General features: G+C 38.4%; 121 protein-coding genes, 1 tRNA gene, 3 pseudogenes and 3 riboswitches. Of the genes and pseudogenes, 43 read left to right on the top strand and 82 right to left on the bottom strand.

The features are described from left to right. Positions 1-345: 345 nt before the first annotated feature. Positions 346-909 carry a DUF6241 domain-containing protein gene (locus FPQ13_RS04590; protein ID WP_144088153.1) on the bottom strand — a complete coding sequence of 188 codons (564 nt, stop codon included), beginning with the start codon at positions 907-909 and terminating at the stop codon, positions 346-348. 202 nt (positions 910-1,111) lie between these two features. Here FPQ13_RS04590 and FPQ13_RS04595 point away from each other — a divergent pair, with 202 nt between their 5' ends. Further along, a complete protein-coding gene (locus FPQ13_RS04595; protein WP_144088154.1) occupies positions 1,112-1,483 on the top strand; it encodes a YgzB family protein in 372 nt (123 codons plus the stop codon). 73 nt (positions 1,484-1,556) lie between these two features. On the opposite strand, the gene perR is transcribed toward FPQ13_RS04595, so the two are convergent. The 5 genes from perR to FPQ13_RS04620 form a co-directional block, all read right to left on the bottom strand. Then, a complete protein-coding gene (gene perR, locus FPQ13_RS04600; protein WP_144088155.1) occupies positions 1,557-2,000 on the bottom strand; it encodes a peroxide-responsive transcriptional repressor PerR in 444 nt (147 codons plus the stop codon). Between the two features lie 174 nt (positions 2,001-2,174). After that, positions 2,175-2,732, bottom strand: coding sequence for a cob(I)yrinic acid a,c-diamide adenosyltransferase (locus FPQ13_RS04605; protein WP_144088156.1), 558 nt, complete (start codon positions 2,730-2,732; stop codon positions 2,175-2,177). A 1-nt stretch (position 2,733) separates the two neighbouring features. Beyond that, a complete protein-coding gene (locus FPQ13_RS04610) occupies positions 2,734-3,684 on the bottom strand; it encodes a D-2-hydroxyacid dehydrogenase (protein WP_144088157.1) in 951 nt (316 codons plus the stop codon). A gap of 28 nt (positions 3,685-3,712) precedes the next feature. Continuing rightward, positions 3,713-4,183 carry a thioredoxin-dependent thiol peroxidase gene (bcp, locus tag FPQ13_RS04615; protein ID WP_144088158.1) on the bottom strand — a complete coding sequence of 157 codons (471 nt, stop codon included), beginning with the start codon at positions 4,181-4,183 and terminating at the stop codon, positions 3,713-3,715. Between the two features lie 155 nt (positions 4,184-4,338). Beyond that, a complete protein-coding gene (locus FPQ13_RS04620) occupies positions 4,339-4,725 on the bottom strand; it encodes a potassium channel family protein (protein WP_144088159.1) in 387 nt (128 codons plus the stop codon). A 113-nt stretch (positions 4,726-4,838) separates the two neighbouring features. Here FPQ13_RS04620 and FPQ13_RS04625 point away from each other — a divergent pair, with 113 nt between their 5' ends. Together FPQ13_RS04625 and FPQ13_RS04630 are read left to right on the top strand one after the other, a co-directional pair. Further along, the gene (locus tag FPQ13_RS04625; RefSeq protein ID WP_144088160.1) at positions 4,839-6,134 is read left to right on the top strand and encodes a glutamate-1-semialdehyde 2,1-aminomutase; all 1,296 of its coding nucleotides are present in this window, start codon (positions 4,839-4,841) and stop codon (positions 6,132-6,134) included. Positions 6,135-6,441: 307 nt separating this feature from the next. After that, positions 6,442-7,503, top strand: coding sequence for an FUSC family protein (locus tag FPQ13_RS04630; protein WP_144088161.1), 1,062 nt, complete (start codon positions 6,442-6,444; stop codon positions 7,501-7,503). On the opposite strand, the gene FPQ13_RS04635 is transcribed toward FPQ13_RS04630, so the two are convergent. The 10 genes from FPQ13_RS04635 to mutY all read right to left on the bottom strand — a co-directional run bounded on the left by FPQ13_RS04635 (position 7,500) and on the right by mutY (position 15,805). Next, positions 7,500-7,997 carry a hypothetical protein gene (locus FPQ13_RS04635; protein ID WP_144088162.1) on the bottom strand — a complete coding sequence of 166 codons (498 nt, stop codon included), beginning with the start codon at positions 7,995-7,997 and terminating at the stop codon, positions 7,500-7,502. The genes FPQ13_RS04630 and FPQ13_RS04635 overlap by 4 nt on opposite strands. Continuing rightward, the gene (locus FPQ13_RS04640) at positions 7,990-9,198 is read right to left on the bottom strand and encodes an MFS transporter (protein ID WP_144088163.1); all 1,209 of its coding nucleotides are present in this window, start codon (positions 9,196-9,198) and stop codon (positions 7,990-7,992) included. The genes FPQ13_RS04635 and FPQ13_RS04640 overlap by 8 nt, the downstream gene beginning before the upstream one ends. Next, entirely contained in the window at positions 9,182-10,378 is a 1,197-nt protein-coding gene (locus FPQ13_RS04645; RefSeq protein ID WP_186279544.1) for a DUF58 domain-containing protein, read from the bottom strand. Before FPQ13_RS04645 ends, FPQ13_RS04640 begins: the two co-directional genes overlap by 17 nt. Positions 10,379-10,693: 315 nt before the next feature. Further along, complete coding sequence (locus FPQ13_RS04650) at positions 10,694-10,930, bottom strand: hypothetical protein (protein WP_144088165.1); 237 nt, start codon at positions 10,928-10,930, stop codon at positions 10,694-10,696. Positions 10,931-10,978: 48 nt separating this feature from the next. Continuing rightward, positions 10,979-11,200, bottom strand: a complete 222-nt coding sequence (locus FPQ13_RS04655) for a hypothetical protein (protein ID WP_144088166.1) — start codon at positions 11,198-11,200, stop codon at positions 10,979-10,981. A 28-nt stretch (positions 11,201-11,228) separates the two neighbouring features. Continuing rightward, positions 11,229-11,411, bottom strand: a complete 183-nt coding sequence (locus tag FPQ13_RS04660) for a Fe3+ hydroxamate ABC transporter substrate-binding protein (RefSeq protein ID WP_144088167.1) — start codon at positions 11,409-11,411, stop codon at positions 11,229-11,231. Positions 11,412-11,684: 273 nt separating this feature from the next. Beyond that, positions 11,685-13,472 carry an ABC transporter ATP-binding protein gene (locus FPQ13_RS04665; RefSeq protein WP_144088168.1) on the bottom strand — a complete coding sequence of 596 codons (1,788 nt, stop codon included), beginning with the start codon at positions 13,470-13,472 and terminating at the stop codon, positions 11,685-11,687. A 118-nt stretch (positions 13,473-13,590) separates the two neighbouring features. Beyond that, positions 13,591-14,115, bottom strand: a complete 525-nt coding sequence (gene ntdP, locus FPQ13_RS04670; RefSeq protein ID WP_144088169.1) for a nucleoside tri-diphosphate phosphatase — start codon at positions 14,113-14,115, stop codon at positions 13,591-13,593. Positions 14,116-14,462: 347 nt separating this feature from the next. Next, entirely contained in the window at positions 14,463-14,633 is a 171-nt protein-coding gene (locus FPQ13_RS04675) for a gamma-type small acid-soluble spore protein (protein WP_144088170.1), read from the bottom strand. 89 nt (positions 14,634-14,722) lie between these two features. Beyond that, a complete protein-coding gene (mutY, locus tag FPQ13_RS04680) occupies positions 14,723-15,805 on the bottom strand; it encodes an A/G-specific adenine glycosylase (RefSeq protein ID WP_144088171.1) in 1,083 nt (360 codons plus the stop codon). 56 nt (positions 15,806-15,861) lie between these two features. On the opposite strand from mutY, the gene FPQ13_RS04685 reads away from it, so the two are divergent. After that, a complete protein-coding gene (locus FPQ13_RS04685) occupies positions 15,862-16,845 on the top strand; it encodes a metal-dependent hydrolase (RefSeq protein ID WP_144088172.1) in 984 nt (327 codons plus the stop codon). 46 nt (positions 16,846-16,891) lie between these two features. On the opposite strand, the gene FPQ13_RS04690 is transcribed toward FPQ13_RS04685, so the two are convergent. Both FPQ13_RS04690 and recX read right to left on the bottom strand, forming a co-directional pair. Beyond that, entirely contained in the window at positions 16,892-17,230 is a 339-nt protein-coding gene (locus FPQ13_RS04690; protein ID WP_144088173.1) for a YfhH family protein, read from the bottom strand. Between the two features lie 17 nt (positions 17,231-17,247). Further along, a complete protein-coding gene (recX, locus tag FPQ13_RS04695) occupies positions 17,248-18,069 on the bottom strand; it encodes a recombination regulator RecX (RefSeq protein WP_144088174.1) in 822 nt (273 codons plus the stop codon). A 66-nt stretch (positions 18,070-18,135) separates the two neighbouring features. Here recX and FPQ13_RS04700 point away from each other — a divergent pair, with 66 nt between their 5' ends. The 7 genes from FPQ13_RS04700 (at position 18,136) to FPQ13_RS04730 (ending at position 23,297) form a co-directional block, all read left to right on the top strand. Beyond that, the gene (locus FPQ13_RS04700; RefSeq protein WP_342778574.1) at positions 18,136-19,032 is read left to right on the top strand and encodes a TIGR01777 family oxidoreductase; all 897 of its coding nucleotides are present in this window, start codon (positions 18,136-18,138) and stop codon (positions 19,030-19,032) included. A gap of 252 nt (positions 19,033-19,284) precedes the next feature. Then, positions 19,285-19,836, top strand: a complete 552-nt coding sequence (locus FPQ13_RS04705) for a GNAT family N-acetyltransferase (RefSeq protein WP_144088176.1) — start codon at positions 19,285-19,287, stop codon at positions 19,834-19,836. A gap of 569 nt (positions 19,837-20,405) precedes the next feature. Further along, positions 20,406-20,825, top strand: a complete 420-nt coding sequence (locus tag FPQ13_RS04710; RefSeq protein WP_144088177.1) for a helix-turn-helix domain-containing protein — start codon at positions 20,406-20,408, stop codon at positions 20,823-20,825. Between the two features lie 287 nt (positions 20,826-21,112). Continuing rightward, a complete protein-coding gene (locus tag FPQ13_RS04715) occupies positions 21,113-21,319 on the top strand; it encodes a PLD nuclease N-terminal domain-containing protein (RefSeq protein WP_246065353.1) in 207 nt (68 codons plus the stop codon). Between the two features lie 3 nt (positions 21,320-21,322). After that, on the top strand, positions 21,323-22,231 hold the full coding sequence (locus FPQ13_RS04720; RefSeq protein WP_144088179.1) for an ABC transporter ATP-binding protein: 909 nt from the start codon (positions 21,323-21,325) through the stop codon (positions 22,229-22,231). Continuing rightward, positions 22,231-23,004: an ABC transporter permease gene (locus FPQ13_RS04725; protein WP_144088180.1), complete on the top strand. Its 774-nt coding sequence runs from the start codon at positions 22,231-22,233 to the stop codon at positions 23,002-23,004. The genes FPQ13_RS04720 and FPQ13_RS04725 overlap by 1 nt, the downstream gene beginning before the upstream one ends. A 14-nt stretch (positions 23,005-23,018) precedes the next feature. Continuing rightward, the gene (locus FPQ13_RS04730) at positions 23,019-23,297 is read left to right on the top strand and encodes a hypothetical protein (protein ID WP_144088181.1); all 279 of its coding nucleotides are present in this window, start codon (positions 23,019-23,021) and stop codon (positions 23,295-23,297) included. On the opposite strand, the gene FPQ13_RS04735 is transcribed toward FPQ13_RS04730, so the two are convergent. From FPQ13_RS04735 to FPQ13_RS04765, 7 genes are all read right to left on the bottom strand, one after another. Next, positions 23,274-23,831, bottom strand: coding sequence for a hypothetical protein (locus FPQ13_RS04735; RefSeq protein ID WP_144088182.1), 558 nt, complete (start codon positions 23,829-23,831; stop codon positions 23,274-23,276). The genes FPQ13_RS04730 and FPQ13_RS04735 overlap by 24 nt on opposite strands. Then, positions 23,828-24,361: a PilN domain-containing protein gene (locus FPQ13_RS04740; RefSeq protein ID WP_144088183.1), complete on the bottom strand. Its 534-nt coding sequence runs from the start codon at positions 24,359-24,361 to the stop codon at positions 23,828-23,830. Before FPQ13_RS04740 ends, FPQ13_RS04735 begins: the two co-directional genes overlap by 4 nt. Then, positions 24,362-25,333 carry a type IV pilus biogenesis protein PilM gene (gene pilM, locus FPQ13_RS04745; RefSeq protein ID WP_144088184.1) on the bottom strand — a complete coding sequence of 324 codons (972 nt, stop codon included), beginning with the start codon at positions 25,331-25,333 and terminating at the stop codon, positions 24,362-24,364. It abuts the gene before it with no gap. An 11-nt stretch (positions 25,334-25,344) separates the two neighbouring features. Continuing rightward, on the bottom strand, positions 25,345-26,103 hold the full coding sequence (locus FPQ13_RS04750) for a prepilin peptidase (protein ID WP_144088185.1): 759 nt from the start codon (positions 26,101-26,103) through the stop codon (positions 25,345-25,347). A 79-nt stretch (positions 26,104-26,182) separates the two neighbouring features. Continuing rightward, positions 26,183-26,617, bottom strand: coding sequence for a type II secretion system protein (locus tag FPQ13_RS04755; RefSeq protein WP_144088186.1), 435 nt, complete (start codon positions 26,615-26,617; stop codon positions 26,183-26,185). A gap of 89 nt (positions 26,618-26,706) precedes the next feature. Next, positions 26,707-27,915: a type II secretion system F family protein gene (locus FPQ13_RS04760; RefSeq protein ID WP_144088187.1), complete on the bottom strand. Its 1,209-nt coding sequence runs from the start codon at positions 27,913-27,915 to the stop codon at positions 26,707-26,709. Positions 27,916-27,930: 15 nt separating this feature from the next. Continuing rightward, positions 27,931-29,589 (bottom strand): GspE/PulE family protein, encoded by a 1,659-nt coding sequence (locus FPQ13_RS04765; RefSeq protein WP_342778570.1) that lies wholly within the window; start codon positions 29,587-29,589, stop codon positions 27,931-27,933. Between the two features lie 126 nt (positions 29,590-29,715). On the opposite strand from FPQ13_RS04765, the gene FPQ13_RS04770 reads away from it, so the two are divergent. The 3 genes from FPQ13_RS04770 to FPQ13_RS04780 are packed head-to-tail and all read left to right on the top strand — an operon-like array spanning position 29,716 to position 31,895. Beyond that, positions 29,716-30,141: a type IV pilus modification PilV family protein gene (locus tag FPQ13_RS04770; RefSeq protein WP_144088188.1), complete on the top strand. Its 426-nt coding sequence runs from the start codon at positions 29,716-29,718 to the stop codon at positions 30,139-30,141. Next, on the top strand, positions 30,138-30,608 hold the full coding sequence (locus tag FPQ13_RS04775; protein ID WP_144088189.1) for a PilW family protein: 471 nt from the start codon (positions 30,138-30,140) through the stop codon (positions 30,606-30,608). Before FPQ13_RS04770 ends, FPQ13_RS04775 begins: the two co-directional genes overlap by 4 nt. Positions 30,609-30,620: 12 nt before the next feature. Further along, on the top strand, positions 30,621-31,895 hold the full coding sequence (locus FPQ13_RS04780; protein WP_144088190.1) for a hypothetical protein: 1,275 nt from the start codon (positions 30,621-30,623) through the stop codon (positions 31,893-31,895). A 162-nt stretch (positions 31,896-32,057) separates the two neighbouring features. Here the strand turns inward: FPQ13_RS04780 and FPQ13_RS04785 are convergent, their stop codons facing one another. The 6 genes from FPQ13_RS04785 to FPQ13_RS04810 all read right to left on the bottom strand — a co-directional run bounded on the left by FPQ13_RS04785 (position 32,058) and on the right by FPQ13_RS04810 (position 37,752). Beyond that, positions 32,058-32,762 carry an OmpA family protein gene (locus tag FPQ13_RS04785; protein WP_144088191.1) on the bottom strand — a complete coding sequence of 235 codons (705 nt, stop codon included), beginning with the start codon at positions 32,760-32,762 and terminating at the stop codon, positions 32,058-32,060. 29 nt (positions 32,763-32,791) lie between these two features. Next, positions 32,792-33,478, bottom strand: coding sequence for a hypothetical protein (locus tag FPQ13_RS04790; RefSeq protein WP_144088192.1), 687 nt, complete (start codon positions 33,476-33,478; stop codon positions 32,792-32,794). Between the two features lie 308 nt (positions 33,479-33,786). Further along, the gene (locus FPQ13_RS04795) at positions 33,787-34,656 is read right to left on the bottom strand and encodes a DNA-3-methyladenine glycosylase family protein (protein ID WP_144088193.1); all 870 of its coding nucleotides are present in this window, start codon (positions 34,654-34,656) and stop codon (positions 33,787-33,789) included. A gap of 304 nt (positions 34,657-34,960) precedes the next feature. Further along, on the bottom strand, positions 34,961-35,740 hold the full coding sequence (gene pdaA / locus FPQ13_RS04800; RefSeq protein ID WP_144088194.1) for a delta-lactam-biosynthetic de-N-acetylase: 780 nt from the start codon (positions 35,738-35,740) through the stop codon (positions 34,961-34,963). 106 nt (positions 35,741-35,846) lie between these two features. Continuing rightward, the gene (locus FPQ13_RS04805; RefSeq protein ID WP_144088195.1) at positions 35,847-37,160 is read right to left on the bottom strand and encodes a Na+/H+ antiporter family protein; all 1,314 of its coding nucleotides are present in this window, start codon (positions 37,158-37,160) and stop codon (positions 35,847-35,849) included. A 205-nt stretch (positions 37,161-37,365) separates the two neighbouring features. Next, complete coding sequence (locus tag FPQ13_RS04810; protein WP_144088196.1) at positions 37,366-37,752, bottom strand: OsmC family protein; 387 nt, start codon at positions 37,750-37,752, stop codon at positions 37,366-37,368. Positions 37,753-37,859: 107 nt separating this feature from the next. Here FPQ13_RS04810 and FPQ13_RS04815 point away from each other — a divergent pair, with 107 nt between their 5' ends. After that, positions 37,860-39,029: an MFS transporter gene (locus FPQ13_RS04815; protein ID WP_144088197.1), complete on the top strand. Its 1,170-nt coding sequence runs from the start codon at positions 37,860-37,862 to the stop codon at positions 39,027-39,029. 302 nt (positions 39,030-39,331) lie between these two features. Here the strand turns inward: FPQ13_RS04815 and FPQ13_RS04820 are convergent, their stop codons facing one another. The 3 genes from FPQ13_RS04820 to FPQ13_RS04830 all read right to left on the bottom strand — a co-directional run bounded on the left by FPQ13_RS04820 (position 39,332) and on the right by FPQ13_RS04830 (position 41,023). Then, positions 39,332-40,180: a YihY/virulence factor BrkB family protein gene (locus FPQ13_RS04820; RefSeq protein WP_144088198.1), complete on the bottom strand. Its 849-nt coding sequence runs from the start codon at positions 40,178-40,180 to the stop codon at positions 39,332-39,334. A 97-nt stretch (positions 40,181-40,277) separates the two neighbouring features. Continuing rightward, positions 40,278-40,538 carry a hypothetical protein gene (locus FPQ13_RS04825; protein WP_144088199.1) on the bottom strand — a complete coding sequence of 87 codons (261 nt, stop codon included), beginning with the start codon at positions 40,536-40,538 and terminating at the stop codon, positions 40,278-40,280. Continuing rightward, a complete protein-coding gene (locus FPQ13_RS04830) occupies positions 40,538-41,023 on the bottom strand; it encodes a low molecular weight protein-tyrosine-phosphatase (protein ID WP_144088200.1) in 486 nt (161 codons plus the stop codon). Before FPQ13_RS04830 ends, FPQ13_RS04825 begins: the two co-directional genes overlap by 1 nt. A gap of 190 nt (positions 41,024-41,213) precedes the next feature. Between FPQ13_RS04830 and FPQ13_RS04835 the strand changes: the two genes are divergently transcribed. Beyond that, on the top strand, positions 41,214-42,569 hold the full coding sequence (locus FPQ13_RS04835) for an alanine/glycine:cation symporter family protein (protein WP_144088201.1): 1,356 nt from the start codon (positions 41,214-41,216) through the stop codon (positions 42,567-42,569). Between the two features lie 52 nt (positions 42,570-42,621). Here FPQ13_RS04835 and FPQ13_RS04840 read toward each other — a convergent pair whose 3' ends face one another. Both FPQ13_RS04840 and FPQ13_RS04845 read right to left on the bottom strand, forming a co-directional pair. Then, the gene (locus tag FPQ13_RS04840) at positions 42,622-43,287 is read right to left on the bottom strand and encodes an SOS response-associated peptidase (RefSeq protein WP_144088202.1); all 666 of its coding nucleotides are present in this window, start codon (positions 43,285-43,287) and stop codon (positions 42,622-42,624) included. A gap of 45 nt (positions 43,288-43,332) precedes the next feature. Continuing rightward, entirely contained in the window at positions 43,333-44,058 is a 726-nt protein-coding gene (locus FPQ13_RS04845) for a lysophospholipid acyltransferase family protein (RefSeq protein WP_246065357.1), read from the bottom strand. Positions 44,059-44,233: 175 nt separating this feature from the next. Here FPQ13_RS04845 and FPQ13_RS04850 point away from each other — a divergent pair, with 175 nt between their 5' ends. Beyond that, entirely contained in the window at positions 44,234-45,064 is an 831-nt protein-coding gene (locus FPQ13_RS04850; protein WP_144088203.1) for an HAD family hydrolase, read from the top strand. 300 nt (positions 45,065-45,364) lie between these two features. Continuing rightward, positions 45,365-46,372 carry a rod-share determining protein MreBH gene (mreBH, locus tag FPQ13_RS04855; protein ID WP_144088204.1) on the top strand — a complete coding sequence of 336 codons (1,008 nt, stop codon included), beginning with the start codon at positions 45,365-45,367 and terminating at the stop codon, positions 46,370-46,372. 177 nt (positions 46,373-46,549) lie between these two features. Here the strand turns inward: mreBH and FPQ13_RS04860 are convergent, their stop codons facing one another. The 5 genes from FPQ13_RS04860 to FPQ13_RS04880 all read right to left on the bottom strand — a co-directional run bounded on the left by FPQ13_RS04860 (position 46,550) and on the right by FPQ13_RS04880 (position 51,766). Further along, complete coding sequence (locus tag FPQ13_RS04860; RefSeq protein WP_144088205.1) at positions 46,550-47,479, bottom strand: DMT family transporter; 930 nt, start codon at positions 47,477-47,479, stop codon at positions 46,550-46,552. A 584-nt stretch (positions 47,480-48,063) separates the two neighbouring features. Next, positions 48,064-49,239 carry an IS256 family transposase gene (locus tag FPQ13_RS04865; RefSeq protein WP_144088206.1) on the bottom strand — a complete coding sequence of 392 codons (1,176 nt, stop codon included), beginning with the start codon at positions 49,237-49,239 and terminating at the stop codon, positions 48,064-48,066. 237 nt (positions 49,240-49,476) lie between these two features. Then, complete coding sequence (locus FPQ13_RS04870; RefSeq protein WP_144088207.1) at positions 49,477-49,959, bottom strand: nucleoside deaminase; 483 nt, start codon at positions 49,957-49,959, stop codon at positions 49,477-49,479. 81 nt (positions 49,960-50,040) lie between these two features. Then, positions 50,041-50,814, bottom strand: coding sequence for an ABC transporter permease (locus FPQ13_RS04875; RefSeq protein ID WP_144088208.1), 774 nt, complete (start codon positions 50,812-50,814; stop codon positions 50,041-50,043). Continuing rightward, positions 50,792-51,766, bottom strand: a complete 975-nt coding sequence (locus FPQ13_RS04880) for an ABC transporter ATP-binding protein (RefSeq protein ID WP_144088209.1) — start codon at positions 51,764-51,766, stop codon at positions 50,792-50,794. The genes FPQ13_RS04875 and FPQ13_RS04880 overlap by 23 nt, the downstream gene beginning before the upstream one ends. A 277-nt stretch (positions 51,767-52,043) precedes the next feature. Here FPQ13_RS04880 and FPQ13_RS04885 point away from each other — a divergent pair, with 277 nt between their 5' ends. Further along, entirely contained in the window at positions 52,044-53,561 is a 1,518-nt protein-coding gene (locus FPQ13_RS04885; RefSeq protein ID WP_144088210.1) for a potassium/proton antiporter, read from the top strand. Between the two features lie 159 nt (positions 53,562-53,720). Continuing rightward, positions 53,721-54,576 (top strand): annotated as a pseudogene (locus FPQ13_RS04890) (MBL fold metallo-hydrolase). Positions 54,577-54,841: 265 nt separating this feature from the next. On the opposite strand, the gene FPQ13_RS04895 reads toward FPQ13_RS04890, so the two are convergent. Next, the gene (locus tag FPQ13_RS04895) at positions 54,842-55,099 is read right to left on the bottom strand and encodes a DUF945 domain-containing protein (protein WP_144088211.1); all 258 of its coding nucleotides are present in this window, start codon (positions 55,097-55,099) and stop codon (positions 54,842-54,844) included. 45 nt (positions 55,100-55,144) lie between these two features. After that, positions 55,145-56,821 carry a sensor domain-containing diguanylate cyclase gene (locus tag FPQ13_RS04900; RefSeq protein WP_144088212.1) on the bottom strand — a complete coding sequence of 559 codons (1,677 nt, stop codon included), beginning with the start codon at positions 56,819-56,821 and terminating at the stop codon, positions 55,145-55,147. Positions 56,822-57,101: 280 nt separating this feature from the next. Here FPQ13_RS04900 and FPQ13_RS04905 point away from each other — a divergent pair, with 280 nt between their 5' ends. Next, positions 57,102-58,670: an FAD-dependent oxidoreductase gene (locus FPQ13_RS04905; RefSeq protein ID WP_246065359.1), complete on the top strand. Its 1,569-nt coding sequence runs from the start codon at positions 57,102-57,104 to the stop codon at positions 58,668-58,670. Between the two features lie 72 nt (positions 58,671-58,742). Then, entirely contained in the window at positions 58,743-59,084 is a 342-nt protein-coding gene (locus FPQ13_RS04910) for a YflT domain-containing protein (protein WP_144088213.1), read from the top strand. Positions 59,085-59,166: 82 nt separating this feature from the next. Here FPQ13_RS04910 and FPQ13_RS04915 read toward each other — a convergent pair whose 3' ends face one another. Next, the gene (locus FPQ13_RS04915; protein ID WP_186279545.1) at positions 59,167-59,661 is read right to left on the bottom strand and encodes an NUDIX hydrolase; all 495 of its coding nucleotides are present in this window, start codon (positions 59,659-59,661) and stop codon (positions 59,167-59,169) included. Between the two features lie 75 nt (positions 59,662-59,736). Here FPQ13_RS04915 and FPQ13_RS04920 point away from each other — a divergent pair, with 75 nt between their 5' ends. After that, entirely contained in the window at positions 59,737-60,258 is a 522-nt protein-coding gene (locus tag FPQ13_RS04920; RefSeq protein ID WP_144088215.1) for a D-glycero-alpha-D-manno-heptose-1,7-bisphosphate 7-phosphatase, read from the top strand. A gap of 13 nt (positions 60,259-60,271) precedes the next feature. On the opposite strand, the gene FPQ13_RS04925 is transcribed toward FPQ13_RS04920, so the two are convergent. From FPQ13_RS04925 to FPQ13_RS04935, 3 genes are all read right to left on the bottom strand, one after another. After that, entirely contained in the window at positions 60,272-60,634 is a 363-nt protein-coding gene (locus FPQ13_RS04925) for a hypothetical protein (RefSeq protein WP_144088216.1), read from the bottom strand. Between the two features lie 52 nt (positions 60,635-60,686). Continuing rightward, on the bottom strand, positions 60,687-61,388 hold the full coding sequence (locus FPQ13_RS04930; RefSeq protein WP_144088217.1) for a CAP domain-containing protein: 702 nt from the start codon (positions 61,386-61,388) through the stop codon (positions 60,687-60,689). A 182-nt stretch (positions 61,389-61,570) separates the two neighbouring features. After that, the gene (locus FPQ13_RS04935; RefSeq protein ID WP_144088218.1) at positions 61,571-63,661 is read right to left on the bottom strand and encodes an MMPL family transporter; all 2,091 of its coding nucleotides are present in this window, start codon (positions 63,659-63,661) and stop codon (positions 61,571-61,573) included. A gap of 255 nt (positions 63,662-63,916) precedes the next feature. Here FPQ13_RS04935 and FPQ13_RS04940 point away from each other — a divergent pair, with 255 nt between their 5' ends. The 3 genes from FPQ13_RS04940 to FPQ13_RS04945 are packed head-to-tail and all read left to right on the top strand — an operon-like array spanning position 63,917 to position 65,658. Then, positions 63,917-64,309, top strand: a complete 393-nt coding sequence (locus FPQ13_RS04940) for a hypothetical protein (RefSeq protein ID WP_144088219.1) — start codon at positions 63,917-63,919, stop codon at positions 64,307-64,309. 18 nt (positions 64,310-64,327) lie between these two features. Next, positions 64,328-64,492, top strand: a complete 165-nt coding sequence (locus tag FPQ13_RS13380; RefSeq protein WP_186279546.1) for a hypothetical protein — start codon at positions 64,328-64,330, stop codon at positions 64,490-64,492. Positions 64,493-64,515: 23 nt separating this feature from the next. Continuing rightward, positions 64,516-65,658: a PQQ-dependent sugar dehydrogenase gene (locus tag FPQ13_RS04945; protein WP_144088220.1), complete on the top strand. Its 1,143-nt coding sequence runs from the start codon at positions 64,516-64,518 to the stop codon at positions 65,656-65,658. A 48-nt stretch (positions 65,659-65,706) separates the two neighbouring features. On the opposite strand, the gene FPQ13_RS04950 is transcribed toward FPQ13_RS04945, so the two are convergent. The 10 genes and pseudogenes from FPQ13_RS04950 to FPQ13_RS04995 all read right to left on the bottom strand — a co-directional run. Then, positions 65,707-65,976: a hypothetical protein gene (locus tag FPQ13_RS04950; protein WP_144088221.1), complete on the bottom strand. Its 270-nt coding sequence runs from the start codon at positions 65,974-65,976 to the stop codon at positions 65,707-65,709. 453 nt (positions 65,977-66,429) lie between these two features. Further along, the gene (locus FPQ13_RS04955; protein ID WP_144088222.1) at positions 66,430-66,990 is read right to left on the bottom strand and encodes a hypothetical protein; all 561 of its coding nucleotides are present in this window, start codon (positions 66,988-66,990) and stop codon (positions 66,430-66,432) included. A 15-nt stretch (positions 66,991-67,005) separates the two neighbouring features. Then, a complete protein-coding gene (locus tag FPQ13_RS04960; protein ID WP_144088223.1) occupies positions 67,006-67,497 on the bottom strand; it encodes a hypothetical protein in 492 nt (163 codons plus the stop codon). Positions 67,498-67,619: 122 nt separating this feature from the next. Further along, complete coding sequence (locus FPQ13_RS04965) at positions 67,620-68,237, bottom strand: hypothetical protein (RefSeq protein ID WP_144088224.1); 618 nt, start codon at positions 68,235-68,237, stop codon at positions 67,620-67,622. Positions 68,238-68,922: 685 nt separating this feature from the next. Next, positions 68,923-70,182 (bottom strand): IS256 family transposase, encoded by a 1,260-nt coding sequence (locus FPQ13_RS04970; RefSeq protein ID WP_144088225.1) that lies wholly within the window; start codon positions 70,180-70,182, stop codon positions 68,923-68,925. Positions 70,183-70,506: 324 nt separating this feature from the next. Then, a complete protein-coding gene (locus FPQ13_RS04975) occupies positions 70,507-71,331 on the bottom strand; it encodes an aldo/keto reductase (protein WP_144088226.1) in 825 nt (274 codons plus the stop codon). Positions 71,332-71,428: 97 nt separating this feature from the next. After that, positions 71,429-72,025 (bottom strand): response regulator transcription factor, encoded by a 597-nt coding sequence (locus FPQ13_RS04980; protein WP_144088227.1) that lies wholly within the window; start codon positions 72,023-72,025, stop codon positions 71,429-71,431. A gap of 1 nt (position 72,026) precedes the next feature. After that, a complete protein-coding gene (locus FPQ13_RS04985; RefSeq protein ID WP_342778571.1) occupies positions 72,027-73,190 on the bottom strand; it encodes a sensor histidine kinase in 1,164 nt (387 codons plus the stop codon). A 67-nt stretch (positions 73,191-73,257) separates the two neighbouring features. Beyond that, complete coding sequence (gene desA / locus FPQ13_RS04990; RefSeq protein WP_144088228.1) at positions 73,258-74,283, bottom strand: Delta(5) desaturase DesA; 1,026 nt, start codon at positions 74,281-74,283, stop codon at positions 73,258-73,260. A 195-nt stretch (positions 74,284-74,478) separates the two neighbouring features. Continuing rightward, a pseudogene (locus FPQ13_RS04995) lies at positions 74,479-74,774 on the bottom strand (IS66 family transposase); the annotation flags it as partial. Between the two features lie 53 nt (positions 74,775-74,827). Between FPQ13_RS04995 and FPQ13_RS05005 the strand changes: the two are divergent. Both FPQ13_RS05005 and FPQ13_RS05010 read left to right on the top strand, forming a co-directional pair. Then, positions 74,828-75,697 (top strand): annotated as a pseudogene (locus FPQ13_RS05005) (IS256 family transposase). A gap of 303 nt (positions 75,698-76,000) precedes the next feature. Next, on the top strand, positions 76,001-76,426 hold the full coding sequence (locus tag FPQ13_RS05010) for a hypothetical protein (protein WP_144088230.1): 426 nt from the start codon (positions 76,001-76,003) through the stop codon (positions 76,424-76,426). Positions 76,427-77,741: 1,315 nt separating this feature from the next. Here FPQ13_RS05010 and FPQ13_RS05020 read toward each other — a convergent pair. Next, the gene (locus FPQ13_RS05020) at positions 77,742-78,560 is read right to left on the bottom strand and encodes a 5'-methylthioadenosine/S-adenosylhomocysteine nucleosidase (RefSeq protein ID WP_246065364.1); all 819 of its coding nucleotides are present in this window, start codon (positions 78,558-78,560) and stop codon (positions 77,742-77,744) included. Between the two features lie 240 nt (positions 78,561-78,800). After that, a riboswitch (purine riboswitch) is annotated at positions 78,801-78,904 on the bottom strand. Positions 78,905-79,228: 324 nt separating this feature from the next. Continuing rightward, a tRNA-Ala gene (locus tag FPQ13_RS05025) sits at positions 79,229-79,304 on the bottom strand. A gap of 171 nt (positions 79,305-79,475) precedes the next feature. Here FPQ13_RS05025 and FPQ13_RS05030 point away from each other — a divergent pair. Beyond that, the gene (locus FPQ13_RS05030) at positions 79,476-79,898 is read left to right on the top strand and encodes a hypothetical protein (RefSeq protein WP_144088232.1); all 423 of its coding nucleotides are present in this window, start codon (positions 79,476-79,478) and stop codon (positions 79,896-79,898) included. Between the two features lie 44 nt (positions 79,899-79,942). On the opposite strand, the gene FPQ13_RS05035 is transcribed toward FPQ13_RS05030, so the two are convergent. Further along, on the bottom strand, positions 79,943-80,245 hold the full coding sequence (locus FPQ13_RS05035; protein WP_144088233.1) for a hypothetical protein: 303 nt from the start codon (positions 80,243-80,245) through the stop codon (positions 79,943-79,945). Between the two features lie 218 nt (positions 80,246-80,463). On the opposite strand from FPQ13_RS05035, the gene FPQ13_RS05040 reads away from it, so the two are divergent. From FPQ13_RS05040 to FPQ13_RS05050, 3 genes are all read left to right on the top strand, one after another. Further along, positions 80,464-81,861 carry a sodium/glutamate symporter gene (locus FPQ13_RS05040; protein WP_144088234.1) on the top strand — a complete coding sequence of 466 codons (1,398 nt, stop codon included), beginning with the start codon at positions 80,464-80,466 and terminating at the stop codon, positions 81,859-81,861. A 43-nt stretch (positions 81,862-81,904) separates the two neighbouring features. Beyond that, a riboswitch (guanidine-I (ykkC/yxkD leader) is annotated at positions 81,905-82,004 on the top strand. Positions 82,005-82,106: 102 nt separating this feature from the next. Next, complete coding sequence (locus tag FPQ13_RS05045) at positions 82,107-82,442, top strand: DMT family transporter (protein WP_144088235.1); 336 nt, start codon at positions 82,107-82,109, stop codon at positions 82,440-82,442. 2 nt (positions 82,443-82,444) lie between these two features. Next, positions 82,445-82,759: a DMT family transporter gene (locus FPQ13_RS05050; RefSeq protein ID WP_144088236.1), complete on the top strand. Its 315-nt coding sequence runs from the start codon at positions 82,445-82,447 to the stop codon at positions 82,757-82,759. Between the two features lie 67 nt (positions 82,760-82,826). Here the strand turns inward: FPQ13_RS05050 and FPQ13_RS05055 are convergent, their stop codons facing one another. The 6 genes from FPQ13_RS05055 to FPQ13_RS05080 form a co-directional block, all read right to left on the bottom strand. Next, positions 82,827-83,378: a hypothetical protein gene (locus tag FPQ13_RS05055; protein WP_246065362.1), complete on the bottom strand. Its 552-nt coding sequence runs from the start codon at positions 83,376-83,378 to the stop codon at positions 82,827-82,829. A gap of 54 nt (positions 83,379-83,432) precedes the next feature. Next, a complete protein-coding gene (locus FPQ13_RS05060) occupies positions 83,433-83,849 on the bottom strand; it encodes a DUF1801 domain-containing protein (protein ID WP_144088238.1) in 417 nt (138 codons plus the stop codon). A 137-nt stretch (positions 83,850-83,986) separates the two neighbouring features. Further along, entirely contained in the window at positions 83,987-84,457 is a 471-nt protein-coding gene (locus tag FPQ13_RS05065) for a hypothetical protein (protein ID WP_144088239.1), read from the bottom strand. 167 nt (positions 84,458-84,624) lie between these two features. After that, positions 84,625-84,816: a hypothetical protein gene (locus FPQ13_RS05070; RefSeq protein ID WP_144088240.1), complete on the bottom strand. Its 192-nt coding sequence runs from the start codon at positions 84,814-84,816 to the stop codon at positions 84,625-84,627. Next, on the bottom strand, positions 84,813-85,319 hold the full coding sequence (locus FPQ13_RS05075; RefSeq protein ID WP_144088241.1) for a DUF1648 domain-containing protein: 507 nt from the start codon (positions 85,317-85,319) through the stop codon (positions 84,813-84,815). The genes FPQ13_RS05070 and FPQ13_RS05075 overlap by 4 nt, the downstream gene beginning before the upstream one ends. Before the next feature lie 33 nt (positions 85,320-85,352). Further along, positions 85,353-85,928 carry a hypothetical protein gene (locus FPQ13_RS05080; RefSeq protein WP_144088242.1) on the bottom strand — a complete coding sequence of 192 codons (576 nt, stop codon included), beginning with the start codon at positions 85,926-85,928 and terminating at the stop codon, positions 85,353-85,355. A 98-nt stretch (positions 85,929-86,026) separates the two neighbouring features. Between FPQ13_RS05080 and FPQ13_RS05085 the strand changes: the two genes are divergently transcribed. Next, positions 86,027-87,181 carry an MFS transporter gene (locus FPQ13_RS05085; protein ID WP_144088243.1) on the top strand — a complete coding sequence of 385 codons (1,155 nt, stop codon included), beginning with the start codon at positions 86,027-86,029 and terminating at the stop codon, positions 87,179-87,181. A gap of 341 nt (positions 87,182-87,522) precedes the next feature. Here the strand turns inward: FPQ13_RS05085 and FPQ13_RS05090 are convergent, their stop codons facing one another. Next, complete coding sequence (locus FPQ13_RS05090; RefSeq protein ID WP_144088244.1) at positions 87,523-87,969, bottom strand: cupin domain-containing protein; 447 nt, start codon at positions 87,967-87,969, stop codon at positions 87,523-87,525. 424 nt (positions 87,970-88,393) lie between these two features. After that, positions 88,394-88,504, top strand: a riboswitch (SAM riboswitch). A 95-nt stretch (positions 88,505-88,599) separates the two neighbouring features. Between FPQ13_RS05090 and metX the strand changes: the two genes are divergently transcribed. Both metX and FPQ13_RS05100 read left to right on the top strand, forming a co-directional pair. Continuing rightward, positions 88,600-89,649 carry a homoserine O-acetyltransferase MetX gene (gene metX, locus FPQ13_RS05095; RefSeq protein ID WP_144088245.1) on the top strand — a complete coding sequence of 350 codons (1,050 nt, stop codon included), beginning with the start codon at positions 88,600-88,602 and terminating at the stop codon, positions 89,647-89,649. Between the two features lie 14 nt (positions 89,650-89,663). Continuing rightward, complete coding sequence (locus FPQ13_RS05100; protein ID WP_144088246.1) at positions 89,664-90,980, top strand: O-acetylhomoserine aminocarboxypropyltransferase/cysteine synthase family protein; 1,317 nt, start codon at positions 89,664-89,666, stop codon at positions 90,978-90,980. Between the two features lie 97 nt (positions 90,981-91,077). On the opposite strand, the gene FPQ13_RS13385 is transcribed toward FPQ13_RS05100, so the two are convergent. From FPQ13_RS13385 to FPQ13_RS05120, 5 genes are all read right to left on the bottom strand, one after another. Further along, positions 91,078-91,254: a hypothetical protein gene (locus FPQ13_RS13385; RefSeq protein ID WP_186279548.1), complete on the bottom strand. Its 177-nt coding sequence runs from the start codon at positions 91,252-91,254 to the stop codon at positions 91,078-91,080. Positions 91,255-91,269: 15 nt separating this feature from the next. Then, a complete protein-coding gene (locus tag FPQ13_RS05105) occupies positions 91,270-92,199 on the bottom strand; it encodes an AEC family transporter (protein ID WP_144088268.1) in 930 nt (309 codons plus the stop codon). 254 nt (positions 92,200-92,453) lie between these two features. Continuing rightward, on the bottom strand, positions 92,454-93,437 hold the full coding sequence (locus FPQ13_RS05110) for a ring-cleaving dioxygenase (RefSeq protein ID WP_144088247.1): 984 nt from the start codon (positions 93,435-93,437) through the stop codon (positions 92,454-92,456). 21 nt (positions 93,438-93,458) lie between these two features. Then, positions 93,459-94,400, bottom strand: coding sequence for a ring-cleaving dioxygenase (locus FPQ13_RS05115; protein ID WP_144088248.1), 942 nt, complete (start codon positions 94,398-94,400; stop codon positions 93,459-93,461). 11 nt (positions 94,401-94,411) lie between these two features. Continuing rightward, a complete protein-coding gene (locus FPQ13_RS05120) occupies positions 94,412-94,834 on the bottom strand; it encodes a MarR family winged helix-turn-helix transcriptional regulator (RefSeq protein ID WP_377863197.1) in 423 nt (140 codons plus the stop codon). A 177-nt stretch (positions 94,835-95,011) separates the two neighbouring features. Between FPQ13_RS05120 and FPQ13_RS13390 the strand changes: the two genes are divergently transcribed. Further along, a complete protein-coding gene (locus FPQ13_RS13390) occupies positions 95,012-95,182 on the top strand; it encodes a hypothetical protein (RefSeq protein ID WP_186279549.1) in 171 nt (56 codons plus the stop codon). Between the two features lie 55 nt (positions 95,183-95,237). On the opposite strand, the gene FPQ13_RS13395 is transcribed toward FPQ13_RS13390, so the two are convergent. Together FPQ13_RS13395 and FPQ13_RS05125 are read right to left on the bottom strand one after the other, a co-directional pair. Further along, positions 95,238-95,393 carry a hypothetical protein gene (locus FPQ13_RS13395; RefSeq protein WP_186279550.1) on the bottom strand — a complete coding sequence of 52 codons (156 nt, stop codon included), beginning with the start codon at positions 95,391-95,393 and terminating at the stop codon, positions 95,238-95,240. A 17-nt stretch (positions 95,394-95,410) separates the two neighbouring features. After that, positions 95,411-95,662, bottom strand: a complete 252-nt coding sequence (locus FPQ13_RS05125) for a hypothetical protein (RefSeq protein WP_342778572.1) — start codon at positions 95,660-95,662, stop codon at positions 95,411-95,413. 215 nt (positions 95,663-95,877) lie between these two features. Here FPQ13_RS05125 and FPQ13_RS13400 point away from each other — a divergent pair, with 215 nt between their 5' ends. Both FPQ13_RS13400 and FPQ13_RS05130 read left to right on the top strand, forming a co-directional pair. Further along, positions 95,878-96,036: a hypothetical protein gene (locus FPQ13_RS13400; RefSeq protein ID WP_186279551.1), complete on the top strand. Its 159-nt coding sequence runs from the start codon at positions 95,878-95,880 to the stop codon at positions 96,034-96,036. Between the two features lie 133 nt (positions 96,037-96,169). Next, on the top strand, positions 96,170-96,541 hold the full coding sequence (locus FPQ13_RS05130) for a hypothetical protein (protein WP_144088250.1): 372 nt from the start codon (positions 96,170-96,172) through the stop codon (positions 96,539-96,541). Between the two features lie 88 nt (positions 96,542-96,629). Here the strand turns inward: FPQ13_RS05130 and FPQ13_RS05135 are convergent, their stop codons facing one another. Both FPQ13_RS05135 and FPQ13_RS05140 read right to left on the bottom strand, forming a co-directional pair. Next, positions 96,630-96,983: a hypothetical protein gene (locus FPQ13_RS05135; RefSeq protein ID WP_144088251.1), complete on the bottom strand. Its 354-nt coding sequence runs from the start codon at positions 96,981-96,983 to the stop codon at positions 96,630-96,632. A 69-nt stretch (positions 96,984-97,052) separates the two neighbouring features. Further along, a complete protein-coding gene (locus FPQ13_RS05140; RefSeq protein WP_144088252.1) occupies positions 97,053-97,634 on the bottom strand; it encodes a hypothetical protein in 582 nt (193 codons plus the stop codon). A gap of 695 nt (positions 97,635-98,329) precedes the next feature. Here FPQ13_RS05140 and FPQ13_RS05145 point away from each other — a divergent pair. Both FPQ13_RS05145 and FPQ13_RS05150 read left to right on the top strand, forming a co-directional pair. Then, positions 98,330-99,616 (top strand): IS110 family RNA-guided transposase, encoded by a 1,287-nt coding sequence (locus FPQ13_RS05145; protein WP_144088253.1) that lies wholly within the window; start codon positions 98,330-98,332, stop codon positions 99,614-99,616. 394 nt (positions 99,617-100,010) lie between these two features. Beyond that, positions 100,011-100,316 carry a hypothetical protein gene (locus FPQ13_RS05150; protein ID WP_144088254.1) on the top strand — a complete coding sequence of 102 codons (306 nt, stop codon included), beginning with the start codon at positions 100,011-100,013 and terminating at the stop codon, positions 100,314-100,316. 443 nt (positions 100,317-100,759) lie between these two features. On the opposite strand, the gene FPQ13_RS05155 is transcribed toward FPQ13_RS05150, so the two are convergent. Both FPQ13_RS05155 and FPQ13_RS05160 read right to left on the bottom strand, forming a co-directional pair. Beyond that, complete coding sequence (locus tag FPQ13_RS05155; protein ID WP_144088255.1) at positions 100,760-101,041, bottom strand: hypothetical protein; 282 nt, start codon at positions 101,039-101,041, stop codon at positions 100,760-100,762. Between the two features lie 71 nt (positions 101,042-101,112). Further along, positions 101,113-102,156: an IS1595 family transposase gene (locus tag FPQ13_RS05160; RefSeq protein WP_144088256.1), complete on the bottom strand. Its 1,044-nt coding sequence runs from the start codon at positions 102,154-102,156 to the stop codon at positions 101,113-101,115. Positions 102,157-102,286: 130 nt separating this feature from the next. Between FPQ13_RS05160 and FPQ13_RS05165 the strand changes: the two genes are divergently transcribed. Both FPQ13_RS05165 and FPQ13_RS05170 read left to right on the top strand, forming a co-directional pair. Beyond that, positions 102,287-102,628: a DUF4258 domain-containing protein gene (locus FPQ13_RS05165; protein ID WP_186279552.1), complete on the top strand. Its 342-nt coding sequence runs from the start codon at positions 102,287-102,289 to the stop codon at positions 102,626-102,628. Positions 102,629-102,719: 91 nt separating this feature from the next. Continuing rightward, positions 102,720-102,998, top strand: a complete 279-nt coding sequence (locus FPQ13_RS05170) for a hypothetical protein (protein ID WP_144088258.1) — start codon at positions 102,720-102,722, stop codon at positions 102,996-102,998. 50 nt (positions 102,999-103,048) lie between these two features. Here the strand turns inward: FPQ13_RS05170 and FPQ13_RS05175 are convergent, their stop codons facing one another. Then, a complete protein-coding gene (locus FPQ13_RS05175; protein WP_144088259.1) occupies positions 103,049-103,363 on the bottom strand; it encodes a hypothetical protein in 315 nt (104 codons plus the stop codon). A gap of 82 nt (positions 103,364-103,445) precedes the next feature. Further along, complete coding sequence (locus FPQ13_RS05180; protein WP_144088260.1) at positions 103,446-104,432, bottom strand: hypothetical protein; 987 nt, start codon at positions 104,430-104,432, stop codon at positions 103,446-103,448. Positions 104,433-104,802: 370 nt separating this feature from the next. Between FPQ13_RS05180 and FPQ13_RS05185 the strand changes: the two genes are divergently transcribed. Next, a complete protein-coding gene (locus FPQ13_RS05185) occupies positions 104,803-105,708 on the top strand; it encodes a helix-turn-helix domain-containing protein (protein ID WP_144088261.1) in 906 nt (301 codons plus the stop codon). A gap of 242 nt (positions 105,709-105,950) precedes the next feature. Here FPQ13_RS05185 and FPQ13_RS13940 read toward each other — a convergent pair whose 3' ends face one another. Together FPQ13_RS13940 and FPQ13_RS13945 are read right to left on the bottom strand one after the other, a co-directional pair. Further along, positions 105,951-106,415, bottom strand: coding sequence for an MFS transporter (locus FPQ13_RS13940; protein WP_342778575.1), 465 nt, complete (start codon positions 106,413-106,415; stop codon positions 105,951-105,953). Then, the gene (locus FPQ13_RS13945; RefSeq protein WP_342778573.1) at positions 106,412-106,951 is read right to left on the bottom strand and encodes an MFS transporter; all 540 of its coding nucleotides are present in this window, start codon (positions 106,949-106,951) and stop codon (positions 106,412-106,414) included. Before FPQ13_RS13945 ends, FPQ13_RS13940 begins: the two co-directional genes overlap by 4 nt. Positions 106,952-107,571 lie beyond the last annotated feature (620 nt).

Below are 107,571 nucleotides of genomic sequence, written 5' to 3' on the forward strand. Positions count from 1 at the left end.
TTCTTTCCCAATCAATAAGAAAGAAACCGAATTGACTTCAGGCTATTTTGTTTAGTTTTCAAGGTTCGAAATGTTCTTCGTCATTTATTGCCGCCTCAAAACAGCGACTTTATAAATGTAACACGCATTCAAGTTTGCGTCAATACTTTTTTGAATTTGTGTTAGCAACTTATTTAGCCGTTTTTTGCGACGGTTATAAATATAGCATGGAGTATTTATAGAAGTCAATAGTTATTCTCGTCTTTTTTTATTTATCTTGGAACATCCCTAATGAGCCACCGGTTCCTCAGTCGCTCATTAGCATCCCCAAAAATATAAAATGTGCTCATTGACCTGCATTTTCGATTATCGCTTTCCTGATCCTTCTCTCACTTGCTCAATATATGCCGCTTCTTCAGCCTCACTTAAAATGCCATAAGCTTCACCGACAGTTCCATTTTGCATCCGCCATATTGTATTATGATCTTCATCAGCCTGTGAAAAATCTCCATTAGACCATCGAGTTAATATATCTCTATAGATATCTTCATTATTGATGCCTGTTTCGTCCAGTCCGTTCAATAACCATTCAATTCTTTCCTCTGTTATTAAATAAAAACCCCATTTTTTATTGGCTTTTACTTTTTGGTGAGACATACCATGAATGTACTCTTGATAATACGCTTCAGACAATTCACTTTGTGTTCGTTTTTGTCCAAACGGGTTTTTTCCTTCTTCTTTATATTCTTCGATTTCTTCTTCTGTTACGTCTTGTTTTGCTTGTTCCCTTGCTTGCTCAATCTCTTTTTCTACTTCCGGCTCAGCCTCAGAGGTCTCATTTAAGATGTTTTCGTTCATCCAGTAGTATGTACCAGTAGCAATTATTACAACAATCAAGATTGGTAGAAGCCATTTCCACGTACCCTTCAATATAATCCCCCTCAATGCTTTTATGTTTTATTAGAATATTTTATCAATAATGGTAGATACTTTCATTTTATACAAGTCAGTTACAAAACGAAACCTTTTTTAGTTTTTCTATCTTTTCGACAATCTCTTGAATGTTCACTCTACTATTAACAAGTTGCGGGACAGATATGCTATAATTCTTATGGAAAGAAGGAGGTTCACCATGGGGTTAAAATACAGTAGTAAAATTAATAAAATCCGGACGGTAGCCTTAGGGCTAATCTTCGCCGGAATGATCATTATGTATATTGGACTATATTTCAGAAATATTGAGTGGTTATTAGTCACTTTCATGATTCTCGGCTTGATCGCCATTGGATTGAGTACCGTTATTTACTTATGGATTGGTATGTTATCAACGAAAGCCATTCCGATTGAATGTCCGGAATGTGGCAGACCGACGAAAATGCTTGGACGTGTTGACGCCTGCATGCATTGCAAGCAGCCTCTCACATTCGACCGAAATCTTGAAGGTAAAGAATTTGATGAAAAGTATAATTCCAAAAAATATTGGAAAGAACAACAAGATCAATAACAGCATAATCAATCTCATTTCTGTGCATATGTAAAAAGGGCTAATCGATTAGCCCTTTTTTTGTGTCAGTTTATTAATGCTTTGCCATCTGCTGGCAATTTTCGCAAGTGCCATAAACCTCTAAACGGTGATTGGATACATCAAATCCTGTTACCTGTTCAGCAAGTTGTTCCACTTCATTTAATGAAGGGTAATGGAAATCTACAATCTTACCGCACTCATCGCAGATAATGTGGTAATGATCTGAAGTGTTACAATCGAATCGACTGGAAGAATCTCCATATGTTAATTCTCGAACAAGTCCGATATCTAAAAAAACGCGAAGATTATTATAGACGGTCGCAACGCTCATGTTCGGAAATTTGTCTTCCAATGCTTTATAAATCTCATCTGCAGTTGGGTGCTTCATGGATTGCATCAAGTATTCCAGCACTGCATGACGCTGTGGTGTAATACGAACACCCGATTCCTTTAACGTTGTTAATGCTTCTTGTAATCTTTGTTCAGGCACCGTCATGCACCTCGCTTTCCTAAATAATAATATTCTTACATTAGAATGCTTATAATTTAGTTTACTAAGCGATTGCTATGATTGTCAATTAAATTGTATTCTTTCTAAATAAGCTAAGTCATTCATTCATTTAAAAAGAGTCGGATTACTATAATAAATCCCTATTTCGCTGGACGTTTTTTAAATGTCTGTATGCAAAGGTAGCTCTTCGCCGCCCAAATGATGATTGACATATCGAGCTGCAACAAACAAAAAGTCAGAAAGACGATTTAAATAGGATTGTACGAGTGGATTAGTCAAGTCTTCACCCATTGATATTGTGACACGTTCTGCACGACGGGCAATTGTTCGCGCAACATGTAAGCTCGCAGCTGCTGGATGACCAGATGGCAGAATGAAATTTTTTAATTCTTCAAGATCTTGATCCCAGCGATCGATCGTTGTTTCTAACTGATCGATATGTTCTTGTTTTAATTTCCACATAACCTCTTTATCACTCGGCGTTGCAAGCTCTGCACCGACGTGAAACAAAATCGTTTGCACCCTGTGAAGTGCATCAATTACTTCCTGCTTCCCTTCCCATGTTTCATTGGTCAATTGACTTAGTGCTAATCCAACCATCGAGTTTGTTTCGTCACAAGTTCCATAAGCTTCAACCCGGACGTCATTTTTCGGAACTCGTGTCCCATAAATTAAGGACGTTTCCCCTTTATCTCCCGAACGTGTATATATACGCATATTAATACCCCTTTCGAGCGTCGATTTGATTGAGCGGAAATTCTTCATTTTTTAAGTATGCATCTAAGTTCTTTTTAAAGATCTCAAAACCCCTCGGTTGATAATGTCTAGAAATCCCAGATAAATGTGGTGTAATCGTCGTGTTTTCTAAACTCCACAACGGACTTTGTTCGTTCAGAGGCTCTTCTTCCATTACATCCAATATCGCGTGCTGTATTTTTTCTTGTTTTAACGCATCGATTAACTCTTTTTCATCTACTGTTGTTCCACGACCCATATTCAGAAATATAGCTTCGTTATGCATTGCATCGAACTGTTCAGTGCCGAACACTTTCTCTGTCTCTGTAGTTGCTGGCAAAACATTAATGACATAATCAGCGTTCCCTAGCTGTATGTTTAGTTCCTCGATTGTATACGTTTCATCAAAGTTCTCTTTCGCCCGGCCACTCTTTGATATGCCAATTGTTCTCATACGAAAAGCTTTCGCCAAACGTGCGACTTCCTGGCCAATCGCACCTGTTCCTGCAATAAGCATTGTTTTCCCAGAGATCTCAACCATTTTTACTGCTCGTGACCATTCATGAGCTTTTTCTTTTTCATAAAGCTCCTTCGCTTTTCGTTCAACTTGCAACAACATTGCAATTGCATATTCACCCATAGGTCCCGCTGAGATTCCTCGTGCGTTTGTTACGGAAATACCTTTCTCAGCAACCTTTTCTAACGGCATGTCATCAACACCAGCTGAGACGACCATGATCCACTTCAACTTGTTTGCTTTCTCAATATGTTCTTCAGTCAAATCCACACCATAGGTGATGAGCACTTCAGCTTCATGCAATTCTGGTTCCGCTTCGTCAATCGACTCTTTCCATAAAAATTCGACTTTAGGAAAGCTCTTTTCCATATCCTCTTTAATTACTGCTTTCGTTTTAAATGTCGTTAGTACCTTCATATCGATTTGCTCCTTTAACTGGCTCGACTTATTGCAAATTGTTTTCGATATATTGTAATGCTTCTTCTACGTGATCTTTTACTCTAACTTTTCGGAACTCCTTCACTAGATTACCTTCACGATCAATGATGAAAGTGGAACGTTCAATTCCTTCATATTCTCTTCCGAAGTTCTTTTTCAATTTCCAAACATCATACGTTTCTGCAACTTGATGATCTTCGTCTGCAAGTAACAAAAACGGCAGCTCATGTTTTTCAATAAATTTGTTATGTCTATCAACCGAATCCGGGCTTACACCTAGAATAACGGCATCCAACTCACTGAATTTTTCATATTGATCTCTGAAATCACATGCTTGAGTCGTACATCCCGGTGTCATATCTTTCGGATAGAAATATAAAACAACGAATCTTCCGCGATAGTCCGATAAACTGACGGATTCACCGTTACTGGCTGGTAGTGTAAAATCAGGTGCTGTTTGTCCTACTTCGACTGTCATGAGAACATCCCCTTTATGATTGTTTGTACTATAAGATTACCGAAGTTTTCTGACAGTGACAAATATTTATACCTTTCATTTCAGCTTTACCATTGGTTCGACAAAGCTCCATAAAGTTTGGGAAATTTCCCGGGAAATAAGTTGTATCTTGGCGACTAACCGAGGAGCTTGTACAAAAATGCTGCAGGGAGCAAATACCCAATCATCGCTTCAAATAAAGCAATCGGTTTGCCGATGCCAATTGGTGTTACATCACCATAACCGACAGTCATCAGTGTGACACCACTAAAGTAGACCGAATGAAAAAACCGCTCGAAGGACGTTCCGGATTGGAGCGGCTGATTGACGAGCAGTGAAAACCCCGCTTCAGATAGCAAAAAATAGAGCAAAGCAAATCCGAGCATTAATATGAAATAGATGGCTATAAACGAGGTAAATAACTCTTTCGAAAAAGCTCCACGTACATCTTGATAGTTTTTTACGAATACGAATAAGCTGCTGATGATAATTAGAATGATAAGTATAGCGAAAAACCGATCCATGTAATCACCAATTCCTTCGTTAATGCTTCATTATATGAAGTTTCTCTTCAAAAGATGTTCGTAAATCGTTATGCTAGAATGGTTAACGAGAATCTTTTAGGAGGAATGTTGTTGTGAATCGAACTACATCTGAAAAACTTTATGAAGAAGCAAATGATTTAATCCTCGGCGGTGTCAACTCGCCATCACGTGCATATAAAGGGGTTGGCGGCGGAACTCCAGTATTTATGGAAAAAGCGAAAGGCAGTCATTTCTGGGATGTTGATGGGAATGAATACATCGACTATTTAGGTGCTTATGGCCCGATTATTACCGGACATGCACATCCACATATTGCTGAGGCGATTTCTGAAGCTGCCTATAATGGTGTGTTATACGGAACGCCGACAAAATTGGAGAACCAATTTGCGAGAATGTTAAAAGATGCAATTCCTACATTAGACAAAGTACGCTTTGTAAACTCTGGTACGGAAGCGGTTATGACAACAATCCGAGTTGCTCGTGCTTATACGAATCGAACGAAGATCATAAAATTTGCCGGTTGTTATCACGGTCACTCTGACTTAGTGTTGGTCGCTGCAGGTTCTGGACCTGCTACGTTAGGAACACCTGACTCTGCTGGTGTACCTCAAAGTATCGCCCAAGAAGTAATTACCGTTCCATTTAATGATGTGGAAGCTTTCCGTGATGCATTAGAACGATTCGGCGATGAAGTGGCCGGGGTACTAGTGGAACCGATTGTCGGTAATTTCGGTATTGTTGAACCTGCTGTCGGTTTCTTGGAAAAAGTGAAAGAGCTGACACATGAGAATGGGAGTTTATTAATTTTTGATGAAGTCATTACTGCCTTCCGCTTCCATTATGGAAGTGCACAGGACTTAGTAGGTGTAAACGCAGATATGATTGCCATGGGTAAAATTATCGGAGGCGGTCTACCAATCGGTGCTTATGGTGGACGAGCGGATATTATGGAACAAGTCGCCCCACTCGGGCCTGCATACCAAGCAGGAACAATGGCTGGGAACCCTGCTTCGATGGCTGCAGGAATTGCGTGTCTCGAGGTGTTGAATGATCCTGTGAATTATGAACGGTTAGACGCTATGGGTGAAGCCTTGGAAGAAGGTATTTTAGAAAGTGCCAATAAACATGGTCTACCGGTAAAAATTAATCGGTTAAAAGGCGCGTTTACGGTTTTCTTTACTGATGAAGAAATTACAAATTATGATCAAGCAGAAAATACCGATGGCGAAATGTTTTCTCGATTTTTCAAGTTGATGTTGGATCGAGGCATCAACCTTGCACCATCAAAATATGAAGCTTGGTTCTTAACGATTGCTCACACAGATGAAGATATCGAAAAAACGTTACAAGCGGTTGATGAAAGCTTTGCAGAAATGGCAAAATCCTAAATTAATCACAAAAACTTTTCCAAAAAAGCAAAAAGAGTCTTGTTTTTTAAAATGAATGTGTTAATATATAGATAATTCAGAATTATTGGATTACCCCTTATTATAGGAACGATGTTATGAAAACTCCCTTCCTTTCTGGTTTTGCCAGATTGAAGTGTTCGCAATTTGTGCGGACACTTCTTTTTTTGTTGCATATCAGATTGTGATAGGTAGTAGATTGTTATAAGATAGGAAGAGATTCGATATTCATTACATCTCAGAGTAATTTCTGGACAAGGGTGTTTGAAAAGAATTGGAGGTTGATTCAATGAAACTAGGCGCACGTGCATTCAAGACAGGCGTAGCTATTATGATCACGATGTATATCGCCACCTTGATTGGTTTTGAGGCTGGATTCTTTGCTGGGACAATTGCGGCAGCAACGTCACTACAGCCCTCCATCTATCGTTCTTTTCAAACGATGGCAGAACAAATTCAAGCGAATATTTTAGGTTCTGGAATTGCAATCATTATCGTACTGACAGCAGGGAATGCCCCTTTCCTAATTGGTATAGGTATTGTAGTTGTCATAGGCATATGTACTTTTTTCAAAATGAAAGAAGATACGACATTCATTGCCATCATTGCGCTTCTCGCATTGATGATGTATTCTGCGGATGTCGTATACCTAGAGTTTGCAGGAATACGATTTACGACAATTTTAATTGGTATTTTTTCCGCATTCCTAGTGAATTTAGCTTTCTTACCACCAAAATATGAAATCCAATTATTTAATCAGATCAGTGAGCTGACTTCGGACCTATTACAATGGATTCGTGTAACGACAAGGCATCTAGCCGATCAGCCTGCCCTTAAAAAAGAAATTGAAACGCTAAACACGGAACTGTGGCAATTAGAGAACACGTATTTATTATTTTCAGAAGAACGGACATATTCGCGTTCTAGAGGTATTGAACGAGCAAGAAAGTTAGTCATATTCCGCTCGCTCATCTCTCTATCCCGTAAATCGTATGATTTGTTGACGACTTTACATCGATTGGATTATGACATTGAGCATATTTCGAAAGACATCAGTAAGCGAATTTTAAAAGAAGTCGATAAGGTGATGCATACACATGAGAAATTGATGCTGATGTATCAAGGACGGATCCGCTCAAAGGATACCGATCCGCTCCATAGTGTTTCGACCCCAGATGTGAAGGGGTTAATCGTAGAGTTGATCAATTATTATGATGAAGGTGATGAGGAAGCGCGGTTGAAGTTAATCCCGCTTGCGTCGATGTTATATGATTATCATGAAGAAATGATGCATTGCAAAATGTTGATGAAAAGTTATTTAAAGAAAGCACCTGATCATGAACTCTATTAAAAGAGTAAGATAAGCAATAGCATTAACGCTAGGTTCATTAGATATGAATATTCAATTTGCTTTTCCGCTGAAGTCGTTGGACCCGAAAATTTATGAACAAAAGTAATTAACAGCAACTGCCATAAAAACGTGAAGTAATACAGCAATGCATAAAAACTAACACGAGAATCAAGAAATTCTGTCAATGAATCGTTTTGAAAAGCTAAAATGAAAGCGATAAACGATATCGTGAACCAAGCAAATATAATAGGAAGCATTTTTTTCCACGCCGGATGTTGTAAAAACGTCCGGCTTTTCTTTATTTGAAAAAGAAAGAACAAGCACATGAGACCACTAATGAACAGAAAACCTGTCATAACTAACAATGGAGACGTAACCATCCCCATCGAATCACCGATTTGGTAATGGAGATCAATTTCCATATAGTTAAAAATCAGAGCGCTTATGATTAAAACAATCCCGACGGCACCTTGATAGATTGACCATTTATTCATTGTTGCTCTCCTTCTTGCTTTTTAGCATCTGCTTCAGTAGTGAAATGTTATCTTGAAACGATTTTGCTCTGCTCTCGTCATCTTTTTCGGCATAACGTATTTTCTCATAAAGCTCGATGACTTCCTGGCGTTCATGTCCAAAAATTTGTTGCCTGTCGAGCCACTCATCAATCGTTTCATCACGATAACGACCGACGTTTTGATCTGTAGCCCATTTCTCCAGTCGATAGTACATTTTTCGAATTGGATTTTTTGGTGCTTGATGACGATTACCCTTCCAAAAACGTTGCTCCGTCGTACGATTTCTCTTCACCGTAATTGTTTGTTCTCTCTGCGTTGCATCCTCGCGCACCAAATTTCTTCGGTACCTTAAAAATAAAAATACAAGGAGTAAGATAATCAATCCACCGACACCATATAAAAACCATTCGATGTACGCACCAAGCATCGTTGTTTCTGTTCGCTGTTGTTCGGGTCCTGTCACGAATTCTGGATCACTTTTTATAGATTCAATCTCCGGTGGTTCGATATTAATATACTCAGTCAACTGCATAATTGGAGAAACAATCCAAGCAAGAGCCATCAGTACCCCATAAAAAACATATCCAAAAAGCAAGCGAATGTACGGAAAAAGAGTAGTCAGCGAATAGGTGCCAACAAACAGCAACAGTGCAATGCTAAGAAACCAAATGGCTTTCTTTTTGCCAACATTGTTCGCGCCGTCCGGGTCGCTGAAATAATAAAGCAGAAATCGTCCAAGTAAAAATGTAAACAAAAAGACAGCCGCTATTAGTAAGTAGTTGTTTGCATATGGATGCCCGTTAATGAATTCATATGCGACAACACTCATCACCAACGTACTGATAAGAATCTTTTCTTCATGGTCTTGATCGGGTTTCAGTAAATGAGACTCAATCCGAACAAACAAAACAATGGCCATGACTATTACTAGCACATAATGATAGCCGAATAAAAATGCCAGACCTGCTGCGAGGATTGGACCGAGAGCAATCAACGGTTTTCCTGACTTCAAAAAAACAAGCGTACTAACTGCATAAGCTACTATAGCCAAGCAGAAAAATGAAATCAGTGATGCACCAAGATTATTTTGCATATGAAAAAAATAAATAACAATCCATATCGGGAACAGCTCTAATATGTATTGATAAAATTGAACATAACGATTAGGCAAATGATCCATCCGCAGCCACCCCCTTTTCTTGGGATTCGTCAGTCTGCAAGTGATGGACACGTGATCCTTTTTGTTCGAACATTCGATAATAATCATCGTAATCTGGATGGTTCATCCCTGCTTGAATAACATCTGTCGCCAATGGTTCTTTTAGAATAATTTGATTCAACATATTTTCAAACGGAACGGTAAAGGTCCCACCTTGAATTCTTGCCAACAGTTCAAGTGTATTCCCGAGATGTTTCTCCCCTTTTCCTTCAGCCTGGTGAATAAACGGAACACGATTCATCGATAAAATATTGATATATAAGGAGTAAGGGATTCCTTTTTTCGTCGCATCCATCGCCAAATATGCAACTTGTTCAACCATTTCTTCAAACGCTTCTCTGTTGTTACGTGTTAATTTCACATTAATTAAAAACATCCGAGATAAATGACTGACCCGTTCGTCGACTTTCACGTGAAATTCACCTGTTCTTGCACTTGCTTTCCAATGGATTTGATTAAAAGGGTCACCAAATTCATACGGTCGTGTACCGATGTTTCGAGATCGATCGATATATAACGATTGCTGTGTTACATGTTCGCCTTTTCCTTTTGGCTGCACGTGCTGCAAATGATGAACAGCTTTTTTCTTTGGAAAAACGACTACTTCTGTTAAATTCAAATCGTCTAGCTTTAAATAGATCTGATTCAGATTAAAGGGATTCGGTAAAATGATTTCTAGCGATCGGATTTGTGATACGCCACGCTGCTTTGCCGTATAAGGAAATTCGATCGTTTTTTCTTCCCAAAATTGGAGGCTGAATGGCTTTTCGACAAATGTTCGTTCTCGACGGCGATGCATCTTACCCCCACTTAACTCAATGGCATGATCCATTTCCATTGAAATTTTCGCCATCAGTAATGGCAAAATACCCTTCTGCCGAATGACCACTTCAATTGAACCGGTACCCCCTGGATCGACCCGTTGTTGTCTTTGTGCAACTGTAACCTCCAAAAAGTCATCCACATGCTTTTCATAAAATTTCCCTAGCCCATATATAGCAACAATGAGTATTGCCAAAAACAACAATAAAAAAGCATGCCCAAATGCTGAAATCACCAACCCACCGAATAACAAAAGCACAGCAACCACTGTTAGCGTACGAAATATACTTATTTCAAGAATTGATTTATGAAATGACATATCGCTCTTCCTTATGTAAGCTTTTCCCATACTATATCATGAATTCAATCATTTCTGAAAATAAACTTTATATTGCAGCTGCATTGTTATCGTTTCTACAAAATATACGCTAGTTCAATCGGTCAAAAGAAAAACTGGTAGATTTATTTGGATTTAGGGTACAGAATAAAAAGGCGATAAAAAAACTCCCGTATCAGTTGGGAGTTTACACTTTATTTAACAATACGAAAAACATACATAGTTGTTTCCAGAATATCATTCATTCGTAAGAAAACACTTATTCGCTTGGTTGCTCCGATTTAGAATAGCTGGCTACTATTCACAACCACACTCAAATTCCTTGAATTTATATTCCTTGTACAGTGTTAATTCCCCAAAATCACTTGAAGCCGTCTCGTAAACTTTGACTAAGGGAGCAATATCTTGTTCAGCAAACCTTTTTACTTGCTCATCCATATCGGTAGATGAATCTAAAATATATTCATTCATATCTTCGTATAAATCATTATGTTCACACACATCATATGTAACTACGACATAACTTTTTGACATGACCAACACCTGCTTTGTCATTACTATTTTATAGTTGAGCAAGATTGTCTATTTTCTAATTTCATAGGTAAGTAATTTCATTATATAAAAAGATAGTCCAATTAAAGCTGTAATTACGCCGGCTATAAATGTTATTAAGGGTATTATGCTACTTTCTTCCTGGTTCACATAGAATTCTGGTAAACCGATCATAAGTATTTTTCCAATACCTGATAAAGCTATAATAATAAACCCTGAACAAGTATATATTGCTGCGATGTATTTATTCATTTTACCCCCACCTTATCTATTCGTTAATTTATCTTTTTAAATTAGAATCTTTATTAAAACAGCTTTCACAAATAAATTTACCCTCGTTACTTAAATAGGCTTTTATTTCAGTGAGACCCTTACGCTTTGGGTAGCGCATTTTTACAAAAACATCGTCCTCAGCTTCAATCTCTTTACCACATTCAATACATTTAGGTTTATCTTCTAGCAAAATATCACCTCTTTCCTTTAAATTTTTTTATCAGCTGGCAACGTTTAATGAACATTTCAATTAAATGTTATATCCATTTTATCAGAAACCCTCTATTTACCTGCAAAGAACTTAGTAAATTTTTCAGTCAATTGACTAAATCTCGCATTCCTACTGGTCATGAAAACACTTGTAACGGCAAAAAATAGAGGTCCAAGCCGTACGTGGCTTAGACCGCTTATTTGTAGGTTATTCTAACTTTTGGACAAAACCTGTTAGCTTTCTTGGAGTACTCTATCGTATATTTCTTACTTTATTTTTCGTAAGTTTCCCTTCATCATCCAATTCCTGTACTTGATAAAGGTTATAATAAATTCCTTTTCGACGCATGAGTTGCTCATGACTACCTTGTTCTTTGATTTGTCCATCTTCAATTAATATAATCCGATCCGCATGAGTGATCGTTGATAAACGGTGAGCCACGATAAACGTCGTTCGGTCGTGGGCTAGCTTGTTCATCGCCTCTTGAATTAAGTGTTCACTTTCTAAATCAAGAGCGGATGTCGCTTCATCCAACACAAGTAGTGGTGGGTTTTTCAAAAAGACACGTGCAATCGCAACACGCTGTTTCTGACCACCGGATAGCTTAACACCACGTTCTCCAACAAGCGTATTGTAACCTTCTGGAAGTTCCATGATAAAGTCGTGCGCGTTTGCTGCTTTTGCCGCTTCAATCACTTCTTCATCAGTTGCGTCAGGATTTCCCATCCGAATATTTGTCGCAACAGAATCACTGAATAAAATCGTGTCTTGGAGAACGAGCCCAATTTGGTCACGCAACGTTCGTGCTTGTACCTTTGTAATATCTATTCCATCAATCGTAATTTTCCCAAGACTTGGATCATAAAATCGAGGGATCAAGCTGACAAGCGTTGACTTTCCTCCACCACTCATTCCGACTAAAGCAACTGTCTCGCCTTCAGCGACTTTTAGATCGATATTTTTAAGTGCGTATGACTCATTTGGATTATATTTAAATGATACATTTTCAAAATGAACATCACCTTTGACAGCTTGCATCGGCTTTGCATCCGGTTCATCGGTAATGTCATATTCTTCATCCATGAATTCAAACACACGGTCCATCGAAGCGTGTGCTTGTGTTAGTTGGTTTGATGAGTTGACTAATCGTCGTAATGGGTTGTAAACCCTGTCCATATAAGCTGTAAAGGCAACCAATGTACCGAGCGATACGTTCCCATCAATGACAAAATAACCACCGACTGCAAGCAACAATAGTGGCGCCAAATCTGTAATCGTGTGTGTCACTGAATAAGATTTCGCATTCCAACTTGTAAACGCTAATGCGCGGTTCAAATAGTGAGAGTTTCGATCGTCAAATTGTTTTTGTTCATGATCTTCCAACGCAAAACCACGGACGACTGGCATTCCTTGTACACGCTCTGTCAGATGCCCTTGCACTTCCGCGAGTGCTTGTGACCGTTCTCGTGTTAAGTTACGTAAACGTGAGTAAAAGTATTTTACCGAAAAACCATACACAGGGAACAGGACAATTGCGACTAATGTCAACAACGGATCAAGCCAGATCATAATACCAATCGCAATTAGGATGGTCACCATGTCCAACCACAAATTCATGAGCCCTGTCATGATAAACGTTTTCGTCTGTTCAACGTCGTGAATCACTCGAGAAATAATCTCTCCAGTTTTCGTTCTGGAGTAAAAATTCAAACTCAACCGTTGAATATGATCGAATAATGTATTTCGAATATCATATAAAATCTTACTGCTTACCCACTGAGCGTAATATTGACGGAAATATTCAACTGGCGGACGTATAATTAGGAATAAGAAGAATGCAATTCCCATCGTCCAAAGCAGTTTATCTAACTTTTCACTGTTGCTTAATGCATCCGCACCAACGATGTCGTCAATCACATATTTTATAATTAACGGCATCAATAGCGGGATACTGAATTTCACTATTCCAATTAAAATTGTAAAGAAAATTTTCCATTTATATGGCTTAACAAAGGCCAAATACCTCTTAATACTATCCATGTCTTCACCTGCTTGTAAGTTCAAACAACTATTTGTTTTTTATATCGTGATATTTTTTCAAAAAAAGACTGCCTTTAGTACGATTCAGCAGCCTGTAGCGTCTTTATTATTGCACAATTCAATAAGTCAGATACTGTTCATACCAACGTTCTGTAAAATCAGGTGCAAATGGACCTTTCCGTTGTAGAATCCATTGTTCCAAAATGCCTAACTGCTTGTACAAAATCCGTTCAAGTACTACCGGATAATTCATTAACTGTTTATGTTCGATAAATTCATCTTCATCCAATATTTTATAAGTCATATCCGGAAAAACTTTTATATCCAAGTCATAGTCGATATATTTAACTGCGCCTTCATCGAGTACGTAAGGCGAGCCGATATTCGAGTAATAATGGACACCGTCATTTCGTAACATACAAATAACATTAAACCAATAATTTGCCGTAAAATAAGCAATCGCTGGTTCGCGCGTAAACCAAGTACGACCATCATTTTCTGTCACCAACACCCGATCGTTCGCTCCGATTAACATTGAAGAAGTACTCTTTAAGACAGTCGTTTCTTCCCAAACCCGGTGGATGGCGCCATTATGTTTGTAACTCTGAATTTCAATAACTTCACCAGCCTTTGGGTTCTTCATGATATACCTACTTTCCGCACAATTACGTTTCAAAATTTATTTTGAATTAATTGTAACACAGGACATACACCATAGCGATTAAGATGCGTTCGTTGTGAGGTGCCGCTTCGTATGTACAATTTATTGTTGGTGATTGTTGATAAATGCTTGCTGACTGTTGATACGACGCTCCTAACTGTCGATAAACGCACGCTCACTGTTGATACGGCACGCCTAACTGTCGATAAACGAGCGCTGACTGTTGATACAGCGCGCCTAACTGTCGATAACCAGCACGCGCGTCCACCCATAAAATATTTAAAAAACCAGCCGTGCTTTATCGCACGACTGGTCACATCATCGCTATTTTACTTTTTTTGTTCAGATTGCTTGTTTCGACGGCGAACTTCCTGAGCATCCGTCTCACTAGCAAATTCTTCTGCAAACTGGTTTCCTTGAGCAGATTGGTTTTGCTTCTGCACCTTTTTGATATTTGTTCCTGCAGCAGTTTCGTTTGGCTGACGTTTGTTTTTAGCCATTTATATCACCTCCGCAGTGATTAATTTGTCCAACATTTGCGGAGGTTATCCATCGAAATTCGTTGTCAATTAATTCAAGTGCTAAAGGCTTAAGAGTCAATCTGCTGTTTTACTTTGTGCTGGACTTTTGAAAGTGGGTACTGATCCATCTCTTCCAACGTTACAAATTGTCCGTGATCCGTTGAAATATCTCCGTCCGAAACGCGGCAAAAAATTGGATAGACTTCCCAAATGACATGGCTGAATACGTGTTTCACCGGCTTACCTTCATGAACCATTTCGAGATTCAAATCATATTCCAGTTCGATATAGTGAACGGCTTCATCTTTCGGAAACTCAGCTTGCTCGACCAATGGAAATTGCCATAAATTTGCGAGCAATCCTTGTGCTGGTCGTTTTTGAATAAGGTACTGTCCATCAGCTTCAATCACCATCGCGAAATAAGCAATCGTTCGTTGTTTTTTCGCTTTTGTTTTAACAGGCAGTTCTTCTTGGATACCTTTTGAGAATGCCGTACAATAGGATGAAACAGGGCATTCATTACATTTGGGTTTTTTCGGCGAGCAAATTAAAGCGCCGAGTTCCATCAATCCTTGATTAAAAGATGAAGGATCTTCTTTTGAAATAACTGCTTCTACAACTTGTTCAAATTTTTTCTTCGATTTTTGATCGGCAATATTATCATACACCTCAAATATCCGCGACATGACACGCATCACGTTACCATCAACAGCAGGAATTGGCTCACCAAAGGCAATGCTCATTATCGCTCCTAACGTGTATGGACCGATCCCCTTCAATTTTTTCAGTTCGGATGACTGTGATGGAATTTGGCCATCATATGTAGCGACGACTTCTTTTACTGCTGTATGTAAATTTCTTGCGCGTGAATAATAACCAAGACCTTCCCAAGCTATTAATACATCTTGTTCATCCGCGTTGGCCAAATCATTGACGGTAGGAAATCGTTCCATAAACTGATTAAAATAATGAATTACCGTATCCACACGTGTTTGTTGTAGCATGATTTCGGAGACCCATATTCGGTAAGGATCTTGATTTTCCCGCCAAGGAAGGTCTCTTTTAATGCTTTGGTACCAACTAATTAAGTCTTGCTGAAATGAATGTTTATCAAAATTTTCGGGTATATATGTGGTTGACGCGTTATTCATGATTCACTCACCATTCTTCGTGTTTACATAATATTTTTTTAAAAGGAGGTGCACAATTGGATACTGCAACTCACTTGACGATGGGGGTCGCATTAAGTGGTCTCTCTGTAATAGATCCGGTCATTGAAGCTAATCCAAGTTTATTTACTGCTACTTTTTTTGGTGTCGTCATTGGCTCAATCGCCCCGGATTTCGATACAATTTTTAAATTAAAGGACAACGCAACGTATATTCGACATCATCGTGGTTATTCCCACTCACCGCCGATGCTCATTTTTTGGAGCTTTTTCGTTTCACTTCCTATTTTTTTCTTTATGCCGGAAATTTCCTATCTTCATTTATGGCTCTGGACGATGCTCGCTATCCTTTTACACGTGACGGTCGATATTTTCAATGCGTACGGCACACAAGCGCTCAGGCCGTTTAGCCATAAATGGTTAGCAATGGGCTTTATCAATACATTCGATCCGTTTATTTTCTATCTATTCGTTGCAGGCATTTTCGCCTGGTTGCTCGGAGCAAATCCAATTCATACATTTACGATTGTCTTTTTCATCAACATTCTTTATCACATTAAAAGATACTTGGACAAAAAAGAAATTGTTGATATTTTAAAACGGCATTTTCACGATAAAAACATTGAAAGAATTATTACGCAGCCGACAATCAAGCATAATTGGTGGCGGATTGCCGTCGTTGCAGATAATCAATTTTTCATTGCTGATAGTGTCGATGGCCATATTGAAATTCTCGATATATTCGATCGGAAACCGTTACCTGAAACTGCTGAGATGAATGCTGCATTACTCGATAAAAACGTGCAAGCTTTCGTCAACTTTTCCCCGGTTTATCGTTATGAAATTGATCGCCACGATGATTATATAGAAATCCGCTTCATCGACTTAAGGTACCGTTCGAAAGGTCATTATCCGTTCGTTGCAGTCGTTACGTTGGATAAGTTTTATAATATCCTGACTTCGTATACTGGCTGGGTTTATTCCGAAGAAAAACTACAAAAAAAATTAGACGTTCTATCTTAAAGCAAGGCTGCCTGGCGATTGTAATTCGAGGCAGCCTTGCTTTAAATTAGTACAATTCGATTTTATTTTTCAATAAGGAGATTGGAAGAGCTTCTTCTTCGTCAATTATATCACCATCAACACTTCTTCTCGTACCCCAAGCAAAAACGCCTTTCAAATAGCTAATCGTAAACGTCTCTCCAACTGCGCCTTCTAGCTCGTACACATCGCCTTTACTGTAATCCTTTGGGTCCATCATATAAGCTTCGGCCATGACCATTTTTCGTTGGTACACTTCAAATTCATTCACCATACCGAGCTGCTCAGCATTTTGTGCTTTCGCCTTCAACCGACCAATTTCTGAACGCAACTCTGGGATTGTGTATTCACTATATCTTCTTTCCATTCCTACCACTTCCTTTTTTAGGATTCTACTTCTTCATTCAACTTTTCATCGATAAACTGTTCAATCAAATCGCCTTGAAAACCTTTCTGGTACAGAGATGCTTTCACCTTTTGAATGAGCATGCCACCTTCATGCTTACGCGCTTGCTTCATCCATATTTTCTCACCTTGATGGTAGAGAGCTTCTTTCTCTGCATCATCATCTTTTTCCAGATCGATTTCTTCGATTGCCATTTGGATAGCATCCATCTGATAGCCTTGCTGTAACATCGATTGCTTCGCTTTGTTCAATTGTGTACGAAATGACTCTCTATTGGATGGACGGATTTTTTTCCCTAATAGTTTGGCTGCTTTTTCGACTTCTATTTCTTTTGAGTACTTTTCCATCGCATCGTCAATCGTAGCAGGCGAAATCTTTTTCTGCATCAATTCTTGCTTAATTTTATTCGGACCTTTACTTGTCGTGTTTATTTTCGTTTGAACATATGCTTCACTAAAGGCTACGTCATCAATTAATTTCTCTTGGATTAGTTTTTCCATTACAAAAGCGATCTCTTCTTCTGTCGCTTCCTTCTTTACCAAATAATCAACCATTTCAGACTCCGCTCGCATTCTGTAGCTTAAATAATTGATTGAAAGGGTATAGTATTGATGGATTGCATCTTGTTTTTTGATTTCATCGATTTCGGACTGGGAAATTTCCATCCCTTTTCGAATGGCATGACGGATCAACAAATCCTCATGAATACCAAACCCGAAAGATTCTATTTCATTCGTTTTTATAAAAATATTATATCGATTTTTATTCTTCTTTTGTGTTGTTATCCGACTGACAATCATACAGACACCTCATTTTAAATTACTTCCATTATAGTACACGATAGGAGGGACTTCCACTTGAGAATCATGATTGCTGGTGGTACCGGATTTGTCGGCAGACAATTGATCGACCATTTTCGAAATCCGGAAAATATGATTTACGTATTGACGCGTCATCCAGAAAAACATAAAGATGAACCGTATGTGAAATATATCGAATGGTTAACGCCTGATAGCCAACCAGAAATACCGATTCAACAAGTTGATGTTTGTATCAATTTAGCTGGTGAATCACTGAATAGTGGTCGCTGGACGGAAGAAAGAAAACGTTCGATTTTGGAAAGCCGCATGACAACAACAAGAGAATTCATTCGCATTATGGATACGTTGAAAACGAAGCCTGAAGTGTATATTAACGCTTCAGCAATTGGCTATTATGGAACATCGACCGAAAAAATTTTCACAGAAAATACGATTGTAGCTGGACGTGACTTTTTGGCAGAAGTTTGTGATGTCTGGGAAGCTGAGGCTCAGGCAGCCGAAGAACTTGGCATTCGAACAGTCCTCACGAGATTTGGACTCATTCTTGATCGAAACAACGGCGTACTCCCGTTATTCGCTTTACCGTATCAAATGATGGTCGGCGGAAAAGTCGGTTCTGGAGAACAATGGATGTCATGGATTCATATCCAAGACGTCGTGCTGGCAATCGATTGGATTATTCAAAACAAAACCATTTCAGGACCTGTTAACTTTACGGCTCCTAAACCGAAACGAAATAAGGACTTTGGTAAAAAATTAGCTGAGACATTGAATCGACCGACATGGCTATCCATCCCTTCCACTCCTGTCCGTATTGCTTTAGGAGATATGAGTGATTTAATTTTGAAAGGGCAATATGTTTTGCCAAGAAAGCTGCAGGACAGCGGCTATTCATTTAAATATCGTTCACTAGATCGCGCACTTGATAATATTTATAGATAATGGATTTTCCCTTTAAAAAAATTCGCTTTTCGACATAAAAAACGATTGGCAAATCGCCAAAAAAAGTGTATGATTTTTTTAGAGAAATAGGGAAGGCAAATGGTGCGCCACCGCTTGATTGTATGCGGTTCTAGTGGGTTCGATTCCCACCCCGAATTTTTGTTGTAACAGATAAAAATTCGAGGGTGAAACGAACGCCACACGTGGGCCGTTTTTCTTAAACACCCTCATATTAATGGAGGGTGTTTTATTATGCTTAAAAAACGTGAACTACAAGATGCGCACATTCTCTTTCCACTATTGAATGATCAAGCTGTGAAACCGTACGTTCGAGAAAAAGCTGATTCCTTGGAGGCATATTACTTTTTAATGAACCGGTTTGCCCAGCAAGAAGATAATGGCGAGTTAATCTCAAGAACAATCATGGACGATTGGGGGAGTCCAATCGGTGCGATTACGTTATATGATATCGAACAACGTGCTGGTTTTATGGCCACATGGCTCGGGAAGCCTTTCTTCGGCAAAGGTTATAACCAATATGCGAAGGAACAATTTTTATATGAACTGTTCGTTGAACACGATATCGACCTTGTGTTTTTGAAAGTTAATGAATTAAATGCCCGGTCTATCGCAGCCATGAACAAAATACCGTATGCAGCAAAAGCCGATGAAACTTTTTCGCATGTTTATGAAAAGATCAATCAAGGTGAAAAGCGCTTTAAACTGTTTGCTATTCATAAAGATGCCTATCTATTATTTATCAATGAGCGTGAACAACTTGTAGTGGATGAGTTGGAGGCTTAAGCAATCGACCTTTCTTGTATTTATGTAGTGAGGTTGCATATATTTTGAAAATGGGCGTATATATTTTTGATTTGGGAGCATATATTTCCGGTTTGGGCGCATATCCACCGGTTTTGGATGTATATTTTATTAATTTGGGAGCATATCCGAACCATTTATGCGGTTAAATGAGTCCATCGGTATATTGAAATGATTTTCCCCATTGGCTACTAAGTTATCCACAGCTATCCACAAATTGTGTGTAACTCTGTGAAAACCCATTTTTATAACCTTTTTTATTCACAAGAACACACGCTCTTACCTGTGGATAATGTGCATAAGTCTGTGAATAGTTAAATTTATACCTTTTTCACTGTGGATAACCTGTATACGAATATAATGATCATTTTATGTCCCAATTGTTCTTATTCGGAACAATAGTTTATATGTGAAGAATAAGAACAACCATTACCTCCCTTTCCGTATTTTTTAGTGATAGCATGATGAGATATAGCGTATGTTTCCAGTATCCTGATTGCTTAATCAAGCGGTAATGACCGCTACTTCTTAAACGGAAAGCGTGTGTATAAATGCCATTCAATTTAGCAGCAAATATCCGATATTTTCGCGAACAGAATAACTGGACGCAACAATATGTCGCAGACGCTTTGAATGTCTCTCGTTCAATGATTGCCAAATGGGAAAACCAATCAGCGCAGCCCGACTTACATGTGTTGATTAAGCTGAGTGAACTCTTTGAAATTTCCCTTGATCAACTGATTGGACGTTCGATCACAAAAGAACACGTCCTCCGCGAAATTGAACGCATTTATTCATTGGAAGAAGAAGTCTCACAGCAAGATGAAAACATTATTCAACTCATAGACTTCATCATACGAAACAAACAATTCAACGAGCGATTTCGCGAGCTTGCTAGATTGCCTGTAAAAAAGCAACGCGTCGTATTGAACATGCTCGAAAAATTAATATCCGATTTAAATAAAATATAAGTTATGAATTAAAGAATGATAGTCAATACTAATATTGGCTATCATTTTTTTATTCAACTATTAATAAAAGTTCAATAGATTGAATTGAAACCTTTTTGAACGAATAAACGTATGTATATTATAAAGTTTAGTGGCTTATTCGAGCGGTTATTGTGCTAAATCGATCGGTCACACGCTATCGCGCACCGCTTTGAAAGGTCGCACGTATGCTTAGAATATTTACATGTATTTGGTAAAGCCACAAATAGAGATTTATAGAGTCTATCAGTAAAAGGTGGGAGATGAAGATGGAAGAAGGTTTAACACTTATTCAAGAGAATTTAGCAATTCTTGCACCGTTATTTATACTGCAATTAATTTTAATGGTCATTGCGTTAATTGATTTGGCTAAAAATGATGAGCCGAAAGGACCGAAGTGGGTTTGGACTCTCGTCATAATTTTCATTAATATTGTCGGTCCAATCGTTTATTTTATCGCTGGAAAGAGGAGATAAAAAATGGAGTTAGTCTCTGTGAAAGATTTAACGAAAACGTATTCGAAGCACAATGTCGTGGACCATGTTGGTTTTGATCTTCATCCAGGAAAGTGTGTCGCATTGCTTGGACCGAACGGTGCGGGAAAAACAACGACTTTGCGTATGTTAGCTGGGTTCATTCAACCGACCAGTGGTACAATTTTATTTAATGAAGATACGCTTTCAAAGGATTTCCGCAAATATGTCGGTTATTTACCACAACATCCGAGCTTTTATCCGTGGATGTCCGGCGAAGAATTCTTACACTATGCCGGCCAACTAGCTGGTTTGACTAAACATGAAGTCTCTGACAGGTCAGAGAAACTTTTGCAGCTAGTACACTTAACAGATGCTGGCAAAAAACGAATCGGAAAATATTCTGGGGGAATGAAGCAGCGACTCGGGATTGCTCAAGCATTGATCCATCAACCAAAACTAATCATGCTTGATGAACCGGTTTCGTCCCTTGACCCGATTGGCCGAAGAGAAGTTTTGAATCTAATCCGTGAATTGAAAAAAGATGCAACTGTTTTATTTTCCACTCATATTTTAAATGATGCTGAAGAAGTGAGCGAAGAGATTCTTCTTATGAATGATGGAAAATTAATCGAACAAGGACCGATTTCAGAGATTCGTGGCATGCAACAGACAGTTACAATCCGTCTTTCCTTTGAAAAAGAACCGAAATTCATTCATGAGAAATTGAAAGAGATTGATTCAGTGTACCAAGTGACTGAAGAAAACGGCGTCTTTGATGTTACTGTGCATGATTTAAATGCTGCTCGAAAAGCAATTTTTGAACGTGTTCAAGAAGAGGGTTGGGAACTTTCATTGTTTGAAATTACATCAGGGACATTGGAAGATATCTTTATGAAGGCGGTGAATAAATAATGCAATGGACCGTCATTCTTAAAAAAGAACTAACCGAAAACTGGCGAAATTTCAAATGGATTTGGGTGCCGATTGTGTTCATCCTGATCTCAATTATGGATCCTATTTCTACTTACTATATGCCGATAATCATCGAGTCTGCTGGCGGGCTGCCAGAAGGAACAATCATTGATATTCCGATGCCTAATCCTTCCGAAGCGATGATGATGAGTTTTTCTCAGTTAAATATCATCGGTGTTTTAATACTGACAGTCATTTCTATGGGTACCATTTCAGGTGAGATCAAAAGCGGTGTGTATGAACTGGTTCTCGCCAAACCTGTAAAATATACGAATTATGTTACCGCAAAGTTCTTCTCTTACTGGCTACTCATGATTGTTTCATTGTTTCTCGGACTATTGGCAAGTTGGTATTATATTAATCTTCTTTTCGGAGACTTAGCGTTTAGCCAACTAATTGTAGCTGCGTTGTTCTATGCTTGTTGGCTAACTTTACTCATCGCCATCGTCATCCTTTATAATACTTGGTTCAAATCACCTGGATTGATCGCTTTCTTATCGATTATTACCGTCATTATTTTGTCAGTTATGACGAACATATTTAGTCACGTACTCGGATGGAGTCCAGCTAAAATAACGGAATATATTGCCATCTACTTGCACACGGGTGACTTGGATACAGAGATTTGGTTTAGTTCCTTGATTGCATTATTAGTGAGTTTGTCATGTTTACTATTCGCGATAGTATCTTTACGAAACAAAGCGATTGATTAAAAGGAAGGTCGTTGTTGTCACGCGAAGTGGTAAAGATGGCGGCCGAGCTGATTAACACTGAAGGTGTCGTGCTTAACACTGAAGCCGAGCTGATTAACACTGAAGAAACCGGATTTAACACTGAAGCTGACTCAATTAACACTGAAGAAACTGGATTCAACACTGATGCTGACTCAATTAACGCTGAAGAAATCGAATTTAATGCTGAAGCTTTTTCAGTACAAAAAAAGCTGAGAATCGATAACCTTATCGACTGCTCAGCTTTCTTCTTATCCATCTTCTCGATTCACTAGTTTACCTGTTCCATAGATGATGACTTCAGCCTGGAATCCTATATCATCGGCATCCTGCTCTTGATATGTCATTCGGCTTACTTGAATAATCCGTTCTTCCGACTCCAATTGTTGAATGAATTGCTCAATTGCACGCGTCGAATTGGCCTGCCCATTCAATGTCACAACCTGTTGGATGATTTCTTTGTCTTCAAATATGGCTGTTGGCTCCTCGAAAATATACTCTCCGACGACAATTTTTCTTCTCTTTGCTGCTCGCTCGATCGACTGTACAAAAGCTTCTTCATCAAGTCCTTCGGGCAATTGAACGAGTAAATCATCCATCGTTATTTCATCCATTTCTTCTTGTTCATTTTTAGCTTGCTTCAGTGCTTTTTCTCGCTGTTTTTCGATCTCCAGCTTTTGTTCAGTTCGGCTTAATTCATCTGCTTGACTATTATAATAAAAAAAGTAAAACGCCGTCCCCCCTACAACAAGAAGGAGCATCCAAACAATGATTATCTTAATTTGACTTGGTTGAAGCTTTATTTTCATGATGATTCACCCGCTTCAATTTGCAACGTATAAACAGCGGAGTATTGATTATCCTCCGGGATGGCCAAAATCGAATGTAGCAACACATCATCCACACCTTGAAGCTCTCTCAATTGATTTAAGTATTGCGTCGCTTGATGGCTCGTACTTACATTCACCGAGACTTCAACGATGTTTTCATTATAGGTAAGCTGTTCAATCGTTGCTGAACTTGGCAATTGGTTAGAGACTTGTTGCAAGGCTGAGCTAACTTTTGGATATAATGGACGAACTTGTTCAACATAACCTTTCCGCTGTTGTAATTCACTATCATTCAACGGGCCTTCAACTTGCTCGATCAATGCTTGGTTAAGTTGCTCTTGTTGCTGAAGGCGGCTATTGATTAAACTCATTTCATTCCCTTGTTGCCAGGCGAGCAAAAAACAGATGGCAACAGCTAATACAGTCGTTATCGTTAATAACGCACCGACTAGAAAAGACCCTTGATTTTTCGGTTCTTTTTTACGTAATAAATTAATCTCGACTGCCATCTAGATCCCTGCCCTCATTGCTAGCCCTAAAGCTTGATGAAATCGCTCCTCGACCTCTAAACCCTTTGGTCCGGAAAAATGTTCTACATCCAATTCAATTACCGGGATATCATAAAGCTCTTCCAATTGACTACGAATCTCACTCAAAAATGGCGTGTCACCGACTAATGCCATTTTCGTAAATTGCTTCTTCCCATCGTTCATGGAGTATCGAAAAAACCTATGAATTCGTTCAATCTCTGTGTTGATTTCGCTGAATTGTTCCATCACCTCTTGGCGACTAAAATCCTCTTTATGCAATGTTGGTCCGTAGCTTTGTGGATCGGTCGTATCGTCAAATAATGAAAGTTGCTGGATAAAGATCGGATATCCATTTTCCATCGCAGCAAATACGACATTCTCTACATGATATTGAATTAATAAAAGCTCATCCGACTGTTCAATGAGTTCTTGATCTTCCAATAGTCGATAATAATTTAATGGTGAAATATCAATTGAAACGAGCTTTAAACCCGCTTCATGAAAGCAATCGGCATACTCATGAACAAGCTCTTCATCTGTTGAAATGATGACGATTTCTTTTTCTTCCACGGCGTCTTCCTTTGTACTTAAAGAAAGTGTCTCAATCACCGGTTGTTCAAATGGCAGATGAATTGATTCGCCTAATGCAAATGATACGTATTGTTGAATCTCATCTTCAACAACTGTTGAAGGAATGGATTGTTTCCGAATAATCACGGATGCATCAGGCATCGTCATTCTGATCTGTTTTCGTTTCAAACGCCATTTCTTGGTTAACATTCTGATGATTTTTAAAAACTCGTCTCGATTCTCAATCGCTCCATTGGAAATGATTCCTCGCGAAATATAATGCTCGTCGAATTTCACAATCGTTCTTGTCTCTGCATTCCATTCAACGAATCGAATGACATAATCTTTAATTTCCAAGTTGATGAATAGATTGTTTTTCATGTTTTCACCTTTTAATAGAAGAATGTTGTAATATACCACTCAATCATCGAATCGCCATAAAAATAGGCCAATAATGCACCGACCGCGATAAATGGCCCAAACGCAAAAGGTACGCCTCGTTTGATTTTGCCAAAAGGCATTAACATCAAGCCGACAATTGTACCGAGAAATGCGGCCAATAATAAAGATAGAATCGTATTTTGCATACCGAGAGCAAGACCGATGACGGCATATAACTTAATATCGCCGCCTCCCATACCCCCACGGCTAATGACAGCGAGAATCAGTAATATGGAAAATCCTACGACGGCTCCGAGATAAGCATCATACCAAGGTTCTGTTGGTACAAAAACACGTAACAAACCTATTAATAGAAAGAAGAAAATGAGAATCCGATCGGGAATTAATTGTGTATGGATATCGGAAATCGAAATGATAATTAATAAACTGATCAAACTCCAAGCGATTAATAGATTCCAATCAAAGCCGATATGATAAAAAGCAAACAAGAACAATGCCGCTGTCAACGCTTCAAAGAATGGATAGATTGATGAGATTTTCGACTGGCAGTTTCGGCACTTTCCACCGAGTGCGATATACGAAAAAACCGGGATGAGTTCAAGTGGTGTTAATCGGTGCTGGCAATTCGGACAATGCGATGGCGGGTGTACGATTGACTCCCGATTTGGTATGCGTAAACCTACCACATTATAAAAAGACCCCAAGATTAAACCAAGGACCGCTATGTAAAGATAAATTCCTATGATCAAACGCCATCATTCCTAACTAGATTAATAGGAAGCGCGGCGAATCGCCGCGCTTTTTAATCAAAACCTTGGTTGCTTTTTTTTATGCCTCACCGCCTGCAGAAGTACCGACATCTCCACCCTCAGATTCATTTATATCGTTAACAGTAGCATCATTGAAATTAACTGTGACATCATCATCTATAGTTGCTTTACCTGAAAACTTGATCTCATCACCAGACAAATCAAATTTTGGTGTTGTTTTCCAGGTGATCCCGTCTCTTTCTTTTACATAATCATTTTTTATATTATCATATGTTACTTCAGTAACATCGTTTGTTACTGCATACAACTCAGCAGCATTAATCATATTAATCGCAGTAGATTTAATACTACTCTCTTTCGAATCCTCAATAACCCCCGCAATCGCCGGCACGGCGATCAATGCGATAATCCCCAAAATAACGAGTACTGCCAACAACTCAACAAGTGTAACCCCTTTTGAATTGCCAATACGCTTTCTTAAAATAGCTTGCATAAAATCCTCTCCCCTTTTAAATGTTTTATTATGTTATTCAAACATCACTTGGAATATGGTGAAATACTCTAGCGATGACGATGTGTCAATTAATTAATTTGATTGAACAGCTCAAACATTGGCATGATGATTGATAAGATAATCGTTCCAACGACTACGGATAATGTGATGATCAGCAATGGTTCCAATAATGATTTCAGTTGCTCGTTGGCTGTTTCCAAATCTTCTTCATAAAAGCTTGCGACTTGCTTTAACATTTCCGGCAATGACCCGGTTCGCTCGCCGACAGCAATCATTTCAGTGAACATGTAAGGAAATGCCCAGTGCTTCTTCAGTGGTTCTGCGAAAGACCCGCCTTGGATAAGCGAATGTCTTGTCCTTACGAGAGCTTTCTTAAAAATTCGATTGCTCGTCGTGTTTTCGGTCAGCTCCATTGCCTGGATAATCGGAACTGAATTTCCTAGCAAGGAGCTCATCGACCGGGCGATTGACGCTAAGTTTGATTTAACTAATATACTTCCGATGACAGGTAGTTTTAATAGAAATCGTTCCATTTTCATCCCTGTTTTTTCTTGCTTAAACAAATAATAAATTAATGAAATAATACCAATTATTAGAATTAGTAGCAACCACCAAAAGTTGCCGACAAAGTCACTTGCTCCGAGTACAAATTTTGTTACACTCGGCAACTCTGCTTCGTACGAATTAAACATCGCGACAAATTGTGGAACGACATAGATTAATAGAAATACGACGACGGCAATGGCGACGACTAGAACGGTAACTGGATAGGCAAATGTAGATTTCATCTTCTGATTTGTCTGGTGCTGCTTATGATAGTAATCTGCTAGCGCACTGAGTGTCGGTTCGAGTGATCCACTCTCTTCTCCGCTATGAATCATGTTTCGAAAAAATTCTGAGAAAATCTTCGGATGATTCGCCATCGCTTGTGTCAGTGACTTTCCTTGACGTAAATCGATTTCGATATAATACAAAGCTTTGTGAAAATATTTATTCTTCGTTTGTTCACGTAATAAATGAATCGCTTCAACAATCGTTAAACCTGCTTTCAATAACGCTTGAAATTGCCTTAAAAATACGACGAACTCACGCGGTTTAACGATTTTACCGAAATAAAGATCTTTGTTCCAAATCGTTTCTTTTATTTCATTAATGGCTTCAATTTTATAGCCTTGGTCTTTCAGTATTTTTTGAGCTTGTTCTTTGTTGTAAGCTTCAAGCTTTCCTCTTTCAACTTTTCCTTCGATATCAAATACAGTATAGCGGAACGATGCCATGATCGATGCCCCCAGTTATTCTTGAGCGACTCGGAAGACTTCTTCGGTCGTCGTAAGTCCTTGTTTTACTTTGTGCAACCCATCCTCGAACAAATAGGTAAACCCTTTCTCCCTCGCTAATTGTTCAATTTCAACGGATGTTTTTTCATTTAATATCGCTTCTCGGATCTCATCATCGATGTATAACACTTCATGGATCGCTGTTCTGCCACGATAGCCAGTCTGATTACATGACGGACAGCCGGCACCTCGTTTGAGCGCCTCTATCTCTATATTATACTTACTAAAAATAGCTTTTTCCCGAATTGATGGTTCCACAACCCGTACACATTCGCGGCAAACCTGCCTCACTAAGCGTTGTGCAACCACGCCATTGATCGAGGAGCCAATCAAAAATTGTTCGACACCTATGTTTTTCAATCGGTCAATCGCTCCAATCGAATCATTTGTATGAAGCGTACTGAGTACCAAGTGTCCTGTAATTGATGCTCGGACTGCCATATTTGCTGTCTCTTGGTCACGGATTTCACCGAGCATGATAATATCGGGGTCTTGTCGCAGAATCGCCCGCAATCCATTTGCAAATGTTAAATCGACTTTCGGATTGACTTGAATTTGATTGATGCCATTCAATTGGTACTCCACCGGATCCTCGACCGTGATGATATTAATCGATTCATCGTTTAATCGGGTGAGTGCGGCATACATGGTGGATGTTTTTCCTGAGCCGGTCGGTCCGGTCAATAGCACAATGCCAAAAGGTTCTTCAATCATCTTGACGAACTTCTCGTAATTTTTTTCAGAGAAGCCGAGTTCCTCTAAGTTGTTTGAGGTAGCCGCAGTGTCAAGCACTCGGATAACGGTTTTTTCGCCAAAAATGGTCGGCAGCGTACTGACACGAAAATCCACTTTTCTACCTTCTACCTTCATCTTAATTCGTCCATCTTGCGGCACTTTTTGTTCAGTGATATCAAGACCAGCTAAAATTTTTACCCGGGTAATTAATGATGCTTGTACACCTTTAGAAAAGGTTTGTTCCGTCCTTAGTGCTCCATCTATTCGTAGGCGGATACACACCTTCGTTTCTTGCGGGTCGATATGAATATCACTCGCCTTTTGTATGACAGCTTGCTGGAAAAGCTGGTTCAAAATTTTCACGATCGGCGAGCTTGCTTCTTCCATCGTTAAGTCATGAACCGCTTCCTCCCGAAATTGTTCTTCCAGTTCTTCCGTGAAGTCTTCCTGCTCATAAAGCGTTAAAATCGCTTGTCTGATTTCATCCTTCACGACAATTACGGGTTCGACTTCAAATCCAGTCATTAACCTGACATCATTAAGTGTGAAATAATCTAGCGGATCAGAAATGGCTAAAAAGAGCTTATTTTTCTCACGTTTCAATGGAACGATGCTTTTCTCTTGAACGTACTCTTTCGGGATAAGTTTTAAAAGTGTCGTATCGAATGAATAATTATGTAGACGAATATGTGGATAACCAAGCTGTTCTTCTAACACTTCAGCAACTTGAACATCTGTTATTAGATTCTGTTCAGTCAAATAGTCTCCGAGTTTTTGACTGGAGTCTTTCTTTTCAAGCGCTTCATTCAATTGTTCTTCGCTAATCAAACCAGCTTGCACGAGTAATTCGCCAAGTCGAAGCTTCATTTTTTTGACCACTTGTAATTCCCCTTAAACTGTCATCTTTTATGTGACTTTTAAAGCTACTTCTAGTAATTTAATATTATACTATTCTTAATAATCACATTATACTAAAGTCCTATAACTAAATCGAGGTTATTTACTATGAAAAAATATATTTCTTTTAATGAGAGAGGTTTTACACTGATTGAAATACTCGGAGCGCTCACTATTTTGTCAATCGTTCTTCTAGGTCTTTTTACCCTGTTCCCGCAATCAGCAAACTTTCAAAATATCAATGAAGACAAATTAACCGCGACAAATCTAAGTAATCTTGTGTTGGAAGATATGCGAAACCTTGATGCAAATGAGTTGTCACCCGGTACATATGAACAATTCAATACGAGGGATTCGTTAGAGATTCCCTCTGTTCAAAACGATGGTCAATTTATCAAACATCCTGATTTTTCGTTAGAAGTTGAACTTCGAGAATCAGATGATGAAAATATTTTACGAGGTATCATTAAAATTTTACACAAAGATAATGAAGAAATTATGCGGACTTATTATTTATTCGAGGTGACTTCATGAAAAATCAAAAAGGAGTTACGTTAGTTGAGTTGCTTGCTGGATTGGTTTTATTTTTCTTAGTGAGTACACTCATTTTTTCAATGGCTACACAAGCTATCGAAAATTACCGTCAAACGGAAACACGTTCAATCGCTCAACAAGAAGCCAATCTATTCATCAATCATTTGATTACTACACATCGAAAAGCGGATGTTTACATACTTGACAGACAAAGTGAATCTTCTTATTTGCTCACAAGCAATGGCGATGATTCGATTACGATTAATACATCACCATACAGAATTGATGTTTCACTGAATCAAACGGCTTTGCAACCAGGTGAATCGATTCAAATTAACTTATCATCGCAACGGTCCATTCCGCTTCAAGTAACCGTTGTTCCATCGAGCGATCAACGTTTCAAAAAATTTTCAATCGATACACAGCTATACCGCATATCTCCGAAGTCGGATTCGAGGAACGAGTAAAGGATGGTCATTTTGAAAAGAAATCGTCACTTCTTAAAAATTATATCCAACAACAATGGCGCTGCTTTATTGATGGTGCTGATCGTTATATCACTCATCATGTTTTTTTCTACGGTCATTATGAACTCGATTTTAACGCAAGGAAAGCAAAATCAAATCATCGCGGAAGACTATCGGGCGGTTCATTTGGCTGAGCTCGGTACGGATTTCACTGAGATGAAACTCACTGAATATGTCGATGAAAAAGACTTTGAGACCGCTGGTAAGGCGATATATTTTCACAATTTATTTAAAATGTTGAGTGAGGAAGCAGCTGATTTTACTGTTGATGATGATTATCCAGAGCGCAAATTCTTGGTATCTAAAGACGATCGGAAAAATTCCAGTTATGAAATGACCGATGACGGTGCAAATCTATTCCTCAAAGTGACCGGTGTAGACGATGAAACTGAAAAAGATATTTATGTAACTTATCGTTTACGATTTGCGACAAGCGGTGGCTCACTCGATGATGTTGATGATTGGGGTTCGGTTAGCAACGAATTCCCATCACCACCTGAAAATCCGGATTATGACTGTTCAGAGAACTTAAACGGTTGCAAGGCAGAAGAAGGTGAAACGGTTTATATTGGTGAGGATGGAGCAACAATAAAAAACAATGAACTGACTACAGGTGACTTTTATTCGGATGGAAAGATTAATGTTGACAGTAATGCTAAGCTAACGATTCTCGGTTTGGGTGTCTTTAACGAAATGTATATAGATGGGAATCCGCATACTCAAGTATTGATTCGTGATCACGCGTATTTCGAGGGCCAATTAGTTTCAAAATCCAATAAACACGCTGCGTTTAATGTTTGTGGAAGTGCACGTTTCAAACAAGGGGTTGATTACTTAAGCCAGTTTGGTGTCAGGCAACACCTTATTTCTGATGAACCCGCTTATTTTGATAAAGTTACTGTCTCGGTTGGCGGGGACGCGTTGTTTAAACAAGGGATTTTCTTTCATAAAAATAAAGGTTCATTGCAAGTAGGTGGTGACATTACGATTCACGTCAATCAAGACCCTCAAAAGTATTTTAATAGCATCTCTAACCGTCTTCGTGTAGTAGGTGACTTAACGATTCATGGCAATGGCAAAACAATTGTTAATCCTTCAAGACTCCAAATAATTGACCAACTAAAAAAACCATCTTTCGCTAGTGTCTGTGCCAATTATCCATTACCAGAAACGGGTGGTAGTGGTGACGGTGATACAGGGGTGGATTTAGTTGATGGAGAGTATTAATATAGTGAGTTCGGCTAAATATATGATCTCAAACTTGTACCATTATTGATTGCTATAACTAATTAGTACACAAAAAAAGGCACCGACCGAAGTCAGTACCTAATTGCTCGTAAGGTCGTTAAGAGAGCAACCAATATTGGGTCCCGCCCGCTTATCGCCATATCATTGGTTAAAGCCGTGCACCGTCACTTCTACCCGACGATTTTTCTGTCTGCCTTCAGGGTTATCCGAGCCATCACTATTTGAATTTCGGGCAATTGGTTCGGATGCCCCTTTTCCTTCGGCAGTCATCCGTTCCTTTTCAACACCCTTATTGACTAATGCATCAAGGACAGCATCCGCTCGGTCTTTGGATAATTCTTGATTGTAGCTATCTTCACCTTTACTATCCGTATGTCCAACGATTGTAACTGTATCATCGGTTGTTTCTATCACTTGTAATAGTTGTTCAATCGCCTCATCAGCGCCAGGACGCAATTCACTGGAGTCAAAATCAAATAAAATTTCCTCAGGTAACGTCAACATTGCACCATCATCTGTTCCAACAGCGTTATACTCAGTCAATGTTTCCATTATTTCTTTTTCAAAATTGGAGTCAACGTCACTCTTAGTCTTAAGGATTATGGAACCAAATGACATTTTTGTTATAGTGAATGTCGAAGTTGGAACCTTCTCTTCTTGAACAGATTCGTTTTCGCTTTCGTTAACCCTTTCATTTTCATCTGTTGTATTGCTTTCATCACTTGTAACATCCTTATCATCCACTGATTCACCGTTACTTTTTTCAGTATTGCTACATGCAGAGAAAAATATCATACAAACAATAAGGATCATACTTAAGTAAATGTATTTATAATTAGAACGCATTGAGGATACTCCTCTCTACCATATGTTGACTACCATTCGATTTCAATATCTTCAAAATTAAATTGGGGTTCTACATTATCAGGATTAAATATTAACGTCAGTGATTGAGCATCATCTTGAATTCTTCCCGCAAAACTAACTGTCGCAGTGACCTTCTCCATATCCTCAAGCTTAATTCTGTCAGAGTCATCATCGGCAACATACCTATAGTTATAACCCGTATTGTCTTGTAACGTGATACCACCTAAATTTGAACTTTTAGCTCTGCCTCCGCTTGCTAAATATTGTTTAAATCCTGAATGGTTTTCGGCATTAAAGTCAACTGTAATATGATCTTCTTTAAAAGAGATTTTCTCAAGTGTAAAAGTAACACCTTCTTCGTGTTGAATTTGCTCATTTATTTCAATGGTTTCCGGCAGCTCTTTGTCATCATTAGAAGCACGCTCATCAGAAGTAGTTGATTGCTTTTCAACATCGTCATTTGTATCATTTGAGCTTTGATCATCATTTAACTCAGATTCTGTTGAGTCATCATTCTGCGTATCATCAGAGTCGGATTCAGATTCCTCACTATCTTGAGCGTTCTTATCTTCACTGGATTGAGTTGAATTTTCTTGATCATTCGTCGCTTCATCATCACTTTCACTGTTACAGGCAACAGCTACAGTTACGGTAAAAATAAGCATAAAACACAAAAGAAAAAAACGCTTCGACATAAAAAATTCCTCCTAATTACAAAATACATTGTATTCATAAAATAATACTTTCTCTTTAAGAGTAATCTGTTTGATTAGTCTTCTGATATTTACATTTATAATACCATAAATATGCATCAATTTGGTCAATTTTCCCAATAAAATAATAATCAGTGCAACACTCTATTATTATGAAAGTGTCAGCGATTGATAAGTATTTTAGATTCGATTTTTTTATGTAAAATGTACGTTGCTTACAAGAAAATCCTATGTAAAAATAAAAAAGGAGGTAAGTTTACCTCCCAAAAATATTGTCTCGGATATTTTTCCTATTCTATACTTCTCCAAAGCGTAATTGCCGCATAACTCCGATATGGTGCCCAATCTTCAGCTTTTTCTTCAATGTAATCCTTCAGTGGTTTAGTTTCCATTTTCCAAAGTCGCTTCAAAGCATTTTGGATTCCTATATCGGCTCCAGGCAGTAAATCGTCACGGCCTAACCCGAACAGCAGCCAGCTTTGTACCGTCCAAGGACCAATGCCTCGGATGGCACCTAATTTCTTGAACACTTCTTCGTTCGTTAACCGGCTAATTTCTTTCAAATCAAGCTCGCCATTTGCAATCATTCGTGATGTATCGATGACATACTCAGCTTTCCGCTGACTAAATTGAAGTTGTTTCAAGTCTTCATAGTCCAATTTCGCAACTTCTTCTGGTGTCGGATAAAACCAAGCTCCGTCGACTTCTTTTCCATACGCTTTCACAAACCGTGAAGTCAATTCATACGAGAACCGTAAATTAAGTTGCTGATGAATTAATGTTTTCATTAATGAACCATATAAATCAAAGTCCCGCACAATTGGCGTGCCTGGGTATGTGAAGAATAGCAGTGACAAATCTGATCCTTGGAAATAATCATGAATCTCCTGAAGGTCTTTATCCCACTGAAATATATTTCGGATGTGTTCAAAAATAACATCTTGTTGTTCGTCATGATCGGACATGACAGAGAAAACAGGCTTTTCAATTGTTCCTTCTGCTTTTACTCGAACAACACATTGATCATTCTCAGCTAGCTTTAACGGCACATCGACATATCGTTCTTTTTTATTTACGTTAATTAACGGATCTAATGATAATCGCTTTAAAGCGTAATCGAAATCATACATTCCCGGCGCATGATAATATTCTTTCCACATTCATTTTCTCTCCCTTTTCAAACTAACCCTTAGTTTACATGGTTAACAGCTGGCTGACAAAAAATTGATATGCTTCACCAGGAGAGGCAGGAACTTTGAAAAAAGTGAGGAGACACAATTTACTCCACATTTACTGTTCATGAATGTGTGCGAACTGTTGATAAAGCTACGTTGATTGTTGATACATGCTGGCTGACTGTTGATAGGTGCTGGCTAACTGTCGATAGGTGCTGGCTAACTGTCGATAGAGCTGGGCTGACTGTTGATAAGCACGCGCTAACTGTCAATAAATCCACTCACCAGATTAAAACGGCAACAGTTCATCCCACAATAGTTCATCAAGTGACGCAAATTCGTAACCTCTTTTTCGTAAATCATCAATTAAATGGCTGAGTGCTTCTGCATTATCTTCAGAAACCGCATGTAACAACACAACTGCACCTGGATGAATTTGATCGATGACGCCTCGATAGGCTTGCTCCCACCCTTTTTTCTCCCCTGTATTCCAATCGACTAATGCGACTGTCCAAAATACATTGACATAGCCTAGTTTATTCGTAAGGTCTAGTGTTCGTTCGCTGAAGACACCTTTTGCTGGTCTGAAGAATTTCACATGATCTTGAGATGTTACCTTTGTAATTTTTTCATCAAGTGTTTGCAGATCTTTTTTTACTTTTTCATCACTTGCTGCTGTATAATCCAAATGTTTGTCGGAATGGTTACCGATAATATGGCCTTCATTCACCATGCGCTTCGTTAGCTCTGGCTCATCATCAACATAGTGCCCGGTGAGAAAGAACGTTGCCGGTACTTGTTTTTCTTTTAAAACATCTAAGATCATTCCTGTATAGCCTTCTTCATAGCCATTATCAAAAGTTAAATAAATTTTCTTTTCATCTGGATTCCCCATATAGTAACCGTTATATTTCTCAATTAATGGTGCGTAAAATCCTAAGTCTGGCGGTATTTCTCCTTCCGTCTTTTTATAGCCGAATCCATAAGATTCATTAGATACAGCTAAGATGGGCAAACTTTGACCAATGACAAAAGCAATTATTAAAAAAGTAGTTAATATTTTTTTCATAAAAATCTTCCTCCTTCTCTGCCTATAGGTTTCGCAGAAAGAAGAAAAACCATTCAAAAAAGGTTGGTGTCCCTTTTTACAAAGAAACAACCAACCTTCATACTTTTTATAAAAGTATCGATGCTGCCCAACCGAAAATGAGTAGCGGGATGTTGAAGTGAATGAATGTAGGTACACACGTATCCCAAATGTGGTTGTGTTTTCCGTCAACATTCAATCCAGCAGTCGCACCGAGCGTACTATCAGAGGCTGGTGAACCTGCGTCACCTAATGCGCCGGCTGTACCGATCAGAACAGCAATGGCCATTGGCGAAAACCCTGCAGCTAAAGCAATTGGAACGTACAATGCTGCAATAATTGGAATCGTACCGAACGACGTTCCGATTCCCATCGTTATCAATAGACCGACTAAGAGTAAAATCATTGCGATGACCGCTTTGTTACCTTCTAGCATGCCTGATGATGCATCGACTAGCGCTTCAACAGAACCTGTTTGTTTTAACACTTCACCAAAACCTGATGCGGCTAACATAATGAAGGCGATCATTCCCATCATGCCAATCCCTTTTGACATCACCTCTTCGCCTTGCTTAAATGGTACTGCTACTAAGATAAACATGAGAAGCAAACCGGTTAAGGCACCGAGCACCATTTCTCCTGTGATGATTTGTACGACTAATGCAGCAACGATGGCAATCAATGTCATGAAGTGCTTCGTTTCGAAACGGAATGGTTCATCACTTTCATCTGCCATGTTTGAAGTCGCTTCAGTTGCTTCGATCTGGCTGTAATCGCGTTTTTTCCGATACGTAATAAATAGGGCGATCAACAGCCCAACAACCATTCCCAATCCTGGAATCAACATCGCTTGAGTGACTTCATTCAACGAAAACTCGATTCCATTCTCTACCATGTTATCTCGTATAATTCCTTGGAAAATCAACCCGAAACCAACCGGTAACATGACGTATGGTGCTTTTAAACCGAAGACCAATGAAGTCGCTACCGCACGTCGATCCAATTGCATTTTATCGAACAAAGCAATTAATGGTGGGATTAAAATTGGAACGAACGCGATGTGCACTGGGACTGCGTTTTGTGATAAGGATGCGATGAGAGCAATTGCGATTAACATCACTCCGCGTTTTCCCTTGACCGCTTTCCGTAAAAATTGAACGAGTCCTCTTGTAATGCCTGTCAAACTAATCGCTACTGCAAATCCACCGAGCAACACGTAGCTGAGTGCTGTGTTTGCACTGCCACCCATGTTTTCAACAAATAATTTAACTGTGTCCGCGAGCGACATACCAGACATCAAGCCTGCTGAAAGTGCTGATATGACGATTGCTAGAAGTACGTTTACTCTCAATAAGCTTAAAATAACCATGATTAGTACTGATGCGATAACGACAAATGCCATTTGTTTTCTCCCCTTTAACGATTTATCTCTTTATCTGTTTACTAGAGTAAAGGATTTTTAAAATGAATACAACCCTTTTTTAAATTTATTCATTATATTTTTAAATATGTGTTTACGATCAAAGGCATTGTCTTTCAGTTTGGTCATCAACAAAAAAACTCATCCTAGCTTTAGCTAAGATGAGTCTATTGAGCGCTTTACATTTTTACGCGTCTACGATTTCTACTTTTTCTTCTACTTCAATCGTTGGTACTACGGATTGAACCATTGAACAGTTTTTCGAGGCAATCTCTAAACTTTTTTGTAATTTTTTTGGGTTCAAATCTTTGCCTTTTACTTTAAATAACAGTGTCACTTTTTCGATGCGGTTCACTTCGTCTTCACTACGAGTGACATCCGCTTCAACTGTCATTTCATCCCATTCGACCTTTTGCTTTGCCAAAATACGTTTATATACTAAACTGCTGCAGCCAGCCAATGAAGAAACCATTAACTGGAATGGACGGAATCCTTCATTTTCATCTCCAGAAATCGTCAGTTCACCTGCAGGAAGCTCACTAGTAATTTTTTCTTCTGTTACTGTGAATTTCATTCGTCACTCACCTATCCTTCTTTTTTCGTGATTTTCAACTGGTTCTATTTTAACATAGAGAGAAAGTTCGTCATTCAATTTTGCTTATAAGCAACGGAGGATTGTCTATGTCCTATTCAGCAAGAAGATTTGCCGTACTCGTCGGTCTTGTCGGTATTTCTGGTTTTTCACAAGGGTTATTATTGCCACTAATTTCTATCATTTTTGAACAAAATGGAGTTTCTTCCTCGTTAAACGGATTTCATGCGACAGCTTTATACATAGGAATTTTAATTGTTTCTCCATTTTTAGAGCCACCACTACGTAAATATGGCTATAAACCAGTCATCTTACTCGGTGGTGCTGTTGTCTTTATTGCATTATTTTCATTTACACTTTGGGAATCAATGTGGTTTTGGTTTGCTTTGCGATTGCTTATCGGTATTGGGGATAACATTCTTCATTTCGGTACGCAAACATGGATTACGACCACGACACCCGATCATAAACGTGGTACATATATCGCGATTTACGGGTTGATGTTTGGTTTAGGGTTCACCATTGGGCCATTATTTACTCAGTTAGTAGCAATCCATCAAAATCTCCCGTTTATCGTTAGTTCTGTTCTATGTTTGTTTGTATGGATATTTATGTTTTGGATTAAAAACGATTATCCAGTTGATGAGACAGAGATGGATATCTCGTCTTCCAATACATTAGCCCGTTTTACGAATGCAACGAAAATTGCTTGGATTGCTTTACTCGGACCATTTGCTTACGGGTTTTTGGAAACCGTCTTACACAGTATTTTCCCAATTTACGCAATGCGGATCGGTTATGATGTTGCACTGATTTCGATTATCGTTCCTTGCTTTGCTGGTGCGGGCATCATTTCACAAATTCCACTTGGCGCATTTAGCGACCGAATTGGCAGAAAGAAAATGTTAACAATTGTTTTGTCTAGTGGAACAGCTATTTTCTTTGCGGGTACATGGTTCGACCAATACCTCATCGGATTATTCGCTACGTTTATTTTGGCAGGACTATTATTAGGTTCGCTATTCTCCTTAGGAATTGCCTATATGACAGACCTGTTGCCAAGAATGCTCTTGCCTGCTGGAAATATATTATGTGGCGTTGCGTTTAGTATTGGCAGCATCACCGGTCCAATCCTTGGCGGCTTTTACCTTGATTATTTCGCTAATCAATCCTTCTTCCTCATGCTTGCATTGTTCATGGCAGCTGTCAGTATCATGATGTATTTCTTTGGTCCGAAGAAAAAGCCGAACAACGCTTAGTGTTTTTTGGCGAGATCCTATTCGGGGATAGAGCACACTTTTTGAGCGCTACCTCCGATTAGAACGCTTCTATTCCGGGATAGAGCATGACTTTCACTCGCTACCCCTGATTAGATACGCTTCTTATTGCAAATAGACGCTTCTCATTGATAGACACTCTTACCATTGGCTAAAATTCTACTGCCAAGCCTGCAGTGGCCTTTCACCACCAGTTTATAGCACATACCGTGCGCACAAAAACCCGAACTAAGGTCCACAATCTTAGTTCGGGTTTCATTCGATTCAAGTCAGTTGCTTGCTGGTCATTCAGGTATTTGTTTTTTTCTTGAAAGCAAGCGGCGGTTGTGACGATCGAGAATTGCATTGACCTCGCCACCGATAATGATCATCATGCCTGATAAGAATAACCATACCATGAGCACAATGATCCCTCCAAGACTGCCGTACGTCGCTGAATAGTTACCGAAGTTGGAAACGTAGTAAGAGAATCCCCATGAAGTGAGCATCCATCCTATTGTCGCAACCGTCGCTCCTGGTAACGTGTGTACAAGCTTTAACTTTTTGTTCGGTCCGATGAAAAATAAAATCGTTAGTACGACGATTAATATGAGCGCTGTCAATATCCAGCGAATGACAAACCAAATTTGAACGAATTGCTCAGAAAGCCCGATCATGCCGAAGACGTATTCACCGAGCAATCGACCGAACACTGGCACCATTAGGGCAACAGCAATCAAGAATAAAACTAATAGCGTGAGCCCGATAGACAGCGTCCTAGCCACAATAAACGAGCGAGTTTCTTCAATTTCATAGGCTCGATTAAACGACCGCAATAACGCATTGACACCGACGGAAGCAGACCAAATCGTACCGATAATACTGAACGATAATAAGCCGCCACCACCGCCATCAATTACTTGCTGCACGTTATTTTGAATCAAGTCTTGCGTATTCGGTGGCAAATATTCTTGGAGCATATTAAAAATGTCATCTTGAGTAACCGGTAGAAATGAAACTAATGATAATAGGAAAATTAGTAATGGAAATAACGATAGCAAGAAGAAATAAGATAATTGAGCAGCAAGGCCCGTTACGTCATCATTACTAAACTCCGTAAATAGTTCTTTCCAAAATTTTTTCTCAAAAATCATTCTCGTCACCTGCAATATATTTCGTTTTATTTGATGAAAAAAAGTAACGATAAGTCATTGAGCAAATACTCATACTTATCGTTCACTATATGCATGTTTATTTACGGTTATCATACTTATTAAAGAATGATTCCAACTGATTCAATTGCTGGATGACACGGTCCGTGCCTCTTGTAACATCATTTAATTTTGTTCGTAATTGTGAAATGGCCGTCGACGGCTGGGAGTATACTTGACGTATCTCACTTCCCATATTTTTAGAATAATTTTTGACTTTCTCTCTTTCTTGGCGATCGATTAATGAAACAAATAAACCAAGTGCAGCTCCAACTAACATACCTTTTTTCCATTTTTCCATTAGTATTCCTCCTGTAATGGTTCAAGTTTTACTTTTACATCGTTCAATAAATGTTGACAAGCTTCAAAAACTAATTCATATGTTTCGTCAAAATCTCCTGTAAAATACGGATCTGGTACGTTTTTCACTTCAGAATCCGGCACGAAATCCAATAGTTTTTTAACGACGATAGTTGAATCTTCATCGATTTGTTTACGTATGTTGTCCAAGTTATCATCATCCATTGGAATAATGTAATCAAAATGGAGATAATCTTCTTCGCTAATTTGACGAGCAACAAGACCACTTGAATTAATGCCTGCATCCGTCAGCTTTTGAATTGTACCTTCATGCGGTGATTTACCAACATGATAGTCACCTGTTCCGGCAGAGTCGATGACTATTTGATCATCCAACCCCTTTTCACTCACTAAATCTTGAAAAATTGCTTCTGCCATCGGTGAACGACAAATATTCCCGAGACAGACAAATAATACTTTCACCATTCCATCACCCGCTTAATTATAATATAAAATAATAACATTATATTCATAATATCTATTTCCCTCGAATAGTGCTAGTAAACAAGGTTTTTTTGAGTTCATCCATAAATCCTCAAAAAAAGCTTGACATTCGCTTTAATTTTTCTGAAAATTTAGTTGATAGCCAATTATCTAAAAAAGGAGGAATGCGACGATGGGACAGTTAAATGATATTCTCAGTAAGGCAAGTGATATTGTTTGGGGAATTCCCCTTCTTGTGCTTCTCGTTGGTACAGGTCTCTATTTGACGATTCGTCTTGGTTTTTTACAGTTTCACAGTATGGGTTATGCACTTAAATTATCTTTTTCTAAAAAAGGGCAAGACAAAAAGTCAGATGGTGATATCTCACATTACCAAGCATTGACGACTGCGATGGCTGCTACAATTGGTACCGGTAACATTGCCGGGGTTGCGACAGCTGTCGTACTTGGGGGACCGGGTGCTGTCTTTTGGATGTGGATCACGGCATTAGTCGGTATGGCGACGAAATATGCTGAGGCATTGCTCGCTGTAAAGTATCGTGTCCAAAGTAAAGATGGAACGATGTCTGGTGGGCCGATGTATTACTTAGAAAAAGGATTGAACGCTAAATGGCTCGGTGTACTCTTCGCTTTATTCGGAGCGATTGCGGCGTTCGGTATCGGAAACATGGTGCAATCGAACTCGGTTTCTGATGTTCTTGCAAGTAACTTCAATGTTCACGGGGCTGTCACTGGTATTGTTTTGGCAGTATTAGCCGGGCTTGTTATTATTGGCGGTATCAAAAGTATCGGAAAAGTAACTGCATTTTTTGTACCGATTATGGCAGCGCTTTATCTCATAGGTGGGCTCATCATTTTATTCGTGAATTTCGATTTAGTACCTGCCGCGCTTGGATTAATTTTCACAGATGCATTTACTGGTAATGCAGTTGCAGGTGGTGCGATTGGTGCCGTCATCCGTTACGGGGTTGCTCGTGGAGTCTTCTCAAACGAAGCTGGTTTAGGTTCTGCTCCAATTGCAGCTGCTGCTGCTAAAACGGACTACCCTGCTCGACAAGCGTTAGTTTCCATGACGCAAGTGCTGATTGATACGATTATCGTTTGTTCTGTTACTGGTATTACAATCGTTATGGCGGGCTCCGAATTTTTCGCAGGTGGATATGATGGAGCGGATCTAACCTCTGCTGCATTCGGACACTTCTTAGGAGACTTCGGTAGCTACATTGTTGCTTTCGGCCTAGTATTCTTCGCTTTTTCCACTTTACTAGGCTGGTCTTATTACGGAGAGAAATGTTTTAACTACCTAACGAATGAACGTGGTTTATTCATTTACCGAGTCGTCTTCATCGGTTTGATCTTTGTCGGTGCAGTCGCTCAGCTAAAAACGGTCTGGGTTTTTGCGGACGTCATGAACGGACTAATGGCCTTCCCGAACTTAATCGGGTTGCTCGGTCTATCTGGCATTGTTGTTGCAGAAACAAAACGATTTTCCTCTGTTGCTAAAGAAGAACGAAGAAAAGCCAGTTAAATAAATTGAAACTGAAAAGAGCCGATCTTGGATCTACCAAGACCGGCTCTTTTTATGTTGTCAGCGGAGCAATACAGCTCTCATCGTTATTTCTAGGCGAATTGACGTAAGAGTCGACTTCATAGCGATCGAACGTAACATCGTCCAATGACAATAACCAGTCACGCATCTCAGTCGCATCTTTTTGTTCATGCGTTATCCATTCTTGTTCATGGGTTTTAGGCAATATGACTGGCATACGATGATGGATCGGCTCCATAAATGCATTCGAGTCTTTCGTTAATATTGTACACGTAATGTATTCGTCTTCCCCTTCTCGATACCGATCCCACAAGCCAGCGAACGTAAACAGCTTCTGATCTTCGCGAAAAATTCGCTGCGGTTTCTTCTTTCCGTCTTCTTTCATCCATTCGTAAAAACTATCGGCAACAATCAAACAGCGTCTTCGCTCCATCAATCGTTTAAAACTCGGTTTTTCATTCGCAGTTTCCAAGCGGGCGTTAATCATTTTGTTGCCAATGGATAAATCTTTCGCCCAAAAAGGTACCAAGCCCCAACGCATCTTACCACCACGATTTCTCTGACCATCGTTAACAATCGTCAGTACGTCCTGTGTCGGAGCGATGTTATAACTCGGATTCCAATCCAGTAACTCATCTAAATCAAAAGCTTCCATTATTTGTTCTGGTGAAGCAGTTAACGTAAAGCGACCACACATACGCACACCTCTCTTTTGATTCATTACTTTTTTTTAAGAACGAGCTTACTTTTTCGTCTGATCCATAGCCTCTTGAATCCGTTTTTTCGTTTCATCAGCTAGCTCGTCAAGACTCATATGTTCATATTCTTCAGGCAGTATTGGATCACAAACTGTTAAGTACACTTTCCCTTTCCGAATTCGATTATTGTTGGCTTCCATAATATTGTAAGTGCCATTAATCATCACCGGTTGAACAGGGACATTTGCCTTTCTGGCCAAAGATAAACTACCGCTTTTAAATTCAAGCAATTCATCCCTTCTCGCCCGCGTGCCTTCTGGGAAAATTAATAAGCTATGACCGTCTTTCAGCAACTCGATCCCTTGTTTAAACGTCTTTAATGATTGCCTGCGATCTTTTCGGTCCAAGAAAAGACAGTCCATTTTTTCCATCCACGTTCGAGCAATTGGGATCTTTTTTACTTCAATTTTTGAAATAAATCCAAATGGCTTTTTTAAGTAACCGAGAAGTGCAAAAATATCAAAGTTGCCTTGGTGGTTTGAGACAAACAATACTTGTGAGTCATGAATTTTCTCATCTCCGTTAACGACAATTTTGCTGCCTGTAGATTTAAAAATCCTTCTCCCGATTTTTTTAGGAAGTTCATGCACGATTGCGTTGTATTCTTCGCGACTATAGTTCTCTCTATCCATCTTTTTTATTTTCTTCAATGTTGGAACAGATCGAAGCACTCGGTAAATGCTTACGATCAATGTTTTTAATGTGCGCACCGTCATCCATCCCTCTTTGTTGTATGATGTTGTTGTAAATAGAACGCTTCACCTATAATTGTATAGAAAAACAGCTGTGAAAAAAAGCTCTTTTGACTAACATACGGTTTTATTACCAAGCTTATCATTCCTATGGTAAAATAATTTCTAGAATATACAAAGTGAGGGATTTTGCATGTATCGAAATATCATCGAGCAAGCAGATGTAGTTATTTTTGATTTGGACGGAACATTGTATGAAGGTAAAGGGCATTTTAAATTACATACAGAAAACTTAAAATCCCGAGTACGTAAAGATTTACGAGAAGCATTTCAAGAGAAATACAATGAATATGAAAATGGCGAATCACCTCTTCAAATCGGTAAAATTTATGACGGCGAAAGAGATTTAATTTGGTCGTGGGACCCTTTTCAAGAAACATTGACAGAAGCTAGAAACTGGGACAATGAAGTCGTAGAAGTTGAAAATGCTCCTTCTTTTATGCAAGCGAGTGACTTTGACTTTGACAAATGGGTACCAATTGGTGACGGCTGGTGGCCACCTTACGCAGTTGCTCGTCATTTTGGCGTTTCTGTGGACGAAATAAAGGAATCGTATAACCAAACAAAAGTCCAGATGGCAGAACTCGAAGGATTTTTGAATCATACACCTGGTTTGAAGGATTATTTGCAAGAGCTTTCGAAACGGAAGACATTAGTCGTTTGTACCAATAGTGATTTAGAAGATGCGAAAAGATTGCTGAGCTTTTTAGAGCTAGAGCAATTTTTTGTCGAAGTGATTCCATCCGCGTTGAAGCCAGTCAATACAAAGCAACACTTTAATTACGTCATCGAGAAATACAAAGTAGATGCTGAAAAAGTTGTTTCTGTCGGTGATAATTTCATGAACGAAATTGCACCAGCTTTACAGCTAGGGATGAGCACAGTATGGATTACTGATGTCGATGAGTCACCTGTTGATGACGATCGATTGGTTTTAACGAACACATTAGCGACATTTGAATAAGCGCAGTTCAGAAATCTGCTCTTTCGATGAGCAGGTTTCTTTTTTTATGATAGTTAAGAATTATTACATGATCGATAATGATGTAATTCATTTGTTATCTATTTTTAACAAAATTTCATTCAAAAAATGTTAAACTGACGAGGTATAGGAAATAGTTATATAGAAATCATTTCCTCATTATGCAAGAGGATATCAGTTGACACAATTCATCACATAACGAACAATAAAAATGAAGCGAAACAATGAATAATTACGTAAACTTCGAGAAAAAATTACCACAAGAGAGATGGAGGCAACACAATGTTTTCAAACACTGCAATTGGAATTGACTTAGGTACTGCTAACCTATTGATATATACAAAGAATAAAGGAATTGTTTTTAATGAACCTTCAGTTGTCGCAATAGACACACATACTGGCAAAGTATTGGCAGTAGGTAACGAAGCAAAAGAAATGATCGGTAAAACACCTCATAATATACAATCCATTCGTCCATTAAAAGACGGAGTCATTGCTGATTATGAAATTACGTCACAAATGCTTAGTACAATGCTTAAAAAAGTAAGTAAAAAACTCGGTGTTTCTTTAAGAAAACCGAATGTGATTGTTTGTGCACCTACGGGGTCTACTTCTGTCGAACGTCGTGCCATCGACAATGCTATTCGTGAATATGGCGCTAAACAAGTACACATTATTGAAGAACCAGTCGCTGCAGCTATCGGAGCTGGATTACCTGTTGAAGAGCCTGTTTCCAATATGGTCGTTGATATTGGTGGCGGGACGAGCGAAGTAGCGATTATATCCTTCGGAGGTGTCGTTTCTGCGAAATCAATTCGCACAGGCGGGGACCATATGGATAGCGCGATCATTCAGCATGTTCGCAAAAAATATAATGTCCTCATTGGTGAGCGAACAGCGGAAAACGTCAAAATGGAAATCGGTTATGCTTTAGTCGACCACGATCCGCTAACAATGGAAGTTCGCGGTCGAGACTTAGTTACGGGCTTACCAAAAACGATTGAACTTAACTCACAAGAAATCCAAGACGCACTACGGGAATCATTAGAAGCAATTTTGGAGGCAATCCGTGACACACTTGAAAACTGTCCGCCAGAATTGAGTGGTGACATCGTCGATCATGGAATTATGCTAACCGGCGGTGGTGCATTGTTGAAGGGCATGCAAGAATGGTTATCCAACGAAATCGATGTTCCTGTACACATTGCAGAGAACCCAATTGAGTGTGTTGCTGTTGGTACCGGAAAATCACTAAGCATCATTCATAAGCTACAAAAAGCAGCGAAATAAACAACTAAAAAATAGCATACGTCAAATTTGCATATCATCCTGTGGGTGGTGTGCTTTTTGGCGTGGATTTGACGTTCTATTTAAATTTGTTCGAGACCGTCTGTGAGATGTGCTATCGGGGTATTTGTTTTGTGACTAAAAATCCCGCTACCTTTTCAATGAGGTAACGGGATTCGGTTAATCCGTCTCAATTGCTTTCTTATCTTTTTTTGAAAATCGCTTGATGTTCTTCAAATTCAAATTAACGAGTAGGACGCCTCCAACCACAAGGATTCCACCGAAAATTTGAGCTGGCGCAAGTTTTTCATTTAAAAATATGACAGCCATGATTGTTGTAAAGACAGGTAACAAGTTCAAGAAAATGCTCGCTAACGAAGGACCTAAATCCGAGACGGACTTATTCCAAAAAATAAGCCCAATTACTGACGGAAATATCCCTAAGTATAACAATCCAGCCATGCCCTTATAATCCGTGAGTTCAACATGAAACCCATTGATGATCCAATTCGCAATAGCAAAGGGCAAGATAATCAAAAAGCCCATTCCGAGCATGATCACTACACCGCCATACACAGGAAACTTGTGATTATGTTGCTTGACATACATTCCATAAATCGCCCAAATTAAAACAGCAACAATCATGAAGATGTCACCAATATTGAAATCGAGCGCTAATAAAACTTCCAACGAACCATTCGCAATGACCCAGATTGCTCCAATAAAGGAAATTCCAGCTCCGATTAATTGTCGTCTCGTCAACCGTTCCTTTAATATGAAATAACCTAGAAAAATAGAAAAAACTGGTGTCGTTGCTTCAACAATTCCAGCGTTTGTCGATGATGTATAGTTTAAGGATAAGTAAACAAAGAAGTTAAAAAATGAAATGCCAGTCACAGCAAACGCAAATAAGTATTTCCAATTTTCCTTCCATATGTCCATATGATATTTCACCTGTTTATAACCAATAGGCAAAGTAATGAGGAAAGCAATGAATAAACGAAAGAACACTACAGTTACAGGTGACATATGGCTAACTGCTTTACCGACTACCAAGTTGCTGGAAAAGATGGTAACCGCAATCAACACAAATATATAAGACCTAACCACCAAATCACCACCTAAAGACTATCATACTCTTTATTAATATATGTTCAATGGTGCATAACTGTTTTAACTTATGCTTGCTAGGCTAAACACTACCTAACAACCGCCGTATTTCGACTGAAATCAAATTCGTGATTGCGTTTCGGGTGATTAGGCGCTAGCTATTCCACCGAAACTTCACTCTCGTTTCTGATTCGGGGGATTATCGCTTCTGATCTAGGGGATTAGATGCTTTATCAACGACATTTGGCGCTGCGTTGAGTGCCGTTCGGGTGTTGAGATAGCTTCTCGATGACTTTTCACGTTTCATAAGCTGCCATTCGGGTATCGAGACAGCTTATCGACGACGTTTCGCACTTCATAAGCCACTGTTCGGGCGTTGAGACGGCTTCTCGAAGTCAAGTCCATTATTATGTGTAAATTCTCTCAAGTGATTTCAGCGGGTAAAACAGCATATTCAACTTTGACATCTGGATTGGATTGAGAGGGCGGGTGTGATAGCCTGGTGGGCACGCCGGTTCTTTTTCAAAGATCTGGCGGCCAGGCGTAGAAATCACACTCGCCAGGAGGCTCAATCGCAATCCTCATTAATTAGAGATTTTTTTCTTAGGTAAATACCTTCTTTTCAAATCTAAGTTTTCATCTACATCCATTAACACAGCACCGATTAATCGAACAGCACTCTGTGTGTTCGGAAAGATTCGTATCACCTGTTCTCTTCTTCGGACTTCTTGATTAATCCGTTCGAGATTGTTGGTGGTTCGTAAGTGTATATGATAGTCTGTAGGTTCGCTCATATATTGAATGGAGTCTTCGAATCCATCCTCGAGACAGCGGCAGACTTTTGGATGTTTATCTTCATATTTCTCAATGAATTGGTTTTTACGTTTTCTGGCGATATCTGGATCAACGGTTTCATAGATTAAATTCATTTCATGTTTGATTTCTTTTACGTTTTTCTTGGGCATTTTTTCGATTAAATCTTTTTTTAAGTGAAAGGTACAGCGCTGCCAACTGGTCCCAACGAAGGCTTCAGGGACAGAGGCTTTTAATCCAGCATGAGCATCGGAAATAAGTAACTTGGGTGACTGCAGGCCTCTGCTTTTGAGGTTTTCAAAAACCTTCAACCACGCGTCTTTCGACTCGACATGGTTGATTTCCATGCCAATGATTTCACGTTTATTTTGTTTATTGACACCTACTACGATATAGACAGCCTTGGATACGACTTTATTATCTTCTCTTACCTTGATATACATGGCGTCTGCATAAATGTAAGGATAGTACGTGACATTTAACGGACGATTCAACCATTCCTTCACAATCGGATCTAACTTTTTAGTTAGATTGGAGACAAAGGATTTAGAGACTGATTTACCGCATAGCTCTTCTACAATCTTGCCTACTTTACGTGTTGAAACGCCATTAACAACCATCTCCAACATACTTAAAACGAGAGCCTGATCTCTTCTTTCGTAACGCTCAAATACACTTGGTTCGAACTCTCCATTGCGTGTGCGTGGAACTAATAGTCTCAGTTCAAATGAGCCGATCATATAGCCACTCTCATAAAAGCCATTACGGTAATCGGTTCTTAGGTCATTCCTTTCGTACTGGCTAGCTTTTAAATACTCTTCCTGTTCTTTCAACATTATTTCATTTAACACCATCACAAGAGCAGACTTTAGTACGTCATCCAGCTTTGAATCCATTACCTTTTCTTTTAATTCATCGATATTTAGGCTAAAATTAACTTGGGTCATCTTTCTCATCCTCCTAAAGTATTTTGTGGTTGAAATCACTTTAACACAGGAGAGAAGGATGGCCTATTCTTTTTACACAATTATATGGACTTAATCGCTTCTCGACGACTTTTCACGCTTCATTAGCTGCCATTCGGGTATCGAGACAGCTTCTCGATGACATTTCACGCTCGTTCAGTCCAAACTCTAACTTTAATAAAACCAACCGATGATCGAAAACCTTACATAACAGAAAAACTATTGAAGATTTCCTGTACGAACCATGTGAGTCATTCTTTCATCGTATTTTTCTATAACTGCAAATGATTCTTTTTCTAATATTCCTTCTATGTAACTATGTACGCGCTTATAAATATATTCATTGGAATGAATAAAAGGTTTCATATTCATATACTTATCTTCGACTGCAAAGACGATATGGCGTATGTTCGTCATTACAATCGTAGACAAGCACATAATACAAGGTTCCAAACTTGTATAAATCACACACTCCCTAGCATTTTCTTGTAAAAACGCCGCACTGCTATTTATGGCTGTCATTTCGGCGTGTAATGTGTTGTTTTTATTTGTATTAATTCTATTGTTTCCACGCGAAATAATTTTTCCATTATGTACGATAACTGCGCCGACTGGTAGATCACCTCGTTCGCCTGCAATTGCTGCCTCTTTGATAGCCTCTTTCATAAAATATTCATGATCTAGCTCTTCAATGTTTATCATGTCTTCTACCCCCAACTTAGCTCATATCTAAAAAAGCGACCGAGAGAATTCTCCCCCGGCCGCTTCACTGCAAAAATTAGATTAATAGTTCCCTAACAATCCTTTTGACATTGCTATTTTTTCACACTTCAAGTAGAAGAATATGCCGATGAATAAATATACCACTGAGTTGACGATTAAAGCGGTGTAATCCATCGCTGTAAAATCTGTCCACGAGTAGCCTTGAATCATAACATGCCGAATCATGTCTACCCCTTTAACAAACGGGGCTAGTATTAAGAACGGTGCGACAGAAAGTGGCACAAAAGCTAGAGCAGCTAATATAAACTGGAGAATTTGCATGAACGCTTGAATCTGTTTAAATATGACGCTCGCTCCGGCAATCATAAAGCCTACACCGACGATTCCGACCAACGTTATTAGCAATATGGTCAAGGTTAAATCAGGTTTTAAATATAGCCATTGATTCGCGGTTGCCATACTTAAATATAATAAACCAACGACAATTACTCCATGCAATGCTATATAACCGATCAATCGTGATAAGAGAATCTTCCACATCCCTAGCGGTGACATGTACAATTGCTCTAACGTACCTCTTGTCGCTTCCATTGTAATCGTAAATCCGATATTCGTTAATGTTACTAAAGTCAAATACCAAAAAATATAATTCACGATGACATGTTGGATATTCGCTTCTGCTTGTGCCGGGTCTCCGATGATGTTGATTCCCAAAAGCATACCCAAAAAAATGATATAAATCGTTCCGATCATGCTGAGTGTGTTTGGAAGGTAACGCTTCATTTCGATGAATTCCATTCGTGTATTTGCTTTAATTAATTGAATGAATGGCATGGCTCTTCTCCTCCTGAATCAAATTCATGAACACTTCTTCAAAATTGATGGTCGTTCGGTCGATCTTTTCAATGATTGTGTTCTCCTTTTTCAATAAATCCATTAAGTCATAAATATCATTATCTTGTTCCAAGGTTATCGTTAATTTGGTCCCATCTAGCAATTCATTCATCGGAAACTTTGCGTCTAATTCCTTCTGCTGTTGTTCGGTCAGTTCGTTTCCTAACGTCAAGACGTAAGCACTTGTTTCAAACAGATTCATTAGTTCTTCTACTTTTTCATCAGCAATTACTTTCCCATTATTGATAATTACTGTCCGTTCACATAAATCTTGTACGACAGGCATGTCATGCGTACTGATGATAATTGTCTTTCCAGCCTCGGAAATTTTCTTCAGCAATTGGCGTACTTCATATCCTGTTTCGATATCAAGACCAAGCGTCGGTTCATCGAGTAAAATCACATCACTATCGGCTAATAAAGCAACAGCTAGTGCCAGCTTTTGCTGCATACCACGAGATAAATTGCTGACGAGTTCATTTTCTTTTTGCTTTAACTTGAACTCCTTCAATAACTCTTCAATTTCACCCATCTTTTCTTTTCGACTTTTCCCACGGTTCCCGGCGAAATATTCTAGGTTTTCTCTCGCTGTTAAGCGCCAATATAAATTCCGGTTCCCCTCTAATACAGCACTAATGTGTTCCAATCCTTTTAGACGATTCTTTTGCATCGTAATTCCGTTAATAACTACTTCACCTTCATCAGGGACGATGAGTCCACAGATCATCTTGATTGTTGTCGTCTTGCCAGCACCATTCGGGCCGAGTAAGCCGAGAATTTCTCCACGTTTCACTGTAAATTCCACACCATCAACAGCTTGAACCCACTCTTTTGTTTTTCTTTTCTTGTAACCTTTTTTAAGACCTTTCACTTCAATTAAAATTTCTTCCATCGACTCTCACCCTTCTTTTACGACTATATCTAAAGTTTAGCAATCGCTTCCCCACGAGCGAACAGACCTCAGCACTGTCTTATTTCCGCCTGGAGTCTGAATATTCAAACGGTCCGTATTACAACAAAATATGTAAAAAGAATATAATTATTAGTATACTAAATAAATTTCTAATTGTTAATTATTTTCAAAAAATATAAAACTGGCCAATCACCTGATAAGTAAAACAATAATAATTATGATAAAATTAAAAACAGAAAATTAATGGAGGATTCTAATGTTTTTAGATTCAGTAGGAAATGATCAATTAATTATATTAGTCGCTTTTCTTTTAATTAGCGGTGTTCTTGCTGCAAAATTCTCTAGCCAAATGGGACTCCCTTCCCTTGTATTATTCATCGCCGTCGGTATGGCGATCGGAAGTGATGGCTTTGGTTGGATTTATTTTGATGATGCGGATATCGCTCAAATCATTGGTGTTGCAGCACTTGTCGTCATTCTTTTTGAGGGTGGACTCCAAACCAAGTGGAAATCCATGCGTCCAGCAATTGTTCCGGCACTGTCATTGGCAACGGTCGGAGTCCTTATCACATCCGTATTAGCTGGTCTTACTGCCCACTATTTATTAGACGTTCCTTGGCTTCATGCATTATTACTCGGTTCCATTGTCGGTTCAACTGATGCAGCAGCTGTCTTCGCTACATTCAAAGAACGAAATGTAAAGCCGAAAATCGCTTCAACACTCGAAGCTGAATCGGGTACCAATGATCCGATGGCCGTTTTTTTGACACTTATTTTCATTGAAATGATTGTAAATGATTCAAGTTTATTCGTAATGATCCCTGCGTTTTTTTGGCAAATGGGTGTTGGTCTAATCCTCGGTATTTTCTTAGGACGATTCGCGTCATTTATCATTAATAAAATTAGCTTGGAATCGAGTGGTTTATATCCGATTTTGGCCTTAGCTTTTGCATTCATGATTTACAGTGCGGCTTCTCTCATCGGAGCAAGTGGTTTCTTGGCAGTATACGTTGCTGGTGTAATTGTTGGGAATTCCGAATTGACTTACCGCTATCCAATTTTCCAATTTAATGAAGGGCTTGCCTGGATTGCACAAATATTTATGTTTATGATTCTAGGATTACTCGCTTTCCCGGAACAAGTTTTTAAAGGTAGTATCGTCTTCTCTGGTGTCATGATTTCTGTATTCCTTATTTTAGTTGCACGCCCAATCGCTGTCTTTATCTCTACGATTAAGATGGGCTACACGTTTAAAGAAAAGATTTTTATTTCTTGGGCTGGGTTACGGGGAGCTGTTCCAATCGTTCTGGCGACCTTCCCGATTGTTGCAGGTGTAGAACATTCAGAAACGTTTTTTAATATTGTATTCTTTACAGTATTAATTTCTGCACTCGTACAGGGCTCAACGATAACGTTGTTTGCCAAAAAGCTTGATTTACTAGGACCGAAGAAAGTAACACCTGAACATTCAATTGAATTGATTTCATTGGGCAAAGCGAATGCTGAGATGGTTCAGTTTCAAACAAATGAAACACATGCCGTCGTCGGTAATAAATTGCGAGATATTAATTTTCCAAAAAAAGCTTCCATTGCAGCGATTGTTCGTAATGGAAATTTAATCACCCCATACGGCGATACAGAAATTCAAGCAGGTGATTACTTATATATATTGGTTACACGTAAATTTAAAGAAGATTTACGCGTTATATTGAACCAAAAAAATGAAGATCACCACGATAACGGTGTAGTTCCTAAAAAAAATAAAACAAAATAATTGGAAATGCTCAGGATTACATGCTCTAGCAAAAAAGCTGACATGTACTTCAGAGCATTTTTTTATGTAGAAGTTTTATTGTTACGAAACTTTTTGTTTATAACTTCGATTTTCGGATAAATATATAGAATAAAAATAGCATCTATAGGAGGTAACATCTTGAAAGACAGTATGAGTTATGGTGATGATTATAAATATATCCCAACCACTTCCACAGAAAGTGGACATTTCGAAAAAATCGCTGAAGATCTTTGGTATCAAACGATTCAAATTGTGAATCTATATTACGTCAATAACCCGTCAGATGATGAATGGGTATTAGTAGACGCTGGTATGCCTAAGTCAGCTAATAAAATCATTGATACGGTTAATGAAAACTTTTCGAAGCCCCCCTGTCGCAATTGTTTTGACACATGGACACTTTGATCATGTCGGGGCCATTATAGAGCTCGTCGATTATTGGAAAATTCCTGTTTATGCACATGAGTACGAACTTCCGTATTTGCAAGGTGAGTTGAAGTATCCAGAACCGGACCCAACAGTCGAAGGTGGCATGGTAGCCAAACTATCGCCTCTTTTCCCAGTAGAGCCAATTAATCTTGGAGATAAAGTTCAACCATTGCCACAAGACGGCAGTATTCCACACATGAAAGATTGGCGTTGGATTCACACACCCGGGCACACGCCTGGCCATATTTCTCTATTCAGAGAAAAAGATAGAACGTTAATTGCCGGCGACGCATTCGTCACAGTCAAACAGGAAAATTTGTATGACGTATTTACACAAGAGAAGCAAATCAGCTCCCCTCCACGATATTTGACACCAAACTGGGAGGCTGCTGAAACATCTGTACTAAAGTTAAGGGACTTACAGCCAGAGCTTGCAATCACTGGACATGGACATCCTATGCAAGGTGAAGAGTTACACAAAAGCTTAAATTATTTAGCAGATAACTTTAAAGAAGTTGGCGTACCAGACCACGGTCATTACGTCGATGAAGACGATCAAAGATAGACGTTAGTTTAAACAAAAGAGCCCAATCGATGAAATATAGAAATCGATTGGGCTTTATATTTTCATATATGTTTTCAATTATCCTACATAAATAAAAGAGCTGGCAAAAGAAGTAATCCTTTAACCAGCTCTTTGTATCTAATAGACGCTATCATTTTCTGCATTTCTATGATGTATCGCTCATTCCTCATTTGATTAAGGAAAGGCCATATATAGTTTAGCAGATAAATGTACGCCTGAACGTTACATTTTGATTACTATTTCGTTAAGTTACATATAAAATGATTCCTGCCAAAATAACGATCGCAAAGAAAGCAATATAAATAAAAGTCAGATTAGGGATGTTTCGATTTAACGCTGTCTTTTCATATTCCCAAGAACGCTCTAGTTCATCTCTAAACGTTGCATTGTTTTCACGTAGTCGCTGTTGTTCTTGTTCCTCATATTTTTTTCCAATCATCCACGTAGCAACCAAAGCAGCAATAGAGACCAATGCAATAAGAATAACTAATGTGACAACCATATTATTTTACCTCCTCAGATGAAATACGAAATACCATCTATATATCTATATTTCCTCATCTGCGGTAAGTAAAACTTCATATGTGTTTTTACCGGATTGCTTCGCTTGATAAAGTGCCTTATCGGCCTGTTTTATCATTTCTTCTTCTGTAAATGTAAGCGTCTTCGGCATGGTTAGTCCCATGCTTGCTGTCAACGTTAATGTAACGCCTTTAATTTTAATCGGCTTGCGAATATTATTGTGCAGTCTTTTGACGACATCGACACAGTCTTTCTTGGATTTCACATGGCTTAACAGAATGATAAATTCATCACCACCAAGACGAGCTACTTGGTCATCACTCCGTAAGCTATTTAAAATTCGCCGACTGAATACGCGTAATGCTTCATCTCCAAAATCGTGGCCGTATTGATCGTTCAATTCTTTTAAATTATCCATATCGACCATAATGACAGCAAAATTAGAATGATCTTGTCGACGAGCTTCTGCTAATCGTTCTGACAATCGATCTTGGAAATATCTTCGATTCGGTAAGTTGGTCAATGGGTCTTGATAAGCGAGCGTACGTAATTTCTCTTCATATTTCTTTCGTTCGGAAATTTCTCTCGTCACAACAACCATGTGGAGAAATCCGCCACTTACATCAAAAATCGGTTTGCCTTGCAATTCAAACCATAGCCATCCTTTTTCCGTATGTCGTTGCTTAAATTCCAAGGTGATTGGTACGTTTTCATTGATCGATCGAATGAATTCACTGATGATTTTGTTTTTGTCTTCTTCATGAATATTGTACAAAAGTGATTGACCAACATATTCATCTGGGTGTATTCCTAGAATAAATTCATACGAAGGCGATGCATATAAAATATTACCATCATGGTCCAACAAAGTGATCAAGTCATGTGAACTCTCAGCAATCATCCGAAAGCGTTCTTCACTTTCTTTCAATTCACGTTCAGCTTTTCGTTGCTCACTGACATCTTTCATAATGACATAAATCCCGACAATTCCTTCTTCAATCACTAATGGGGTCATTGTCACATGAAGTTCTTTTTTCACCGTACTCTTCACTGGAACGGTCAATTCAAAAACTTGTGCGTTTCCGCGAATCGTTTGGATGAAATGTTTTTTAAGTATTTGCTGCAACTTTCGTTCAATATATTGGAAAGCAGCGTTGCCAATTAACTCGCATTTTCTGTATCCTGAAAGAACTTCAAATGCTTTATTGACCTCCAAAAAATTTCCATCTAAATCCAATGAAAATATAGCGTCTTCGTTATTTTCGAAAAGCGATCGATAACGCTGCCTACTCAACTCTAAATTTTGATCATCCAACCAATACTGACTTTCAGCAGGTCCTTTGTAATCCATTTGGCGTGCATGAACAAGGATAAAATTACTATCTTGTAATTCTATCGGTCGCAAAGTCACATGAAGAGCTATCGTGTCCTTATTAGGTTGTGGAAAGCCCATTGTAAATGAATAGGATTGTTTTGTATGGACAATCTCGTCAAATTTATCCAACACAAAAACACGAGAAATTCCAGGTACTTTTTCCGTAAGCTGTTCTCCGAGGTTTTCTTCAGAAAGTCCTGTTAATTCATATGCTTTATGATTAATCATTTCATAGTAGTAATCTTCTTGATCCCCTACACGAATGATAATCATAGCGTCTTGGATTCCATCAAAGAAAAGATCTTGCAATAACTTTGTCTGGTCCATTTCCACCTATCTCCTTTTTAACTTTTAGACCTAATTTATATTTAGGTAAAAAGAACTAGATAGCAACTTGTACCCTTGTCTATTTATTCCATAATTTTCATAATCGACAATTCTTTTGACTTATTTTTCATTATACTAAAGTGTAGTGATATTTCCAAATTCTTTCCGTAAAAATTATAATTTTTTCCAAAGATAATTTATTTTTCATGTAATGTGGTATGGATTGTATAGATCGAATTTGTTAGGAAACGTTAATCATAAAAGAATGAGGAGGAATTCGATGTCTAGCTTGCCAGACTTACCTGCCGATGCCATCCCTTTTTGGCGCGAATCAACTGAACTATCTTCTTATCCGACATTAGAGCATAATCTAGACGTGGATGTGATTATTGTCGGTGGTGGGATCACCGGATTGACTGCCGCAGAGATATTATCTAAAGAAAAGTTGAATGTCGCTTTAATCGAAGCCAGTCGCTTTGTCAGCGGAACGACAGGTCATACGACAGCAAAAGTAACTGCTCAGCACGGATTGATTTATGATGAACTCATTAACAATCACGGCGTTGAACCTGCCCGAAAATATTACGAAGCTAATAAAAATGCCATTCGATATATGAAGGATCTTATTGAGGAAAATCAAATTGATTGTGATTTTGAACAGCAAGATGCTTTTTTATATGCTACGACTGGTGAGTATGCAAATAAGTTGGAAACGGAATATAAAGCTTATGATCAATTAAATATTAAAGGCGATTTAACGACTAACATTCCGATGGATTTAACAATTGAAAATGCGTTATCCATGAAAAATCAGTATCAATTTCACCCAGTTAAATACTTAAAACATATCATCCGTTTAGTTGACGACCGGGGTGTGAAGTTGTTTGAGAATACGAGCGCAATTGATATTCAGAAAGAAGACAAGCGAGTGATTGTCAAAACAAAGAATGGAAAAGAAATTAAGGCCAACTATGTTATCGTTTGTTCGCATTTTCCGTTTTATGAAGGAAAAGCATTATGGTCAACACGTATTTATCCAGAACGTTCTTATGCACTGAGTATTAAAGCAAACAAACCATATCCAGGTGGGATGTATTTAAAAACAGACACGCCGAAACGCTCCATCCGTTACCAACCGACAGACGATGGTGAACTATACATTATCGGTGGAGAAAATCATAAGACCGGCCAAGGACAAGACATGATGGAACATTTTAAAGCATTACGGCGATTTGCGGATGAGCTTTTTGATGACTATGAAATTTTGAATAGATGGTCGGCTCAAGACTTAACAAGCATGGATAAGGTGCCCTATATCGGACCGATGACGAAAGATAACCCGAATATTTTAATAGCAACTGGTTATCGTAAGTGGGGTATGACCAATGGTACGGTTGCAGCAAAGCTTTTAAGTGACCTCGTGCTTGGAGAAATTACGCCTTATGCAGATTTATTCAAGCCTTCCCGTTTTGAGGCTAACCCGAGTATCCAACAATTTGTAAAAGAAAACGTGAATGTCGCTAAAGAATTAGTCAAAGGAAAAATGGACCGAAAAAACAATAATATTGATGAACTAAATAATGACGAAGCAACTACTTTCCGAATGGATGGTGGCCGTAAAGGTGCCTATCGTGATTCTTCTGGTGAACTTCATATTGTCGATACGACTTGTACCCATGCTGGTTGCGAGGTCAATTGGAACAGTGGTGAGAAGTCATGGGATTGCCCATGCCACGGTTCACGGTTTTCATATACTGGTGAAGTGTTGGAAGGACCAGCCAAGGAACCTTTACAAAAACATGATCACACCATGCTCGATAGCTTGATGCCTAGTGATTGGAAGGAATAAAATATTCGAATGTTTATATCCATTTTCACGTGGTAAACACTTAGTAGACAAATCAAACAAGGAGTGATCAACATGCCATTTGTAAAAGAGTACAATAATGATGAAGAATTAGCAAAAGATGTTCAAAAGCTTAGAGATAACGGTGTAAATAAAGACAATGTATATGTATTGTCCCACGATGATGACAGAACAAATCGCGTAGCAGATAATGCTGATGCAAGTACAATCAAACAGGACTTCTCTGATGCTGTCGGCAATATGTTCAACAAAAAAGGTGACGAGCTTCGCAGCAAGTTAGAAGAAGTTGGTTTTTCTGAAGCAGAAGCAACAAATTATGAAAAAGAAATGGATAAAGGTAAAATCCTATTAATCGTTGATGAAGATGAAAATGTGGAAAATGTATTAGGCTTTTAATAAGTATTGAAAATCCCTCGACTTGCCATAAGTCGAGGGATTTTTACTGAATAATTCGATGTCTCTCCAACCGAATGGTACCTCAACCGTCCTGTAACATGGCCCAACTCATATGGAGTTCACCGTCTAACCTATTCATCGTGCCTAAATAAATTTCATCATCCTGAATACCAAGCTCTTCAAAATGGCGAACGGCTGAATAACACGCATAGGTGACTTTTTTATTTTGCAGCTCATTCGAGGATAACCAGACCAACTCCTCATCGTCACTATTAACGAGTTTCCGGTCCGTTAATACATCCCCGACAAACATATACTGAACTCGAACCTCTTCGTCTTTCATTCGATAAATAATATATTTTAATCGTAATCCGTCGATCTCCTCTTCGCGAATGCCTGTTTCTTCATAAATTTCTCTCACACAGGCTTGTGCCGGTTCATTTAACTCGCCGGGTTCAATATGGCCTCCAACAGGTACAAGGTAACCTGGTAAAAGCGTCCTGTGTTCATCTCGTTGTACAAATAAAACTTTCCCATTTTTATATAATAAAGCGACAGCCATTTGTCTTATTTTCATTTTCATCTCCATTTTTTTATCTTTGTTGTATTTTAGGATATCATAAGTTTAGAGCCTATTGGTAGGAGTGATTTCATGAACAAAGCTGTGTTTTTAGATCGAGATGGTGTCATTAATGAAGTACTTACGGATCGTGTAAAGTATGTAAATAAGCCGAAAGATCTTTATTTTCTTCCAACCGTTAAGCAAGCCGTCAAAAAGCTACATGAGGCAGGCTATCAGTTATTTGTCGTAACCAACCAAGGTGGCGTCGGATTAGGGTATATGACAGACCAAGAGCTGATTGATATCCATGACAAAATGGTTTATGAACTGGAGAAAGCTGGCGGGAAAATTACTGAAGTCAAAGCTTGTATTCACCATCCAAAATCGAACTGTGCATGCCGAAAACCGAAACCTGGCATGATTAAGGATTTGGTTGAAGCGTATGATGTTGATCCAAATTCGAGTTACATGATTGGCGACCGTGAAGTGGATTTAGTGGCTGGAAACGCTGCTGGGTTGAAAAGCTTAATGGTTTCCGATGAATCTGACTTGGCTTACAAATCTTTCAATGATCTCGGTGAAGCTGCGGATTGGATCATTAACGAAACATAAGAAAAGATCCTGCTTAGCGTGCAGGATCTTCGTTTCGTTTTAGCCTTCTGGATGAAAGGAAAACTTCAAAAAGCGTCAACAGAATAATGAAAATCAATAAACCATGGTCGAAAAATATAGCTGCCTGGTCATAGCCTAAGATTATCGCCAACAGGCTGACAAGCACAACAATCCAACCGGTACTGAACAACTGCCAATTCATAATCTCTTTATTGGAAACGCCTTTGTATTTTTTATAATTCAGCGCAAAAATAACGACACCAGCTAGTACGAAAATCAGGAATTCTCCGAAGTCTCCAGATGTCATATAATCCCATAGAAGAACCACTGTATAAATACCTAAAATAATATAGTCATGTGGTTTAATAAGATTCAATTGAACCCCTCCTTTGTGACTCTATAGTACATCTTCCCCTTTTTCTTAAAAATTATCGTCCGACAAACATTTGTGTCCAATACGTCGTTCCATTTTTCTCGACATAACCGACCCCAAGATGTGTAAATTGATCGTGCATAATGTTTTTTCGATGTCCATCGCTATTCATCCAACCATTCATGACCTCTTCTGGTGTCCGTTGTCCCATGGCGATATTCTCACCTGCCGCGCGGTAATCCACCCCGAAAGTTTGCATCATTTCAAATGGCGATCCATAATTCGGTGACTGGTGATCGAAATAATTAGCGTCCGCCATGTCATGGGATTTGGCACGAGCGACCTCGCTAACTTCCACTGAAAATTCAAGTGGCTCTAATCCTTCTGCTTTTCGTTCTTCATTCACTAACTCCAATACTCGGTATTCGAATTCTTGTATATCCGCTTCCGTCAATTCAATTTCAGGTTTATTGTTATGACCTTGTTTCGTCGGTTCATGCTTGGGCATTTCTTGAAATTGCACGGATGATTCGTCGTCCATTAAGCTGGAAATCAAAAACTTTGCACGCTTCGCGGTTGATTCCATCCGGTCACCAATTTCTTTTAAATCGATTTGTCGAACACTGTCTTTTGTATCTTCCCACATGGTTGAAACCGTCAATTCACCGCTCGGCTTGGCCATCCATTCATTGATCGGAAGAACAAAAAATATAAAAATTAGAATAGCAATCATTCCAATAAAACGCAGTAGCCTCATCTCGGTTCCTCCCCTGGTGTTCCTCTTTGTTGCTTGCAATCAGTAAAAACTATTATCAGTTTTCACAGATTCATATGTGATTAAACCTTTTATCTCTATTCTACTACAATATGCCCAACCAGTGTTTCGTCCGCACTTAAAAACGCTGCATCAGAATGACACTGTTGCAGCGTTTTTTAATGCTACTTCTTTTTATCAAAAAGGACCAACAATCCAGGTAGTAAAACACCTCGAATAATAAACGTATCAATTAAAATTCCGACGGCAACGATAAAGCCGAAAACAAACAATAGCTGGACCGGTTGTGTCATAAGAACAGCAAATGTTGCCGCCAATAATAGCCCTGCTGAGGATATGACACCACCTGTATTTGCAATTGCAGTATGAACTGCTTCTCTAGTATCTAGTTGCTCTTGTTCCTCCAAATACCGTGAAACGAGCATAATACTGTAGTCTATTCCCAATGCCACCAAGAAAACGAAAGCATAGAGTGGCACCCGGTTACTGATCGTTCCGATATCAAAGAATAACTCCGTTAAAAAGATTCCTGCTCCGATTGCTGCAACAAAGGAAATCAAGTTTGTCGCCATCATTAAAAACGCACGTTTAAATGACTTCGTCAAAAACATCAACATACCTAAAATCAACAATGTTTCTAACGTAACGATGACGAAAAAATCACGTAGGTTCAGTGCTCGATCATCCACTTGGGCTGCGGTTTCACCTGCAAAATATAAATCTCCTTTTAAACCTGCCGCTTTTACATACGTTTGTTCTTCATCAACCATCGTTTCTAGTTGATCCATGGCTTCTTTTTCATAAGGGTTACCCATGAAAGTCAGTGTAAACCGAGCTGCCCTATTGCCTTCCGTCGTTCCTAGTAGCTCAACAGATTGGACATTTTCTACATTAGATAACTCGTCACGTAATTTTTGTAAATCCTCTTCTGCGGCCTCTTCTTTTCCTTCAAAGAGAACGGTCGTCGGAGCCAAGTCACCACTTGCGAATTTTTCCTCAATTAATTCATAGCCTTCCTTCGATTCCATGTCATCCGGAAACGAATTGAGCAAATTAAAATCATATTCTAAGTTCATTAAATTGCTTGCAGCGATACCTATTACGATTAGTGTAGCCACAACACTAACTCCTGGCTTTTTCGTTACTCCTTCACCAACTTTATGCCAGAAAGAGTTTGGTTTTATGTTATCATCACCGACATTGGGAATTTTTGGCCAAAAGGATTTTCTTCCGAACAGCGCAAACAATGCAGGTATGAGTGTCAGTGAAGAAATAATAATGACAAGCATCGTCGTCGCAAAGCTCGGAGCGAAATTTTGGTAGTCTCCTAATCGAGCGAAAAACAAGACGAGCATAGCGGCAAGCACTGTCCCTCCTGATATGAATAATGGCAGTCCTAATGCACTCATCGTTGCTTGCATGGCATCATGCTTGTTTTCATGGATCTTCAACTCTTCTCGAAAGCGGGAGAAAACAAACAAGGAGTAATCGACTGTAGCGGCAAACAATAAAATAGACATAATTGAGATCGTTTGATTGGAATAATCGAGACCGAACGCCCCGAAAATCCCTAACACTTGTAGCGTAACAAAATATACGAAACCCGCGGCGAGTAATGGGATCAGTGCCAATAGTGGTGAACGGTAAATGATAATTAAAAGGACTAAAATTAACCCAACTGTAGATAAAATCAATACGAGATCTGCACGGGAAAACAAGTCCAATGTATCCGTTGAAATTCCGGCAGGACCTGTTACATATAAACTTATATCTGTTTCACTAGCAACAACTTCATGAATCGTTTCTATTTCTTTGACAAGATCTGCGTTTTCCATCGACTGATCGAATGCCATCGGAATCAAAGCCGTCGATTTATCTTCCGAAAGAAAAGAAGCTGCTGCCTGTGGAGGCATTTCACTTAATGGTGGGATACTTTTCAATCCTTCTACTTCAGATTGGCGGATTGCATCCACAATATTCGTCAGCTCCTGCCATTCAACCTCGTTATTTTCCGCCTTAAAAACTAGCAAGGCAGGAATATCTTCTTCTTTACCAAAATGTTTATCAATTTTATTTTGTGCAATGACAGATTGAACATCTTCCGGCAAAGATTCAATACTTGTAACCTCGTAATCTTTCGCACTAGGTGCCAACAGTGCAAGTAAAATTGAAATAAGTAGCCAAGCAGAAAGAGTCACCCACATACCTTTCTTAGTCGTCACTTTATTTGTAACGCTTTGTATAATTGCTTTCATATACTCGCCTCTTTTCTTCAGTATCGTTTTTCTTATACAGTTTCATGTTGCACTTTATTCGTTTGAACGAGCAGTTTTATTTTTGAGAAAGATATTATTTTATGTACAAGCTCTCAAAACTCTTCCCTATTATACTTTGCTTTAAGCAAGAAGCCCACTGTAAGATAGTAACTTCAAAAAATTGCTACACCCTTCTATGAATTCATATTATTCATTGTTATAGTAAAGAAAACAACATGTTTTGGAGTGAACAAGATGAATCAACGTTTTTGGAGTAATACACTGATTAGATTAGCAGCATTATTTGGAGCAATTGGCGCTGGATTAGGTGCACACATGGCCGGTGCAGGTTCGTACGCACTTAAACCTATTCACGCTCACATTCTTGTAGCTGGATGGCTAACTGTTTTTGCTTGGGGCATTTTTTACCGTGTCGTTGAAGTAAGAGCACCGAAACTCGCCATCGCCCATGCTATTACAGGCATTATCGGCTCCATCGGACTTACGGTCGGTATGTGGTTGGAATTTTTAAATCCACTTCCGATTTCAGATACAATTAACCTACTCGTTTATATTATCGGTGGTTCCATTTTATTACTCAGTTTCATCCTATTTTTCTTACTAACGTTTTTCCTGTCTAACGATTAATTTTTAGGAGGTTTCCTAATGATTATTTATGTCATGTTCGGGCTAGCATTCGTCGTGATTATTTTGACCGTCATTGCGATGTTGAAAAGTATAACAGAAAGAATTCAAGAACCAACCGAGAAGCTTCAACAGCGTGTCCACGAACTTGAACAACAACTAGAGGCGCAGAAAAAAGATCACTAAATCTACCAAAGGAGTGATCCTCTTTGAAATGGATTATTTCTCTCTTGATTATGACAGCACTTTTGGCTAGTTGTGAATCCCCTCTTCAAGCCCCGGCGAAAGAATCAAACGATGAACAATCTTCTGAAGATGAATTGGATGGAAATAAACAGGACAGTCAAGGAAGCTCAGTTGATGAAAACAAATCAAATGATACTACCTCCACCCAATTGCTCGATCAGCCAAAAACCGTTGTCGATCAACTTGAAAGTCCTTGGGATATTGTGAAAAATGGCGAGGAATTTTATATTACCGAAAGAGCTGGAACGATTGTCCACTTTGACGGTGAATCGGCTGAACGGCAATCGCTACAGTTAGAGCGCGAAGTCGCCTCCGGGCAAGGTGAGGAAGGCTTACTCGGAATGGTTTTAGATCCTGACGATGAGGAAAAAGCTTATATCTATCATACCTATCAAACAGCAGATGGATTATTCAATCGAATCGTAGCAATCGAGTTAGATGATCGTAAATGGAAAGAAACAGGCGTATTGGTTGATGAGATTCCTGGCGGCAGAATTCATGATGGCGGCCGGCTTGCTATCGGTCCTAATGGCTATTTATTTGCGACAACAGGTGATGCCGGCAATGACCAATTGTCACAAGATACGGATAGCTTAGCTGGTAAAATTTTGCGGATGAATTTGGATGGTTCCATTCCGGATGACCAGCCATTTAAAGGATCTCTCGTTTATTCATACGGACATCGGAACCCTCAAGGACTTACCTGGAACGAAAACGGAGAGTTATATAGTTCAGAACACGGAAGCTCAGCTTATGATGAGATCAATCATATTGAACCAGGAAATAATTATGGCTGGCCAGTCATTCGTGGAGATGAAACGGAGAAAAACATGAAGGCTCCAACAATCCATTCTGGCGAGGAGACGTGGGCGCCATCCGGATCAGCCTTTGATGACTCAGGAAACTTGCTCGTAACCGGACTTGCAGGACAGTCGCTTTATCGCTTTGATGTTGAATCAGGAAATGAAGAAGTTCTTTTGGAAAATCACGGTAGATTACGGGACATTTTGGTTGCAAACGGTGAAATTTATGTACTAACAAACAATACGGACGGACGAGGAAATCCTGATGAATCAGACGACCTGCTGTTGAAAATTGCTGAGTAAGTTTCCATAAAATTATAGTAAAAAGCTCTAGACTGTTTTCTCTCTTTTTTACGCTGATAATTCACTGTTAAACTCTTCGCAGCTCATAATTGATTCCGCTCTAATTTCACCATCGTGAAAAATACGATCAACAATTAAAGTATCTTTTGGCAATTCGAGTGCATATTCAACTAAAACTTGTAAAGCGTGATCGTATGGAACGCCTAATACTTGGCTTGTTAATTCCGAATACGGATTTTTACGATCGTTGTTAGTCTCGTATAGTCGAATATCAAAAACTAAATCATCCCACTCAAGAGCCACCAGCGTGTACTGCATTTGCAATTCACCCCCTTTCTTAAAATCTTTATATATAAAAAAAGACGAATGTATAGACATTCCTCACTTGTGAGAAATGAATATAATTCGTCTTTTGATATAACGCTATCTTTTATTTTGAAATTACTTTAGTTATTACTTGTGTTGTATTTAAACAACGCTCCGAAAAACCATAAGGCTTCTCAATTAAGAAGGAAAATAACTATGTTGTTTGATCTCAAATATGTTTGAGAAATCAACTGCTTTAACAAAGCAAAATAACTAATAAATATAGGTTTATTATACAGTCTGCTGTTCAAAAATTCAAGTTAAGAAAAAACAAAAAAGAGCCTTGTCGCAATCGACAAAGCTCTCTTCTTTCAATAGTTATGAGATTGGCTTCTTCCTTCATGATATATAGTTTGGGCACACAGCAATTCTTCTTAATCTAATAGTACGATTGCTTTCTCTGACTTACTTACCTAGTTTTTCTGCAATTTTCTTCATTTTTTCTAATCCAATAAATTGGCTTTTATTTGCTGGTTTCTTACTTTTTACAGTATAAGATAATAAGTACTGAAGTCCATCTTCATTCCAGTATATTTTTTCGGCATTTATACCCTGTGTATAGGTTGCTTTTGCCCCATTAGAAAGAGCTACTGTAGTTTTTTCGAGTTTATTTTCTTTGTCCTCTGAACTTATGATTTCTGGAGTGGCATTAAGCACATTAAACAAGAAAAATCCATTTTTACCAAACCAAGATTCCTCATAGGAGAAATGGTTTCCAACCTTATTACTTGCAACCTCATGTACTACTTGATCAAGCTCAATTGGTAGTTCCTTTGGTCTTTTTATTTTTTGTTGGAAATCAGATGGCAATTTTTCTAAAGCTACTTCAGGAACATTTCCTTTATTTATATTTTGGTGGGGAGTAACTTTTTCGCTAGCTTCAAAACCTTCATTGAATCCCCAAATTGCACTAAAAGAAACTAATATTACTAAAGCAGCTAAAAATATTTTTTTGCTTTTTTCCACAACCTCAACCTCCTTTTATCTTAACATTACTTGGTGGACCAGTTTAATTTCATCCGCTTGATCTCCAACGGCTCCCATTAGGTCAGAGACTAAAACGGTAGTCATTGTTCCATTTCCATAACCAAATTTAGTCACTGGATACCAACTGAAATTATTCCAAATATATTCTCCCATATGGTCTGTGTATCTTGCTTTCACGTTACCTTTACCATCTTGAAAAACACTAACCTTCCAGTAAGGGTAAGAATCGTCATACACAGTTCCCCGAACTTTCATGGCGGTTATTCTACCATTCGATCCGTCATAGTTTGTAATATGTTGATCTTGATAGAGAGAGAACTTAGAATGCTTGCTATAGTAGTGGGATAACTGAAAGTGATCAGAAGAACCTTGATTGTAATGATAACTCAGCTTGGTAACCGTCTTAGTTCCATACGCATGAGCAACAGTAAAGGAAACACTACACAAAATAAGAATAAGAAAAGACATCGAAAGAAACTTCTTCAAAATTGCACACCTCCAAATTTTAAAATTGTTTGAATATTGAATAATTTAACATTACAATCTTCTGTATAAAAAGCCAAATAATTTATAAGAAAACAAATAAATACATTTGCCTTTTGTTATAGTTAATAACTATATTCTAGTTTTTTTGTGGAGTTTGCTATATCTATAAAATCATCTACTGTATAATTGCTACTTTCATTATCTTCTATGAAAGATAATGTCTGTACATTCCCTTGGCTATTGACCCATTCCATTAATTTAGGGTTAGTATCTTTAAGTAAAATCGCTTCATTCCCATTCTCTAAAGTTATGCTATTTAGAGAATTTTCTGTATCAATAGAAGTATCAACATGCCACGTTTGAAGATGTGCAGTCCAATTATTTGCACGGGAAACAAAAGTAAATTCGGTATACATAATTTCTTCTTCGTTAGATGGGTTTCTATGGATTGTGATATGAATATTATCAGGTTCTGAAGGAAAAGTCGTTGGCACTATTATTTCCTCTTTAATTTCTAACGGTAATTCTGAAAGTTTTTTTTCTTCATCTTCAGATAAATCAAATGTGTTATCTGTCGTAGAACTAGAATTCACACTTTGACAACCCATTATCAAAAGGGTACTCGTAATAATAAAAATATATTTTTTAATTATAATAAATCCCTCCTTTAGTAAAATTTTCATCCATAATAACATATTAATTAAAATTTTACACATATTAGAATAATTAATTAAATTCATAAAAAAGACCACCATGAGTATAATTGGTAGCTCTTAGATAAAGGTAAACAAAAACACTTACTTACCTCAATATTTCAATAAACATAGGTGTCTTCTATTTGATGTTTATATCCTAAGATATACACCAGTGGAGGTAGCAGAAGATGAATAAGTGGGAAATGTATATGGAAATCAGTAAGTAGAAAAAAGGATTTAGTAAGTCGAGAAGGCATATTTGACGTCTAAAAATTCACCATAACACCTTAAGTCTTAGCTTCATCTAACGCTTTTTCCAGTGAACGATTAGTGATTCCCACCAAAGAAGTTTGTTTTGTTTCTTAATCTTTTTCAGTTTACCAAAGAACAATGATAAACATGGGGTTTGTCAAATAAAGTGTGTAAGTTCTTTCAGAACTACATCTGAACAACCACCATATTTTAACCAAGTTGCCATGACTTAGATTGCCGTGAGAAAGTCTAGCATGATATAAAGATCCAGCCACAGCGGAAGCTGCTTGCCATTGACCTTAGCGCTTGATTCTTAGTGTTCGGTGGAAGGGGGCGGGGCCCCTCCGTCCGAATACTTAGAATCGATTTGTCCGTGTTACCATTTGTTGCAGGAAAGCCTTCAGGCTTTATTTTTCAGCTTACCTGCATAACGTTCACAACACGGACAACAAGCAAGGTCAATGGTGGCGTTCGTAATCTACGCTCTATTTAAGGATTTAATCATTGAATGTACCTTTGTACTCTCTTCTAGCCCTTCGTGTACAAGTAATTGGTTCATGACTAGCGACCAATTTTGAATATGGCCCCCTTTCCACTTGGATTCTAATTCCTTGATTCGTAAATACAAGACCTTTAAGAGCGCATTCTCATTCGGAAATGCGCCTTTTTGGGTGACCTTTCTGAAGCTGGAATGAATACTTTCAACGGCATTTGTTGTATACATAATCTTACGAATCGCGCTTCCATATTCAAATAGTTGTTCAACATGATGAAAATGCTTGGTCCAAACATTGATTGCTCCAGGGTACGCTGACCATTGCTGTTTAAACGACTCAAACGCATTTTTACATGCATTTAGGCTTTGAGCCCCATAAACTTTCTTTAGCGATGATGTAAAAGCTTTATAGTTTTTACTTGGTATATATTTTAGGGAATTACGTATCAAACGGACCACACATCGCTGAACAGTCACGTTAGGGAAAATGGCACGGGCACCTTCCTCCAACCCACTGACACCGTCCATGGAAATGAAGAAGATGTCTTCAACACCTCTTGCTTTAATTTCATCAAAGATCTGCATCCATTTATGCTTACTTTCCGTTTCGTTTAACCATAGACCAAGAATTTCCTTATTGCCTTCTATGGTATACCCTAGAATCGTGTAGACAGCATACTTTTTCGCTTCATAATCATTCCGTATGGTTGTAAACATACAGTCTACAAAAAGAAAGGCGTAACAGTTACTAAGTGGACGTGTCTGCCATTCCTCTAACTCTGGGAGCACGGCATCTGTGATATCTGATATCATATCGTGAGATACCGAAAAGCCATAAATGTCCTCTACTGTCGACGAGATGTCACGTTGTGACATGCCTTTGGCATACATAGATATGACTTTGTCTTCAATGGCTGAAACATCTTTTTGACGCTTGGGAATGAGTTGTGGATCAAACGATCCATCACGGTCACGCGGAGTCGTTATTTCAACTTCTCCAGAACTAGTGTGTAGAGTTTTCTTACCATATCCATTTCTTCTATTGGGTGTTTCTTTTTCGGCTTTATCATTCGATTCATAGCCCAGATGGTGGTTCATTTCACCCTTTAACATTGCTTCAAACATTGGCCCAAAAATGTCTTTAAGAGCGTTCTGCATGTCTTCTACAGATTTCGGTTGGTATTCTTCGATAATTTTATTTGCCAGGTTCACTGATTTAGGGTCACGCTTAATCTTCGTCATTAAATTCCTCCAATTCTATATATAATCATTCTTGGTAAATAAAAAAAATCTAAACCGGTAAGTAGAAGCCGTACGCTCTTCTACTTACACAGTTTAGATTACACTCTCGAATCTATTCGCTTCATTTCTTTCCTCGTCAACGGAAACAGGATATGAGCAGCCGTTTTAGGGGTTGAGAGTGCTTATCAAGAACGGAAGAACTCGATAAACGATCGCTTCCGTTATCGAGACCGCTTATCTAACACGGAAGAACTCGATAAATGATCGCTTCCGGGGTTGGGAGCTCTCATAAAGTACCGCAGACCTTCCTCTAGTCTTTTCATCTTAAAATGTATCCGGATTCGAGCCTGTTCGCTCATCTCTATTCATTTCATCAATCCGCTTCATTTCTTCCTCACTTAATGTAAAGTCGAAAACATCGGCATTCTCAACGATTCGTTTTTCGCGTATTGATTTCGGAATTGTCACAACATCATGCTGAATATCCCAACGAAGCATCACTTGAGCCACCGTCTTCCCGTGTGTCTCAGCAATTTCCATTAATGTCGGATCTTCAAATAAGCGACCTTTTTTCAAAGGTGACCAAGCTTCAAACTGAATGTTATTTTCCTGACAAAACTTGCGTAAATCGCTTTGTGTCAAATGTGGGTGGAATTCTACTTGATCGATCATTGGTGTAATCGTACAATCGTTCATCAAATCCTCCAAATGATGAACATGGAAGTTACTGACTCCGATTGCACGGACTTTTCCTTCTTCATAAAGTTTTTCAAGTGCACGATACGTATCTTTGTACTTGCCGCTTACCGGCCAATGGATCAAGTATAAATCCAAATATTCTGTGTCCAATTTCTCAAGTGTTTCCTCAAAAGCTTTCAACGTGCTTTCATATCCTTGATCGTCATTCCACACTTTCGAAGTGATGAAAATTTCCTCACGTGGGACTCCTGATTCTTTGACTGCTTGTCCGACGCCTTTTTCATTATCATAAATCGTCGCGGTATCAATATGACGATAACCGTTTTTCAGTGCAGAAGAAACGGCATGAATGACGGTATCACCATCTTCCACTTTATAGACACCAAGCCCGAAACCTGGGATCTTTACGCCATTGCTCAATGTTACAGTATCTTGTAGATGAGTAATCATATGATCCCCTCCTAATAAACTTACTCTTTTATCAGTTTAAAGGATAAAGAACCTATGCACAAAGCAAAGTCTTTATGTACCGGATATAAGAAACCCATTACAGCCAACCTTTATCCTTCACCTTTGATACGGCTTCAATCCGATTCGATACTTCGAGTTTATCAAAGATAACCGAAATGTAATTGCGCACCGTTCCGTTTGTTAAATAGAGTTCCTTTGAAATTTGTTTGGTACTTTTCCCTTCAGCAATCAACTGAAGGACTTCGTTTTCTCGATCTGTTAAAGGATTTTCTTCCTCATAAGCCAAATCGATTAACTCCGGCGCATAGACCTTCCGACCGTCTAATATTTTCCGAATGGAACTCGCCAGCTCTTCACTCGGACTGTCTTTCAGTAAATAACCGCTAACCTTTGCTTGACGAGCCTTTTCGAAATATCCCGCTCGCGCAAATGTCGTCAATATTATCACTTCGCACTTCTGCTCCTTCATTTCTTCAGCAGCATCCAGGCCATTTTTAATCGGCATTTCAATGTCCATGATACAAATGTCGGGATCAAGCTCATGAACTAGTCGGACGGCCTCTTCACCGTTTCTTGCTTTCCCAACCACTTCCATATCTTCTTCAAGGTCGAGCAATGAGCCTAACGCGCCAAGTAACATTCCTTGGTCTTCCGCCAACACGATACGAATCATTTTATCCCTCCTGCTTCAACTGTTGCATGACATTCGGCACAGTGACAATTAATGTTGTTCCATGATCGCTACTTTTAATTTCAAGCTGTCCATTCACAAATTCTAGTCGCTCCTTCATGCCATTCAGGCCATGACCGGTCGTTGAATGCTCTTTTGACCCTATACCGATTCCATTATCTTCAATCCGTAAAACCGTTTCATGTTCTGATTCCGTTGTAGCTATTTTGCAATGGGTTGCTTGACTATGTTTTACAATATTCGTTACCGTTTCTTTCAAACTCATACTGATGACATCTTCCACTAAAGAAGGTACATATTTTAATTTCCTGTCTCCCTGAATATCCACCTCAATCGTAGCCACTTCCAACAGCTGCTTCACATGCTTGATCTCCTCGGAGAACTTCGAAATCCTCATGCCGGCTAACATTTCTCTCACTTCATTCAATGCCGTTCTTGCAGTTTGGTTAATATCGTCGATTTCACCTTTTGCCTTATTGTTATCTTTATTAATGAGACGCCCTGCCAAGTCGCTTTTCAACCCAATTAATGAAAGCTTTTGACCTAACGTATCATGCAAGTCGCGGGCAATACGCTGACGTTCCTCATAAACGAGCAACTGAGAGATTTTTTTATTCGCATCCGATAACTGTTCCTCAAGCTTCTGTCTTTTTCTGCGGTTGTATGTATTAATAGGTAACAAAATAACGCCAAGAATGGTTAAAATCAAAAATGGCCATTGAGAAAAGAACAGCTCTTTCTGTGTAAAATAACTCAAAGCTGAAGCTAGAACAGTCAAGACTAAATGGACAACATAAAGTGATATAAAACCACCTTTATGCTTGGCATTTCCGATGAAAAAGGCAATGAACAGTGAAAAGTACACATAACCATAAAACAAAGACATCCCTACACTGATCAGCATCATAATCGACACACAGACATACAATAATCCGCCAATCGATAAAAATGACAGCCGATAAGCACCGAAGAAAATAACGATTAAAGCTATACCGAGCAATATTTCCCACTGTGTATTCGACCGAAAGATAAAATAAAAGGGCAGCAAACTCATAATCACCCATACATATATACTTAAGCTAATGTTTTTCGGAAATAAATTGAACCAATTTTGCATCAGAAAATTCCCTTTCTTCGTCTCTTTCATATAGTATCACCCATTTTTAACGAAAAAGAAAATCATTCACGGCATGAATGATTTTCTTTTTTTGTATTTAATTTTCTGCAGATAGCCGATCAGCTGTATGAAGTCGTTCTTTAATTTCTTTAAAGTGGACGAAGGTCTTACTTTCCTCATCATATAGTCTAAAACGAATTGACTTTAAACTAGATCCCACAGTAATCGTTGTTGCTTGTTGTAATGGTGGTGTCGATTCATGCACTTGTTCTAAATTATAATTCGGCACTTTCGGACTTAAGTGGTGAACATGGTGATAACCGATGTTACCTGTAATCCACTGAAGAACACGTGGAAGTTTATAAAAAGAACTTCCATCGATTGCTGCTTTCACATAATCCCAATCCGCTTCATCTTCGAAATAGGAATCTTCAAATTGGTGCTGGACGTAGAACAACCAAATTCCAAGTGATCCAGCAACGAACATAATCGGTAATTGGACAATCAAGAAACTCGACCAGCCAATTGCCCATATTAATAAAGCAGTTATCCCAATAATTGAAACGTTAGTTAAATACGTATTTCGACGTTCTTTCTTCTTTGCATCTTTTCGATTTAATCGATTCGTTACTAAAAACAAATATAGCGGTCCTAAGACGAACATAATAAATGGGTTTCTATATAATCGATATTGAAGTCTCTCTAACTTTGATGCCTTTTTATATTCTTCAACAGTCATAATCCAAACGTCACCTGTACCACGTTTATCTAAGTTACTGCTCGTAGCGTGATGGATGGAATGCTCTCTTTTCCACTTTTCGTAAGGGAACATCGTTAGAATTCCGGTCACCGTTCCAACAAAATGATTTAACTTGCGGTTTTTGAAAAACGATCCGTGACAGCAATCATGAAAAATAATGAACACTCTTACCACAAATCCACCAGCTAAAATGGATAGGACGATGGATAAAATCAAAGAAACTGAAATTGCTTCATAAGCTAAATACCAAAGTAAGAATAAAGGTGGCAATGTATTGACCAGTTGCCATACACTCGCCTTTGTGTCAGGGCTTTCAAACGGTTTAATATGATTTTTAAGTTGAGCTAATTTTTTATTTGCCATAACTGCCTCCAAAGAAAAGTTTTCAGTTCATTCATCGTATAAAAAAACTGTTCTTTGGACTAGTCATGAACGTCAGGAATTTCATATGACAAATGTCATATGTTTTGTTGGAATGTACGATTGCTAACATGATTTATAAGCAGGTTAAAAGTTTGTAAGCGTCAAATAATCCCCACCTGTAATCAGATAGGGACTTCATTTATGATTTTTTTTAGATTTATTTGGAACGCAACTTGCCTCAGGGAGTGTAGTCGACCAAGGCAGGTGTAGAGCTAATTGGTCTTGATTCGACGGATCTATATTGGGGAGCACCTCGAATAGATAGCTGAGGTAATTAAATAGATTCAACCCGTTTTCCTTGGCTGTTCCACATCACTATATATGATTGCACTTGATTCAGCGCCTTTTTTTGTATTACTAAACAACCAGTTCTTCCTTCCAAAGACAAAAGGCTTGATGGATTGTTCAACGCGGTGATTATCAATTCCCAGACAGTTACGGTCGTCAATTGGACACGAAATACGGGCGTATCGAAAATCTACAGGTGCCGCCCGATCGAGAAAATGCATTTCAGACTGAAGTATTCCAACCCTATCAGCGTTATGAACGGTGGCTGGGAGAAACTAATCATCACGATGTATCATAAAGGCATGAGTACGCGCAAATTGGAAATTTCCTCGAGCGCATTCTCGGTCATGCTTACGCCCCAGGCACCATCAGTAACATCACCGATGTGTTGATGGAGGATATCCGTTCCTGGCAAGAGCGTCCTCTTCAGAAAAGATATGCCGTGCTTTATCTCGACGGCATCTATTTGAAATTGCGCCGGGATGATGTAGCCAACGAAGTCGTATACGTCGTCATTGGTGTCACGGAAGACGGCTATCGTGAGATTTTCGGCTTCTATGTCGGTGGCCAGGAAAGTTCCCTCGGCTGGGAGGAAGTTCTCTCCGATATCTACCGTCATGGCTGTGAAGAAGTGCTTCTAGGTATTTTCGACGGTCTTCCAGGCCTGGAAGAAGCGATGAAAGCTATCTATCCAAAAGCTGATGTACAACGTTGTGTCGTTCACAAAGTACGGAACACGCTGAACAAAGTTCGACAGAAGGATCGTTCAGCGATCAGCGAAGACGTGAAAGCTATCTATCAGTCCAAAAGTAGTGAAGAAGCTGAAAAACAGCTTGGTGCCTTCTGTGAAAACTGGCAGAAGAAATATCCGAAGATCACCAAGTCCTGGAGAGAGGACTTCAACGTCCTGACCACGTTCCTGAACTACCCTTCCTCTATCCGTCTGATAATTTCTACGACAAACATCATTGAAAGCACAAATAAGGAATTCAAAAACCGTCTGAAAACACTCCGAAAAAGCCGTGGAAAAGGTGATTTATATGGTTTCAGATGCATGCAACACTAAATGGTCCACACGCAAACTCAGTGAGTTCAAAGAAGCAGGTCCTGAACTGTGCGACATGTTTGAGGAACGCTATGGATCTCAGACCGAAAGCGAGGAGGGGAAATAACTCTCCTCCGTTTCACCCTACTTTTTTACACAAACTTATTGACGGTACCTAATGGTCTATTAATACTACTATGTTTATTCAAAAATACAAGCTCAACAGCTAACAGACAGTCTATCTTCATAGAAAAAGAGGAAATTTAATGTAAAAAAGGATTTTATGACCTAAACATAGAATGAAATACTTGGGAGGTTATAAAAATGAAGCCTAACGTTTCTATACTATTTCTATTGATATTTTGTATTTTTACAGGATGCGTCGAACATGAACCTAAAAAGGAATTTGCATTTAAAAATGAGTCAGAGAATTGGGTGGCATCAATTTCCGGCACATATTCACGGGGAAGTTCTGACATTTTTGAAAAATCTTCAGCTATTTTCACCTATAAAGGGAAAGAAAATATTAAATCAATTTATATTACAACTTATACGAGTGAAAATAGTTTTGAGAGTGGAACAGAAGTGAATGAAGTAACTAATGGTAATTCAATAGAGACTTCATTTGATAATTTCGGTTTTTGGGAAGCACATGAAGAAGGAAAAGATATTATCATAGAATTTGAATGGCGAGAAGGAGACAGCAATACGAAAAAGAAAGAAAAGTTGATCTTAGAAAAAAAGGAATAATTTGTTTTTTTAAATTATATTGATTAAATATATTTATATTGAACATAATTCATTTTAACTAATTCTGTTTTTTTGTACAAAATAGTAGTTAAGGGGGGAAGGTTAAGTGCAATTTACTCTATTTAGTTTTCATATTTCATTATACTGGAGGAATAATTAATGAAAAAATTAGCTGCAATTTTGTTAATGACTTCCATGATCTTCATAATTCCAACTATATCACAAGCGGGTTCCGCATTTTACACTGTCTATGATTCTACTGGTACTATCAATACCGTAGCCTGGTTTAATCATAAGGATGGTTACAATCATGATTGTGGGGGAGTATATACCAATAGAATGACTTTAAAGAGAGGAACAGTCACCAGTTCTAGCATCTATTTGACGTTTAATTGCTTTTCTTCTTAGTAAAAAATCGGTAAGCAAAAATGAGTAGTAATAGATATGCAGTGAACTCGAAAGCAAGGTGAGGAAGGGGCGATAGGTAGACGAATTCCATTATATACTCGAATGGAACATTTTCAACGAGACGAAATTTAAACAGATCAAAAAGTACAATGTATAATTTGCTACACAACAACAGTAAAAAGACGAGCGGTAGAATGATACTCGTTCAGATCCGTTTATACCCTGTGAAAGAAATAACCGTCCCGATCGTCAAAAGAATAACAAAAATCATTTCAGCAATATGATCCAATTCAGTTCCCTCCCATCTCTTCGCAGTACTTGCAAATAATAAACCTTCGGCGTGAATTCAATTAATATCTAATACTAAGGCTCGCTAATAGCCCATGCTAAAAATAACAGCATAGAAAAAACCAGCGGCAAGCAATTTAACGTAACACCAATTATGATATAAGGAAGTTTTTTAGATAAAATAGCAAAAATCATACCAGCAACAGAAAGTGTAGCTAAAATACATACAGCTAAAAGTGTATTCGCATTAGGTCCACGGGTGATATAAAAAAAGCCACACTACCTAAAAACATTAATATTGAGGTTAATCCAAATTTGTTCATACGAGACACCCTTTTTATATTTTCTGTTTTACCGTTCAGAAAAGAAAAGCGTTACCAATAAAGAAAAGCTGGTTTGTTAAGAATATGCTTATTAAAATTAAATAATAATAGTTTTAGCGTATCACATAATTCTCCTGCTTGGAATAATTTACCTAAAACTAATTGATCTATTATTTTATAATCTTAATTATTGAATAAAAAAGTACGACTCATTTTAAGAATCGCACTTCATGTTTTTTTAATTAGATTGTAACCTATATTTGAAAGCTCCGTATGACCAATGACGGAACGATACACTACTTAGCCAGATACGTTGCTATATATTCTTTTACGACTTCATATACGTACTCTTGATTCGCTGTTGCTGTGTCTGGATTGTATTCACCATCGTTCGTTTTATTATTGGATAAAATTCGCACACCTAAAAATGGGACTTCATACGCTTTGGCAATTTGTGCTGCAGAAGCAGTTTCCATTTCTTCTACAGAAGTACCAAATGTTTCGTGGAACCATTTAATTCGATCCACTTCATTATTCCATACGTCCGCAGAACCGATTGTTCCTTCAACAACTTTCCCCTTTGTATGTTTATCCTTCACTGCATTCGCAGCTGCTAGTAAATCTTCATCTGCTTCATAGTAACGAATGTTCTCAGCATCTGGATCTTCACCTGCACTTCCTTCAGATGCCATTAAATCCATAGGGATCCATTCTGTTGGTTCAATTCCTTCATTATCTTCTCTATTTCTTGTTTTAAGCGCGCCAATATTTACCGTTCTTTTTCCTAGCACAATATCAAACACATTTAAACTTGGATCATGCCCACCGGAAGTTCCTTGACTAATAATTGCAACCGGATTATACCGCTCGATTGCCACCGCAGTAGCCGCTGCTGCATTTTCCATTCCTTTGCTCGTTTTAACAACGATGACAGGATAATCATCTACTGTGCCAATATAAAAATCATAAATACCAGATGCTTCTTTCTCAACATTCTCTAATCGATCCGCAAATGCTTCTGCCTCTATCGGCATCGGCCCTTCAATTAAAATAGGTCTTTGTTCATTATCAGATGTCGTTTCTTCTGAATTTGCGGTCGAATTACAAGCCGCCATAACAGTTGCTAAAACTAGGGAGATAGCCACCAATAAAGCATATTTCCAGCGACTTTCACTTTGTTTCTGTGCCTTTAAACGATTCATTTTTGTTTCCTCCTTCATGTTTGTTCGTTGATAAACAAGTCTTCTGGTTCGAAACAAAAAGGCCTGGAATAAAGTAGATGAATTCTACCTTCCAGACCTAAAGTTAAAGTATATAAGTTAACATCAAAAAACACTGAACGGACTTAAAACCGAACATTACACACTTCAACTCGTAGTCCGGTTCTTTTCATGGGAACCAGGTAGAGACACTCAGACCATATTACCGAGTATATACGAGTAATATTTATTTGTTATCAACTTGGTTGTAATATACCAAATAAAACAGTGTGAATCAACAGTATTTTTTAATAATAATATATGAATTATTTTTTATTAAACGTACTTTTTATATAAAAAACGCTTTCTTTTCCTATTAAAAAAGGGTTTATATTATACGAACATTATTAATTGATATTATAAAATAGTTCGTTTTCAATGACCCCTATTAAGAATCAGCTTTGTTAATTTTTTTGAAACGATTTATATAACAGTTCGTTTGTATGATAAAAACTGAATGCCAAATAAAAAACTCAAGCTATTTCAGCTTGAGTTTTGTGATATGTATATAGCGATTTATTATTTGGTGGAGCCAAGGGGGCTCGAACCCCTGACCTCTTCGCTGCCAGCGAAGCGCTCTCCCAGCTGAGCTATGGCCCCATTTGTTAATTCCACAAATGATTATATCATAGAATTTTTGATTGTAAATGACAACTTGGTGAAATTAAATTCGTGAAGCAAATTATACATATATTAGAAAAAATTCCATATCTATTGCAGGAATCATAGACCTACAAATGGAAATAGTGATATAAGGTTGGAGTGATTTCGATGCTAGAAAAATTCAAACGAAATTGGTTGATGATTATGAGTTACTTGCTTATTTGTGCCTTCATTTATGAGATTTGGGTAGTCAATCAGTTTTATCCATATATTTATGAGTATATTATTAGCAAGAAAGAGGTAGTCGTTAAAAATGGAATAGGCCAAATCGTTTGGGGACCTTATGAAAGAATCCCCAATGAAATGGCCCACGAGGATGAATTAAATGTCTCTTTCTTAGTGCATAGGATTGATCAATTATTGCTAAGTATTGCCACTATGATGTTGACGTTCCCGTCTACTATCAAGGTAATAAAAGAAAAACCTACATCGATGAATCAACTTGGCTTAGTCGCTTTATTCATCGTTTTAGGTTACTTAATTCATCTCTATGTAGGTTATGTGTTTGATCTACAACCGTATTTATATTGACGGATAAAAAGATTCAATCAACTTTAACGCAATTTATCAAAAAGTTATTGTGTCCAATGAATCATCGTAAATACAATCCAAAATAAAGTGATTCCTCCAGCTAAAAATGAAAAACCAAAAAAGACACCGAATTGAATATCTTTAATTTTCTTTGATGATACAAAGGCAAAACCTAAGCCAATTGCAGCTAAAAATAAAACGACGCTGATTGTTGAAAACACAGATAGATAAAATAATAGACTCACTTCAATCAACGCATTCATCAATTGAGCGAAAGGCTGTGCACCTAACCCAAGGATTGCCGCTAAAATCATTAACGACCAAACCACTTTTAACTGTTTAGACAACTTATTGACCTCCTGTTAGCTTTTCATTTCAACCATCATTCTACCATAGAACATAAGGAAAATCGCCCACCGTCATACTTCCTAAATAAGAACACACCTTCAATTGTTTGATAACAGCGAATGATCTTTCCAATCACTCCCTAACCCGTTTCGGTTTGAATGGGAGGTTTTCGGGGAAGAAACAAGTTAGATTATCAGCAAAGAAGGGAGTATGGGATATGACCCCCGAACAGATTGGTTTTGCGTTTTTATATTTAGCTATCTTTTTATTGGTTGGTAAGTGGGTTCGTGTACATGTTGAGTGGTTGCAGAAATTATTTATCCCCTCATCGATTATAGGAGGATTTTTGGCGTTATTTCTTGGTCCACAAGTATTAGGTAAAATTATGGGAAACTTTGTCGGAGAAGATTCCTTTTGGGCAAATGGCCTTATGACTGAAAGCATTTTAGAAGTTTGGACCGCTTTGCCTGGTTTAATGATTAATGTCGTTTTTGCGACTTTATTTCTTGGCACAGTTATTCCTGGCTTAAAGCGCGTCTGGAACTTCGGTGGACCTCAACTCGCTTTTGGTTGGACAATTGGCTGGGGACAATATGTCGTCGGTATTTTATTGGTCCTCTTAGTATTAGGACCACTATTTGGTGTGCCTCCAATCGCAGGTGCACTAATTGAAGTCGCCTTTGAAGGTGGTCACGGAACGGCTGCTGGTATGGCAAATACGTTTGAAGAAATGAACTTCCCAGAAGGTTATGATTTATCGATCGGGTTAGCGACAGTTGGGATTTTGGCAGGTGTCATTACAGGAATTATTTTAATCAACTGGGCCGTTCGGAAAGAAAAAACAAGAGTCATCAATGATGTTCACGGATTTAGTGAATTACGCAAAAAAGGTATCATGGAATTTGAGAACCGTGAACCAGCAGCTAAGATGACATTACGTCCGGAATCGATTGAACCGTTATCTTTCCATTTTGCTATTGTTGGTTTAGCTATTTTAGTAGGTTATTTAGTATTGCAATTATTTATTTGGCTTGAATCCATTACATTTGATGCAGGATTTATGACGTATATTCCACTTTTCCCATTAGCAATGATTGGTGGTATTATCGTACAGATATTTTTCAACAAGTTAGACCAAGCGGAAGTCATCGACCGAAAGATGATGAACCGAATTCAAGGATTTGCTTTAGATATATTAATCGTAACAGCTATAGCTACTGTATCCATTGACGTAATCGGTGAATACCTCGTTCCATTTTTATTACTTGCTATCGTAGGTATTGCGTGGAACATCCTTGGGTTTATGTTTCTTGCTCCACGAATCATTCCATCGTATTGGTTTGAGCGTGGTATCGGAGATCTTGGTCAATCAATGGGTGTTACAGCCACTGGCTTATTGCTTATGCGCGTGGCCGACCCAGATAACGAATCACCTGCATTTGAAGCATTCGGGTATAAACAGCTCGTTTATGAACCATTTCTCGGTGGTGGTTTAGTGACCGCTTTATCTGTTCCGTTAATATTCCAATTTGGACCATGGCCATTCCTCATATTTGCTGTCGTTATGTGCCTCGTTGGCTTATTCGTCGGCCTGTTCTACTTTGGGAAGAAGTAACGGTTTGATGCAAATGATAAATTCATGTAAAATAAAGCAAGATATGAATGTTTTCTAGGGTTCCGTGGAGATTTATTTCCAGACTGGTCCGAGAGAAAACACACAGTTTTTCTGTGACACGGAGGGACAAAAGCCCGGGAGATGCTGAACGATCAAGTCAGCGATCTCGGGCTTTTTATTATGTAAAATTCCTTCTTATGTTATGAATGAAATCGTATTTGTTGGTAAAAAAGGTGGTTTTTAAAATGGGAAGAGATTGGTTGAAAGTACTCATCGCGGCTTTCTTTGAAATTATGTGGGTCGTCGGTTTGAAGTATGCCGATTCAATAATTGAATGGTCACTGACGGTGATCGGAATGATCGGTAGCTTTTATTTATTGATTCTTGCCGGTAGAAATTTACCAATCGGAACGGTTTATGCGGTGTTTGTCGGTATTGGCACAGCTGGTACCGTTTTATTGGATTTCATTATCTTTAATGAACCATTCAGCTTAGCGAAAGTGCTATTGATCGGATTGATGCTCGCCGGCATCATCGGACTCAAGTTAGTTGAAGACGAAGAAGGAAAGGCGGTTGAATAACGATGGCATGGATTTCGTTAATTTTCGGTGGGTTATTTGAAATGGTTGGCGTAATGATGATGAATCTCGTTCAACAAAAACGAAATATACGCTCTGTACTTTATCTTGCTGCCGCTTTTGGAGCTAGTTTTTCCTTGCTTGGACTTGCTATGGAGACACTGCCGATGGGTACCTCTTATGCAGTTTGGACTGGCATTGGTGCAACAGGTGGAGCGATTATGGGGATGCTTTTTTATGGTGAGTCGAAAAGTAGGAAACGAATATTTTTTATTTTCCTCATTATTTGCGCGACGATCGGATTACGTTTAGTATCGTAAAATATGGAATGACGTAGGGCTTCTATTTTCAGTTGTGGTGATTACTGATATATAGGAGCCCTATCTATTATTTCTTCCATATTTCTTTATATTTTTCTACATACTTTTCGTTTGTTTCGACTTCGATTAGCTCGTGGACAGTTCGTTTAATCTTTTCACAAGGTTGCTGATCATATAGATTTCGAAGCCCTTGCAATAAATCTGAACGAATGAGCGCGCAATTTTTCTCTTGATGACAATGCTTGAACCAGTCGGTAAGGTGCTCTAGCAACAAATCTTTTTGCTCCGAACCAGCTAAACCAACTCGCCATATCGATTGCATGCTATGCCTTTTTGTGATGAATTTCGGATCTCTTGTCGTCACTTTCCACAGTTGTGCAAAATCATCAAGAATTCTTTTCTGTGGATCGCTAATGGCTAAGTGTGCCAAGAGCTGAGCACTGCGAGAACGTATGTGAGCATCTCGGTTCGATAAATCCTGTACGATATCCTCCCATACCTCATAAGCCCAATCCACTTCTTGCTTTGTCATTTCCAAGAGCTCTTGATAAGCTTCGTATTGTAAATCCCATTCATCTGATTGTAAATTGACAAAATAGGCGTGCGTTAACACATCCACAAATGATTCCTCCATCTATAAAGCTAGTACACTATCTTTAAATTATTTATATTTTTATTCGTAGCGTTCTTTCAAAAAATCAATCGATTGATTAATTAATTGTTTAAGTACATCTGTATCGATATCTTGTAGCTTGTTTACATAAATACAAGCCTTGCCTGCTTTATGCTTTCCTAGCTTCCCGAGTAGTTCATCGCGCTTGGTATCGCCTGTCGCTAAGTAGAGCGAGAATCTTGCCTTTCTTGGTGAAAAACCGACTAACGGTGCATCACCTTCATGGCCAGAATCATATTTATAGTGATAGGAGCCAAATCCGATAATACTCGGCCCCCACATTTTCGCTTCATAGCCTGATGTTTCCGTAAAAAGGTCGAGCAAACGATACGCATCTTCTCTCTTTTTCTCACTTTCTACACTCTCAATGAATTCGATGACACTACGATCGTTTTCCTTTGTTTTCAATTCATACATAGCAATTAGCTCCCACTCTAGTTTTCTTAATTATTATTTTAACATAGATTTTTTCTACTATTATGAATTAACAGAAATAATATTTGATCGTATGTAAATATGTAAAAAGGAAGCCAAGAATTGGCCTCCCTCTATTTTTAAAAACATTGGAAAGAGTCGATTCGTTTTAAATCGATGCCGAAATAGGCCCAATAAAAGCCCATCCAGCGATAGCCGGCAATGGATGTTCTACCGACGAATGTTGGATAATACCAGAACTGTTGTCGGTTATTCAACCAAACATAGGTATACCGGTAAAGACATCCTCTTATGCCACCTGGGTCTACAGCATAGACACCTGCTTGTTTCTGAGTAGGTGTAAATGATGGTGGCGGTGAACTTGGTGGGCCATCTCCTCCCCCTTGACCTGGCGGTGGTCCAAATGGTGGTCTTCCTGGTCCCCCACCAGGCGGTCCGAATGGTGGGCTCGGCGGTCTACCTCCTTGACCTGGTGGCCCAAATGGTGGTTGGTTCCCCCAATGTCCAAAACCGAAAATTCCTTGTAAAAAGTCTCCCCACTGCCTTTCATCAGGATGTGGATAAGGTCTTCCAAAGTTTGAGTGGTTCATATAATCAATCATCTCCTCAATTGCTAGGCTTACATCATCCTATGCATTAAGGTAAGCTTCGTCACCTTGTACTTCAGAAAAGGGGCTAGTGCCCTTAGTTAAATTAGGGCTGAAGGATTCCACCTAAGTGGCTTTCAATCGATGGATAACTTAAGATAATGGAGAGCTTAGCACACAACAAGCGGTCGAGACGCTCGATGGAATGCTCCAGCCGCCCGATGAAGCGTTCCAGACGCCCGACAAACGGTTCCAACCGCCCGATAAACCGGTCCAGCCGCCCGACAAACGGCTCCAACCGCCCGATAAACCGGTCCAGCCGCCCGATATGAAATTTCAGTTGTAGTATCGCTCAATGTCATCGAATTTTCCGCTGATTCAATAACCCAATAACAATCGGAACAAACGCACTAATAGTTAATAAAATAAACAGCCATGGACCTGAGCCTTCGATCCATTCCATCGCAATAGACACCGACTCAATTAAAATCAATGAAAAGATTACTAAGCATAGATTTTTTATAAGATTTATCATTTTTCGGCTATTTAAATAGAACTCCTGTGCATTCGTTTCATTGATTCGTTGGGGATAATTATGTGTTTCAGGATGCCGTTCCAATATTTGCATCAATAATAGAATAAAAAGGCCAATTCCCGGTAAAATGAATAATTCAAACTTGGACCCCCACCGATCCACTTCGCCACTGGCGTTATAGTGTGCTGGCACTTCGTCAGGTAAGTCTCCAAAAACTAGTCCAAGAAAAACCAACGAGCCCAGAAAAGCTGTATAGCCAATAATATCCCAAAAATTTTCGCTTGCTGTTTTTGGAATGTCTAATTTTGGTCGATAGTCTTTTTCAATCATCGTTCTCTCCCCCCACCTTCTAAATTTGTTGAGTCAGCCAATTTTTCTTCCCGTAATGTCACTCATTATTTTACCAAAATCATCCCATGCCTCAGGATATTGATTGTCACCAGACCGCTTCAAACTTTGACGCCCCTGGCTTCTATGCAAAGTAATTTTCCATTGCTGCTCACCCAAAATCCGAGGGTCTGAATATCGTCTTCTCCAATTTAAAATATCGACTAATCGCAAATCATAGCGAATATTTTTGACTTCGTCATTTGTTAATTTCCTTTTAAATGAGTCTTCTTCTATATATCTATGATTCAACGCAACTGTTTGATTGATAAAATCTATTAAAATATTCGTGTGGCCTTCAGAAAAACTACCAATGTTCATCTCCAACTGTTCAATTTGATCATATGCGTGAACTATTGATTTTTCACGGTTCCACTCGTTATCACAAATGCGGCAATGATATTCTGGTGAATTCGGCATGACTACACAACCACCCAATAAGACTTTTCCTTCATCGGATTCCATGGCTAAATAAGAATCGGGTTCGCCGTATACGATTGGGATTACATCCGTTGAGTCACACGCTGGACACTTGCGATAATTAATCGCCATGTACATTCCGCCTTTTCATTTGAAATGATGTTTCTGGAAACTCCCTTGAAAATGAGTTATAGTAATTTAGTCAATCTAATTAAAGGATATGTGATCTTATGTCAGAACAGCAATCGTTGACACCTCTGAAGGCATTGTTATTTGCCTTTCACGCAACCAATACCATTATTATTAGTTATCTACCATTATACCTTGCTGAACGAGGATTAACAGGGTCAGAAATCGGTTTTGTGTTAGCGGTCGGCCCACTTGCGCAAATTATATCCCAACCTTTTTGGGGCTATATGAGTGACAAGCATAAAACCGTCAAACGATTTTTATTGATTTGTATTTTTGGGTTAATTATATTCAGCTCGATTTTCTTAAGTGTCACGCAATTTTACTTACTTATTTTCTTCGGATTTTTATTTTATTTCTTTTCAACACCAATTGGCGCACTCGGTGATAGCTTAGCGCAGCGACGTGCAGATGATGTCGGTGTTTCATTCGGGACGATTCGTACTTGGGGATCTGTCGGCTTTGCGACGTCTTCGCTCGCCATTGGGCTCGTACTCACTATTTACGGTGTAGAATACATGATTTGGCCATATTTGGCTTTCGCATTCATCGCTTTGTTCGTCACTTTCCGAGTGAAAGACGTGAAAGTTGAACAAGAGCCGATCAGCTTCAAAGATGCCGCTAGTTTATTAAAATATAAGCCTTTTATCTTTTTTCTATTTTTTATGATGTTTTTAACCGTATCACACCGTGCGAATGATAGTTACATCGGTTTATATATTGCTCAACTAGGCGGCTCCAACTTTAACGTCGGTGTTGCTTGGTTTGTCGGAGTCATTAGTGAAGCAATTGTATTTTTCTTTGCTGGAAAATGGTTCATAAAGTATCACACATTGATCTTCGTAATTTTAGCCGGAGCAATCTACACGCTTCGTTGGTTCTTATTTGCTCTTGTCGATGATTATTGGATGATTATTGGATTGCAATTCTTACACGGACTAACATTCGGAATTTTATACTTGTCTGCAATGGACTATGTCACACGACTGATTCCACGTATTTTGCAGTCTACCGGGCATCTTCTTTTTTACGCCGTTTTCTTCGGTGTATCAGGAATAATCGGCTCCCTGCTTGGTGGTGCAATTATTGACCAATATGGTGGATCGACATTGTACTTTGTATTAGGATTTATCGCATTAAGTGGCACAATCCTTATGACACTTTACCATCTATTGCCTTACGGGAAAAAAGCATAATAGATTCGAGAAAAATCCACGTCTTATGGCGTGGATTTTTATTTTTTAGCTACTTTTTAAATATGAAAAGTAGGTGGGTTAACACTGAAGGTTAATGAATTAACAAAGAAGATAGGTGCGCCAACACTGAAGGTTGACACGTTAACACTGAAAGTCGGTGAATTAACATTGAAGCGTTACATATTAACATCGAAGCCAGACAATTTAACACTGAAGGTCACTGTATCAAAACGAGTACAACTCCAAATTGAAGATAACGAATAACACTGATAATAATTTCTATGTAACGAGAAATGCATTTGACATGCATTTCTCTTATTTCAAGACTATCCTCTTGATTTTTAATATCCTTGTTCTGCTTCCAACGCGTTCATTTTCGTCGCGTGTACAGTTCCATATGGATGCTCAGGCGGCGCATAAATTGAATAAAGCTTGAGTGGTGTTGGTCCAATGTTCGTCAGGTTATGCCATTTCCCTGCAGGAATTACAATAGCATTTCCTGGACCGACTTCCGTACAAAAGTCTAGTTGATTTTTATCGTCGCCCATCTGCACGAATCCATGCCCCTCTTCTATCCGTAAAAACTGATCCGTATTTGGATGGATTTCCAAGCCTATATCGTCACCAGGCATAATAGCCATCAACGTCACTTGAAAATATTCTCCCGTCCAAATCGCTGTCCGATATGTTTCGTTGGACCGAGTAGCACCAGCAATGTTGACGACAAATGGATGATGACCGCAATCATACATCGAATGATTAGTTTGGTGAAGGTATCCGTTATTCATAAGCTAACTTCCTTTCTGAAAATGTATTTCATATTAATCTATGTATATAACCATTTTTGTGATAATTGTCTTGCAATGACAATGATACTTTCTATTCGACCTTTCACGAGAATTTCACAGTCATTCGGGGGTATAGAGGCCTTCTATAAGACTTTTCGAGAAATTTTCCATGCCATTCGGGCGTATAGAGGCCTCCTATTCGACTTCTCGCCAAATTTTCACAGCCGTTCGGGGGTATAGAGGCCTCCTATTCAACCTTTCACAAGATTTTTACGGGCTTTCGAGGGTATAGAATTCGACTTCCCGCCAGATTTCCACGATCGTTCGGGTGTATAGACACAAAAAAATTCTCACTTAACGCGTTGACACTTCCCCTTCAACGTGCTAACATATCATTTAACTCAAAAAATTAATATTTTTCAAACTCTTATCTAGAGTGGCTGAGGGACTGGCCCGATGACGCCCGGCAACCTTTAAACAACGGTTTTAAAAGGTGCTAATTCCAGCAAAGCAAATCTGCTTTGAGAGATGAGAGGGACCAAAATGTCGATATTCGTATATTCTGGCCTCTCTGCTCAAAGCAGGGAGGTCTTTTTAATACCGTAAGATCTAAATGAAAGGAGAGCATCAATGACAAATACTGTTCAACATGGTTCTGTTTCCATTCCTAATTTTAGATTGGAAAGTGGCGAACAATTTGATGGAATCCAACTTGCCTACGAACAATGTGGTCCGATCGATGCGCCGACCATTCTCGTTTGTCATGCACTAACTGGAAACCAATTCGCAGTAGGGACAGAATCCAATCCTGGTTGGTGGCATGAATTGATTTACGACGGTGGATACATCGATACGACACGCTATCAAGTAATTACGTTCAATGTGTTAGGTGGGTGTGATGGCTCGACTGGACCTGGTTCATTGCAATCGAACAGTAAACCTTATCAGGATCAATTCCCAACATTGACCGTTCGTGATTTGGTTGAGGCTCAATTTGTTGCACTCAACATTTTAGGAGTCGACCAATTGAAAGCAGTCATTGGTGGATCTTTAGGTGGAATGCAAGTCTTGGAGTGGGGATTAATGTATCCCGATTACATGGAGGCCATCTTACCCATCGCGGTCACACCTGTTCTTTCCGATTATGCAATTGCCTTTAACCATATCGCGAAGCAAGCCATTCTCCGCGATCCGGCTCTAAAAAATGGCGAGCAACCAAAAGATGGATTACATTTGGCACGAATGGTTGGCATGGTCACTTATCGACCGGAAGAATTGTTCAGCAAGCGCTTTTCCAGACAGCAACAAAATGGCGTGTACGACGTAGAATCTTACTTAAATTATCAAGGCGAAAAACTTGCGAAGCGCTTCAATCCATATAGTTACATTCGATTATTGGATGCGATGAACGGACACGATATCACCCGTGGTCGAGGGAGTTATCAACAAGTACTTGAGCAATTCAATGTACCTATCTTTGCTTTAGCGTTTCAAAATGATCTTCTCTATCCACCAGAAAAAATTAACCGCTTCGTGAAAGATCTCGAAAAAGCCGGAGCCTACGCAGAGTATCACGAAGTCGAAACAATATTCGGCCATGATGGTTTTTTGGTTGAGTTTGAAAAATGGGGACCCTTTATTCAAGAAAAATTAACATCTTTAGAAACTATTAAAAATTAAAAGGAGCGATTTACATGACTAAGAAAAATTATCGTTTGGAAACTGTCAGTATTCATGGAGGATTAGAAGCAGACCCGGCAACCGGTTCACGTGCATTGCCGATTTATCAAACGAATGCTTACCAATTTAATAACACAGAGCATGCAGCTGATTTGTTTGGCTTAAAAGAGCAAGGCTACATTTATACACGGATTGGAAACCCGACAGTCGGTGCGCTGGAGGAACGAGTTGCTCAATTGGAAGGTGGCGTCGGTGCACTCGCGCTTTCCAGTGGAATGGCTGCAATTACGACTGCCATTTTTAACGTAGCAGAAGTTGGCGACGAAATTGTTTCAGCTTCAACGTTATATGGTGGGACATACAATTTGTTTGCAACGACATTCCCGAAACACGGGATTACCACAAGATTCGTCGACCCGAAAAATCCAGAGAATTTTAAAGAAGCAATCACGCCAAAAACAAAAGCCATTTTCGCCGAAACAATCGGAAATCCAGGTTTGAACATTTTAGACATTGAAAGAGTCGCTGAAATCGCACATGAAGCTGGTGTGCCTCTCATTATCGATAACACATTTGCAACACCTTATCTGTGCCGTCCAATTGACTTCGGCGCTGACATCGTCGTCCATTCGGCAACCAAATGGTTAGGTGGAAATGGCACATCTTTAGGTGGTGTCCTTGTTGACGGTGGGAATTTTGATTGGAATTCGGAACGATTCCCTGGTTTCACACAGCCTGACCCTAGCTATCATGGGTTAGTTTATGCCGAAGCTTTACCAGAATCTGCATTCATCACAAAGGCCCGAGTACAGGTTTTGCGTGATACCGGTGCTGCATTAAGTCCTTTCAACGCTTTCCAGATCGCCCTTGGGATCGAAACGCTTCATGTTCGATTAAAAGAACATGTAGCTAACACGCGAAAGATCGTTGACTACCTGGAATCTCACCCAGCTGTCGACTGGGTTTCATATCCGGAACAAGAAAACCATGAATCCGTTGAACTTGCCAAAAAGTATCTACCAAAAGGCGCGGGGTCTGTCGTCGCCTTCGGCATTAAGGGCGGTTACGAGGCTGGCGCTAGTGTCATCAATCAGGTAAAGCTATGGTCTCATCTTGCAAATGTTGGAGATGCCAAAAGCTTAATCATTCACCCGGCGAGCACAACTCACCAACAGTTAAACGAAGAAGAACTCAAAGCTTCCGGCGTATCAGAAGATTTAATTCGCTTGTCTGTCGGAATTGAACACGTAGATGACTTAATCGATGATTTAGAGCAAGCTATTGCCAAAGCTACAGGTATAGAATCCAATTCAAAACCAACAACTGTATAATAGAAAAAATAAAACGACAACCACTTTATTCGGTTGTCGTTTTTTTTGAAATAAACACGCATTCCATCCAACTTCGGCGAAATTCTTTCCGATCAGTTTATTCAGCGAGTTTTGTAGCACGTGTAATTGCCAAGAACGTCAAAATAGAAGTCAAAACGATCAAGAAAACCCAATAATCATTTCCTCGTCCGGCCAAAAGAACGCCCATGAATGCAGCAATCACCGCGGACAATTGAAGCAAAATCCAAGTCAAATCTGTTAAAACTTTTTTCATTAACTTCACCCCTTATTATCCAAAAAGCACTTCAGCAGCATAGATCACGACACCAACAGTCAAACTGCTTACAATTGTAGAAACCAAAACAATCTGGCCAGCTAACTCTGGATGATGATCGAATTCCAAAGCGAATTGCGCACTATTTCTAGATGACGGAAAAGAACTAGCGATAAACAATGATTGGGCGACAATACCATCCAATCCGAGAACAAAAATCAGTCCTAAAGCCAAAGCCGGCGAAACAAACAGACGCCCAAAGATTGACAGCAATAAAAGTTTATTAAACTTTTTAAACTGGACGTAGGCAAGCTGCGCACCAAGTGTTAATAATGCAATGGCCAAAAAAGCATTCGCTAAGTTTTCTAGCGGTTGCCAAAGAACATTCGGGATGCGAATATTCAATGCTTTCAAAAACACACCCAATAACAAAGCATATAACATCGGTAGCTTCAGAAATTGCCCGAAAGCAGCCCCTTTTCCTTTTGCATGAACAGAAACTGAATTCATTAATCCATATGTATACGTAATGAAGTTTTGAATGAGCATCACAATAATCTGGATGGTCATTCCTAGTGGATGTTGGTGAAAAATCATCTGACTGACTGGGATTCCGTAATTTCCAGAGTTGATCAATACAACACTATTCTTGTAAACCGCTGACATCCCTTTATCGAGCTTAAGTAATTTGACGACACTATACGAAAATATCATTAGTAAAATGGATAAAATCCCTTGGAAAAACAAGACATCAAAGAGAATGCTTATGTTGATATTACTTTCGTAAATATTGACAAAAGCGACAACAGGTAACAGTAAATACGTCAAGATCTTTGATAATGTCTTTAAATCTAATGTAAATTTTCGCTGCAATAATGCACCGACCGCTACGAGAATTAGCAACGGTAAAATGATACCCATAATAATATTGAATAAAATTTGCATGATCAATCCATACCTTCGTTTGTTCTACCTGTATCCTACCATAATTTAGCTGTTGAGGTTAGGCGTGTTGGAATGATATGAGCCTAAGTAAGAAAAATATGGGCCTTTAAACATCTATTTGGCCCTATTTCACTGATATATGAGCCCCCTCATCAAAAAATATGATCCCAATTTAAAGATATATGTGACTAACTTAAAAATATATGTGCCTTACCCTCATATCAAAAAAGCCCAACATGACGTTGGGCTTCCTTTTACTCATATTCTTTTTCAATTGTTTTCTTACTTCTGACGGTATCTATTGGGCGAACCATTTTTTCAATTTCTTCACGTTGTGGTTCCAACTTTGGTGGCAATGCTAGTTTTTCACCAAGTGTTTCGTATGGTTCGTCATCCATGAACCCTGGTCCGTCTGTCGCAATTTCAAATAAGATTTGTGGTGCGACTTGAGCGTATAATGAACCGAAATAAAATCGCTCAACGAATCCAGAGTTGGGTAATCCAACTTTTTGGAAATGATTAATCCAATCTTCTAAGTTTTCTCTGTTTGAAACACGTAATGCAGCATGGTGAACGGTTCCGTAACCTTGTCTATGTCGTGGTAAAACCGTGTTGTATTCAACGATTATTTGGCCACCATTTCCACCTTCGCCTGTTTCAAATAGATGGAATGAACCTTCTTTATCAATTTCTTTAAATTTTAAAACTTGTTCCATCATTTTTTTGAAAAACTCATAGTCATCAACGCGGACAACAATTGGTCCTAAACCAGTGATTGCATATTCCAATGGAATCGGGCCGTCTTGCCATGGAGTTCCCGGTGCAACCCCGTTATCGTTTTCGTCTGAAATCAACTGATATTGCTGGTCATCAAAGTCAACAAACGGAAGTATTTTCTTTCCGAATTGCTCCTGAATTCCTTGATGTTTGACTTCTAACCGATCAAAACGCTTCACCCAATAATCAAGCGCTTCATCACTCGGTACGCGGAAAGATGTTCTAGCGATTTCATTTGTTCCATGTTGTCCTTTCGGGATTCCAGGAAAATCAAAAAATGTCATGTCTGTTCCTGGATTTCCTTGATCGTCTGCGAAAAATAAGTGATACGTTTGAATATCGTCTTGGTTCACTGTCTTTTTCACTAAGCGCATACCTAACGTATACGTGAAGAATTCATAGTTTTTCTCCGCACTACTTGTAATGGCTGTTACGTGATGCATTCCTTTTAATTGTTCCATTTAACAATTCCTCCCAAAAACTCATTTCGATAGCTTTCTAACTTCAATTGGATATAAAGATTCAGTTAATTGATCGCGAAAATCTTCATATTGAGGTGGCAGCTTTAAATCACGACCAAGTTCATCTCTTTCTTCATCTATTGCAAAGCCTGGGGAGTCAGTCGCCATTTCAAATAAAATTCCGCCGTGCTCTTTGAAATAAACAGAGTTGAAATAGTTACGATCCTTAACGTCTGTGACTCCAAACCCATTTTGATATAAATGTTCTTGCCAATCTCTTAAATCATTATCGTCAGTTGCTCTCCAGGCAATATGGTGCACTGTTCCAACACCCATCATGCCTCGGTCACCTGATGCCATTTTTACGTCAATGATATTCCCGATATCTGCCTGCGACTGATAGCGGATATATTCTTCATTCGCATCGATTTCTGTTAAACCCATATGATCTTCAAGTAAATTGGCCGTTTCTGTCGGATTAGATGAATATAAAATGCTACCACCAAATCCTTTAATGGCCATGTCAGAAGTGATGCCATCAGATTCCCAAGTACTTTTCTCTCCAGCTTCTCGTTCAACGAGTTCTAAATGCAGCCCGTGTGGGTCATCAAATTGTAGATATCTTTCACCAAAGCGTTCCGTTTCTGTAAATGAGATTTGAAAGCTTTCAAGTCGGTTCTTCCAAGATGCCAGTGACCCCTCTGGTACAACGTACGTTGTCACGCCTACTTGGCCGTCTCCTATTCTTCCTTTGCGACCTTTCGCCCAAGGGAAAAAAGTAATAATCGTGCCTGGACTTCCTTCTTCATCACCAAAATATAAGTGATACGTACCTGGATCATCAAAGTTAACCGTTTTCTTGACTAATCTTAATCCAAGCACACCTGCATAAAAATCGACGTTTTCTTGCGGATGACCGACGATGGCTGAAATATGGTGAATTCCTTTTGTTTGTTTTCCCATACGCACGCCTCCTAATTTAAGTTTTGAGCATGAAGCCCGAGTTTTTTCAATTGATCGATGAGCTGTTCTTTTTCTTTTACATCCAGTCCTGCGAAAATTTCTTGCAATCCTTTTTTGTGTTTTGGAAACACTTCATCCATTAGCGTCTTGCCTTTTTGTGTGATTGTCGCTAATTTGACGCGTCGATCACTTGGATGTAGCTTCCTTTCAAGTAACTCTTTCTTTTCTAACTGATCGACTACATACGTGATACTGCTGCTTGCAATCAAAACCTTTTCACCGATTTTTTGAATCGGCTGGTCCCCTTTGTTATAAATTAACTCAAGAACCGCAAATTCAGTCGGATTCAATCCTAAATGTTTAATATCTTCAATGACACGCTTTTGAATAGCATCCAACGCACGTGTCAATACAACAAACAGTTTTAATGACATTTCTTCGTCTCGTTCTTCTGTCAAACGAATCACCCCTTTAATATTTCTCAAATTCATTTATCTCGAATTAGTACTAATTCTACAAGATTACTTTTTATAATTCAACCATAATGCTTTTTTGTATCCTTACTATTTGCATAAAGTTCGATTACAATAAAGAAAAAGAGGGCTTTTAAAGTGAAAGTAGTTGGAATTATTTTAATCGTCATTGGTGTAATAGGTATTCTTTTAGGTTCGGTGATGTACGGGGACATTGGTATCGCTGCCATAATCGGTGCGACTGCCGCATTGGTCTCAGGAATTGGTTTCTTACAAGTGAACAAAGCATTCCAGCAGTTATCAGATTGATGAATGCATTAAAAAAACCAGCTCTGCCACTTTGATCAGCGGAAGAGCTGGTACTTTATTTTTTCAAGACTGAAATGATTTTCGTTTGTTCACCTGTTTGTTTTCGAATCTTTTTTCGAGCTTCAGCCGGTGTTCGCGCATTTAACTGCTTCGTATGCGACTCCCCGTTCGCTTCCATTTCTACGACAAAGCATTTTTCTCCACATCTCATCGTCAACACCTCACAAGCTATTTTGCTAGAATCTCTGACTTATTCGGTTTTTTGGCAAGGATCGCACAAACCATTCCTATAACCGGAAAAATTAATGAAACGAGTAATACTGGCGTGTAACTATGAAATAAATCAAAACCAACACCGAACGGGAGCGGTCCTAAAGAGGAGCCTAAAACGGTCATCGTCACACCGACACCATTGATGCTTCCAATATATTTTCTACCGAAGTAATTCGGCCATATAACATTTAAACTAATCCGTTCCAAACCATTCGCTGTACCCCATATGATACCAAACAGAATCAGCTCTCTGCGTTGGTCACAGATCTTAAAGTGATCGAGGACTTGGATGAAGCAGTCATCAAAATGAATAAGAAGGGTACGCTTGAGGTCTTCGAGGAATTAGAACTCAATAGTTTGTTGAAGAAAATCAGCTAAGAATAACCGAACACAATGCTTAAAAATTATGGGAGGTTATCTAAATGGCTAGAAAGAGTGTGTCAAAGCTATATCGTAAGTTGGTAACGACAGAATGCGAATATCAGCGTTTTCGGATTTTGGAGCGTTTGAATGAGAAAGAAGCTAAGCAGATGTTAATGATTATGATTCATAACCAACAAAGAAAGCGCGAAGCGGTATAGTACCAAAAAAGCTTTTTTAAAGGGAGAGATAATAAATGTTCGCTAAAACCCATACTGAGTTTGAACAGCTAAAAAATGTAGCTCATGAGTTGCTTTGAAGTGGGAACATAACAGTATAAGTGTAGAGGGACTTGTGAACTTAATAGAGAATGAGATGGAAGATAATGATTTTAATTGTGATCAGATTATCTTAGAACGTATGATTTCTCTTTACTTACAACATGCATACCGAGCTATAACAAAAGAACAAGCCGTTAATGAAATGGCAAGAATCAAGGCGGATTACGACCAAATGATTGATCAGGAAGTTCAAGAACTTAGTGACAACGTTGAAAGTATGGTTGCTTATCTTAAAGCCATGAAAAATGCGTTTGCTAAAACGGGGACAGAAGATGGAAAAGTAAAATTTGATTGTCCGTTGTGTGAAGGTGAAGCGGTGGCTTTGAAGCATAAAGGAGGCTTTTACACGAAGTGTCACGGATGCGGATATACAGCCATGAGTTAATAAAATGACAGTCAGTGTTTTCTACTGATTGAAGCGGGTGCTGAGATATAGTGAGCACTCGCTTTTTCATTTCGACTATTTAAATTAATTAATTTTTTTGTTTTCTAACTCCTCTAATGTCAATAAAGAAACCTAAAACAAAAACAATCCAAATTAACGGTTCGGTTAATGAAATCCCGGATTGTGACTCCCCCCCAGCTATTGAGAAAAGAACTATTAGCGATATAGTATAAAAAAGTATAAAATTACTAAATTTATTTGAGCTTTTATCTCCATCTACCTTTTTACTTAAAAATCCTGCAATGATTAGCAATATTAATGCAAGCCAGAATACTTGGGAGGACCAGTCTGAAAAATTAGGTTGTGGAAAGAAGTCTAAAAACAATGCAATAGTAAATATTGCAAGCAGAATAATTTCAATGATTTTTAGGATTGTCTTCATATAACTGTTCCCCCAAACTATTCTTGACAAATTAGTCTGTCATAAAATTTTTCTAAATTTTTATAACTGTTAATAAAGATGCGTCACATCATGAACTTCTATGCTTTTTATTCTAGAATAGTTGTCGTCGTGATAATAAATCAATGTAGCTTCATACCGGCGTTGTTGATGGTAACTACTCCAATGACTTGAAATCCATGAGCCAACGTACGTTTCATCTACAGAAGCAAAGTCTGTTAGAGATGCACCTACAAAGTTAAAGAAAAACTTATCAGTTACTTTCGTTGGTATATATTTTAAAAAGTACCCTATTGTAGCATCAATAGTCAAATTAAGAGTTTTGTTGGTATATGTTCTATAATTCGGAGGAGTTTCTATTACAGTAGTATTCCCTGGATCATCTCGAAGTGGCGAGATGGAGAACTCTCCGTTTTGAATATTTGTTTGTTCAATAACTGACTGGTAAATCCTCTTTAATTCATCTTCAGTTTTTTCGACATCAGTTGTTATATCTATTCCATTATAATTATATTCATACTTGTTAGTAATCTCATCTGATACATCTACACTCGAATCAGATGCAAGTACCGGTAAAGTTAAGCAAAAAGCGGCAACTAACCCTAACAAAAATGTTGATACAATGATTCGCATAAAATGACCTCCAATTTTATTGTGTTTTTAAACGCAAATTCTACGATAAGCCTTAAAAACCTCCTTTCCCTCTTGTTTTCTCTAGGATGTCTAAATATTGTGTAAGTTTAATGTAACATGAATTATCTTTTATTGAATTTGTCGTATTTTACGAAAAATAAAGAACAAGATCATATATTCTCATTATTTCTCGAAATAACTTTCAAAATATAATAATAGGAATATGTTAGTACTTTATTAAGAACTATTTACAATAAAATTGATAATTATGTTAAAATTTAGATAATAATACTCCTATACTCGTTATCTATCAATATAAAAGGGGGAGCGCATATGTATTGGTATAAAATTGGCGAGATATTAAAAGAAAAGCGAAAAGAATTGCTTATGACTCAAGGAGAAATAGAATTATATTTACTTTTTATTTAATTATTTTAATTCCGATCAAGCGATTGGATATGTTAACTTTCGAGCACACACCTCAACTAAGGGTGAATGATGTCTTTTTTAGACAAATTCTTTCTTTGGTTGAGGTTTTTTGTGTCTTCAATTTCACACAAACTTCTAAAGGAGCATTCCTGTAATAAAGAAATTTGACTTAAAATCGCAGATTTCGTGATTATACAAAAAAAGACCTCCTTGGTAGTATAGAGAGTGTCTGCAAGGACCTCGAAAATACCGAAGGAGGACTTAAAATGGATTTTACACAAAATAAACGATTAAAGCAAATTACAGGAAACACATTGATTATCGGAGTGGACATCGCAAAACATAAACATGTTGCGCGTGCCATTGATGATCGTGGAGTTGATCTTGCCAAACGATTCATGTTCCACAACTCATTTGAAGGATTCACCAATCTAATTGGTTGGATTGAAGCTCTATCTCATAAACTTAATCGAACTCATGTCATCATCGGCATGGAACCAACGGGTCACTACTGGTTAAACCTTGCTTACTATTTAAAAAATCGAGGCCTGCAGACAGTCGTAGTGAACCCAATGAAGGTTAATCGTTCGAAAGAACTGGATGATGATTCTCCAACTAAAAACGACACAAAGGACGCTAAAGTGATTGCACAAGTTGTCCGTGATGGTCGGTTCCATGAACCGACACTACCTGAAGACGTATATGCTGAGCTTCACGAAGGCATGAAGCTTCATGACATCATTCAAGAGGATTTATCATCGATTAAAGCTCAAATGCATAACTTGCTTGATCGCTATTTCCCAGAGTTCCAGCAGGTGTTCAAAAGCTGGACTGGAAAGGCTGCGATTCAGTTGCTAAAACAGGGTTATTTCCCCAGTGACATCATCCAGGCAACTGAGCAAGAACTTTTAAACGAAATAAACAAAGCAACGAAAAGAGCCGTCGGTCTAAAGCGTGTTCAAGAGCTTAAAGAAGCCGCTGAACAATCTGTAGGTTTACAGGCTGGGTTGAACATGGCAAAGGAAGAGCTTAACTATTTAGTTGAACAATATGAGCAATTAACAAAACGATTGAAGGTTCATCAAGAACAACTTGAAGAACTCATCCAATATATTCCCGGAGCTGTTGAAATGACAGCTATCAAGGGAGTTAGTGCAATGACCGTTGTCGGTTTCTTCGCAGAGATTGGAGATCTTTCTAATTACTCAGATCCATGCCAAATCATTAAATTAGCGGGACTGAATTTAACAATGAACCAGTCAGGACTTCATAAAGGTCGAACATCGATTTCAAAGCGCGGGAGAAAGCGTCTACGCTCCATTCTATTTCAAGTAGCGAGACCATTATCTTGCCACAATGAAGACTTTAAACAATTACATGACTATTATCGGAATCGACCTAACAATCCATTGACTGGAAAGCAATCTTTTGTCGCTTTAAGCTGTAAGCTAATTAAGATTTTCTTTGTATTGGGCACACGTCAGTGTGCGTTTAGTGAATCAAGAATGTTGGCTGACATACCTATGTTAGACAATAACAACCAAGTTGCATAAATATCGCTGTTAACACTTGATGAAACATTGACAATTGAAGCACGGATTAGCCGATCAATATTAATCACTCAGGGCATAGACCCACTTAAGGAGCATATTCGGCATCCACGCATGGTTAAGTTGAACGATGGAATTTTTGCGCATCGACGCTGTGAGATATGGGAGGGTGTACCACCATGTTTGATGTGGAGATCCAAAAGTGCGGTTATAATTTTACCAAAAAATAGGGAATAACCCTTGAAGCTTATTTAGGTATAAAAACCGTTTCCAAATTCAACTTAATTTTTCATTAATTGGTGGCCGCCAATTAATGAGACTTCAAAGGTTCAATAGAAAATCAAAGGAAAACAGCGGTATTTTAAGAAATAATTAATTTAATGAGGGAGAGGAAACTATGAGAAAAATTACATTTGAGGATATTTCGAAAGCTTTAGGAATCTCTGAAGAAGCGGCACGCGTTTCTTTATCAACACCTATCGTAAGTGACAGTGTGTTATTAATTAGAGCGGAACGGATAGCAAAACTAATTCTACAACGAAAGAGATTGTCGGATCATATCCAATTGAGTGTTGTATCGGACAATAAAATTTGTTGTGTGGCTTCCGATGTCAAACTGGAATTTAGTAAACAGATGCTATCCGGACACAAGGATGCTATTGTACAAAGGATCAGAAAGATGGAGAGTAATTTAGCAAGTTAAATCGCCTGTTAGGGAGTGAGAGGTTCACTTAGATTATGAGCCCACCGCTTTCTAACAGTTTTTTTATTTTTAAGGCTCTGTTAAAGTTTAATGTTGATAATCCTTATAAAAATGGAACTTCTTAATTTATGGAAGTTCCATTTTATAATATTTGCTTGTTAAACTAACGCCCCCGTTACATATACTTAAAGAACAACGAGCAGATGTAAGGAAGATGTCATTGTTTTTAATCAATACATTTTTATCATTATCCAACTTATAATCAATATCTTCTGTATCTAAGCATTGTAGAAGTGTTTCTCTTGATTCATTATTAAGATTTTCATTATTTGCAAACCCTCTAACGAAATTACACCATCAATCTTAAAGTATCCTGCTCCGTTACTTCAATATGCAATTAGGAGCCGCCTAATCGACAACTCCTTATTCCGCTAAAGCACCCATTAGTTCATATTAAAAGCAAGTAAGACCCACAATAGTAATATAAGGGCTAATATTATAGAAATTGTAATTGCAATAAAAACACCTGCAAGTTTAGCGGTGTTAAAGCCATATTTTAGCTTTAAATAATTACAAAATAATAAGACTGACACAATCACCAGTAGTCCAGTTGAAATTATCCAAAGTAATCCTGGGTCTATTATATTTGGGCTGAAAATAAAGTTTAAGATACTAAAGGCAAATACCACTATGCTTAAAATTAAAGACTTCTTCTTGGTAAACAAAAAACATCCCCCCTCATTCCAAAAATTCCATATTAAACTAAACTGCCCGTTAGTTGAACAAGCAGTGATGTTTATATCGTGAATCTTGATAACCTAAGTGTATCATACGTTTCCATATTTTGTATTAAATTACCTTTAATCATCAAGTCATTCATAGTAATAGGATTCCTTTGATGTTGAATGGATTCTAACACCTGAAACCAAGCAAGGTAATAATTCAGATATTTAGTTGCAACTCCATTAAAACGTTGTATCCATCCTTTAAGCCTTCGATGATAATTGTTAACGTTCTGGATATGGTATAGTCCCTTTGTGCGAACCTTACCATCAGACTTGAATTGATAGATATCCATACCTTTTTCGGCGGCATATGTTTTAAAGGCACGCCAAGAATCAGTACATAATACATTTTCGCTTGAAAGTTTATGTCCGATGGCTTTATCTAACTGTTCTTTTGTTAATCGACCCATTCCCAATGTCTGTGAAAAAGTCATCTTTTCACGGTCTCTTGCGACTAAGACACATACTTGTTCGTTGCTTATACCCCGTTTCTTTGCGGAACCACCACGTTTGCGGGGTTTTCTGTCTTTAATCTTTCTTTGTCCTTTTTCGGAGTATAGGAAATAGGTCTCGTCCATTTCGACGATACCTTCAAAATTAGATATTTCCATTTGTTTTAATGATGATAAGAGTTTGTGCCTCCAATAGAACAATGTAACGTGAGTAACATTACCAACTAATTCAGCAGATTTACGTAGAGAATATCCCTCTATCATACATTCGATGAATTTAATCCATTTATTGAGATGGCGTGTTCGATATAGAGCAGTATTTGTTAGGTCAGTAAATGTTTTTTTACACGCTTTACAGCGATAACGTTGCTTTTCTACTTCATCGCCATCAACAATCGTTGAGTATGTGCCATACCGAACGATATGTTTTGATTCACAGTCAGGACAATGATAACCGCTCTTATTTTTGCGTTCAGATATTTCTTGCAGAACATTTCCTGTCGAAGAAGATGCAGTAAGTGCATCAATCAAATACTCTCGTAATCGGTGTTTTTCAGCTGGATTTAGTTTTTGAATGGCTTTAAGAATATCAGTTTTTCTCACGTTTATCACCGCTTTTATATAGTTAAATCTATTATAGAACATATGTTCTTGTAAATCAAATTATCAACAACAGACTTTAACAGAGCCATTTTTAAAAAACTTTTTTGAAAGGAAAGAGAAGATGATAGACATGCAAGAGTATTGGGAAGATGAAATGCAAGGTTTGAGAGAGACCGTGCGACTAAATGAAAATATTACCTTTTCCAACCATGCTGCTAAAGACAGAATGGTTGAACGCAACATCACATTGGAAGACTTGGGCATGGCTATGTTAACTGGAGCCATCTATGAGGGGTACAATATTGGTGAGTACCCTCATAAGTTCAACAAGGACCCATTCAGGACTGTTGTTGGCCGGGATTTCAATGGAGAATTAATTTCGATTGGAGTTGCCTTAAAAGGAAAGAGGAGTTTTGAAGTGACGACCATTTACAAAGGAGTAACGGATCGATTGAAGTACTTTTTTAAATAATCGCGGAGATGGTTGCACCATTTCGGATTAGTGTTTAAGAAATGAAGCGTGTTATACTTTGAGTACATAATAACTATACGGGAGTGATAACATGAACGAAAAATGTCAAGATTGTGGGGAGATGAAACGTATGGTTTTAGAAGATGTGAAAGCCGTTCGTCACAAAAACGGCAGCGAAGTGTTAATTAAAAACGTTCCAACAGAAACGTGTGATTGCAGTAAAGGTTCATTTCAGTTCAGAGTTGTCTTGGAAATGGGTCACTATAAAGAAAATGATGACAGTAATGAGAGCGAGGTTGACTATCAACGGCTGAGGAAAGCGGTTGAAGGAATGGATAACTTCGAGATCATGGGTATCAAAGAGATGTAAAAAAAGATTTTAATGCTGTCCACTAACTGGGGTATGGTTCATTAATTTACTTAATGATTTTTTAAATTTATTATCCGCTTATATTTGTCAAAAAACCTTTGATGATAACTGATTTCGTATTCTTCTTCCACGACAATAAGATTCCAAGCTGACGGATGCACTTCAACTAATTCTATTTCCTCTTCTGGCACTTCATAAGGTTGGTAGTTAATTTCTACCAAAAACCGCTCATCTTCAATTACCTTGTCAGTAATTAAAACCACTGCTCCGCCTTTCGCAGTATAATTATTATAAAGCCAATTACCACCTAGGATAGCCAAAGTTGTTAATGCTACGCTAATCATTATTAAATAAATTTTTTTCATTTATTATTACTCCCTCCTATTTAATGAATTTAATGGAATCCCACTGAAAGTGTTTTAAATGGGATTCCATCATAGAATATTTTTAGTAGTTTGGATATACAGTATAATTATGTGTTATATGACGTTCATCTCCGTAAAATGGTTCCCAAGAAATTGAAGCCCAACCAATGTTAACACCTACTGTAGTACCACTTATTGTAGGGTTTATATAAGACCCTCTAACTGTGTGATTATGATTAGATCTTGACTGGTCAATGAAGAAATGTTGATATGCATACATATTTTGTTTTTCTGTGTGAGTCATTAACAAGGTAGTCCATGCTGCTCCAGCGGGCTCTGGGCTGTAAGAGACATTATTACAGTATGTGCCACCGGTTGCACAATGAGACTCACCATGTACACTTCTTAGGCGATGATAGTGGTCTGCGGAAACAGCAAATCTATTTTTACTTCCATAACCAGGGAAGTTATCCCATTGAAAGGCTTGGTACATATTGTAGATGAAGTCATTACCATAGGTTCCGACGTACAATATTAGAGATCTTCCGCTCCAACTACGAAAAGGGTTATAGTATTTAGTGCTTTGAGTTGAAAAACCCGAATCTTTAGTGAGAGATTCTAAAGTTAGATTGTCCATTCTCTTTATTTGATTAACTTCATCTATATTTTCCTCAGTTATTACATATTTCTCTCCACTGATAGAGTTATATATTTCTTTAGTGGATATCTCTGAGTCCACTTTTTTAATTCCTGTTGCAACAAACTGTCTTTTTTGTTCGATATCAAAATAATTTAAATCTTCTTTAGAGAAGTTAGCATAAGAAAGAATTTCATCTAACTGTTCTTCATTCAAACTTTTTACGTTTCTCACAGGTGCGACTCTTCCATCTTCTAATAAATCGACCTTAACGCCTTTATCAATGAAGATGGTTCTTTCAACAGGAACCTCGTCCCTTTTAATGTCCTCCAGCATAGAATAAGCTTCATCACCATCGCTCTCAGCAAAAGCAGGAACAGCAAAAGCAATTGATAGTATAACAAGAGCAGTTAGAATTTTCACGGGCTTCATTTTATTCACTCCCAATAGGTATTCCTCGACCTATGAACAGACGCTTACCTGTTCTATAATGTGAAGACTTACAGTTCTTTTGTTGACTTTTCTATAATTTATTTCTGTAAGATAACTCTTATCCCTCCTTTTAATTATTTTAATTATCTTAACACGAAATAAATATTTTTTTATTTCTGATTATTATCAATTAGATAAGATAAAGACTATGTATTCTCTTTAATTCGCCAAATTACTTTCAAAATATAATAATAGGAATATATTAGTACCTTTATTAAGAATTATTTACAATAAAATTGATAATTATGTTAAAATTTAGATAATAACACACCTATACTCGTTATCTATCAATATAAAAGGGGGAGCGCATATGTATTGGTATAAAATTGGCGAGATATTAAAAGAAAAGCGAAAAGAATTGCTTATGACCCAAGGAGAATTATCAGAAGGAATATGTTCACAAGCCCAAATTAGTAAATTAGAGAACGGGGAAGAGATTCCATCCAGCATAACATTGTACATGCTAGCACAGAGATTAGGAGTTGACTCTGATTATTTCTTTAAGAGAATAGAGTCTGAGAGAATTGATTACATCGAGGATGTCACAGAACAGATCAGAAGTCTTGTGCGGGAGAGGGATTATATTAATATCCTGGAAATAATAGAAGACCAATTTAATACTCCGCTATTAGAGAATGTAGACTTTCGGCAATTTCTTATTTGGCACAAAGGTGTAAGTGTTTATTACGTACATAATAATAAAGAGCAAGCACTGAACTTAATGGTCCAAGCTTTAAATTTACGTAGAAATAATAATCATAAATTTCTCAATGAGCGAGAACTAGAAATCATGAATAGCATTGCCATACTATTTAACGAAGATAAAAATTATTCTCTCTCTTTAAGAGTGTTTAAACAAGCTCTTAGTAGAATTAAACTGATCCCAAAGATAAAAGACTTTACCATTTTAATTCGATTGTTATATGGCGCCTCTAAATCAGCAATGAGCTTAGGTAAAATCGAGGAAGCTTTGGAATTTAGCGAACGGGGACTGAAAGTTTGCAGTCAATATGAAACATTATATTTATTAGGTGAGCACTGCTATCAGAAAGCTAGGTGCCTAAAACGTTTGAACGATAAAAAAGCAGAATACTATTACGAAAAGGCGATTAACACATTTACATTAGAGGGGAAAAAGCAATTTGCTAATGTGGTCAATGAAGCTTTTATTGAATATAAAACTGAATTAGAAAAAACAGGGGGTGTAAATAAGTGAAGAAGCTACTATTTATAGTTACCGTATTTTCTTTTATTCTCACGGCCGGACAGTATCATTTTACTCCAGATATACAAGCTCATTCTGTAGAGATTAATGACGAAGATTTGCCAAATCAGCATTAGAATGAAACGAAGAGCCTTATCCATTTAGGATAGGGTTCTTTTTTGTTGTAACAATCCGCTACAATATGTCTAAATAAACCTTAAATAATACAGCTCACTTATAGACATACCGAAGGTTTATGCTGTGATCTCCCTCGTCGCCATAAAGAAGTTATTCGTAACGAGCAACATTAATAAAAGGATAATTTCAATGATGAAAATGGCCAGTAGTAAATAATTGGTCTGGACTCGGTCGGTAATAAAACCAGAGACGAAAGACATTGGAATGCCGACTATAGCCATTAAACTTAAAACAGTCGCAGCGACACCTGGCGAAAGATCATTTGATCCGAAAATAGATAGAATGTGAAAAGTAATTCCGGTGTTCACCATAGACGGAATCCCAACGCAAATTAATATTGCCCAGAAAGCACAAGTCTTTTTTGCTTCCTGCAATGTCCAGTCCTCTTCCGCTTCTTTCACAACAGCACTTCCTAAAACTGGCTTCAATTCTTCTTTGTGCTTTAAAGGACCATCTGGCTCGAGTCCGATATTTTCAGGCTTGTTACGCACGCCAAACAAAGCAACGGGAACAAATATCACAAGCAACAGAATTCCCCAAAATTGTCATGCAAAGCGCCAATCCACGTATCAATTAACCATGTATTAATAATTGGAAAAACCATTGCACTGATAAAACTACCGAGGGCCATCAAACTAACTGCGAAACCTCTTTTTTTCACGAACCATTGAGCAGCCAATGTATTGGGTATGAGCGACATACTTCCTTGACCCGACAAACGGATGGCAAAGAAGCCAATCGTCAGCATCCAAATCGTCGAGACCGCACTGTTCAAAAAACAAGCAATCGCAAATAATGTACCGACAACAACCATCATAACCCGCTGTCCAAAACGGTCGATGAACCTGCCAACAAAAATCATAATGAGACCAGCAACCAATGTCGCACTGGAATAAACTCCAGAAACCAATGACCTTGACCAACCAAAATCTTCTATGTACGCATCAATGAAAATAGAGTTGGAATACGTTTGACCAGGTCCTGAAAAGAAAATTCCAAGAGCACCGATAAAAACAATCACCCAACCATAATAAATTCGTCCGAAAAATGCCGCCATAAATGCTCACCTCTTTACAAAGCTCGATTATATCACTCATTTTTTTGTTGAGCATTCATTGAGACGTTCAGCGAAATGATTGGAGTAAATTCTATGTATTCGCGGATAGAGTCCTATTTCTGAAACGTTAACGTTGATTAGAGAGCTTCTATTCGGGGGTAGAGCTTTTTCTTGGCACGCTACCGTTGATTTGACGGCCGCTATTCGGGGGTAGAGCTATTTTTTGGAGCGCTACCGTTGATCTGACAGCTTCTATTCAGGGATAGAGCTCTTTTTTGGAGTGCTACCGTCGATTTGGCGGCCGCTATTCGGGGATAAAGCTCTTTTTTGGCGCGCTACCGTTGATTTGACAGCTTCTATTCATAGGTAGTGCTCAATTTTAACATGCTATCTTTGATTAGAATCCCCCTATTCAAAGATAGAGCATTATTTCAGCACGCTATCTTTGATTAGAGTGGACAGGCTACACTAAGTTGGACAGATTCGTTAAGGTCTTATAGACTTATCTGAATAATAAATGAGGAGAATGATTATGACTAGACATTCAAGACGAAGCTTTACAGATGAATTCAAAGAACAAATCGTCCAACTTTACACTTCAGGAAAACCAAGATCTGAAA

Source organism: Allobacillus salarius (assembly GCF_007559425.1).
Lineage (GTDB): Bacteria > Bacillota > Bacilli > Bacillales > Alkalibacillaceae > Allobacillus > Allobacillus salarius.

Coding starts and splice junctions, on each gene's coding strand:
- FPQ13_RS04915 (WP_186279545.1), bottom strand. CDS start 59,661: ATGAAAATAAGACAAATGGCTGTCGCTTTATTATATAAAAATGGGAAA.
- FPQ13_RS05180 (WP_144088260.1), bottom strand. CDS start 104,432: ATGAAGCCCGTGAAAATTCTAACTGCTCTTGTTATACTATCAATTGCT.
- FPQ13_RS05065 (WP_144088239.1), bottom strand. CDS start 84,457: ATGAACCACTCAAACTTTGGAAGACCTTATCCACATCCTGATGAAAGG.
- FPQ13_RS05135 (WP_144088251.1), bottom strand. CDS start 96,983: ATGAAGACAATCCTAAAAATCATTGAAATTATTCTGCTTGCAATATTT.
- FPQ13_RS05100 (WP_144088246.1), top strand. CDS start 89,664: ATGACTAAGAAAAATTATCGTTTGGAAACTGTCAGTATTCATGGAGGA.
- FPQ13_RS04770 (WP_144088188.1), top strand. CDS start 29,716: ATGAAAAAATATATTTCTTTTAATGAGAGAGGTTTTACACTGATTGAA.
- FPQ13_RS05110 (WP_144088247.1), bottom strand. CDS start 93,437: ATGGAACAATTAAAAGGAATGCATCACGTAACAGCCATTACAAGTAGT.
- FPQ13_RS04775 (WP_144088189.1), top strand. CDS start 30,138: ATGAAAAATCAAAAAGGAGTTACGTTAGTTGAGTTGCTTGCTGGATTG.
- FPQ13_RS04870 (WP_144088207.1), bottom strand. CDS start 49,959: ATGATAAACATTGAAGAGCTAGATCATGAATATTTTATGAAAGAGGCT.
- FPQ13_RS05020 (WP_246065364.1), bottom strand. CDS start 78,560: ATGGCGGCTTGTAATTCGACCGCAAATTCAGAAGAAACGACATCTGAT.
- FPQ13_RS05070 (WP_144088240.1), bottom strand. CDS start 84,816: ATGACATTGAGCGATACTACAACTGAAATTTCATATCGGGCGGCTGGA.
- FPQ13_RS04650 (WP_144088165.1), bottom strand. CDS start 10,930: ATGTCAAAAAGTTATGTCGTAGTTACATATGATGTGTGTGAACATAAT.
- FPQ13_RS04645 (WP_186279544.1), bottom strand. CDS start 10,378: ATGTCATTTCATAAATCAATTCTTGAAATAAGTATATTTCGTACGCTA.
- FPQ13_RS04790 (WP_144088192.1), bottom strand. CDS start 33,478: ATGTCGAAGCGTTTTTTTCTTTTGTGTTTTATGCTTATTTTTACCGTA.
- FPQ13_RS04965 (WP_144088224.1), bottom strand. CDS start 68,237: ATGAATTTAATTAATTATTCTAATATGTGTAAAATTTTAATTAATATG.
- FPQ13_RS13380 (WP_186279546.1), top strand. CDS start 64,328: ATGATTATTTATGTCATGTTCGGGCTAGCATTCGTCGTGATTATTTTG.
- FPQ13_RS05170 (WP_144088258.1), top strand. CDS start 102,720: ATGAACGAAAAATGTCAAGATTGTGGGGAGATGAAACGTATGGTTTTA.
- FPQ13_RS04700 (WP_342778574.1), top strand. CDS start 18,136: ATGATTGCTGGTGGTACCGGATTTGTCGGCAGACAATTGATCGACCAT.
- perR (WP_144088155.1), bottom strand. CDS start 2,000: ATGACGGTGCCTGAACAAAGATTACAAGAAGCATTAACAACGTTAAAG.
- FPQ13_RS04690 (WP_144088173.1), bottom strand. CDS start 17,230: ATGGAAAGAAGATATAGTGAATACACAATCCCAGAGTTGCGTTCAGAA.
- FPQ13_RS04900 (WP_144088212.1), bottom strand. CDS start 56,821: ATGGACCAGACAAAGTTATTGCAAGATCTTTTCTTTGATGGAATCCAA.
- FPQ13_RS04785 (WP_144088191.1), bottom strand. CDS start 32,762: ATGCGTTCTAATTATAAATACATTTACTTAAGTATGATCCTTATTGTT.
- FPQ13_RS04795 (WP_144088193.1), bottom strand. CDS start 34,656: ATGTGGAAAGAATATTATCATGCGCCGGGAATGTATGATTTCGATTAC.
- metX (WP_144088245.1), top strand. CDS start 88,600: ATGACAAATACTGTTCAACATGGTTCTGTTTCCATTCCTAATTTTAGA.
- FPQ13_RS04920 (WP_144088215.1), top strand. CDS start 59,737: ATGAACAAAGCTGTGTTTTTAGATCGAGATGGTGTCATTAATGAAGTA.
- FPQ13_RS04665 (WP_144088168.1), bottom strand. CDS start 13,472: ATGGATAGTATTAAGAGGTATTTGGCCTTTGTTAAGCCATATAAATGG.
- FPQ13_RS05105 (WP_144088268.1), bottom strand. CDS start 92,199: ATGCAAATTTTATTCAATATTATTATGGGTATCATTTTACCGTTGCTA.
- FPQ13_RS04810 (WP_144088196.1), bottom strand. CDS start 37,752: ATGAAATTCACAGTAACAGAAGAAAAAATTACTAGTGAGCTTCCTGCA.
- FPQ13_RS04970 (WP_144088225.1), bottom strand. CDS start 70,182: ATGACGAAGATTAAGCGTGACCCTAAATCAGTGAACCTGGCAAATAAA.
- FPQ13_RS13395 (WP_186279550.1), bottom strand. CDS start 95,393: ATGAGATGTGGAGAAAAATGCTTTGTCGTAGAAATGGAAGCGAACGGG.
- FPQ13_RS04830 (WP_144088200.1), bottom strand. CDS start 41,023: ATGGTGAAAGTATTATTTGTCTGTCTCGGGAATATTTGTCGTTCACCG.
- FPQ13_RS04935 (WP_144088218.1), bottom strand. CDS start 63,661: ATGAAAGCAATTATACAAAGCGTTACAAATAAAGTGACGACTAAGAAA.
- FPQ13_RS04930 (WP_144088217.1), bottom strand. CDS start 61,388: ATGAGGCTACTGCGTTTTATTGGAATGATTGCTATTCTAATTTTTATA.
- FPQ13_RS04885 (WP_144088210.1), top strand. CDS start 52,044: ATGTTTTTAGATTCAGTAGGAAATGATCAATTAATTATATTAGTCGCT.
- FPQ13_RS05030 (WP_144088232.1), top strand. CDS start 79,476: ATGCTAGAAAAATTCAAACGAAATTGGTTGATGATTATGAGTTACTTG.
- FPQ13_RS04740 (WP_144088183.1), bottom strand. CDS start 24,361: ATGGCAGTCGAGATTAATTTATTACGTAAAAAAGAACCGAAAAATCAA.
- FPQ13_RS05045 (WP_144088235.1), top strand. CDS start 82,107: ATGGGAAGAGATTGGTTGAAAGTACTCATCGCGGCTTTCTTTGAAATT.
- FPQ13_RS04715 (WP_246065353.1), top strand. CDS start 21,113: ATGGAAGAAGGTTTAACACTTATTCAAGAGAATTTAGCAATTCTTGCA.
- FPQ13_RS04595 (WP_144088154.1), top strand. CDS start 1,112: ATGGGGTTAAAATACAGTAGTAAAATTAATAAAATCCGGACGGTAGCC.
- FPQ13_RS04940 (WP_144088219.1), top strand. CDS start 63,917: ATGAATCAACGTTTTTGGAGTAATACACTGATTAGATTAGCAGCATTA.
- FPQ13_RS04760 (WP_144088187.1), bottom strand. CDS start 27,915: ATGGCATCGTTCCGCTATACTGTATTTGATATCGAAGGAAAAGTTGAA.
- FPQ13_RS13385 (WP_186279548.1), bottom strand. CDS start 91,254: ATGAAAAAAGTTTTAACAGATTTGACTTGGATTTTGCTTCAATTGTCC.
- FPQ13_RS04950 (WP_144088221.1), bottom strand. CDS start 65,976: ATGCAGTACACGCTGGTGGCTCTTGAGTGGGATGATTTAGTTTTTGAT.
- FPQ13_RS04975 (WP_144088226.1), bottom strand. CDS start 71,331: ATGATTACTCATCTACAAGATACTGTAACATTGAGCAATGGCGTAAAG.
- FPQ13_RS04865 (WP_144088206.1), bottom strand. CDS start 49,239: ATGACCCAAGTTAATTTTAGCCTAAATATCGATGAATTAAAAGAAAAG.
- FPQ13_RS05080 (WP_144088242.1), bottom strand. CDS start 85,928: ATGGCGATTAATTATCGCAAGTGTCCAGCGTGTGACTCAACGGATGTA.
- mreBH (WP_144088204.1), top strand. CDS start 45,365: ATGTTTTCAAACACTGCAATTGGAATTGACTTAGGTACTGCTAACCTA.
- FPQ13_RS04735 (WP_144088182.1), bottom strand. CDS start 23,831: ATGAAAATAAAGCTTCAACCAAGTCAAATTAAGATAATCATTGTTTGG.
- FPQ13_RS04675 (WP_144088170.1), bottom strand. CDS start 14,633: ATGGCTAAAAACAAACGTCAGCCAAACGAAACTGCTGCAGGAACAAAT.
- pilM (WP_144088184.1), bottom strand. CDS start 25,333: ATGAAAAACAATCTATTCATCAACTTGGAAATTAAAGATTATGTCATT.
- FPQ13_RS05090 (WP_144088244.1), bottom strand. CDS start 87,969: ATGAATAACGGATACCTTCACCAAACTAATCATTCGATGTATGATTGC.
- FPQ13_RS13400 (WP_186279551.1), top strand. CDS start 95,878: ATGGCTAGAAAGAGTGTGTCAAAGCTATATCGTAAGTTGGTAACGACA.
- FPQ13_RS05120 (WP_377863197.1), bottom strand. CDS start 94,834: ATGTCATTAAAACTGTTTGTTGTATTGACACGTGCGTTGGATGCTATT.
- FPQ13_RS05140 (WP_144088252.1), bottom strand. CDS start 97,634: ATGCGAATCATTGTATCAACATTTTTGTTAGGGTTAGTTGCCGCTTTT.
- FPQ13_RS04835 (WP_144088201.1), top strand. CDS start 41,214: ATGGGACAGTTAAATGATATTCTCAGTAAGGCAAGTGATATTGTTTGG.
- FPQ13_RS04895 (WP_144088211.1), bottom strand. CDS start 55,099: ATGGTTGTCACATTAGTTATTCTTATTGCATTGGTCTCTATTGCTGCT.
- FPQ13_RS04980 (WP_144088227.1), bottom strand. CDS start 72,025: ATGATTCGTATCGTGTTGGCGGAAGACCAAGGAATGTTACTTGGCGCG.
- recX (WP_144088174.1), bottom strand. CDS start 18,069: ATGATTGTCAGTCGGATAACAACACAAAAGAAGAATAAAAATCGATAT.
- FPQ13_RS05085 (WP_144088243.1), top strand. CDS start 86,027: ATGTCAGAACAGCAATCGTTGACACCTCTGAAGGCATTGTTATTTGCC.
- FPQ13_RS04755 (WP_144088186.1), bottom strand. CDS start 26,617: ATGCAAGCTATTTTAAGAAAGCGTATTGGCAATTCAAAAGGGGTTACA.
- FPQ13_RS05060 (WP_144088238.1), bottom strand. CDS start 83,849: ATGTATGAATTGAAAACAAAGGAAAACGATCGTAGTGTCATCGAATTC.
- FPQ13_RS04635 (WP_144088162.1), bottom strand. CDS start 7,997: ATGAATAAATGGTCAATCTATCAAGGTGCCGTCGGGATTGTTTTAATC.
- FPQ13_RS04710 (WP_144088177.1), top strand. CDS start 20,406: ATGCCATTCAATTTAGCAGCAAATATCCGATATTTTCGCGAACAGAAT.
- FPQ13_RS04630 (WP_144088161.1), top strand. CDS start 6,442: ATGAAACTAGGCGCACGTGCATTCAAGACAGGCGTAGCTATTATGATC.
- FPQ13_RS05165 (WP_186279552.1), top strand. CDS start 102,287: ATGCAAGAGTATTGGGAAGATGAAATGCAAGGTTTGAGAGAGACCGTG.
- FPQ13_RS04620 (WP_144088159.1), bottom strand. CDS start 4,725: ATGGATCGGTTTTTCGCTATACTTATCATTCTAATTATCATCAGCAGC.
- mutY (WP_144088171.1), bottom strand. CDS start 15,805: ATGAATAACGCGTCAACCACATATATACCCGAAAATTTTGATAAACAT.
- FPQ13_RS04880 (WP_144088209.1), bottom strand. CDS start 51,766: ATGGAAGAAATTTTAATTGAAGTGAAAGGTCTTAAAAAAGGTTACAAG.
- FPQ13_RS04720 (WP_144088179.1), top strand. CDS start 21,323: ATGGAGTTAGTCTCTGTGAAAGATTTAACGAAAACGTATTCGAAGCAC.
- FPQ13_RS04825 (WP_144088199.1), bottom strand. CDS start 40,538: ATGGAAAAATGGAAAAAAGGTATGTTAGTTGGAGCTGCACTTGGTTTA.
- pdaA (WP_144088194.1), bottom strand. CDS start 35,740: ATGAAAAAAATATTAACTACTTTTTTAATAATTGCTTTTGTCATTGGT.
- desA (WP_144088228.1), bottom strand. CDS start 74,283: ATGGCAAATAAAAAATTAGCTCAACTTAAAAATCATATTAAACCGTTT.
- FPQ13_RS04725 (WP_144088180.1), top strand. CDS start 22,231: ATGCAATGGACCGTCATTCTTAAAAAAGAACTAACCGAAAACTGGCGA.
- FPQ13_RS04605 (WP_144088156.1), bottom strand. CDS start 2,732: ATGCGTATATATACACGTTCGGGAGATAAAGGGGAAACGTCCTTAATT.
- FPQ13_RS05050 (WP_144088236.1), top strand. CDS start 82,445: ATGGCATGGATTTCGTTAATTTTCGGTGGGTTATTTGAAATGGTTGGC.
- FPQ13_RS04850 (WP_144088203.1), top strand. CDS start 44,234: ATGTATCGAAATATCATCGAGCAAGCAGATGTAGTTATTTTTGATTTG.
- FPQ13_RS04985 (WP_342778571.1), bottom strand. CDS start 73,190: ATGAAAGAGACGAAGAAAGGGAATTTTCTGATGCAAAATTGGTTCAAT.
- FPQ13_RS04815 (WP_144088197.1), top strand. CDS start 37,860: ATGTCCTATTCAGCAAGAAGATTTGCCGTACTCGTCGGTCTTGTCGGT.
- FPQ13_RS04640 (WP_144088163.1), bottom strand. CDS start 9,198: ATGGATCATTTGCCTAATCGTTATGTTCAATTTTATCAATACATATTA.
- FPQ13_RS05150 (WP_144088254.1), top strand. CDS start 100,011: ATGAGAAAAATTACATTTGAGGATATTTCGAAAGCTTTAGGAATCTCT.
- FPQ13_RS04705 (WP_144088176.1), top strand. CDS start 19,285: ATGCTTAAAAAACGTGAACTACAAGATGCGCACATTCTCTTTCCACTA.
- ntdP (WP_144088169.1), bottom strand. CDS start 14,115: ATGAAGAACCCAAAGGCTGGTGAAGTTATTGAAATTCAGAGTTACAAA.
- FPQ13_RS04655 (WP_144088166.1), bottom strand. CDS start 11,200: ATGAATAAATACATCGCAGCAATATATACTTGTTCAGGGTTTATTATT.
- FPQ13_RS04610 (WP_144088157.1), bottom strand. CDS start 3,684: ATGAAGGTACTAACGACATTTAAAACGAAAGCAGTAATTAAAGAGGAT.
- FPQ13_RS04840 (WP_144088202.1), bottom strand. CDS start 43,287: ATGTGTGGTCGCTTTACGTTAACTGCTTCACCAGAACAAATAATGGAA.
- FPQ13_RS04805 (WP_144088195.1), bottom strand. CDS start 37,160: ATGGCATTTGTCGTTATCGCATCAGTACTAATCATGGTTATTTTAAGC.
- FPQ13_RS04875 (WP_144088208.1), bottom strand. CDS start 50,814: ATGCCATTCATTCAATTAATTAAAGCAAATACACGAATGGAATTCATC.
- FPQ13_RS05010 (WP_144088230.1), top strand. CDS start 76,001: ATGAAGCCTAACGTTTCTATACTATTTCTATTGATATTTTGTATTTTT.
- FPQ13_RS04910 (WP_144088213.1), top strand. CDS start 58,743: ATGCCATTTGTAAAAGAGTACAATAATGATGAAGAATTAGCAAAAGAT.
- FPQ13_RS05185 (WP_144088261.1), top strand. CDS start 104,803: ATGTATTGGTATAAAATTGGCGAGATATTAAAAGAAAAGCGAAAAGAA.
- FPQ13_RS05175 (WP_144088259.1), bottom strand. CDS start 103,363: ATGAAAAAAATTTATTTAATAATGATTAGCGTAGCATTAACAACTTTG.
- FPQ13_RS04820 (WP_144088198.1), bottom strand. CDS start 40,180: ATGATTTTTGAGAAAAAATTTTGGAAAGAACTATTTACGGAGTTTAGT.
- FPQ13_RS05075 (WP_144088241.1), bottom strand. CDS start 85,319: ATGATTGAAAAAGACTATCGACCAAAATTAGACATTCCAAAAACAGCA.
- FPQ13_RS05145 (WP_144088253.1), top strand. CDS start 98,330: ATGGATTTTACACAAAATAAACGATTAAAGCAAATTACAGGAAACACA.
- FPQ13_RS05115 (WP_144088248.1), bottom strand. CDS start 94,400: ATGGGAAAACAAACAAAAGGAATTCACCATATTTCAGCCATCGTCGGT.
- FPQ13_RS13945 (WP_342778573.1), bottom strand. CDS start 106,951: ATGGCGGCATTTTTCGGACGAATTTATTATGGTTGGGTGATTGTTTTT.
- FPQ13_RS05040 (WP_144088234.1), top strand. CDS start 80,464: ATGACCCCCGAACAGATTGGTTTTGCGTTTTTATATTTAGCTATCTTT.
- bcp (WP_144088158.1), bottom strand. CDS start 4,183: ATGACAGTCGAAGTAGGACAAACAGCACCTGATTTTACACTACCAGCC.
- FPQ13_RS04905 (WP_246065359.1), top strand. CDS start 57,102: ATGTCTAGCTTGCCAGACTTACCTGCCGATGCCATCCCTTTTTGGCGC.